The organism is Halobacillus hunanensis, from assembly GCF_900166655.1.
GTDB classification, from domain to species: Bacteria; Bacillota; Bacilli; order Bacillales; family Halobacillaceae; genus Halobacillus_A; species Halobacillus_A hunanensis.
Window position 1 is genome coordinate 574208 of the sequence record NZ_FVZB01000007.1, and the last position, 115343, is coordinate 689550.

Here is a 115343-nt window from a genome sequence, read left to right on the forward strand (position 1 = left end):
AACGTTTACAGGGTTCTGGCTTGCCATGTATTTTACCGGTACCGGCTTCGCCAGTCAGTGGCTGACATTCTTATTGACCATGTGCGGAACCGCTTTCTTAATTGCGGGTGGATGTATTATTAATAACTGGTATGATAGAGATATCGATCACATTATGACACGAACGGTCAGCCGTCCCACTGTTACGGGGTCGATTCCATTGTCTGCGATTCTATGGATGGGTATAGGCGCTTCAAGCCTTGGTTTTATTATTCTGTTATTCACAACCATAGAAGCTGCCCTCTTTGGAGCATTTGGCTGGTTTGTTTATGTTGTGCTGTACACCATGTGGTCTAAGAGAAAATATACAATCAACACGGTAATTGGAAGTTTTTCCGGTGCTGTTCCGCCGTTAATTGGCTGGGCCGCTGTTGAACCGGGACTACGGTTAGAAGCTGTTATCTTATTTTTAATTATGTTTATTTGGCAAACTCCTCATTTTTTAGCTTTAGCCATGAAGAAAAAAGAGGATTACAAAGCAGCTGGAATACCGATGCTGCCGGTTGTTCATGGTTTTAAAATGACCAAACGGCAAGTGGTCGTTTATGTAGCTTGTTTATTGCCATTACCGATTTACTTAGTTTCTTTGGGAGGAATATTTCTAACTGTGGCCTTCGTCTTGTCATTTGGCTGGCTGATACTGGGTTTAGCCGGATTCTTAATGAAAGATGATTATAAATGGGCCAAGTGGATGTTTGTTTATTCCTTGAACTATTTGACAATCCTATTCTTAACAATGGTGCTTGTCACATTGCCTGTTTCTTTTTAAGGTAACTGACTCTTTTTAAGAGCTAGTTCCAATAATATAATTCAATCAAAAGAGAAAGAGAGGTATCACTCAATGAGAGGTTGGATGGGAAAGTTCCGTTCCTTGATCTTGTTTGGCGCATTAACCCTTTTCCTGTCGGGATGCGGGGTTGAGAATATGACTGCACTAAAGCCAGAAGGATATGGAGCGAATTTATTATTTGATCTTATGATGATCAGTATTGCGATAATGCTTTTTGTATTTATTATCGTAATGGCGATCTACACGTTTGTGTTAATTCGTTATCGTCAGAAAAAGGGACAGGAAGACTATATCCCTAAACAAACAGAAGGTAACAAAGCTTTAGAAATAATTTGGACAGTGATCCCGATTATTTTACTTCTAGTACTAGCTGTTCCTACTGTTCAAGCTACGTTTGACTTAGCAGATACTGGAGCTAAGAATGATGAGGACGCATTAACCGTTGAGGTTACTGGTAATCAGTACTGGTGGCACTTTAATTATAAAGGACAGGAGATCACAACGAGTCAGGACCTTTATATTCCAACTGGTGAACGCGTATACTTAGACTTAAAGTCGAGTGATGTTATTCACTCATTCTGGGTTCCTTCCATCGCAGGTAAGATGGATACAAATCCAGGTGAAAATGTAAATTCGATGTACTTAGAAGCTTATGAAGAAGGCGTTTACTGGGGACAATGTGCTGAGCTTTGTGGTCCGTCGCACTCCTTGATGGACTTTAAGGTAATTGCCGTCAGTCAGGAAGAATTTGACCAGTGGGTTGAGGACATGCAAAATGTTGATCCTAAAGCTCAACCAGAGACAGCCTCTGCACAAGAAGGCCAAGAGTTATTTAATAACAACTGTATGAGTTGTCACGCGATTGGAAGCGGCGGTGCTGGTATTGCACCAAATCTAACCAATTTTGGTAACCGTACGATGATTGCAGGAATTCTTGAACCGACGAAAGAGAATTTGGTTGATTGGATAGTAAATCCTGATGAAATCAAGCCTGGTAACCAAATGCCGGCCAATCTGGTCTCTGAAGAGGAAGCAAGCAAAATCGCAGACTACCTGTTGCAGCTTAAACATTCAGAAGTTACACCTGAATCTGCAGGTAAAAACAACCAAGAATAATTTAAAATTACGAGAAAGAGGTTTTTAAGGGAGGTTAAAGCGTGAGTACTGCTGTTGCTCAAAATCGTGGACTCGGCGCTGTGATTTGGGATTATTTAACAACGGTTGACCATAAAAAGATTGCCCATCTTTATTTGGTCTCCGGTGGTCTATTTTTCCTGATCGGCGGGCTTGAAGCGATGATAATTCGAATCCAGCTTATGGAGCCTAGTAATAACTTCATATCCGCTGGACTGTATAATGAAATGATAACGATGCATGGTACAACAATGATTTTCCTGGCAGCTATGCCGATTATATTTGCTTTAATGAATGCCGTTGTACCTTTACAAATCGGAGCACGAGATGTAGCTTTTCCATTTTTGAACTCACTAGGTTTCTGGCTGTTTTTATTTGGTGGGTTAATTTTGAACATATCCTGGTTTACTGGCGCTCCAGATGCGGGTTGGACGAACTACGCACCACTTTCGACCACCTCGCCAGGCCACGGTGTAGATTATTATGTAATGGGTCTGCAAATCTCCGGAGCTGGAACGTTAATAGGGGGTATTAACTTTCTTGTGACGATTGTTAATATGCGTGCCCCTGGTATGACATACATGCGTATGCCACTGTTTACATGGACTGTCTTTGTAACGAGTACATTGATTCTGTTTGCCTTCCCGGCATTGACGGTTGGTCTTTTCCTTATGATGTTTGACCGCATGTTTGGGTCTGCATTCTTTGATGTTGCTCTAGGCGGTAACGCGATGATCTGGGAGCACTTATTCTGGATCTTTGGACACCCGGAAGTATACATCTTGATTCTTCCTGCTTTCGGTGCTTTTAGTGAAATCTTTTCTACCTTTTCTAAAAAACGCCTGTTTGGTTATTCAGCCATGGTATTTGCAACGGTATTGATTGGCTTTTTAGCTTTCATGGTTTGGGCTCACCACATGTTCACGGTAGGTTTGGGACCGATTGCTAACTCGATCTTTGCCGTAGCTACAATGGCGATTGCCGTTCCAACCGGTATTAAGATATTCAACTGGCTGTTTACGATGTGGGGCGGTAACATACGGATGAATTCGGCAATGCTTTGGTCGGTTGCTTTCATCCCAACTTTCACGATCGGAGGTATGACGGGTGTTATGCTGGCTGCTGCAGCAGCTGACTACCAGTACCACGATACGTATTTTGTAGTCGCTCACTTCCACTATGTTATCGTAGGTGGTCTCGTGTTCGGTATTTTCGCTTCCCTCCATTACTGGTGGCCGAAAATGTTCGGGCAGGTACTAAATGAAGCATTAGGTAAGTGGACATTCTGGCTTTTCTTCATTGGATTCCATATGACGTTTTTTATTCAGCATTTCTTAGGATTAATTGGAATGCCGCGTCGTTACTGGACTTATCAAGAAGGGCAGGGACTAGAAGTAGGGAACATGATCAGTACAGTCGGAGCATTTCTAATGGCGATTGGTACGCTTGTTTTCATCTATAACATTGTTCAAACTGCCGTAAAAGGTGAGAAAGTAAGTGGAGACCCGTGGGATGGTCGTACGCTAGAATGGACGATTCCATCACCACCGCCACATTATAATTTCAAACAAACTCCGCTTGTCCGCGGTCTTGACGCACTATGGGTTGAGAAAAGTGAAGGGAAGAAAGGAATGACCCCTGCTGAACCGCTTGGTGATATTCATATGCCAAACAACTCTATTCTTCCGTTTTTAATGTCATTAGGGCTGTTTATTGCAGGATTTGGATTTATCTATCAAGTGGACGATAAAATGTGGCTAATCCTTGTATTTATCGGAATGGGTATTACTCTTGGATCCATGTTGACACGTTCAGTCAAAGATGATCTAGGTCATCATATTCATAAAGAGGATCTTGAGAAGGGGGCTGGCGAGTAATGAGTAATGAGGATGTACTAAATCCAAAAGAAATGCCACATGAGCCGGAAAAAGCCACCCTTGAAGGTAAGAATAAATTCATAGGCTTTTGGTTCTTCCTTGGCGGGGAAACCGTATTGTTTGCATGTTTATTTGGAACATACCTTGCATTAAACGGCTCAACAATGGGGGAGAATACTCCTGAACACCTATTTGGCTTAGAGCTGGTGTTTATTATGACGATGCTGCTCTTAACAAGTTCATTGACAAGTGTATATGCGATGTACCATATGAAGAACAATGATTTTGGCAAAATGCAGTTATGGTTAGGCATTACCGTTGTGCTAGGATTAGGATTCCTGGGCTGTGAAATTTATGAATTTTATCATTACATTCATGAATATGAGTTCACTTTCCGTTCATCAGCCTTCGGATCTGCATTTTACACATTAGTTGGATTCCATGGTGGTCACGTTCTATTTGGTTTATCATGGATCACGGCGCTAATGATTCGTAATGCAAGACGTGGTCTGAACTTGTATAATGCACCAAAGTTTTATATCGCAAGTTTATACTGGCACTTCATTGATGTTGTATGGGTATTTATCTTTACTGTCGTATATTTGATGGGAAAGGTGGGGTAATGGATGGCGAATCACTCGAAATCCCCTAGTCAGCAAATGGACTTTGAGAAGCGGCAACATAAAGAAGAAATGAAACAGCAAGTAATTAGTTTTGTGATGATGATTCTATTTACAATCGTTGCATTTAGCATGGTTCTGCTTGAGGTTAACTCGTATTTCCTCATCCCTACATTGATCATATTGGCAGTTGTGCAAGTCCTTTTCCAACTGTACTACTTCATGCATATGAAGAATAAAGGACATGACATGGTGGCCATGATGATGTATGGAGGCATTAGTGTTGCCATATTGACGATCATTACTTTTACGACTATTATTTGGTGGTAAAGAAGACAAAAGACCGGGTGCTCCGGTCTTTTTCTTTTATGTCCAATTTATGAACATTTAAAAAGATCTTGGACAAGGCTCGTGTTTTACGTGAAAATTAGTTAAAATAGAGAGGTAACAAGTCTATACAATCTGAGGTGAGACACCCATGTGGTTAGAACTTCAAATATTCGGATTTCGAGCACTATGGAGTCCTTATTATTTGCTTTTTGTTTTAGTACTTTCGTTCCTATACTTTATGATAACCGGACCATGGCGTAAGAAAGGTGAAACAAGACCTGAAGCGCGTCAGCAGGTAATGTTTTATATCGGGATGGTTTTGTTATACGCTATCAAGGGTTCTCCGATTGACTTACTGGCCCATATTATGTTTACCGCACATATGATACAAATGGCACTTTATTACTTACTGTTTCCAATCCTCATTATTAAAGGGATCCCTGTTTGGATTTGGCAAAAAGTTTTTGAAGTACCAGGACTAAAGTCGGTGCTTAGTTTGTTAACAAGACCGTTGATTGCCTTGTTAATATTTAACGGATTTTTCTCGATTTATCACATGCCACAGGTGTTTGATTATGCCAAATCGAGTGAATGGACTCATGCGCTAATTACTACCGGCATTCTATTCACCGCATTTTGTATGTGGTGGGCCGTATATTCCCCACTAGATAAGACAGATCGTTTAAGCCCTATTTTAAAAATCGGCTACATATTTGCTAACGGTGTTTTAATTACACCAGCATGCGGTTTGATTATTTTTGCAGGCGCACCTATTTATGAAACGTATTCCCAAGCAGGTGCATGGATGCAGGCGATGAGTTTATGTGTACCTACAGATGTTCTGACAGGTATCTCAAGTCAATTAAGTGGTCCCAGTTTCTTTACTCCAATGCCAGTGCTGCATGATCAGCGTTTGGGCGGAATTGTCATGAAAGTTTCGCAAGAGATCATCTTTGGCTTCATTATTGCTCGAATCTTTTTCAGCTGGTTTAATCGCGAGCGTGATACCATTGATCCACTGCCAAGCCAAATGCAAACAGATTCGTAAAGCCGAGAGCGCACTTATGAACTTTGTCGCAAGATTTATCGAAAAGGAGAACGCACATGCCATTATTACCCACACTAAGTACTTTTTTTATAGTACTAAGCGCGATATTAATTGCTATTGGCTGGCGGTTAATTGTTGTAAATAAACCTCAAGCACATAGAAAGGCTATGATAGCTGCATCTATCAGTGCATTGATCTTTTTCACTATTTACATGAGCCGCACGATCTTCGTCGGAAATACCAGCTTTGGCGGTCCTGATGATATTAAAATTTACTACACTGTTTTCCTGATATTTCACATTATCCTTGCTACAGTGGGAGCAGTGTTTGGAATTGTAACCTTAACGTTAGCTTTTAAACGAAATTTAATAAAGCATCGAAAAGTTGGTCCAGTTACGAGTATCATCTGGTTTTGTACGGCAGTCACCGGTGTGATGGTGTACCTGTTGTTATATGTGATTTATGAAGGTGGAAAGACGACAAGCATGCTAAAAGCAATTTTTGGATTTTAAGCAGACAGCAATTAGATGAACCCGTCTAATTGCTTTTTTTATAACAACTAAAGGAGAGGATCAGGTGGAACATGCCACGGAACGAATCAGGTTTATGCCGATAACGGTTCAAGCAGCCCAGCTTTTAATGAAAAGCCCGGTCGGTTTTTATACGACATATGGTTTCCCGCGTAATAAATCCTGGCCACATGATGGATTAAAAGTGATTTTGCCTTTGTATGTGGAGTTGTTAGAAAACGATAAATCTGAATTCGGGTTCGGTCCGTGGATGATGGTGGATCGTAAAGTCGGAGAAATACTCGGAGATATAGGGTTTAAGGGGCAGCCCAAACATGGCATAATCGAAATTGGCTACTATGTGGTCATTTCCAAGCGGAATCAGGGTTTCGCCACGGAAGCTGTAAAAGCGATGTGTGACTGGGCTTTTCAGCAGTCGCATGTTCAGACTGTGCAAGCCCAATGTGACAAACGCAATGTTTCTTCTCAACACGTTTTGTTTAACAATGGATTTATCCAAGTTTCTGAAAAAGGCTCTATCATTACTTTTATGAAAGAAAAATACAGTCGTGCTGTAAAGTCTGGATCAAGTCTGGACCAGCATCAATAATCCCGTGCGTCGGCAGCCATCGACCACGGGATTTGGGCTGTTTACGGAATATCGGCAGAACGCCCCTTATTTCAGATGAATGCCGAGAGGATGTCACAGCTTTAATTTCCACTTAATGATTCCGGCTTCTTTGGCAGAGTTAAAAGCGATCAGAGTGAGCGGTCCTAGGATAAAGCCTGTAAGCCCGATGAGCTGTAAGCCGAGATACATGGCGATCAGGGTGGCTAATGGAGACAAACCAATGTGGCTGCCCATTACTTTCGGTTCAACTGTCCTGCGTATAGCAAGCAGGATAATTGCTAATACAGCCAGTTGTGTTCCAAGTGGAATATCTCCTGTGATAAACATGTATAATGACCATGGTCCTAAAATCACAATTGAACCTATAATTGGAATGAAATCAATCACCCAGATGATCAGCGCCATGACGATAGCTACTTCTGGTGCGATCCACAGCAAGCCGATGAGTGAAACGATAAAGATGATAATACTGACCAGGAATTGTGCTTTTAAAAATCCAAAAACAACATAAGATAAGCGGGCGTTCATGAATTTTACTTTTTCAGAAGTAGCTTCGGTTAGCTGATTATGAAGATTTTCTCTGAGGCGAGGCATTTCCAGCATAAATAAGAATAAAGCAATCAGATACACAAGAAAACTTACCAGGTATTCAGGGATTTTCGCTGCTAAGACAGCGATATTGCCTAGCTGTAACTTCTGACTGATCGCCTGGGTAGTCGAATCGAGTGTACTCATTAATTCGTTTGTTACTTTCTCTACAAATTCCGGCGGCATGTTCTTTGTAAAATTATCCATATTATTTTCCCAGTGAATAAACACATTGTTAATCTGATTAATGTAGGTAGGTGCATTGTCCGCCAGCTGAATGATTTGAGTGACTGCTCTGGTCACAGCATATGTTCCGAGTAATCCTATAAAGAGTAGAAATAACAGAAAGACCATCATTACCGCCATTTTTCTATTTAAGCGAAGACGAAACTGGATCCAGTGTATGGAAGGGTTTAAAAACAAGGCAGTGACGAGTGCAGCAATTAATGGAATAGAAATCGGTAAAATAAAGTACCCGGCAATGATAAGTAATATCGTAAGGAGGATCAAACTCCATTGACGCTTAGTAAGATAGCTGAACAATTTATAAGGCGGCTCCCTTCTAACTTTATATTTTTAGTTATAGTAAGGAAAAGAGCCGCTCACCAGAGTGGTGGGCGACTCTTGAATAAGTTTCAACTAGTCTTTGAGGTTGTTATGTGTTTGGTGTGCGGCTACGTGCTCTTGCAATTTCTTAAGTAAGTTGTTCGCTTTATCAATGATGCTTGAAGAAAAACCTTCTTGTTCTCCATATTCTACCCCATGCGGATAGTGGTGCTTTCCTAACAGCGGTGTCAGCAGCTGAATCACAGCACTTCCTTTATCCACGTCACCTTCCAGCGCATATCCTTGAATGCGGATGTAGTACGTTTTATTTGTCTCTGGGGAGTCGATTTTGTAATCATAACTAACTCTTTCATAATCCCATGAGCCGCCTAAAATAAACCCATTACTTTCCATGATCATAGTAAGCCGTTTAATGTCAATTACTAATCCATCGATTCCAGTACCTTCTAATCTCATTGCATACACCTCACAAATTTTATGTATCTAACCTTATTTTAGTATGAAAAAGAACAAGTTGCAATTCGCTGTGAACCGCCTTGCTATTACTATACATACTTTACCAACAGTAACTTAATTATACTATAAATTGCCTAACCCTGCATGTAATAAATTTAAGAATTCGGGAACAATACATATCGACGGCTGAATTAAAGGAGGATATTCATGAAGACCGTTAAAGATGTAATGACGAGTGATGTATCTGTGTGTCAAACGAGTGATACCCTATTCGATGCAGCTTCTATGATGAAACAGCAAAATGTTGGATCCGTGCCTATTTGTGATGAAAATGGTCATTTAATGGGAATGGTAACCGATAGAGATTTAGTCATCCGTGGATATGCTGATAAGAATCCAGATTCTACATCTATCCAACAAGTGATGAGTGAGCATCTGTATCATATCAGCCCAGATACGACCCTTGAGGAAGCCGGAAAGATGATGGCAGAGCATCAGGTGCGTCGACTGCCTGTCGTTGAAAACGGAAAACTGACAGGTATTATTGCGCTTGGTGATTTGTCACTTGATCAGAAATCAGATCATGCTGCTGGTGTAGCTTTACACGACATTTCAGAACGTCCAGAGCTTCATTAAGTAAGTTCAACGAAAAAGACGGCCCATTGCCTTGGGTCGTCTTATTTGTTGAGAATGTTTTTCAAATGAGCAGCGCAGCAGTCTCACACTGGATCGAGAAGGGATTATTGGCTGATCATATTCAATGATGGTTAAAGCCGAGGTTTTTTATCATTTATCAGCGATAATTTTGGTATTACCGCGATAATAAAAATATATCCGTGATATTTTCAATATAACCGCTAAAACCAAGATATATCCGTGAATAAGTTTATTCCAGCAAATATATTAAAGAGGGTTCAGCAACAAAAGCTGAAAGTCTATAACAGGCAAAGGGAAATAGAACCTTCCTTGAACTCCGATTTCAGACGGCTTCCTCTATCCTTCTGTCTTTACCCAATCTTCCAGCAGTGATCATCCTCTAGTTTGTATATCAGTTTTGTTCTAGAAACGAGAAGTCTAGCTTATAGTATAGTAAGAAGGTTAATAGGAGGGAGTTGGGCGATGAGGAATTCGATTGCTGTGGGATTGCTGTTTATTCTGTTAAGTGGGGCCTGCTACTTGTTTATTGATCAGACAGACCCTCCAGAACCTCAATCAGCTGAGCCCATCATAGAGACAGAGCCACCTGCGCAGGCTGTTACGAAAAATAGTCAGGCAAAGCAGGAAGAACAGAAAACATTCTTTTCCTGGCTTGGGACTTCAAGTGAAGAGATTCTATCACAGTTTAAGGAGCCGGATAGAATTGATCAAAGTCCATATGGGTATGAGTGGTGGGTATATTCGGGAGAAGGTCGTTATTTTCAATTCGGTGTACTCGGTGGGAAAGTAGCTACGGCAGTTACTTTTAGCGAAAATCCAAACGAACAGCTGGTTATTGGGACAAGCTATCATCAATTAAACCAGACTTACAATTTCCAATCAGATGTGTCGATACGAAATGGAATGTATGCTTTTCAACTTACCGAAAAAGATATAGAAGCACGGCCGCTTATTCCACTAAACGAGGAATGGTCTGCACAGCTTTATTTTGATACATTTACTGAAGAGCTATCAGCTGTCCGTGCAGTTAGAAATGATATTTTATTGGAACAGCAGCCCTATCAACTTACGTATAGAGGGGATCTTCCGACACCTCAGATCCTTACGGCAGAGGAGTGGCAGGAGATCAATCAGGGCGCTGAGCAGCAAATCTTCGAGATGACCAATTATATCCGACAGAGACATGAAGTGGACTCGTTAAAGGTCCATGACAAGGCGGCGGAGGTAGCGTTCAGTCATAGTAAAGATATGAATGAACATAATTACTTCTCTCATCATTCAAAAAATGGCGATGGTGTCGGGGAAAGGCTCAGGGAAGCGAATGTTCCCTATACGAGAGCAGGCGAAAATATCGCAGCACAGTATATCGATGCGACTGCCGCTATCCATGGATGGATAAATAGCAAAGGCCACCGTGAATCCTTGCTGGATGAACGATACACCCACTTAGGAGTTGGCGTGGATCAATTGTATTACACTCAAAATTTCCTCGCGCTGCCTTGAACATATTATAGGCAAAATGCATAGGCTGAAGAGTAGTTTTCTATAGTGAGGTGTGTACACATGAGTGAAAAGGTCTTGCACCCAAGCGTCCAGCAATTTAAAGATTTTGTAGATGCCAATCCTAATGTGAAAAGTCAACTAAGGAAGAACCATAAACTTATCCAAAGCTATTACGAAAAGTGGATGATTCTAGGAGAGGATGATCCGTTCTGGACATCCTTACCAAAAGCCAAAGCAAAAAATGATGGGAATAAAAAGGATTGGATGAAGCAATTTGGAGATCTGATGCAGGATGTCAATTGGGAAGATGTTTCTAAGCATATCGATGAACTGAATGGAGCGATCGGACAGATTCAACAGCTGATAACTAACATTCAGCAGGAAAACCAGCATAAGGCAAGGCAAGAGACTATTGGATATCCTTATTATTAATCAGTAAAATACTTTATCAAAACACCAATCCCAGAGAAAGATTCTCTGGGATTTTTCTTGTGGCGACTATGCTGAATTATTTTTCTAAAAGAGCGGAAGAACTAAAGTGATCTTACACTTACCTTCTTTCCCAATCCCAGTGATTTTCCTGGTCTTTAACGGGTGAATTCACATCTTCAAGCTGAAGGGTAGAGTGTTCAATTCCGAACTCTTCCTTTAACATCTGGGTGGCTTGGAGAAGGATTTTGTCACGGTCGCTGTTCGTTTTGACTTCTAAATGACCACTTAATGCTGGATATCCAGAGGTGATCGTCCAAACATGTAAATCATGAATGTCCTCAACGTTTGGAATGCTTAACAATGTTGTAGTTACCTCTTTCATAGTAATGGTTTCTGGGGTTCCTTCCATAAGTACATGGATCGAATCCTTTGTAACCCGCCAGGCACTAATAATGATGAGAATGGAAACGACTACGCTGACAATCGGATCGGCGAGGTTCCAGTTAAAGAATAATATTAGTAAAGCAGCAACGATAGCTCCTACCGAACCGAGTAAATCTCCGAGCACATGTAAAAAAGCACTTCGCATGTTTAAGTTTTCCTTGGTATCCCCTTTGCTTCTTAATATCCAGGCGACAATGATGTTAATGACCAGTCCCAGAAAAGCTATTCCTAACATCCCGTAGCTGGCAACGGAAGGAGGTTCGAGAAATCTCTGGTACGCTTCTATGAAAATGTAAATGGATATGGCAAACAATGTAATGCCATTGAACAGCGCAGCTAACACTTCAAATCGCTTAAATCCGTATGTCTTCTCATCTGTAGCTTGTTTATCTGCCATTCTAAAAGCTAACAGGCTCAACCCTAAGGAGAACGAATCGCTTAACATATGACCAGAATCGGATAGAAGCGCAAGGCTGTTTGTAAATAATCCACCCAGAAACTCAGCAATCATAAATCCGCTTATAAGGATAAAGGTAGTGAGCAATGCCTTTTTATTGGCAGTATGACCATGGTTTCCTGACATACATATATCCCCCATTTCTATGGTTTATTGTTTGTCGTTGACTGTAAATCATTCACCTGGACCATTTGTTCAGTCACCTTTGTTCTAAAAAAATGTATTTTTAATCTATAGCAAATCAAGGATCGATCTATAGGTTTTTAATATACCCGTGCAGGGTATAAGTATAAAGGTGGTGCAAAAAGGCGAACATAATATCACGCATTAGGAGGGGTTTAGAGTGCCAAAAGAACATGAACATCATCATATAGGACACGAAGGTAATGGGAAAGAACATTCACATCAGCACCATAAGGGTGACCATCATCATCACGATCACGAACATGATGGACACGACCACCACAATCACCACGAACATATGGTAGCAGATTTTAAGAAGCGATTTTATATTTCTCTTCTATTTACGATTCCAATATTGTTCCTATCTCCTATGATTCAAAATTTTGTTGGTCTCGAATTTGCTTTTCCATTTGATCAGTATGTGTTATTTACTTTGGCTACATTTGTCTTCTTCTATGGGGGATGGCCATTTCTAACTGGGGCCGTGGATGAGCTAAAAAATAAAAATCCAGGGATGATGACACTGATTGGTCTTGCCATTGTCGTCGCCTATGGCTATAGTTCCCTGGTGGTTTTCGGCTGGGAAGGTCGTAATTTCTTCTGGGAGCTCGCCACGTTAGTCGATATTATGCTGCTTGGTCATTGGATTGAGATGAAATCGATCATGGGAGCCTCAAATGCTTTACAGGAACTGGTTAAACTCATGCCAAATGAGGCGCATCGTATCAACGAAGCTGGGGAAACAGAAGATGTGCCGATTCATGAGCTGAGTCATGAAGATCATGTGCTAGTGAAACCTGGTGAAAAAATACCTGTGGACGGCACTATCATCGAAGGAAAGTCAGCGATCGATGAATCGATGTTAACAGGGGAGTCCGTTCCTGTTGAAAAGACGCAGGAAGATGAAGTGATTGGCGGTTCGATTAATAAGGAAGGCAGTCTGACTATTGCCGTGAAAAATATTGGTGAGAACACTTACCTTTCACAAGTCATCAACCTTGTTCAAGAAGCACAAAGTTCAAAATCTCGTGCACAGGACTTAGCAAACCGGGCGGCGAAATGGCTGTTTTACCTGGCATTAGCGGCGGGGATTGTGACTTTTATCATTTGGATCGCGATCGGAGCGGCCATCGATGTAGCAGTAGAAAGGATGGTCACGGTTATGGTGATCACTTGTCCGCACGCATTGGGACTCGCTGCACCATTAGTCGTCGCTGTTTCAACCGCTATATCTGCAAAAAAAGGTCTGTTAATTCGAAATCGTACTCAATTCGAGAACGCGCGCCAGTTGGATGCGGTTATTTTTGATAAAACCGGAACTCTCACAAAAGGCGAATTCGGGGTTACGGATATTATTCCCGCTGGGAGCTTTGAGAAAAAAGACGTGATTTACTGGGCAGCAAGTGCTGAACAGAATTCAGAACACCCGCTGGCGAGAGGAATCATCGAAAGAGCTGAGGAACTCGATGTTTCTCTGGATGAGGTCGAGAACTTTGCATCCATGACAGGGAAAGGACTGCAAGGGGACGTCGCGGGAAAACAAGTAGCTGTTGTCAGCCCGCGATATGTAAGAGATGAAGATATATCCTACGATACTACATCATTTGAAAAACTTTCGGAAGAAGGGAAAACAGTTGTGTTTGTTCTGCTCGAAGGACAATTGGCCGGCATGATAGCGCTGGCTGATATGGTACGGGATTCAGCGAAAGAGGCAATAACTGCTCTTAAGGAAAAAGGAATCCATTCGATCATGTTGACCGGTGACAATCAGAAAGTGGCCGATTGGGTTGCTGAGCAGCTCGATATGGATGAAGTGTATGCAGAAGTACTGCCTGATCATAAAGCAGATCAAGTAAAGAAAGTTCAGGCAGATGGAAGAAAAGTAGCTATGACAGGGGATGGAGTCAATGATGCCCCAGCCCTGGCGACAGCGGACGTTGGGATCGCAATCGGCAGCGGAACAGATGTAGCTGTCGAAACCGCTGATATCGTTTTAGTTAAAAGCAATCCAAAAGACATTGTATCGGTTGTGGAATTATCCCAAAACACGTATAAGAAAATGGTTCAGAATTTATGGTGGGCCGCAGGATATAATATCGTCGCTATTCCATTAGCTGCAGGGGTCCTGGCTCCGATTGGAATAGTTCTGAGTCCGGCCGTGGGGGCTATCCTCATGAGTCTGAGTACGATTGTGGTAGCGATCAATGCCAAGTTACTCAAAGCTTAACGGCTGGGTATCGCGGGGGAAAAAAGCTGTTGTCATCAAAATCCTTCTAGAAGAATAGCGTGCTTCTGCATTTTATTCTACTTGTATATTTGGTACAATATAGGAGGAGGTGACACCAACTATGTTAGCCACAATGGAAATTGTCGATATATTAGACCAGTCTGAATCGATCGGTAAAATGGTTATGGATTCAGAGGTCATGCAAAACTACCAACAAGCTAAACAAGAGCTTGGGTCCGATGCAGATGCACAGAGGCTGATTCAGGATTTCACGAATATGAAAGATCAATACGAAGACGTGCAGCGCTTTGGTCGTTACCACCCTGATTATAGCAACATTATGAAACGTGTCAGAGGTGTGAAGCGTGAGATGGACATGCATGAGAAAGTGGCTCGTTTTAAGAAAGCAGAACGTGAAGTACAAAAGCTGCTGGATGAAATAAGTCAGAATGTTGCCTTTAGTGTCAGTGAACAGATCAAGGTTCCGAGAAACGGAATGGTGTTTACAGACTCAGGATGCGGATGTGGATCTGGCGGAGGCTGTGGTTGTGCTTCGTAACATAATATAAGGAACTGACAGGTGTTTAGGGCATCTGCAGCAGACATAAGGCGCCTGATTCTCTTTTTTTAATATATGAGAGTCAGGCGTTTCGTTTCTATTCTAGCTTTTAACTTAACGATGATTGAAGAAAAGTGATTCATTTGGTAAAATCATCATAAATACAGTACAAAGTAGGGAATTATATGAGGGTGAAACGACAAGGAATCATTGTATATTTTCAACATATGAAGAATATTCGCCAAATTAAAAAACATGGTCATTTAATCCATGCTTCTAAAAAGCAAAAGTACGCCCTTCTTTATGTGGATCATGAGGACGCAGAGTTTAAGATGGAAAAACTGGAGCGTTTACCATTTGTCTCGCGTGTTGATCTTTCCCATAAGCCTGCCATTCGAACGAACTTTGAGAATGCTAAACCGGATAAAGCCAAGCAATATGATTATAAGATGGGAATTTAACAGGCGTTTGTTTCATAACAAACGCCTGTTATTTTTTTGAATTCCCTTCTGCTCATGATAAAGGTGCTATAAACTTATTGGTTCTTAATATACCGATTAAGTATTGGTAGTACAGGTCTGTCTCGGGAAAAACATTCGATGGCTTCACGGTAAATTCGCTGACTTGCTTTTGATGATTTTCTACCATATTTTTAAACAGCTCATAGCGTTTATTAGGCTGTTCATGTGGATTAGGAATGCCCTCTCTGCAAAGGTAGATCGGCTGAAATTTTTGTTCGGGAGTAGGCTTCATAATTAAGGCTAAGGAAGCAACGGGACGGTTTGATTTTTCACTAAAGAAAGCAATGGCGTGCTGGATGCGCTCAGGCATAAGCCGCCCCAGTTCCACAAGTTCATAAATATCTGCATAGCCTTCGCCGAGTTCAATAAATTTTTGAATCAATGGGTATCGTCCTTTCAAATGGTCTACTCCTTACTTTAGCATGGGCCAGCAACTCATGGGAAGTGATTACGAGTCTATGGAGAGGGATAGAAGTTTACGATAAGTGTTGCAGACAAAAAAATAGAGCTGCCCCACTAAGGGACAGCCCTTCTTTTTGCTTCTATGATATGGAAACAAAAAGCAAAGGGAGAGGAGAAACCGGAAGAAGGACCTATGGGGAATTAAGTCTCTTCCGTTTTCCGAAGCAGATAGATCTGCCTCACAACTAAGTATCACCACTTCTAAAATGATTTATACGAACAATAGGGATTATTTGCTGAAAAAATCGCTTGATGTATGAAACGTTTTCAGCTCTTGACGATTTGTGGTAGGATTATGTTGAATGTGGATGAAAGAGGGGTGCAAATGATGCGAGTCATTGCGGGTGTACATAAAGGCAGACAACTTAAACCTGTACCGAATCATAAAACTAGACCCACGACGGACAAAGTGAAAGAGTCTTTGTTTCAAATCATCGGTCCTTTTTTTGACGGCGGACAAGTTCTTGACCTATTTGCTGGCAGCGGGGGACTTGGCATTGAAGCTTTAAGCCGCGGTGCGGAGCATTGTGTGTTTGTGGATCAGCAGCACAAAGCAATTCAGGTCATTCATGAGAATCTGGAGACCCTCAGTCTAAAGGGGCAAGCTGAGATATTTAGAACTGATGCGCACAGAGCGATTAAGGCGGCTGGGAAAAGAGGACTGACTTTTCAATACATATTTCTCGATCCCCCTTATAAAAAGTTTTCCTACGAAGAACTGCTGGAAGCTCTGATTCATGAGGAACTGATTGATAGCGGGACAACCGTCGTCTGTGAACATGATGCCGCTGAGGATATTCCTATGCAAGTAGGGAAACTTAAACAAATAAAAACAGAGAAATACGGCAGTAATATCGGTGTTTCTATTTTTAGATATGAGGTGACAGAATGACTAGGTTAGCAATTTGTCCAGGCAGTTTTGATCCTGTGACATACGGACATTTAGATATCATTCAACGCGGGGCGAAGGTGTTCGATCACCTTATCGTGGCTGTGTTTAATAATCAAAGCAAGGCGCCGTTGTTTGATGTACATGAGCGTGAAGCATTATTGGAAGAAGTAACAGCTGATCTTCCTAATGTTTCAGTGGATGCTTGTGACGGACTGTTAATGGAGTATGCGGAAGGTAAAGGGGCTCAAGCGATCATTCGAGGATTGAGAGCTGTTAGTGATTTTGAGTATGAAATGCAGATTACATCGATGAACCGGAAACTTAATGAAGAAATTGAGACCTTTTTTATGATGACGAATAATCAATATTCATTCTTAAGTTCAAGTATCGTCAAAGAAGTTGCCAAGTACAGAGCCAATATTTCTGATTTGGTTCCACCGACTGTTGAGAAAGCGCTGCAAAATAAATATAAATAAGCAAGAGGGTGTCTCCAAAATAGGGCACCCTCTTTCTTTGTGGTTTTTTACATATTTTTTACACCTCAGGTCATCCATTCATTTCCATTTAGGCCCTATCTCAATTAAATACCTTCCTAACTCAGCGACAATACGACTTAACGAACAAACATAATGTCTTATCTATGGTTAAGATCTGATTAGCGGTAATGCTGTCATCCATTTGTGCGCCCGATTGAGGTAAGTTCAGAAGTGGTGGATGTTGTTCTCAAGTTATCTGTTCGGGTCCACGTGAATGACTCATCCCCTTTTCTTCATCCAAATGAGGCAAAAAGTTAGAGATAGCAGACAAAGCGTAAAGATCGGACCGTAATTTTCAAAAAAAGTCATCCAGTGATTATGTGGATCATGTGTTCCTGTCCATACATTGAGCGAATCTTCAGCAACACCGAAATATGGATAAAAAATCATCATGAGAAGAGCGGCGATGGTTCCATGGGCCAGTCTCGCCCAGGCATATGGTGCGAAGCGAATATCTGTATCAGCTAAGATGCTGGCAATTTGAGCTTGAATAGACAGCCCGTGAAATCCTAGTATGAAACTGACGAAGACCAATTGAGCTAATAAAGAAGTATTTGTATCGGTCAATGCTGAAACACCGGTTGTTATTTCGAACAATCCTGCTGTTAATGGCAGATGGAATACTTCAGGAATTCCGATCAAACTGAGCAGGATAGCAGATACATGGATGACATCTGTTTGTTTTAACAAATCTGTTACGACGGAAAACATCATAATAAAGCCTCCGACGAGGATTAAGGTCTGGACGGAGCGCATGACAGAATCTCCAAGCAGCTGGCCAAACGGGCGTCCATCATTCATCCTTGTCTGGTGCAAAATGTGAAATGCTTCTTTTATCGATTTTTTATGAGAGTGGCCAGTCGGCTGGTCTGCCCTATAACGATAAAAACGCATTCCAAGTCCAACTAGAAAGTTTCCGCCGTAATGAGCAGCAGCGATCATCAGCCCCAGGCCTGTATTACCGAAGAATGCACCTGCTACCACACCGAAGAGGAAGAGTGGACTGGAAGCATTCGAAAACGCTACGAGTCGTTCTGCTTCTATCTTTGTGACCTGGCCGTTTTCCCGTAAATCTTTTGTCCATTTTGCCCCTGCCGGATATCCACTCACCATCCCCATCACCCAAACAAATCCCCCTGCTCCTGGCACATTAAATAATGGACGCATAAACCGTTCGCATAATGCCCCAACTCCGTGGACGACACCGAACCCGAAAAGCAATTCAGCAACGATGAAGAACGGCAGCAAAGATGGAAATACTTTAGTCGCCCATAAGTCTAGTCCTCGTAAACTGGCGGATAAGACCGTATCAGGATACATGATAAGGGCAATGGTAAAAAAGATAGATAGGAAGGTGAAAGCGACGGTCGTTAATTTAGCGATAGCCATCACACCTTTACACGTCGTTTTCTGTACTTCTAAAATCATCCATAGTAAAATGAGTATAGATTTTACATCGTAATGGTTGTCCCCACTTATATGTACGCTCATAAGTAACGCAGATATACCATAAAATAGAATCAATCGATTTTCAGTCAAGGAGAGATGTCGTGTGGAGCATCCTAAAATAGGGCTGGCCCTTGGCTCAGGGGGTGCTCGAGGGTTTGCGCATTTAGGAGTACTTAAGGTGCTGAGTGATCATGGAATTCCGGTACATTTGATCGCTGGAAGCAGTATGGGGGCCCTCGTCGGTTCATTTTATGCAGCGGGACAACGGATTGAAGACCTGTATAAGTTAGCCTTCACATTCAAACGGAAGTACTACCTTGATTTCACTGTTCCTAAAATGGGGTTCATTCAGGGACGAAGAATTAAGGAGTATATCCGTTTATTTACGTTTGGTAAATCCATTGAACAATTTAATCTGCCCATGTCGATCATTGCGACAGATTTATCAGCCGGAACGAAGAAAGTATTTCAAAATGGTCCTGCAAGCGATGCTGTTCGAGCTAGCATAGGGATCCCTGGGATTTTCGTCCCAGAAAAAATTAATGATCGTTTGTATATCGACGGCGGAGTGATTGACCGGGTGCCCGTCTCGGTAGTTAAGCAAATGGGCGCCGATCTGATTATTGCAGTTGATTGCTCTCATTTTGATGCTGATCCAAGCATTCATTCTATCTATGATGTTATTTTCCAGAGTATCGATATTATGCAGGACCAACTGTCAACAGCCATGGGGATTTCCTCAGATGCAGATGTGATGATACGTCCTGAGGTGACCACGTACAGTTCCCGCGCATTCACTAATATTAAGGAAATTATTGAGGCAGGGGAAGCAGCAACCACATTGCAGATCGACGCGATTAAACACAAGATAGCTAATTGGAAGGGGACATCATAATGAAATCGAATAAACGGATTATAATAACTGGAATCATTACGATTTTAATCGTTGCATTTCTCGGAGCTTATCGATTACCTTATTACATTTACAAACCGGGAAGCGCTGATGCCCTGGACCCTTTTGTTGAAGTGGCCAGCGGGTATTCCAGTGAGGGTGATATGCATTTAGTAACTGTCCGAGGCGGGCAGGCTACACCGATTCAGTGGCTGGTCGCCAAAGTCAGACCATTTTATCAAGTTCATCCTTTAGATGAGATCAGACCAGAAGGCATTTCTGAAGAGGAATATTTTCATGCCCAGCTCAGAATGATGGAATCTTCTCAGGAGGCTGCCAAGGTGGTAGCCTATCAAGCGGCTGACAAAAATATTGACATTAATTACGAAGGAGTCTATGTTGTCAATGTGTTAAAAGGAATGCCTGCGGCGGATCATCTTAAAGCGGGGGATGAAATTATTCAAGTAGATGGGGAAAAGATTAATGAATCAACAGAACTGGTTGAGTATGTCGACGGATTTAGTGAAGGAGAGACGGTATCGCTGACAATTAAACGAAACGGGGAAAAGCTGACAAAAGAGATCGAACTTGCTACTTTCCCCGAAAATCCAGATAAAGCAGGTGTCGGCATATCGCTTGTAACCGACCGCACAGTGGAAGTGGATCCTGAAGTTAAGATAAAAAGCGGTGAAATTGGCGGGCCTAGCGCCGGGATGATGTTTTCACTAGAAATCTATGATCAATTAACAAAGCAGGACCTCACAAAAGGCTATGAGATCGCTGGTACTGGTGAAATTAATTATGAAGGTCAGGTAGGCAGAATCGGCGGGATTGGTAAAAAGGTAGTAGCAGCTGATGAGGACGACTGTGACATCTTCTTCGCTCCAAATGAAGAGGGAAGAGAAGGTTCTAACTATGAGATGGCTAAGAAGGCAGCAGAAGAGATCGGAACAGATATGAAAATTGTTCCGGTTGATACCTTCCAGGATGCACTTAACTACCTGAAAGATCTAGAACCAAAAGAATAGAAGTACTAAGAATGCCGCAAACTTCGCATGCGGCATTCTTCTTTTTATATTCGAACGGGAGGTCCGTACTCTGTGGCTATTTGTTTGACCCTTTCCTTAGCAGGAAGCACGCTGTAGTATGCGGCGACAGCTCTTTCTTCGAATTCCAGCAAAGGATGGTCTGATTGCTGGGGCTGGGTAATCAGCGGAACTTCCATTCGTTTTTTTTGTTTATTCAAATAGGTCTGGCCTGTTTTATTCATACCAAGTACACGTACATAAGGCGTCTGTGTGTTCAGAGCCTGTTGGGCTTCGTTCTTGATCAGACCTGTTAGAATGTGGACACATGTCCGTTGCAAACGTGTCCATGTATATCGTTTCGTTTTTACCGTATCAATGAGCTGGTCAAAACTTGTGGCTTTCTTAGCCGCTTGCTTAAAACGATGCTCCAGCCCTTCGTCCATGCCGTGAATCACCTGTAATTGTTCTGCAGGAAGAGTAAGAAGTTTATACTGAAGCAAGTCAAAGTAATGCTCCCATTCATGCCAGAGGCCATTCTTATGTCTGTAGCGGGCCAGTTCGTCGGCTGTCAGTGTTGGCATAGCCTCGCGCGCTTGTGCCGTCATTTTATGATGGGCCAGTAAATCTTTGCGTATACTTGTAGCACTGGCGATTGATCCGCCCATCTGCTGGTCATGGTATTGGCTTCCAGTCCGTTTAATGGTAAGCGGAGTAATCTGTTTATGACGGGTAAGCATTTGTTTCATGTAGCTGTATCCCAGAGTGTTATTGGGCTGACCAAGGTCAAGGGCCTCGAGTCCGATCGCTTTGTAGGCAAAACGAGCTGCTTCCGGATAAGACAGCCCTTTATCCATCTGCTGACGTAAGCTGCTATGGAATTCTTCTCCGTGCTGCTTTAATGTTTCGTGCGCCGCCAGAAACGGGGCGATTTCACCATTCTCGCTGCCAAAACAAATCGCATCAACTCCAGCGTAAGACAGCGTATCGACAGCACCCTGACTAAAATAATCACTATGCTGGACGGCAAAAACATAAGGCAGTTCCAGCACCAAATCAGCTCCCGACTGTAATGCGGCTCTGGTTCTATGCCATTTATCGATGATAGCGGGTTCGCCTCGCTGCAGGAAGTTCCCGCTCATCACGGCAATCATACAATCTGCACGAGCAGCTTGCCTGCTTTGCTCGATGTGATAAGCATGACCATTATGAAACGGATTGTACTCGACAATGACTCCACAAGATTTCATCGTATGAAAGTCCTCCTTCGTTTAATACTAGAGCATAACGGACCTATTGAATCCCTGCTGTTTATATCTTATCATGAAGATAGTATAAAACTTTTCATCTATAAGTAAAGGGCAGGTTCTAAAAGACTGGGATTTTACATGCACGTGTAGAAGGGTGTAAAGAAAATATATTGACAAAAAGCTCAAATCCTTTTACAATAACTCTTGTTGCCATGGGGTGATAACTATGAAATTTCCTCTACAAAAATTAAATCAGGCGGGCGATGATCCGTTTGTTTTTGAAGACGATGTAGACATTCGCGAATTAGAGGATATGAATAACGACATTCGCAGGATTTCTCCTGTTCATGTAGAAGGTCAAGCCAGAAGACGCGGTGATGATATCTCGGTGACTTTTTCCGTTAAAGGCGAAATGATTTTGCCATGTGCAAGAACATTAGTCGATGTGGAATACCCTTTTCAAATTGAGGCGCGGGAAGAATTTAACCTGTCTCCCTATTATGAAGAGGAAGATGAAAGCGAGATTCACCCTATTAGTGGAGAAATGCTTGACTTAACGCCTTATATCAAGGAAAATGTACTATTAGAGGTTCCAACTCGGGTATTTTCAGATGATCAAGAGGCACATGATCAAGCTCTTACAGAGGGTAAGGGCTGGCAGGTGGTTACAGAGGAACCGGAGGAGAAGAAAGTGGATCCTCGAATGGCTAAGCTGCAATCATTATTGAATGAAGAAGAAAATAACGAATAAGAAGATCATTATGGTTTTCTCGGTCGTAAATAAAAGGAGGTGTACAACATGGCAGTACCTAAGCGTAGAACATCCAAAAAGGTAAAAAACCAACGTCGTACTCATAAAAAACTTCACGTACCTGGTATGGTAGAATGCCAAAACTGTGGAGAGTATACAAAACCACACCATGTTTGCAAATCTTGTGGACAATATGATGGAAAGCAAGTGGTTGAACAGTAAGATCTGTACGGAAAAAGGGCCTGAATGTCAGGTCCTTTTTTTTGCAAAAAAAGAAGTTCATGAATGATATCATACGAAAAAGGGAGCAAACCTATGGAACAAGTAACACTGACTGTATCTGACGACGGGTATGGACTGGTCACGCTAAATCGTCCGCATAAAATGAATGCGGTTACAAAACAGATGGCTGCCGAACTTCTTACCGTTTTAGAACAAGTGAAGAACATGGATCATCTTAAATGTCTCGTTATCCGCGGAGCAGGGGACCGAGCATTTTGTGCAGGCGGAGACTTAACAGAGCTGCATGGTGATTTAACGAGTGAACAGGCTTATCACACGCTTTTGCCGATGAAACAGGTGCTGCATGAGCTGGTCTGCTTTCCGGTCCCCACGTTCGCGTTTCTCAATGGTCAGGCTCGTGGCGGAGGATGCGAAATTGCAACGGCTTGTGATTTTAGATATGGTTTAGCGGACGGAAGCTATGGGTTCGTTCAAGGCCAGTTAGGCATCACGCCAGGCTGGGGCGGCGGGGAAATTTTATATAAACGAATTCCCTCTAATGTGGCTGCACATTGGTTAATGGATGCACAGATGTACAGTGCAAACCGGACCTTAGAGATTGGCTGGTTACATAAGATCGTGACTAGGCAGCAAATGGACGGAAAGGAATTACTACATCCTTTTTTAGAAAAATCGGTGGAACAATTGCATGTCTTCAAGCAGCAATACATAGAAAAGCTGTCTATAGAAGGGTTATCACAGCACATGGATCGAGAAGTCCACGATTGTGCCGGGCTATGGGAAACTGAGGCGCATGTAAATGCTGTGAGAAGGTTCGCCGCATCTTCCAGAAAAAACTCATAAATACGATTCTATCAACCTCTTCTTTTGCATAACTATAAGCAAACGATAGAGGAGGGATCAAATGGACGCCCCAAGACAAGATGCCTGGAAGGGTGAAGAAGATGTGCTTCTTGCCCAGACGGTGCTGCGCTATATCCGGGATGGAAGAACCCAGCTGGAAGCCTTTCAGGAGGTAGCACAGCAGCTGAAACGAACCCCCGCAGCATGTGGGTTCCGATGGAATGCTACAGTAAGAAAGGATTATCAGAAGGACATACGTGAAGCGAAGCAAAATAGAAAGTCGAGATCTGTACTTGGGCAAACAGCTCTACAAAAGGAGTCGCCCATCTCATTTGATGATGCCATTTCTTTTTTGAAAGAGATGAAAACGAGTCAGCATTCATCGTATGATCATGAACAGCTTCAAAGCAGGCTGCATCAGTTAAATGAAGATAATGTTAAATTAAAGGACCAATTGAAGGAGCTGGAACAAGCGTGGAGTGAAATGGAAAAGCTTGTGACTTATGTGAAAAAAAGCAGGCCGCAAACCTACACATAATGAGAGAAAGAAAAAGGCCCTACACAGCATTGTAGCGGCCTTGTTTATTTTATATTAAACTTCTCTTTCTTTTACACCTGAAGGCATCCAGATCAGCGGGTTCTCACCGAGGTCACGCCCAACATCGTAATGAGCCTTTTGGAAGTCCATTTTTTCCCAGAAAGAGTGGGATTTAATTCTTGGATTTGTCTTGATAGGCAAATTAAAGCTTTTCGCGAAATCTACCATTGCTTTTCCAAATCCTTGGTCACGATAGTCTGGCAGTACTTCTAATTTCCAAAGCTCCAAGTAGTCTTGTGGCGGGTTAAAGTAATGATCGTATTTCGCCCGGACACGATAAAGGCTCATTCTGCCCGCTAAAGCGTTTCCAAAGTAGACTCCGAAGAAAGGTGACTCGCTGTCATTCTCGACAATGTTGCTTTCAAGGTCTTCGAGCATCGCTAATTCTTGATTGCCATATTCTTTAAATCGTTTAAATTCTTCTAATGTTTTATAATTAACTAATAATGGCTGAACTTTATGCTTCGTCATCACGTGGAATTCCCCTTTCAAAATTCTGTATCTCTCCCTAATTATAATATAAAAATATTCAGAATGAAATGAATGACCCTCATATTTATAAAAAGCCATTCCCTGTTTTAGCGGAAGTTTGCTACAATAAGGAAAAAAGAGGCTTTAAGGAAATGAGGGAATGCCATGGAAGTGGGAATTATTGGCGGTGGTGCGATTGGGTTATTGATAGCCTCACACTTACATGAAGTACATAACGTAACTCTTTATGTCAAACGGGAGGAACAGCGTAATCGTCTATCCAGAGCAGGCGTATCTTGTTCTTCGTTACCTCATCCCGCCCATTTAGACGTTCAGTTGTTTGCAGGTCAGCAACTGGAGCATGACTTGGTTATACTTGCTGTTAAACAGCCGACCTTACCTTCCATCATTGACAATCTGCGTACAGAAGCTCCACTACTTTTTTTACAAAATGGAATGAACCATCTCGAACTCGTCTCCCATGTATCTAATCCATGCCTGATCGGTGTCGTTGAACATGGGGCTCTCAAGGAAAGTGATACGGCTGTGGACCATAAAGGTCAGGGGAAAATTGTGATTGCCGCCCATCATGGAGGAGAAGTGATCCAAGAGTGGGCAGCGAGATTATCAACTGATGCGTTTTTGTTTGAAGCTGAACAAGCATACTTTCCGATCCTGGCTGACAAACTAGTGGTAAACACGGTCATCAATCCTCTGACAGCTCTTTTTCACGTTCCCAATCACATGGTTATGGACAATCCTTCCATTCAATCATTGGCTAAACAGCTGTGCAGCGAAGCGTGCCGTGTTCTTAATCTATCCTACGCCGACCAATGGGATCGTGTTGCCGCTGTGGCTTACAATACGGGAGAGAATCAATCATCAATGCTTCAAGATATTCGTCTTGGAAGGAAAACAGAAGTGGACGCCATTTGCGGGTATATCGTGAAGGCAGGTAAGGGAGAGGCCCCTTTTCATGAATTTGTAACGAAAGCAATTCATGCCCTGGAAATACAATCGGCTAAAGGGGAAGCACAATGATTACTATCCTCAGCTATATTATTGCTGCTTTAGTAACCATGCCGTTGTTATTTTTATTGATTAGTTACTTTTTCGCGATGAAATGGCACCGTTATAAGAAAAAAGCTGTCCGGCAGTGCACACAGTTTACGGTTCCATTTCTAGTATTAGCGATTCACGTCTTGCTGCTTGTCTTATTTGAGGAGAGTTACTGGGCCTGGATTATTGTTTTTTTACTGGTCATTCTAAGCTTATCTGTTATTATTCAGTATAAAGTATATGAAGAGGTCCAACTGGGACGGTCGTTTATTGTATTTCTGAGGCTTAGCTTTGTAGTGCTGCTGGTCGTGTACATGGGCTTGACGGCATTTGGTCTCGCTGACAGGCTGTTTCTCTAATTTTTTTAAGTGTTAGAGGGGAGCTGACACAAGGATCACCATACAATTTCCGAAGAGATATGCTTTTTAGCAAACAGATTAGGTGAACTCTCCGGCGCTTTTTTGTACAATACATAAGGGTACATAACAACCTGAGCATAAAAGGAGACGTTCATCATGCGAATCGATCCCGTCAAACTAAATCAGAAGAATGTTTTAGTAGACGACTATTTACATCATTATAAAAATGTGGAAGATAAATTTGAATACGACCCTCATCATGAAGGTACGTTACAAAAACGGGCTGAGTATGTGCGGGAGCGCGCATTCAATCGTGAGGAACTGGCTGATATTCTCATAATGATGAATAAACAGTGGGAGGCTCCTTCGCACACCTTCACCATGATTGAGAAACTTAGAAATGACCAGACGATGGCCGTAGTGGCTGGGCAGCAGGCTGGGTTATTGACAGGGCCTTTATACACCGTTCATAAAATTATTTCAGTGATTCAACTAGCAAAACAACAGGAAAAGGAGCTTGGCACACCTGTCATTCCAATCTTTTGGATTGCCGGGGAGGACCATGATTTTGCTGAAATCAATCACGTGATGATGAAGAGCGAACAAAGAATGAAGAAAGTCCAGCTGCAGTCACAAACTGATCAGAAAGCTTCTGTGTCAGATTTGCCTTTTGATCGCGAAGCCGTGGACTCCTGGTTAAAGAAAGTTTTTGCTGAAGTAAAGGAAACAGAAATTACGCGCGACTTTTACCAAACAGTGGTCAGCCACATGAAACTTTCCTCAAGTTACAGTGAGTTTTTCGCCCGTTTGCTCTATACCCTGTTTAATGAAGAAGGGTTAATCATTGTAGATGCGCATCACCAGGGCATCCGTCAACTGGAATCTGGTTATTTTGAGCAGATGATTCATGAAAATGAAACCATTGCAGAAGGCGTATGGGCAGCGATTCAGCGAAACAGACAGCAAGGATATCCGGTGTCGTTAGATAGTGAGGCTGCTGATGCTCATTTGTTCTATCATCACAACGGGGAGCGAATTCTGCTTGCGAGAGGTGAGGAAGGAAGTTTCCGTGGTAAAAAGAATGAAGTGGAGAAGACAAAAACAGAACTGCTTCAAATCGCACAGGAGTCACCTTGGCAATTAAGTAACAATGTGGTGACAAGGCCCCTTATGCAGGAATTCTTACTTCCGGTTTTGTCTTTCATTGGCGGACCAGGTGAAATCAGCTATTGGTCTGTGCTCAAACCAGCTTTTCAGGCAGTTGGGTTACAAATGCCGCCTGTATATCCGCGATTATCTTTTACGTTGGTTGATCGGAAGGCTGAAGCAGCGCTTCGTGAACTGCACTTGGACATGAAGCAAGTTCTTGAACATGGGACTGCAAGTGAAAAGGTAAAATGGCTGGCGGCGGCAAGCAACCCGCCTATTGAACAGATGAGCGAGCAGATTAAACAAGAGATGGCAAACATACATCAGCCGCTTCGTGAAAAAGCGTCTGAACTCGGCCCTGACCTTGAAGCGCTGGCAGAGAAGAATTTAGACTATCTCAAGCAAATGGTGGAGTTTTTAGAACACCGGATGCTTCAAACGATTGAAGAAAAATATCAACGGGAGATGAAGACATTTAAAGAGCTGGATCTGCTGCTTCACCCCGAAGGAGGATTACAAGAGAGGGTGTGGAACATCACTCCATGGGTAAACACATATGGAATGGATGTATTTAAGCGAATCAACGATCATCAGCTTTCCTTTACTCATCCGCATTATGTGGTGTATGTGTAAATCCCCCCACAATCCCCCACAATGAAAAAATAAAATAAAAACCTTGAAAATCTTGCCCCTCCAGGCAGGATTTTTTTATTATTTAAAGAATGATAAAAAAGTAAGTGGTGAAAAGTGGAGCGATGTGGTAGGATGAATGTAGAAGGTGGGGAAGAGTCTATGTTCATGGGCGAATTTCAACATAACATTGATACCAAAGGACGAATTATCGTACCTTCTAAATTTCGTGACGAACTCCAGGACGGCTTTGTGCTGACGAGGGGTTTGGACCAATGTTTATTTGCCTATCCTATGAATGAGTGGAAGCTGCTTGAAGAGAAACTGAAAAAGCTTCCATTAACGAAGAAAGACGCCCGCGCCTTCACGCGGTTTTTCTTATCCGGGGCTGTTGAATGTGAAGTAGACAAGCAGGGAAGAATAAATATCCCTCCACCGCTTCGAAAGCATGCTCTGCTTGATAAGGAATGTGTCGTTATTGGTGTTTCCAACCGTATTGAATTCTGGAGTAAGGATCAGTGGGAAACGTATTTCGAAGCATCCGAAGAGTCTTTCTCTGAGATTGCAGAAAATATGCTGGATTTTGATATTTGATTGATAGAAGAAACGAGTGAGTACATGTTCGAACATTATAGTGTGTTAAAAGAAGAAACGATAAAAGGGTTACATATTCGACCGAATGGTGTGTATGTAGATTGTACGTTGGGAGGAGGAGGTCACGCAGAAGAGATCGCTTCCCGGCTCGGGGAAGGCGGGCAGTTAATCGCCTTTGACCAGGATGAGCATGCACTCGAAGCAGCACGTGAAAGATTAGCCCCTTATCGTGGACGAATCACCTTTGTTCATGCCAACTTCAGGCAATTGGAAGAAAAATTGGCAGAACTGAGCTATGACCAGGTGGATGGAATCGTTTATGACCTCGGTGTTTCAAGTCCGCAGCTTGATGTGGCTGAGCGAGGGTTTAGTTATCATAACGATGCTCCGCTTGATATGAGGATGAACCAGTCAGAGGAATTATCAGCGTGGCATGTGATTAATGAATGGCCTTATGAAGACCTCGTACGCATCTTCTTTAAATATGGAGAAGAAAAATTTTCTAAACAAATTGCCAGAAAAATTGAGGCAGCTAGAGAGCAGCAGGCGATCGATACGACAGATCAGCTTGTAGAACTCATTAAAGAAGGGATTCCGGCTCCGGCACGCAGAAAAGGCGGGCACCCCGCTAAACGAGTGTTTCAAGCCATCAGAATCGCTGTGAATGACGAGCTGGGAGCTTTTCAGGATACCCTGCATCAGGCAGCCAGAGTGGTAGGCGTAGAGGGACGAATCGCTGTCATCACCTTCCATTCACTTGAAGATCGATTGTGCAAACAAACCTTTAAGAAATGGAGTTCGAACCCTCCATTGCCGAAGAATATTCCGGTGATTCCGGAGGACAAACAGCCTCCGTTTACTTTAATTACAAGAAAGCCTATTACAGCAGATAACGATGAACTTGAAGACAATAGACGATCACGATCAGCCAAGCTCCGTGTGGTAGAAAAAGTGAAACCGTGGTCAGAAGAATTTAAATTTGAAGAAGGGTGGAAGCAAACATGAGCACTGAAAGAGTAAGAGATTTGCAACAGCCTGTACAAGAACCGAATAAGCAGCAGCCCAAAGTAAAAGTTCATAAGAAGCAATGGATCAGTACGGGAGAAAAGTTTTTATACAGTGCTTTTACAGGAGTCGTAGTTGCTGCTTCTATCTTTATGGTTAACTTTACCTCTTCGACAGATACGCTAAACCGAAATATTCAGCAACTTGAACAGGAAGTGAAGCAGCAGGAAGCACACAATGAAACCCTTGCTTACCAAGTAAAAGAACTAAGCAACCCAGACCGTATCCTAGAGATTGCCAAAGAACACGGCCTTGACATTCAGAATGCTAAAGTGAAGCAGGCAGGCTACTTAGGAAACTAACTCCATAGAAGGTGGTGTCTTTATGAAAAGTCCCAATACACATAAAGGTGCCGCTTTGTTGATCATTCTTTTTTCAATCATGTTCCTTATTATTGCCGGGCGATTTCTTTATATTGAAACAACGGCTGAAGTAGAAGGGGTTAACCTGGAAAAATGGGCTGAAGAAAGCCGAACAACTTCCTATCAGTTGGACGCAAGCCGCGGTAAAATTTTTGACAAAAATGGAATGGTGTTGGCGTACGATCGTCCCACCTACCGTTTATATGCAATTGTTGATCCTGCTTTTACTACTAATAAAGAGGATCCTAAACACGTAGATGATATTCAGGAAACAGCCTCAAAGCTGGCTCCAATATTAGATATGGATGCTGCAAAGATGGCCGAAACGATGACGGAAGCGCAGGAAGCTGGAAGATTTCAGGTTGAGTTTGGAAGTAAAGGCCGGGAGATCTCCCGCAAGACTATGAAGAAAATTAAGGAAATGGATTTAAGCGGAATAAAGTTTGATCAAAGATCTAAGCGGTATTATCCAAACGGGAAATTCGCCTCGCACATCATCGGTTTTGCCCGAACGGAAAACGGACATATCAACGGTGTGACTGGCGTTGAAAAACAGTTGGAGGAATATTTAGAAGGCGAAAAAGGTAAAATTTCCTATGAACGTGATAAATATGGTATAAAGCTTCTGGATCCAAACGAAATATTGAAGCCGCCGGATGATGGGGAAAATGTCCATCTAACCATTGACCAGAAAATCCAAACCTTCCTGGAGGATGCGATGTCTTCTGTCCAGGAACAGTACAAGCCGAAGAAAATCATGGCAGCTGTTATGGACCCGGAAACTGGACAAATTCTGGCCATGAGTAACCGGCCAAGTTATAATCCTAATGATATTGGGGATGTGGAAAACTGGTACAATGACGTGATTTCCTATCCATTTGAACCAGGATCTACAATGAAAATGTTCACGTGGGCCGCTGCGATTGAAGAAGGGGTCTATAATGGAAAAGAAAAATTCAAATCCGGTTCATATGATATCGGTGAGAATTACAGGGCGATCCATGATCACAATTATGAAGGATGGGGAAAAATCACCTTTAATGAAGGGTTCAGACGCTCCTCTAATGTGGCAGCAGCCAAGTTGGCAATGGAGAAGATCGGGCCACAGACATTTAGAGAATATCTGTCCGCATTTCATTTTGATCAGAAAACAGGGATAGACCTGCCTGGCGAAGCGAAAGGGAAGCTCCTCTACAATTATCCAATTGAGAAAGTGACGACATCATTTGGACAGGGGACGACGACGACACCGATTCAATTGATGACCGCCGCCACTTCGATTGCGAATGACGGGGAGATGATGCGTCCGTATGTACTCTCCAAAATTACCGGAAGTGATTCGGATAAAACGATTGAAATTAGTGAACCTGAAGTCATAGGCGAGCCGATTTCTGCTGAAACTGCTAAGAAAATGCGTGGTTTATTAGGCAGTGTTGTAACAGGCGAACATGGGACAGGAGCTCCTTATAAGCTAGGAGATTATTCTGTAGCCGGGAAAACAGGTACAGCCCAAATTCCAAGCCCTGACGGCGGGTATATGACTGGAAGAGAGAATTACATCTTCTCTTTCCTTGGAATGGCACCTAAAAAAGATCCGGAACTTCTTATGTATGTAGCTGTACAGCAGCCAGAACTTGAGCCGACTGAAACTGGATCTGCACCTGTGTCTTATATCTTTAAGACCGTAATGGAGAACAGTTTGCATTATCTTGATATTAATCCAGATAAAAATAATGATCAGCAGGTGGAAACACAAGAGCTTCAAGATGTGACAAACATGTCTACGAAAGAGGCCGTGGCTCAATTACAGAAAACGTATGAGCATGTTTCCGTGGTAGGAAATGGTGGTAAAGTAGAGGCCACCCTCCCAGAAGCAGGGGCGACAACGCTGAATGGCGAGCGTATTATTGTCATTACCGATCAGCCCACGATGCCTGACCTTACTGGATGGTCGTTACGGGATGTCCAAAGGCTGGCAGACTATTTTAATTTAAAGATGGAAACTATGGGTAGTGGATATGTTTCGAAACAAAGCATCGCAAAAGGTTCTAAATTAAATGGTGATGGTTATCTGGTGGTCGAACTTTCGCCGCCGCAGTAACCCTAAATGAGCAGTGTTCTAATCGTTCTGTGATTGCATATAGTGATACAAGCCTACTCTATCGATTTTAAAGGAGTTATGGATATGAGGAGAGTATCACAAGTAGTCGTCAGAAAACGTTTAGTCACTGTTTTTTTAGTGGGGTTAGTTATTTTTACCACGATCGCTGGTCGGTTAGGGTACGTCCAATTCGTGTTGAGTGACTTTTTAATCGCTAAGGCCGAAGAATCATGGGGAAGGGATATTACCTTTGAGCCTGAGCGTGGCAGAATTTTAGACACAAATGGAGAAGTGCTCGTTGGCAACCAATCAGCCCCCACGGTTATGGTCGTGCCAAGACAAATTAAGAAGCCTGAAGAAACGGCCCAAAAACTGGCCAAGATCCTCGATATGACAGTAGAGAAAGCCTATGACCATCTCACAAACAAAGTGTCGATTGAGAAAATCAACCCAGAAGGCCGGAAGATATCTGAAGATCAAGCAGAAGCCATTCAGTCTTTGAACATCCCTGGCGTGTACATAGCTGAAGATTCCAAGCGCTATTACCCACATGGTGCTTTTCTTTCGCATGTACTTGGGTTCAGCGGGATAGATAATCAGGGACTGCTTGGACTGGAAGCCTATTATGATGAGAAACTTAGTGGAGAGCAGGGAGCACTTTCGTTCTTTTCTGATGCAAAAGGAAAGCGAATGCCTGATATTGCTGATGTGTACGAACCACCTGTTGATGGAAAGGATCTGCGTTTGACGATTGACTATAAGGTACAGTCGATCATTGAGCGGGAGCTGGATTTAGCCGTTGAAAAGTACAACCCTGACGGTGCGCTGGCCATTGCTGTCGACCCGGATACTGGCAAGGTAATGGCTATGTCATCGCGTCCTAATTTCCATCCAGGCAATTATCAAAATGTTGATCCATCTGTTTATGATCGGAATTTACCAATCTGGAGTACGTATGAGCCTGGGTCTACGTTCAAAATCATCACCTTAGCAGCAGCTCTTGAAGAAGATGTAGTTGATTTACATGACGACCATTATCATGATGACGGGTCAATAAAAGTGGATGGGACGACCTTGCATTGTTGGAAACGGGGCGGACATGGCGATCAATCCTACCTTGAGGTTGTCCAGAATTCATGTAACCCAGGTTTTGTCACCCTAGGGCAGAAATTAGGCAAAGAAAGCTTGTTTGAATACATTAATCGATTTGGGTTTGGTCAGAAAACAGGGATCGATTTACAAGGTGAAGGAAAAGGGATTTTATTCAAACCGGAACGAGTCGGACCTGTTGAATTGGCGACGACAGCTTTCGGTCAAGGGGTATCTGTCACACCGATTCAGCAAGTTATGGCTGTAGCGGCCGCCGTAAACGGGGGGTACTATTACGAACCTTATGTGCAGGAAGCATGGCTCGACCCAGTGAGCGGTGAAGTTTTGCAAAAAAATGAACCGGAAATGGAGAGACGTGTCATTTCGGAGGAAACGTCAGAGCAAGTAAGAAAAGCACTTGAAAGCGTTGTGGCAAAAGGAACCGGGCGCGGTGCATATGTCGAAGGCTATCGAGTAGGTGGAAAAACAGGTACCGCCCAGAAGGTGGGCGAAGATGGCCAGTATATGAGCAACAACCATATTGTGTCCTTTATTGGATTTGCTCCTGCAGATGATCCTGAACTCGTCGTGTATCTTGCTATTGATAACCCGAAAAACACGGTCCAGTTTGGGGGCGTCGTTGCGGCTCCGATTGTAGGAAATATTATGGAGGACAGTTTGCGTTCCTTAGGTGTTAAACCGAGAAAAGACGGTCTCGAGAAAGAATACGCCTGGCCGGAGGAACCACTTGTTGAAGTTCCGGACGTAACAGGGATGGAGAAAAAAGAACTCACCCAATTTTTAACAACTTTAAAAATTAAAACAAGCGGCGAAGGATCAGAAGTCGTTACTCAAGCACCAGAAGCCGGAGTGAAGGTGCCAAGCGGATCTACTATACGCGTGTACTTGGGTGAGGAATAAGTTGTCAAAATTCATTATAGGACGGTACAGCCGATTATATCTTTGCTATAATGAATGAGAATGTGGGAAAGTTAGGATGATTAGAATGAAGTTGAAAGAGTTATTAGAAATTGTTCCATTTTATAAAACCAACCAATCAATTGATACGATAACGATAACCGGTGTAACGATGGATTCAAGAACCGTTTCCCCTGGCGACTTGTTCGTATGTATTCGCGGGGCCGAAACTGACGGTCATGCTTACGTGACATCTGCAATTGATCAAGGAGCATCTGCAATTGTGGCGGAAGAAGACTTGAATATTGAGTTTCCCATCGTCACTGTAAATGACACGACCAAGGTACTGGCCATGCTGGCAGCCGCCTATTATGAATATCCGACAGAGAGTGTTTACACGATTGGTGTAACAGGTACGAATGGTAAAACAACCGTTACGTATTTGCTTGATGAAATTTTTCGACTTGAACAGCAAACGACAGCCACCATTGGTACGATCCAAATGAATATAGCAGGGGATGTGTATCCAGTGAAGAACACAACCCCTGACGCTCTTTCGTTACAGAGCAGTTTTCGCAAGATGATCGACCGTGGTGTGGAAACGGCGATCATGGAAGTTTCTTCCCATGCCCTTGATCAGGGACGCGTCTATGGCTGCGATTTTGATATTGCTATTTTTACAAATTTGAGTCAAGATCATTTAGATTACCATGAAGATATGGAAGATTATCTTCGTGCTAAGTCCCTATTGTTTGCACAGCTTGGAAACGGGTATAATGTGGAGCGGGAAAAATTCGCTGTCATTAATATTGATTCGCCTGTGGCAGCTAAGCTGGTGCGCTCAACGGCTAAACCGACGTTAACGTATGGCATACATGAGCAAGCAGATATTATGGCGAAAAACATCGATCTTCACGAAAAAGGTGCTTCATATACACTGGAAACTCCTAAAGGGACAGTTATGATTACGAGTCCGTTAATGGGAATGTTCAGTGTGTATAATATGCTGGCAGCAGCCGGAGCTGCTCTGGCTGCGGGTGTAAGCCTGCAGACGATCCAGCAATCCTTCGCGCAAACAGAAGGAGTGCGCGGCCGTTTCGAACCTGTACTAGCGGGTCAGGAATTTGGTGTCGTGGTGGATTATGCTCACACACCGGATTCGCTCGAGAATGTACTGAAAACAATGAAGGAATTTTGCTCTGGGCATATTCGTGTCGTGGTAGGCTGCGGCGGGGACCGTGATCGAACAAAACGTTCGTTAATGGCCGATGTGGCAATGAGATATGGCGACCATATTATTTTCACATCAGACAATCCTCGGACAGAAGAGCCTGAGCGAATTCTATATGACATGACAGCACACCTGGACGGGAATTTCGAGGTGGAAACGGACCGTAAGCAGGCTATCGAACAAGCCATCCTTCACTCAAGTGATGGAGATATGGTGCTGATTGCCGGGAAAGGTCATGAAACGTATCAAGAGATCAACGGTGTACGGTATGACTTTGATGATCGTGAAGTGGCCAGAGATATTTTATTGAAAGTAAAAGGGAGTCATTCTTAATGTTTACAGTCGAAGAACTAACAAACGTCTTTCCGAAGTACAGGGGAGAAACAGATGCTATCTTGATGGAACGCATTATGACAGATACGAGAAAAAAAGCGAAGAAAAGCTTATTTGTTCCGATCGTAGGGGAGTCATTTGATGCGCATCACTTTCTTATGGAAGCAATTGATCAAGGAGCGGTAGCTGCTCTATGGCAGGAAAACTACGCCCTTCCTGAGAGCCTGCCGACAGGATTCCCGGTCTTTTTTGTTAAAGATACAACTGCTGCACTGCAGCAGACTGCGAAATATTATTTGAAGCAAGTTGCTCCGATTGTGATCGGGGTGACCGGCTCAAATGGTAAAACAACCACGAAAGATCTAGTGGCCTCCATCCTGCAAGTCAAGTATAAAACCCATAAAACAGCAGGAAACTATAATAATCACATTGGATTACCGTTAACGATCCTGGCCATGCCGAGAGATACTGAGGTAGCGGTACTAGAAATGGGGATGAATCAGGCTGGTGAAATATCTCTGCTTTCCCGACTAGCGGAACCGGACCATGTGATCATTACAAATATTGGCGAGTCCCATATCGAGAATTTGGGGTCGCGGGAAAATATTTCGCGCGCTAAACTCGAAATTCTCGAAGGCTGGAAACAGCAAGGGTTATATGTCTTTGATGGTGATGAACCGTTGCTTGCTGGTGCTTCCTATGGTCCGTCTGCGATATCGTGCGGGTTCTTAGAGAGCTCGCGGCAGCAAATCCATAATGTGGAAATGACTGATCATGACAGCAGCTTTACTTTTACAGGTACACACTACCATATCCCGCTATCGGGCAGGCATAACGTTAAAAATGCATCATACGTTATAGCTATTGCTACTTTTTTAGGAATGACGCCAGCGGAAATTAATCAAGGGTTTACCCGCCTGGAAATGTCCGGGATGCGTTTTGAGAAACATGAAGGGCAGCAGGGGGCTTTGATTATAAATGATGCTTACAATGCCTCACCTACTTCAATGAAGGCCGTCATTGAAGTGATTTGTCATTTAAAAGAGAAGACACATAAAATACTTGTGCTCGGGGATATGTTTGAGCTGGGCGAACATGCTGATGAACTACATGCAGGCGTCGCTGAAGCGATAACCGATCAAATTCAGGCTGTCTATACGATTGGTGATCATGCTGATAAGATCTCAGCAGCTGTTCAGAAATCTCATCCAACCATCGAAGCCCAACATTTTGAAACAAAACAACAATTGAGTGATCAGCTTCAAGGTCAATTAACATCAGAGAGCGTTGTATTAATTAAAGCTTCACGAGGTATGAAACTTGAAGAGCTAATGACTGATTTAACGAACTGATGAGCAGGCGATTGCGATCACGATAAAGGAGGAAAAACATGAACGACTACATACTTTTCATAACCATGGCTCTAGCATTCGCTATAACAGTCGTTATATCGCCGATCATTATCCCGTTTTTAAGGCGGCTTAAATTTGGCCAGAAAATTAGGGAAGAGGGTCCACAATCTCATCAGAAGAAATCGGGTACACCTACGATGGGCGGTGTGATGATCCTGATCGGGATCACACTGACTACGCTCGCCATTACCTTATGGTTTTTACCTGAAGCAGAAGGTGTCAAGGTATTTATTGTGCTGTTTGTACTACTGGGTTATGGATTATTAGGATTTCTGGACGATTATATTAAAGTGGCCAAGAAACGAAATCTTGGGTTAACGTCAAAGCAGAAGATGGCTGGGCAAATTGTGATTGCCATCGTCGTCTATTGGATGTTAGTACAAAATGATTTCCCCACATACATTACGCTCCCTGGGACTTCCTTTGAGCTCGAATTGGGATGGGGGTATGGACTATTAATTTTATTCATGCTTGTTGGTGGATCCAATGCTGTCAATCTGACAGACGGACTAGATGGTCTTCTTGCCGGAACTGCAGCAATCGCCTTTGGAGCATTTGGTATTTTAGCGTGGAATGGCGAAGCTGATACAGTCGTCGCCATTTTCTCGATTGCTGTTGTGGGAGCACTATTAGGTTTCCTAGTGTTTAACGCACACCCTGCCAAAGTGTTTATGGGCGATACGGGCTCGCTTGCTTTAGGCGGAGCCATTGCTATTATTGCTATTTTGACAAAACTTGAATTGCTTCTCGTCATCATTGGCGGGGTATTTGTAATTGAAACCTTATCAGTCATTATTCAAGTAATTTCATTTAAAACGACAGGCAAGCGAGTATTTAAAATGAGCCCCTTGCACCATCATTATGAGTTGAAAGGATGGTCTGAGTGGCGTGTCGTCACCACATTCTGGACGGTGGGGCTGCTTTTCGCAATACTCGGGATTTATATTGAGGTGATGTTCGGATGAGAAGTTTTTCATCATTTGCTTATAAGCATGTATTAGTGTTAGGTCTTGCTAAAAGCGGTACTGCAGCAGCTGAACTACTTTTAGACAGCGGGGTTTCGGTACGTATTAATGATTTGAAAGCGGATGAAGAAAGTGATCTGGTGAAACGTCTTAAAAGCAAGGGGGCAGAAGTGATCACGGGTGGCCATCCCCTCCATATCCTTGACGGTATCGACCTGATCGTTAAAAACCCGGGAATTCGTTATGATAATCCGATTGTAGCCGAAGGGCAAAAACGGGGGATTTCAATCGTCACCGAAATTGAACTGGCGGGTCAGCTTCATCGGGGAGATTTAGTAGGCGTAACTGGCTCCAATGGTAAAACAACGACCACAACACTGATTCATGCTTTTTTAGAGGCAGATCAACAACCTGTATCTATTGCAGGGAATATTGGCGAAGTAGCTTCTGAAGTAGCTCGTACCACAACAGAAGAAGAGACGATGGTCATCGAGCTGTCTTCTTTTCAACTGATGGGCGTGGAAACCTTTAAACCGAGCATTGCTGTCTGGTTGAATTTATTCGAAGCACATCTAGATTATCACCATACGCTGGACAATTATTTTCAGGCCAAAGCAAATATCATGAGAATGCAGACAGAAGAAGATTACTTGGTATATAACGCGGATGATGAAGCAATTTTATCATTCCTGCACGAGGCAGCTTCCATTCGAGTTCCTTTCTCGATCACGAAAAAAGTGAACGGGGCATGGACAGATGACGAGTATATTTATTTTAAAGAAGAGAAAGTCATGAAGCGCAGTGAAATTGTCCTTGTGGGGGAACACAACCTGGCAAATATTCTGGCAGCCGTTGCGACGGTTAAAATAAGAGGAATTTCAAATCATGCCATTCAAACCATTCTGACAAGCTTTGCAGGCGTAACGCATCGGTTGGAATATGTCACTAAAAAACGAGGCGTTTTATTTTATAATGATTCAAAAGCTACAAATATTTTAGCAACTTCCTATGCGTTAAGGTCGTTTACACAGCCGACTGTATTGTTGGCAGGGGGGCTTGACCGGGGAAACAGTTTCGATGCGCTCGTACCTTATTTGAATCATGTGAAAGCTATGGTCGTGTTCGGGGAAACAAAAGACAAGCTGGCTGTGGCTGCAAAACAGGCGGATGTTGAGCATGTAAAGATCGTTGAAACGATGGACGAAGCTGTAGATGCTGCTGATCGTTTTGCGAATGAAGGGGATGTCGTTTTATTATCTCCGGCTTGTGCCAGCTGGGATCAATATCGTACATTCGAAGAAAGAGGTCATATGTTTAAACAAGCTGTGCATAAGCTGTAAGTAAGGGGCTTATGTGACAAGCTTGACAAGCCCTGTTTTCCAATTCATATGGGAGGTAGGGCTTTTTTATGGACAGAAATGAAAAAAAGCCAGACATATGGCTGACTTGTACAATCCTTAGCATTTTAATTATTGGCATTGTGATGGTTTACAGCTCCTCAAGCATCTGGTCAGAATATAAATTTGATGATGCCTGGTATTATGCCAAACGACAAATATTGTTTGCGATCTTAGGTTTGATTTCGATGGTTGCCTTATCCCGGATTCCATATCACATTTGGTTTAAGCATGCGAAATGGATCGCGATCCTCTGTCTCGTTTTTCTCGTCGCCGTGTTAATTCCAGGAGTAGGGATGGTCCGCGGGGGCGCGCGAAGCTGGATTGGAATTGGAATGTTCAGCATCCAGCCATCAGAGTTCATGAAGCTTGGATTAATTATCTTTCTGGCCAAATTTTTAGCGTTAAGGCAAAAGAAAATTGCTTCGTTCCAGGAAGGGTTTCTACCTGGACTGGCCATGATCCTCGTTCCATTTGCTCTGATTATGCTTCAGCCTGATTTAGGGACAGGCGTCGTTATGGTCACCACATGCCTCGTAATGATGTTTACAGCTGGTGCTAGAATCAGCCACTTTATGTGGATCGCAGCTGCTGGGGCAGCAGGGATGGTCGGATTGATTGCTTCGGCACCGTACCGAATTGATCGGATTACAGCCTTTTTGCATCCGTGGGAAGATCCGCTTGGGACTGGCTTTCAAATTATCCAATCCTTATATGCGATCGGACCAGGAGGACTGCTTGGAGTGGGGTTAGGGAACAGCATGCAGAAGTTCTTCTACCTGCCTGAACCGCAAACCGATTTCATTTTCTCTGTGTTAGCTGAAGAATTAGGGTTTCTCGGCGGCTGTGCGGTACTGTTTTTATTTTTGATTTTATTGTGGCGCGGAATTCGTGCCAGCTTATACGCACCAGACTTATATGGCAGTTTACTGGCACTTGGAATAGTTGGGATGATCTCCATTCAAGTGATGATCAATGTCAGCGTGGTGACAGGGTTAATCCCGGTAACAGGAATAACGCTTCCGCTCGTCAGTTATGGAGGGTCTTCTTTAACGTTAACTCTAGCTGCACTTGGTTTATTGTTAAGCGTCAGCCGCTATTCAACGAAATAGATGAACGACGCGGTAACTATACAGATCAGCTGGCGTCAAACTAATAACGCCATAACGCGGAATGTACCAACCCATTTCATGACATGCGTTGTGATGAAATGGGAGCGGTGTTTGCTTCAACTTTGCTTTCCGAGGAAGCTGAGGCCGTGCCCGCGGAAAGCGAAGTGTTTTGACGGAGCGATGGTAGAAATTCTTTCTTGGCCATACAAGTAATCCGAACTGATTTTTTCAATCGTTCGGATTATTTTATGTTTCATTCAGTTTAGTCCCAGCCTCCCTTTTGTAAAGTTATTGACTGAGATAAAATATCCTGTTTTTATACGAGAAAGAGAGCTTGAAAAAACAAGCATTAAATTGCAAACTAGTTCCTAATTCGCATGGGTATATGTGATATAATAGGGGGTACCATGAGCCTAATCAGTTCATATTAAATGATTGAAAAAGTTAGAAGTTTGCTATGATGAAGTTTTTGCATCTGGCAACAAGGAGACATGCTGATTATGGAAGAAAAAAAGAAAGTTGTTTCCATAGAGGATCGAATTCCTAAATTAAAACAAGTTAGAAAGAAAAAAGCGAATAGAAGGTTAGTTCAATACTTGTCCGTATTATTTCTGTTAATCGCGATTGTCGTCTATTTACAGTCCCCTCTTAGTCATGTACGCAACATTGAGGTAGAAGGGGAGAATTACGTCAGCAGCGAGAAAATCAAAGATATGTCAGGGATAACTGATACTACGAATTTTTGGAAAGTTGATCCAGCTGATATAGAGGAAAATATCACCTCACATAATCAAATTATTGATGTCGAAGTGAAGAGAAATTTACCAAGTACGATCCGCATCGAGGTAGAGGAAGCGGAACGAATTGGATATGTACAGGTAGATGGCAAGTATCAGCCTATTTTAGAAAATGGCACAAAGCTTGATGTGCAAATGGCTATCCCTGGCGGGGACGCTCCCGTTTTAAAAGGGTTTACAAAAGCCACTTACTTAAAAGAAATGTCTAAAGAACTTAAAGAGCTTTCAAACAGTATTGCCAGTTTAATATCTGAAATTCACTGGACTCCTAAAGAGGACAACCCCTATCTGATCACGCTGTACATGAATGACGGGTATGAAGTACAAGCTTCGATACGAACTTTTTCCAGTAAAATGCCAGCTTACCCTTCCATTGTCTCTCAGCTGAGCGAGGATCAGGAAGGAATCGTACATATTGATGTAGGTGCCTATTTTGAAGCCTATCCGGACTCGAAGAAGGAAGAAGAAGACGCGGAAGGTAATGCGGCAGAGGAGAATAGGGATGAGTCATAAAGGAAGAACCTTTATCCTTTCTCTCGTGTTACTCAGTTCTGGTTTTCTAGTCGCTTACAGCTACCAGCAAACGAAAGCAGAACCGGAAATGGTTCAGTTAAATGACACTCAATGGGAAAAAGAATACTATTATCAGCAGCAGTTGTTAAAAATTGAAAAAAGGAATAAACAGCTGAAAGAAGAACTAAGAAGTAAGCGTAAAGAAATTCAGGAGTTCGAACGTCAGTTGGCGCAGTCTGAACAAATGGTTTCAGATTACGTGGATGAAAAGCAGGAACTTCAGCTATTGGCGGGCGAATTACCCGTCAAGGGGCCAGGTGTGACCATTACGCTGCGTGACTCCAAATACACCCCTGAGTCCGGCAATATTAATAACTATATGGTCCATGAAAGCCATGTACACCTTGTTATTAACGAGCTGCTAAGCGCAGGAGCTAAGGCAGTATCTATTAATGGGCAGCGTTATTTCAGTGATAGCTACATCTCCTGTACGGGCCCTGTCATCACAGTAGATGGTGTCCAACATGCTGCCCCTTTCGTGATTTCCGCGATCGGAGACAGAAATGTCCTCTATTCAAGTCTTGATTTGACACGCGGGGTAGTAGATCAATTGGAGAGTGAGCATGTTGATGTTGAACTGACTGAAGAAAACGAAATCAACATGAAAGCCAGAGTAACATCTGAAGGGTGAACGGCATGAGCAAACGAACAACATGGATGATTTCAGTTATCTTTCTGGTTATTGGATTTATGATTGCAATTCAATATCAAACGACCAAAGCTGGACCTGTAGAGCGGGACACAAGGGATGTATGGGAAATAAGAGAGGCATTAGAAAGTCAGCAAACCCAACAGCAGGATCTTTTGGAGAAAATTTCCAAGGCAGATCGTACGATCGAGAAGTATCAGGAGCAGAGCCAGCAAGAGCAAATCGAAACATTGAAATCTTCAATCAGCACACTCGAAAGGAAACTCGGGCTGACTCAGCAAACAGGTTCTGGAATTATAATTGAGGTAAAGCCAATCTTTGTGGAGACAGAAGAAGTGCAAAGTTACCCTTCCATTTCACCCGAACTCCTAACTCGTTTGATTAATGATTTAAACAAGTTTGGGGCAACAGAAATAGCGATAGGTAACGAACGCGTTACTAATTTATCACCAGTGAGAGGTGTGAACGGCTATACTTATATAAACAATCGCCCTTTACCCCCGTTGCCTGTGACCATTTATGCCCTCTCCTCTAATCCTGAAAAGCTGTCAGACTATATGGTAGTGAGTCAGTCAAAAGATTACTTTGCCATTGAAAACCTTGAACTGAAAGTTAGTATAAAGAGCAACATCACCTTGCCGGAGTATGAAGATCCTTTACATTTAGAAGTGTTACAAAAAGGGGAAATGGGGGAGACAAGTGAATAGAATGTGGCTCCCTGTACTGTTTTTGATTATAGGGGTTGCGGTTGGTTTGATGACCAACCTTCGCATACCTGAGGAGTATAAGGATTATCTGTCTATTGCTGTTTTAGCTGCATTTGATACACTATTAGGAGGGGTACGGGCTAGTTTGGAGAAAACATTTAATGAGACCGTATTCGTGACTGGCTTTTTTTCAAATGTCGCTCTAGCGGCGTTGCTCGCCTTTGTAGGTGTGCAACTGGGGATAGACCTTTATCTTGCAGCAGTATTTGCTTTTGGGGTGCGTTTATTCCAGAATATCGCTGTAATCAGGAGACAAGTAATTGACCAACGGCTTATCACACGCAAAATTGAAAAAATGAGGCAAAAATAAAAGGAATTTTTGAAGTGGTGTGGAAAATTATAATTATACAAATTTTTCTATTCAGCCGTTGATTTCTTTACCCAATTTATCAATTCATTTACGTTTGTATTGCAATGATTGTTTTTTATCTGTAAATTCGATATGATTTTAATACTTATATGGCTTGTAATAGGAGGTGCGTCACTGGTGAATCAAAATGAAATATTAGTGAGTTTAGATATAGGAACGAGTCGAATTAAAGTTATTATTGGAGAAATTATGAATGATTCCCTTAATATAATTGGCGTTGGATCATCCAAATCAAATGGCATGAAAAAGGGCGCTATTGTAGATATTGACCAAACCGTACATTCGATTAGATCTGCTGTAGAACAAGCAGAGCGAATGGTAGATATGAAGATAGATCGTGTAGTAGTCGGTGTTAACGGCAATCATATTCAACTACAGCCCTGCCATGGGGTCGTAGCTGTTTCTAGTGAAACGCGTGAAATTGGGAATGAGGACATTACGAGAGTAATAGATGCAGCACAGGTGGTTTCAATACCTCCTGAAAGGGAAATTATTGACGTAATCCCACAGCAATTTATTGTGGATGGCCAGGATGAAATCACAGACCCTCGCGGGATGATCGGAGTTCGTCTGGAAATGGAAGGCATGATTATTACATGCGCGAAAACCGTTTTACATAATACATTGAAATGTGTGGAACGAGCCGGATTAGAAGTGCTCGATGTTTGCTTGCAGCCACTGGCAACCGGTACGGTGGCGCTTTCTGAGGATGAAACAAACCTCGGAGTGGCTCTTGTCGATGTAGGCGGTGGATCAACGACCGTATCTATTTTCGATGAAGGGTACTTAAAAGGCACAAGTATGATCCCTTATGGTGGAGATAATTTAACGAAAGACTTGTCCGTTGGTTTAAGAACTTCTACACAGGAAGCAGAACAAATTAAAATTGATCATGGGCATGCTTTTTTTGATGATGCGAACGAAGAGGAAACATTTTCTGTCACAATTATTGGGAGTAATCGCGAACAATCATTCAATCAATTGCAAATCTCTGATATGATTGAAGCAAGACTGGAAGAAATCCTTGTTTTTGCTGCCCAGGAATTGCAGCGCATGGGTGTACGTGAACTACCGGGGGGCTTTGTGCTTACCGGCGGCGCGATGAATATGCCTGGCGTACTGGAGTTGGCTCAAGATGTGTTCAACTCAAATATTCGATTAGCCATCCCTGATTACATTGGTGTTCGCGAGCCACAGTACACGAGTGGTGTTGGGATATTGCAATTCGCTTATCGTAATGCGAAAATACAAGGGAAAGAGATGTTTCCATCTGTCTCTATGGATTTTGAGCAGCCTGCTCCTAAAAAGCAGAAGCGGGTGGCGAAGCAGCCAAAAGAAGAAGAAACTGAAGAGCCTAAGAAGAAGAAAAAAGAATCAGGGTTCCAAAACCTATTAAAGTATTTCTTTGATTAAAAGAACAGGACAAGACCATGTGAACGTTAAACATAGTAAATCTTGTAATCTTGTGTATTAGGAGGAACGGAAGATGTTAGAGTTTGATACGAGTATGGACCAGCTAGCTACAATTAAAGTAATTGGTGTCGGTGGCGGCGGAAGTAACGCCGTTAACCGAATGATCGAGCATGGAGTTCAAGGTGTAGAATTTATTGCGGTGAACACAGATGCTCAGGCGTTGAATCTATCAAAAGCTGAAGTGAAAATGCAGATTGGTGGTAAACTGACACGCGGACTTGGTGCTGGAGCGAATCCAGAAGTGGGTCGCAAGGCAGCTGAAGAAAGCAAAGAACAGTTAGAAGAAGCCTTGCAAGGGGCCGATATGGTTTTCGTTACAGCTGGAATGGGTGGAGGCACTGGTACAGGTGCAGCTCCTGTTATCGCTCAGGTAGCCAAAGAACTTGGGGCTTTAACTGTTGGTGTTGTTACCCGTCCGTTTACGTTTGAAGGGCGCAAGCGTTCTACTCAGGCAACAGGTGGAATTGAAGGCTTAAAAGGCAGTGTGGATACGTTAATCGTTATTCCAAATGACCGCCTGCTTGAAATCGTTGATAAAAACACACCAATGCTTGAAGCTTTCCGTGAAGCCGACAACGTGCTTCGTCAAGGTGTTCAGGGTATTTCAGATTTGATTGCAGTCCCTGGTTTAATTAACGTTGACTTTGCAGACGTAAAAACCATCATGGTTGATAAAGGTTCAGCATTGATGGGGATTGGTATTGCAACAGGAGAAAGCCGGGCTGCAGAAGCTGCCAAAAAAGCGATCTCCTCACCATTGCTTGAGACGTCCATTGATGGAGCGCACGGTGTTCTCATGAACATTAGCGGTGGAGCAAATTTAAGTCTTTATGAAGTACAGGAGGCAGCCGATATTGTCACATCGGCAGCAGATCAGGAAGTAAATGTTATCTTTGGTTCGGTTATCAACGAGAACTTGAAAGATGAGATCGTCGTTACTGTTATTGCGACTGGATTTGATGAAGCTCAAATTGCAGAAGCTCAGAAGAGACCACGCGGTAATATGATGAATCAATCGAAGCCAACACCTCAAGAGCGTGTACGTGAGGAACAGCCGCAATCACGTCGGGAGGCTTCTCATCAAGTGCCGCCTAAACAAGCTCCGCAAGAGGAAGATACACTTGATATTCCTACGTTTTTACGTAACCGTAATCGCCGTAGATAAATAAGTGTGAGAATATCGCTGTCCCAAAAGGGGCAGCGATATTTTTATGTTCATAGATCTATTTTTCAGCTCAGCTGTTAAGTTTAAATGAGATTGACGCGCCAAGCACCGTTAGGATTAGTCAATCGATTCTGAGGAATCACACGATGGAGTATTCCAGATTAAGACATCTGGTGCTTAAATTATAGAATTTATTAAACTAACGATATTTTAGTTTACATAATAAAATTATTATGTACTTAATGCTGCAGTTTTCCCCCCTACTCATTTTTGAGATTCCCCATAAACCACTAGACAGAAACTAACAAAACTAGCTTTGAATCAAATCATAATGTGACAGACTTTTTGCATAGACAGGCTTTATACTAATTTATAAATCAATAGAGAGGAGAGGGGAGGATTTACCTTGATGCTGTTTGGACATTGAATATTTTCATGGACGGGATGATTCTATACTTAACGCAAGGATTAACTCGAGCGAAAACGACCAATAAGCGCTTGGCCGTTGCAGCCTTGTTTGCTTCCTGCATCGTTCCTATTACGGTGTATATGCCTCATATTTGGTTAACTTCAGCGTTAGGGAAGTTATTTTTTTCGCTTTTCATTATCTATATGGCGTTTTCCTTTAAATCTATTCAATCATTTTTCATCCAATGGCTGACGTTTTATTTTGTAACGTTTGCTATTGGAGGCGCTTTACTTGGGATTCATTTTTTCTTAAACAGTCGAATTGAGTTTGATGGAAGCAATATCATTACCTTTTCTTCTGGATATGGAGATCCTGTCAGCTGGGTACTTGTGTGTGTCGGCTTCCCGTTATCATGGTTGTTTACGAAATGGCGAATGGAACAAGTGCAAGCTCACAAAATGAAATCAGAGGATTTGTATACTGTCACGGTCAGCTTTGATGGCAAACAAGCAGATTGTACCGGGTTAGTGGATAGTGGAAACCAGTTGATTGACCCAATCAGCAAGAAAATGGTTTTCTTAGCTGACCTCCACGTATGGAAACAGCTTTTGCCCGAACAGGATTTGGAGTACGTAAAGACAGACGAAGTATTGGAGCACTTAGAAGAATTGTCACCTGCCGTTCAATCAGCGGTCCGTGTCGTACCGTATCAGGGGGCAGGGTCGCTTGGGCAGTTGATGGTTACGTTCTTTGTCGAGTCGATAACCATTCATACTGATGAAGGTCAATTAAAGGTAGATCAACCACTCCTAGGCGTTCAGCATCATGACTTAACTCACGACCAAATGTACCAGATTTTAATTCATCCCCATGCTTCATTAAAGGGAATTACGGCTTAGCGAAGGGAGAGTTTTCATGAAGTGGAAATTTAAACTAAAGTTATGGATTTATAAGTTATTAATAAAACTCGGTATTAAGCAAAGTGAAATTTATTACATTGGCGGGAGTGAGGCATTGCCTCCACCTTTATCCCGAGAGGAAGAACGCGAATTATTAGAACGGCTGCCTAAAGGGGACAAGGCAGCGAGGGCTATGCTGATTGAACGTAACCTGCGTCTCGTTGTCTATATTGCTCGCAAATTTGAGAATACGGGACTGAACATCGAAGATTTAATTAGTATCGGTACGATTGGACTTATTAAAGCTGTGAATACGTTTGATCCGGAGAAGAAGATTAAATTGGCAACATACGCGTCAAGATGTATTGAAAATGAAATTCTCATGCACTTGCGTAAGAGCAACAAGCTTAAGACTGAAGTTTCTTTTGATGAACCATTAAATGTTGATTGGGACGGCAATGAATTACTTTTATCTGACATACTTGGAACGGATGAAGATTTAATTACCAGAGGCATTGAGAAAAAGATTGATAAAACATTACTTAAATCCGCCCTTAAACAATTAAACGATCGTGAGAAAGAAATTATGGAATTACGTTTTGGATTGATTGGAAAAAAAGAAAAAACTCAAAAAGATGTTGCAGATATGATGGGCATCTCTCAATCCTATATATCAAGGCTTGAGAAGAAAATCATCCGCCGCCTGCAACGTGAGTTTGATAAAATGGTATAGATATTCTTACATGAAGTCGTGCATAAATTTTCCTCCCAAGGAGATACTGAGAACTGATTAAAGCTTCTTGGGAGGGTCTTACATTGACACGTCATAAAGTAGAAATATGTGGTGTAGATACATCAAAGCTTCCTGTACTTAAAAATAAAGAAATGCGGGCCCTATTTAAACGAATGCAAAGTGGAGATGACAGTGCTCGAGAAGAGCTTGTCAATGGAAACTTACGCCTTGTTTTGTCAGTCATTCAGAGGTTTAACAATCGTGGCGAATACGGGGATGATTTATTCCAGGTTGGCTGTATTGGATTGATGAAATCGATTGATAACTTTGATCTCAGTCACAATGTGAAGTTTTCCACCTATGCCGTTCCGATGATCATTGGAGAAATTCGCCGATACTTGCGGGATAATAATCCTATTCGCGTTTCCCGTTCACTTCGGGATACAGCCTACAAAGCGCTGCAAATGCGCGAGAAAATGATAGGTGAAACATCGAAGGATCCAGCCCCTCATGAAATCGCTGATAAAATGGGTGTGCCCCATGAGGATGTTGTCTTTGCGATGGATGCGATACAGGATCCTGTTTCCTTGTTTGAACCGATTTATAATGATGGCGGAGACCCTATTTTTGTTGTCGATCAATTAAAGGACGACCGTGAAAAAGATTCCAACTGGGTGGACGAGCTATCTTTAAGAGAAGGTATGAAAAAGCTGAATGACCGTGAAAAGATGATTTTAACGAAACGATTTTTTCAAGGAAAAACTCAAATGGAAGTTGCCGATGAAATCGGTATTTCACAAGCACAAGTTTCAAGGCTGGAGAAAGCGGCCATAAAGGAAATGAATTCATCTATGTTTCAATAGGGAAAACACCGTTTGCAAGGAATTGCAGCGGTGTTTTCTTTTTGTAAAGAAAGAGTTGCCGACCTTGTGCATACACTCTAGAAAGGAGTGGTGAAGTAATGAAAATTTCTGAACTGCAAATGAAAGATGTTATTGCCATGGAAACAGGGGAACGTCTCGGCTATATATCAGATTTAGACATCGACACTCAGCGCGGCCAGTTGCAAGGGTTAGTCATTACCCTAAAAGGAAAAGCGATGGGGCTGTTCGGCAAGGATGAGGAAATCGTCATCCCCTGGACACAAATTGTAAACATTGGGGCCGACGTTATTTTAGTGAAAAAATCCAGTTATAGTGGAGTTAAGAGTCAACAAAAGTCAAATTCTCACGAATGACTTACGAATGATATAGGAAAAAGCATGAATAATGTGGTAAAATGGAGGGAAATTGAGGTGGTATTATGACCGAGCCTTTCAAACACCAGGCGACGAGACATTTATCGTGTTTAGAAGAATATGGCGTAAAAGCAGGAATAACGACGAGACAGAACGGGTATAGTGAAGTGCCATACGATTCATTAAATATGGGATTACATGTCGGCGATGCAGAAGCTGACGTGTTACGGAATCGCAAAGAACTTGCATATGAATTGGGAATTCCATTAGCCCAATGGGTGATGGGCCAACAAGTTCATGGCACGGGTGTACACGTTGTCAAACAGGAAGATGCAGGAAGAGGAGCATTTGCTAAAGAACAGACGATAGCTGATGTAGATGGATTAATTACCAATCAAAAAGATCTTCTTCTTACCGCCTTCTATGCGGATTGTGTTCCTCTTCTTTTCATCGACCCGGAAGCAGAATGGATTGGGATTGCTCATGCAGGCTGGAAAGGTACTGTGCATGATATGACTGGGCGCATGGTTAATGCATTAACAAGCCAGGGAGCTTCTGCCGCGAACATGAGGATGGTTATCGGACCTTCCATTGGTGAACGAAATTATGAAGTCGACCACCATGTTATTCGTCACATTCCCGAAGCTTATAAGAAGAAAGTGTCCATTCCTAAGGGATCTGATAAATATATGTTAGACTTGAAAGAATTAAACAGACAAACGGCGCTTGATGCAGGTTTGCGCGAATCCCACATTTATAAGACGAATTTATGTACGTATGAGGAAGACGAGCTATTCTATTCTCATCGGCGTGACCATGGGAAAACGGGAAGAATGCTGGCTTATATTGGTCTTTAAGTAAATGTGAAAGGAGCAGCGATACATACATGACTGTAGCAGACAACTTAACAAAAATGGAAGAAACAATTGAGCAAGCGTGCAGCAGAAGTAATCGTAATCGTGATGAGATTACGATCATTGCTGTAACGAAGTACGTATCGATCGAGAGAACAAAGGAAGCATTGGAAGCTGGGGTTATAAATCTTGGTGAGAACAGGAAAGAAGGCTTCCTTGAGAAATATGAGAGTATTGGAGATCAGGCGAAGTGGCATTTTATTGGTTCACTGCAATCGCGTAAGGTGAAAGATGTAATCCACCAAATCGATATGCTTCACTCTTTGGATCGCCGGTCCCTGGCAAAAGAAATGAATAAGCGGGCTGAAGACCCTGTTTCTTGTTTTGTACAAGTTAATGTCAGTGGAGAGGAATCGAAACATGGCCTCGCCCCAGAGGAAGTGGGCTCCTTCATTGAGGCCATGAAGGCCTATGACAAAATTAAGATTGTCGGACTAATGACTATGGCGCCGCATATTGAGGCAGAAGAGGAATTAAGAGCCGTTTTTAGAAAGCTGCGTGCTTTACGTGACCAGGTAAGGGACAAGCATCTGGCCCATGCTCCTTGCGAATGGCTGTCCATGGGAATGAGTAATGATTACCAGATTGCCATTGAAGAAGGAGCTACTCACATTCGGGTCGGATCTAGTTTAGTAGGATAATAAAAAATATCTGAGGTGATCAGAATGAGCATGAAAAACAAATTCAAATCTTTTTTTACACTGGAAGATGAATATGAATACGTCGACGAAGATAGAATGGATAGTGAAGCAGAGGAAGAAGAAATAGCACCAATGCAAAGAAACAGGCAAAGACAGGAACATCAAAATGTAGTGAGCCTGAAAAGCGCCAAGTCGTCTTCTAAGATGGTTCTAAGTGAACCTAAAGCGTATAACGAGGCGCAGGAAATAGCTGACCAGCTTGTCAATCGTAAAGCAGTGGTTATTAATTTGCAGCGAGTAGACCATCATCAAGCGAAGCGAATTGTGGATTTTCTCAGTGGTACCGTTTATGCTATAGGTGGAGACATTCAAAAGCTTGGTACCCAAACATTTTTATGTACCCCGGATAATGTGGAGATTTCTGGTTCGATTACAGAAATGCTGATGGGTGAAGAAGAAGATATGAGTAGAAGGTGGTAAATGATGGCCCAGTTGTTCAATGTTTTATTTTTTGCGATTAATATTTATAGTTGGCTCTTAATAATTTACATTCTTTTGTCTTGGTTCCCAGGAGCAAAAGAGTCAAGTTTTGGTGAGATTCTCAGTAAAATGTGCGAACCATTTCTAGAGCCGTTTCGAAAGATCATTCCGCCGCTAGGAATGATTGATTTATCTCCTCTTGTAGCCATTTTTGTCTTACGTTTTGCAGGACAAGGTCTTCAAGTTTTGTTTAATATGATTTTTTATTAATAACCGAAAATCGGAACAGGTTAGATGCTAGCCGAAAGCAGCCAGCCTCTCATCTGTTCTTTTTGTCGTAAGCGGTGGTGAACTTATGGAAATCTATCAGCATTTCAGAGAAGACGAACGTCCATTTATCGATCAAGTGATCTCCTGGGAGAACGATGTGGAGATGCGCTATGAACGAAAAGAAAGTGATTTTCTAAATCCCCGGGAACAGCAGATTGTAAGTGCAGTTATGGGAAATAATCCTGTGCTGCAATGGAGCTTATACGGCGGCTCAGAAGCCAGTGAAAGAAAACGAGTGATTATAGCTCCTGAATATGAAGTCATTAACGAGCAGGACTTCCAGGTTGTGCTGTTGGAAGCGAGTTATCCTGAAAAGTTTATGACACTTGAGCATCGGGATGTCCTTGGAGCATTTATGTCACTAGGCATTCGCAGGGAAAAACTCGGTGATCTCATCGTTCAGGATGGGTGGATTCACATCCTGGCAGCTTCCGAAATTAGTGAATACATATGCATGAATTTTACCGGCGTGAAAAAAGCGAAAGTAAACTTCGAGCCAAAGCCGCTTAGCTCGTTGATGGAAAGCAACGAAGTGTGGCAATCAAAAGACGCTACGTTAAGTTCATTAAGGCTGGATGTCGTTGTAAAAGAAATATACGGCGTATCTCGAAAAAAGGCAGCTATGTTTATTGAGGCGGGGCATGTGAAAGTCAATTTTAAAATAGTAGAAAGCCCATCCTTTTCTATAGAAGCAGGAGATCTCCTTTCTGTGCGGGGGAGTGGAAGAAGCAGAGTAGACCAAATTAATGGCATGACGAAAAAAGAAAAGTATCGTGTGACGATTTCTAAATTAATTGGATGAATTTAGAGGAATTACACGAATGACTGTCGAAAGAAGTAACTAGTGCTATTTGTATCGACACTTATAGGGAGGTGGCCGGTGTGCCTTTAACACCACTTGATATTCACAATAAAGAATTTACACGCGGGTTCAGGGGATATGATGAGGATGAAGTCAATGAATTTCTAGATCAAGTCATCAAAGATTATGAAATCGTCATTCGTAAGAAGAAAGAACTCGAGCGTGAAGTCGAACAGATGAATGAACGTCTGGGTCACTTCAACACGATTGAAACCACGTTGAATAAATCCATTCTTGTTGCGCAGGAAACCGCGGAAGAAGTTAAAAATAGCGCGACGAAAGAATCTAAACTTATCGTACGGGAAGCAGAAAAAAATGCAGACCGGATTATTAATGAGGCTTTAGAGAAGTCAAGAAGAATTTCAGTAGAAGTTGAAGAGATGAAGAAACAAGCTAAAGTGTTTAAGATGAGGCTGCGCATGCTCGTAGAAGCACAAGTGGATATGATTGATAATGATGACTGGGATCATCTCTTTGAAACCGAATTTGATGAAGAAATTGACTTAAAAGAAGAGTTGGCCAACAAATAATACTTGACTTCGTGAACGGGATTACATATAATGCATAAGCATAAAGTGAAACTCCCATGTCTATTTAGCCGGGATAATTGAATATGAAACAAACGATGATAGGGAAAGTACGTCAGGGATGCAAGGACTCCTGAAGCGATTCGGTGATGGTGGAAGACCGAAGCTTGCCTCTGTTGGAAAATCCCCCTTGAGTTACTACGTCGAACCTTGTAGCAGTAGATGTAGTCGAGTCATTCACGATACGAATAAGACAAGTGAATTAGCTGAGTTCCAGCTGATTGATTAGGGTGGTAACGCGAGCCTTCTCGTCCCTTTCTTAGGGATGAGAAGGCTTTTTTATCGTCATTAGAGATCCGTTGTAAGGCAGGATCATTTGCGGGCAAGTGAAGTGGGGTATCTCGTTTCTGGCTTGCGATTTAGTTCTATGAAAACGAAGGAGGAGCATCTATGAATTACAAAGAAACATTATTGATGCCTAAAACAGAATTTCCGATGCGAGGCAATTTACCGAATCGTGAACCGGAAATGCAGAAAATGTGGGAAGATCTAAATATTTATCAGGAAGTCCAAAAACGGACAGAGGGACGTCCGTTGTTCGTGCTGCATGATGGACCTCCTTATGCCAACGGAAGCCTGCACATGGGGCATGCGTTGAATAAGTCATTAAAAGATTTTATTGTACGATATAAATCGATGGCCGGCTACCATGCTCCATATGTCCCAGGCTGGGATACGCACGGGCTGCCGATCGAATCAGCGTTAGCTAAGAAAAAGGTAGATCGCAAAAAAATGTCTGTTGCGGAATTCCGTCAGCGTTGTGCCGAGTATGCTCTAGGTCAGCTCGACAGTCAGCGAAATGAATTTAAACGAATGGGTGTTCGCGGTGATTGGCAAAACCCTTATATTACATTAAATAAAGATTATGAGGCCGAACAAATTAAAGTATTCGGCGACATGGCTAAGAAAGGATATATTTATAAAGGTCTTAAGCCGGTTTTCTGGTCTCCATCTTCTGAATCTGCTTTAGCTGAGGCTGAAATTGAATACCAGGATAAGCGTTCTCCGTCTATTTATGTAGCGTTTGACGTTAAAGATGGTAAAGGATTACTGGAAGGCGATGAGAAGTTTATCATCTGGACGACAACGCCTTGGACGATTCCGTCTAACTTAGGGATCGCTTTAAATCCGGGCTATGATTACGCGGTCGTTCAAGTCGACCAAAATAAATTTGTCATTGCCCGCGATCTGCTAGACACAGTAGCTGAAAAGCTTGAGTGGACAGATTATGAAGTGAAACAGATTTTCAAAGGGAAAGAAGCGGATCGTATAACCGCCAAACATCCATTGTATGATCGTGAATCACTCGTCGTTCTAGGTGACCACGTTACCGTCGACGGTGGTACGGGATGTGTGCACACAGCACCAGGTCACGGGGAAGATGACTTCTGGGTAGGCCAGCAGTATGGCCTTGATGTCCTTTGCCCTGTCGATCATAAAGGTGTCTTCACAGAGGAAGCTCCAGGGTATGAAGGTATGTTCTATGATAAAGCCAACAAACCAATTACGGATGAGCTGAAAGAATCAGGTGCCTTGTTAAGCCTTGAGTTCATTACGCACTCCTATCCGCACGATTGGCGTACGAAGAAGCCGACTATTTTCCGGGCTACGGATCAATGGTTTGCTTCGATTAAAGATTTCCGTGAAGAACTATTAGAGGAAATCAATCAAGTAAAATGGACACCTAAATGGGGAGAAACCCGTTTGTATAATATGGTTCGCGACCGTCAGGACTGGTGTATTTCCCGTCAGCGCACGTGGGGCGTCCCGATCCCTGTCTTCTATGCTGAAAATGGCACACCTATTATTACAGACGAGACGATCGCTCACGTATCTGAGTTGTTCCGTGAACACGGTTCGAATGTCTGGTTTGAACGTGAGGCAAAAGATTTGCTTCCTGAAGGGTTTACGTCAGAACATAGTCCAAATGGCGAGTTTACGAAAGAGACGGATATTATGGACGTATGGTTTGATTCCGGATCTTCCCACCAGGGGGTGCTGCATCAAAGAGAAGGACTGAATCGTCCTGCTGATCTTTACCTCGAAGGATCGGACCAATACAGAGGCTGGTTTAACTCTTCGTTATCGACATCTGTTGCCGTTACAGGAAAGGCACCATTCAAAGGTATCCTGAGTCATGGATTTGCTCTGGATGGAAATGGCCGCAAGATGAGTAAGTCGCTTGGAAATGTCATCGTTCCCGACAAAGTGATGAAACAGCTTGGTGCGGATATTATTCGTCTTTGGGTTGCCTCTGCGGATTATCAAGCAGATGTGAGAATTTCTGATAAAATTTTAAAACAAGTAGCTGAAGTTTACCGTAAAGTTCGCAATACTTTCCGCTTTTTACTCGGTAATCTGCACGACTTTGATCCAAACACAGACATGGTTAGTGACGAGAACCTTCAGGAAGTGGATCAATATATGCTGCATCGTCTCCATACGCTTGTAGATGACGTTCGTAATGCATATGATGACTACGAGTTTTCTGTAGTTTATAACAAGGTACACAATTTCTGTACCATTGATCTAAGTTCATTCTATTTAGACTTTGCTAAAGATATTCTGTATATTGAAGCGAAGAATCATCCTTACCGTCGCAGCATCCAGACGGTTTATTATAAGATTTTAACTTCTCTCGTGAAGCTGATGTCACCGATTATCCCGCATACGGCTGATGAGACTTGGCGCTTCATTCCAGGAGCAGATACAGCTAGTGTCCAGCTGACCGATATGCCAGAAGCCAATGATCCTGTCGATGCATCACTCGTTGAGAAGTGGGATCACTTCATGGAAGTTCGTGATGACGTGCTAAAAGCGCTTGAAGTTGCCCGTAATGAAAAAGTGATCGGAAAATCACTTGAGGCTCGTGTGACCCTGGTACCTAAGGATGACAAAACACGTGAAGTCCTTACGAGTATTGAGCACCTTCATCAGCTTCTGATTGTATCGGATGCAACCTTAGCGACAGAGGCAAAAGATGCCCAATCTTATGAGCATGTGGACGTAGAAGTTGTGAAGCATGATGGGGAAAAATGTGAGCGCTGCTGGGTATCCTCTGATGATATTGGAAAAGATCAGGATCATCCAGAATTGTGTGTACGTTGTGCAACCGTTGTGAAAGAACATTACGAAGTATAAAAAAGTGTGCCGCTCGTTGATGGAGCGGCACCTTTTTTTGTGAGTCAATTTCATAATGGCTTTTGTACAAAAATGAAGACTGATAGATCACTTTCTAATTGTGCTGTTCAACAATCGTCCTGTTTGTTGAACCTGAGAGTAATGTTCCGTATTTATAATATGAGAAGGGGGAGGGGAAACCACTCGCTTTCCACGGCCTCACAGGACGTGGGGGCGTTCGGCGTTGGCACAGGACGTACCAAACTTCCCTATTCGGTTTTAGCCGAACTTCCCTGAGACCGTTTTTTAACCGGGAATCCTCCTCGGTCTCCTCCGGGGTCTAGCCAGCCTTTCCTTTTCTCTTTTATAGAAAGGTGGGAGAGGAAATAACGAGACTCCTGTGGGAGGATTGTACAGGGTGAGATCTCGGAAGGCGGCAGCCTGAGGAAGCTCACCGTACGCCCACGGAAAGCGAGTTATTTCCCCGACCACCTTCTCCTCATCTAGATGAAGGAACGGCTGAATTTAATAAATGTTATTTCAAATTTTCTACTAGCCTATACTTGGGAAGTGCTGGCAGTTTTACTTACCAATCCCTTGCCGTGCAAAGGCTGAGGATTATGCAATTCATTCATGTACTAAGAATTTTATAATATCCTGGCACATGAAAAGCCCTAACCTTAGATGTTACAGGTTAGGGCTTTTCATGGTTCAATGAAGCTGATTATTAAATTATTAAAGGGAGTGCTGTTTTTCTTTCTGTGACTTGCTCTTATCGGAAAGGAACCAGCCGCCGATTGCGATGGTAAGTAGTACGGTCCAGAAAATAATTGTCCAGATTGTGCTGTGAGCGAATGTTTCAGGCAATATGCCGACATTGTGGTGGGACAATGTAATAATAGCTAGTTTCACACCTACCCATGTTACGATCAAATAGGCTGCTGTCTCTAAGCCAGGACGTTTTTCAAGAAGTTGTACAAACCAGTTGGCCGCAAATTTAATAAGTACCAGTCCTGCGATCGTGGCGATGACGATTACCGCATATTTACCGCCATCCATTCCTCCAAACTGGGGAAGTGGTGTAGCTGGTAATGTTACGGCAAGGGCCACGGCTGCCAGGATAGAATCGATCGCAAAAGCCACATCGGCAATCCCGATCTTTGCTACAGTAGGCCAGAACCCGGCTCCAGCTTTTTCTTCCTCACTTTCTTCATCTTCATTTTTCTTAACGAAAAATGTAGCATACACGTGTTTAACACCGAGGTAGATGAGGTAAGCTGCTCCAATCGCCTGAACTTGCCAGACACCTGCCAAAAATGAGATCAGGAAGATGGCAGCGAATCGGAAAATAAAGGCCATGAGAATACCATAGTCGATCGCACGTTTTTTCTCGTTTTCTGGTAAGTGCTTGGCGATTACCGCAAGCACAAGGGCGTTATCAGCAGATAAAATACCCTCCAGACCAATTAACACCAGTAAGGTCCAGCCATATTCCAGCCAGATTGATTCCATGTTGATTTCTCCTTTCAAGACGACAATATAAGATGAATGCATTTCCAAGTTGAACTGGTATAGACCACAAAAAATAAGACCTTTCACCATTCAACATGGTCAAAGGTCTTGCTAACAATACCGTAGTTGCCAGTAATGCCGAGAGTGGTCTTACTCACTCTGTAATGACGACAGTTACTGTTAAAGCTACTCCCCTTTGGAATTCTATGAATAGTTAACCACGTTAGGCACCATAAGTCAATAATTTTCCTCTGAGGTTATTAAACTAATTGCAGACAAAACATGGGCCTCGTGAAAGCCGAGCTAGTCTGAGGGAAGACGTGTGATCCTGGTCCCTCCGCTTCCTTTCATTTTATGATACAATAACAAAGGAAAATAATAATGGAGGCCGATTATGTACATATTCTATTTGATTGCTGCTGCGATTATCGTACTTGATCAACTGACTAAGTGGATCATTGTACGAACTATGGAGATACGTGAATCCATTCCTGTTATCGAGAACTTCTTTTATATCACCTCCCATCGAAATCAAGGGGCGGCCTGGGGAATCCTGCAGGGTCAAATGTGGTTTTTCTACATTGTTACCGTCATCGTAATTGGTGTGATTATTTATTATATGGGTCAATTCGCGAAACAAAGCAGCTTCGTTGGAGTGGCCCTAGCCTTAATTCTAGGCGGTGCAATTGGGAACTTCATTGATCGGTTATTTCGAAAAGAAGTCGTTGATTTTCTTAATTTCTATATTGGAAACTATAATTTTCCGATCTTTAATGTCGCGGATTCATCACTCGTTGTAGGCGTGATCTTTGTGCTCATTGCTACATTTATTGATGAACGACGCCAGAAAAAAGGAGTAAAAGCATGAGTGAAAATTATCAGGCGAAAGATACTGACCAATCCAAAAGAATTGATAAATTGTTAGCGGACATTATCGACGATGCTTCCAGGTCCCAAGTGCAGGGCTGGTTAAAAGAGGATCTCGTATTAGTCAACGAACAACCTGTCAAAAGTAATTACAAAATTCAAGCGGGAGATGTGATTACCTGGACAATCCCTGAACCCAAGCCATTAGAGCTAAAGGCAGAAAACATCGATCTTGAAATTGTGTATGAGGATCGTGATGTAATTGTTGTCAATAAGCCTTCTGGGATGGTCGTTCACCCTTCAGCCGGTCATGAGAGTGGAACGCTCGTGAACGCCTTGCTGTATCATTGTGATGATTTGTCAGGAATCAATGGCGTAGAGCGCCCGGGTATTGTGCATCGGATTGATAAAGATACGAGCGGACTATTGATGGTGGCCAAAAATGATCGTGCTCATGAGTCTCTTGTTACACAACTTAGGGACAAAACAGTGGAACGAAAATATATAGCAATTGTTCATGGGTCGATCTCTCATGAATATGGCACGATCGATGCTCCGATTGGACGTGATACGAAAGACCGTCAGCGTATGGCAGTCGTTGAGGGAGGCCGTGATGCGGTCACACACTTCAAAGTACTTGACCATTTTCCTGAATTTACTCTCGTCGAATGTACATTGGAGACGGGAAGAACCCATCAAATTCGTGTTCATATGCGCTATATTAACCATCCGCTGGCAGGTGATCCAAAATACGGTCCGCGAAAAACGCTTGATTTGAACGGACAAGCCCTTCATGCGAAAACCTTGGGCTTTGATCACCCCACTTCAGGCGAGCGGTTGACGTTTGAAATTGATCCACCTGAGGAATTCACGAAAACCATCCAACATCTAAGAAATAGAAGTTGACAAAACTCTGCAAGTTTGCCATAATTCCTATTAGATTAAATAGTCCTTTAATGATAGTCCCGTGAGGCTAGAAAGGTTCGGTTCACACTTTATGTGTGTATAAGCCCTTTTTCTGCCTTCATGTGGAAAAAGGGCTTTTGTTATGAGAGGGGTGAGCAGATGGAGAGAAAGGCAACAGTCCTTGATGATGCAGCAATTCGGCGGGCTCTTACGAGAATTTCTCATGAGATCATTGAGAAAAACAAAGGCGTGGAAGATGTTGTCCTTGTTGGGATCAAAACACGCGGCGTTCCGATAGCTGAGCGGCTGCGTTCAAAAATAGAGAGCATTGAAGGAGAATCGCTTCCTGGAGGCGAACTAGATATTACTCTCTATCGTGATGATCTTTCGAAAAAAGGAAATCAAGCTGACCCGGATGTTAAAGAAACAAACATTACCGAAGATATAACGAACAAAAAAGTAATTTTAGTAGATGATGTGCTTTATACGGGCCGCACGGTGCGTGCCGCAATGGACGCCCTAATGGATCATGGAAGGCCATCACAAATTCAGTTAGCAGTTCTGGTTGATCGCGGCCACCGTGAACTTCCGATTCGTGCGGATTATGTTGGGAAGAATGTTCCTACTTCACTTAATGAAGTAGTAACCGTCTCACTGTCAGAAACCGACGCAGCTGATGAAGTATATATTTCAGAAAAGTAAATAGATGTTACACCTTTAATGGAAGTCCCGTGAGGCTTAAAAGGTCGTAAATGAAAAGCGCGTCCACCAATGCGCCCACCTCTTTGCGTACCTTTATGCAAAGAGGTTTTTTTATGACAAAGGCGGAAGCGCCCTGGTAGACACGACCAGCATAAGCAGTGCGCCACAGTGGGGTGAACTTTCCCCACGGAGGTGAACTGCTTATGTCTCGAGTGTCTGGGTGCTGCAGCTAGCCGGTAGAAAAGCGTAGAGGGGCGTTTAGACCTGACACGCATAAGCTGGGCGCGGCAGCAAGACAGATGAAAAAGAACCGTATCCTACGGTGCAACAGCACAGAAAAGGGAGGAAATGGCATGAACTCAACAGAAGGAACAATCGGAATTCGAGAAATACCGAAAGCACATAAATGGATTATATTAAGCATTCAGCATTTATTCGCCATGTTTGGCGCGACCATACTTGTACCATTTCTAACAGGATTATCACCAGCAGTCGCACTCGTTTCAAGCGGCTTTGGAACACTGGCTTATCTGCTCATAACAAGAGGAAGGATTCCAGCATACCTGGGCTCAAGTTTTGCTTTCATTTATCCCATTGTAGAAGTATCAAAGACAAGCGGTATAGCCGGAGCCATGATTGGCAGCTTTTTAGCGGGGCTTGTGTACGGAGTAGTGGCCTTGCTCATCTCTATATTCGGGCTAAATTGGCTGATTAAATTACTGCCCCCGGTTGTAGTAGGACCAGTCATCATTGTCATTGGTCTAGGGCTCTCTTCCACGGCAATTGATATGGCCATGTATTTGCCGGGTGAAGGACAGGTGTATAGTGCTACACACTTTACCGTAGCGCTCGTCACGTTAGGGATTACGATCTTGGCAACAGTTTTTCTTAGAGGATTTCTAAGCCTGCTGCCGATTTTATTCGGAATCATCGGCGGCTATCTGTTTGCATGGACACAAGGAATTGTCGACACCACTCAGATTCAGGCAGAATGGCAGAACATAGTATCGGCAGGCTCAATAGGAGGCATTTTTCAAGCACTTTTCCAGATGCCGGAATTTCTCATCCCATTCAAGGATTTCTCACCGACAGAAGTATTCAGCTGGCATATCGTACTAGTCATGGTGCCTTTTGCTCTCGTAACAATTACGGAACATATTGGCGATCAAATGGTATTATCCAAGGTTGTCGGTAAGAACTTTTTAAAGGATCCAGGACTAAACCGTTCTATTCTTGGAGATGGTGTCGCGACGATGATGGCTTCATGGCTTGGGGGTCCGCCGAATACAACCTATGGTGAAAATATTGGGGTCCTGGCGATAACGAAAGTTTACAGCGTGTTTGTCATCGGAGGAGCAGCTCTTGTGGCTATCCTATTCGGGTTTATGGGGATGAGCACAGCCGTAATTGGATCGATTCCTTCAGCTGTAATGGGCGGAGTTTCGATTCTACTATTCGGAACGATCGCTTCAAGTGGATTACGGATGTTGATCGACAACCAAGTAGATTTTGGGGAAAAACGTAATTTAATTATCGCATCCGTTATTCTTGTACTAGGAGTAGGGGGCGCATTTATTCAAGTGACAGATGAAGTCCAGATTGCCGGCATGGCGCTAGCAGCGATTGTGGGAGTAATACTAAACCTCATTCTTCCTGGAAAAGAAAAGAGTCAGGGGAATGGCCGTATGTTTGAAGAACCTGAAGTGGAACAAGAACAGAAAAATGATGGAGCAGCGTAATCTAAACCTATACACGTTTTAACAGAGTCCTGTGAGACTTTGAAGGGTGTACTTTGGGCTTAGCTTGTTCGCCTATGGCGACGAAAGCACCCCCGGTATATCCGGAGGGTGCTTTTGTTGTTTTGACTTTAAGGGGGGAGAATTGTGCAGCATTTATTATCGATGAATGACCTTACCAAGCAAGAGATTATGAATTTGATTGACACTGCTCAAACTATTGAATCTGGTGAACACTTTCTGCCAATGGAGCGAGAGTTTGCAATCAACATTTTTCTCGAGCCTAGTACACGTACGAAAAACAGCTTTTATATTGCCGAAAAACGGTTAGGAATGGAAATCCTCGATATGAATGGGATCGACTCCAGCGTGACGAAAGGGGAAACGCTTGAAGACACACTGAAAACTTTACAGGCCATTGGGGTGAGACTGGCGGTTGTTCGTCAGCCCGAAGCCGGTGTGTTGCAGCAGGCTGCTCAGGGGCTGGAAAGTCTGTCTCTCATTAATGCCGGAGACGGCACAGGGGAACATCCAACCCAATCACTACTAGACCTTTATACGATCTCAAAAGAGTTCCCTAACTTTGAAGGGCTTCGAGTAGCGATTGCAGGTGATATTAAACATAGCCGGGTGGCCCGTTCTAACGCGTGCGCCTTAGAGAAACTAGGTGCACATGTAAACTTTGTAGCCCCGAAAGCCTGGAGGGATGAGTCGATTTCGATGAATTATATCAGTATGGATGAAGCTTGCGAGCAAGTTGATGTGTTGATGCTGCTGCGTATTCAGCATGAACGGCATATCACTCACAACAACCAGGGAGATTACTTGCAAGAGTTTGGATTGACGATAGACCGCGAACGACGCATGAAGGATGGGGCTGTCATTCTTCATCCTGCTCCTGTAAATCGGGGAGTGGAAATCGATTCTTCATTAGTAGAATCTGAAAAGTCGCGAATCTTTCAACAAATGTCCAATGGGGTTTTGATGAGAATGGCTATTATTCAGACGTTATTAAAGGGGGAACTGCAATATGAGTATTAAAATTGTGAACAGCAAGCGAATCATAAATGGTCAGTTCGTAAAATGCGAGGTACTCGTAGAGAGCAATCAGATCGTTGAACTAGGGGAGAAAGTAAACGGAGAAGCAGACAAAGTCATCGATGCCAAAGGCCGTTTGCTCTCAGCCGGCTTTGTGGATGTGCATATCCATCTTAGAGAACCAGGCGGGGAAGCCAAGGAGACGATCGCTACAGGTACACAAGCTGCAGCAAGAGGTGGATTTACAACGGTTTGTGCGATGCCGAATACGCGTCCTGTGCCCGACTCCGAAGAAACGATGGCCAACCTTTTTGAAAAAATTAACCAGGATGCCGTGGTGCGTGTATTACCTTATGCGGCCATCACTACCCGTCAGCTTGGCAAGGAGCTCGTAAATATGAAACAGCTCAGCGAAATGGGCGCCTTCGCTTTTACCGATGACGGTGTCGGTGTGCAATCGGCTGGCAAAATGTACGAGGCTATGAAGGCGTCAGCGCGAGTAAATAAAGCAGTTGTCGCTCACTGTGAGGATAACTCGCTTGTGTATGGCGGGGTAGCCCATGATGGTGAAGTTAGCGAACGACTAGACATTCCCGGTATCCCAAACATCGCTGAATCTGTTCATATTGCTCGCGATGTGCTGTTAGCTGAAGCGGCAGGGTGCCACTATCATGTCTGCCACGTCTCGACAAAAGAATCAGTTCGTGTGATCCGAGATGCCAAGAAAGCGGGAATCCGTGTAACAGCTGAAGTAACGCCACATCATCTGCTGCTGAACGAAGACGATATTAAACAAGATGATGCGTTATTTAAAATGAATCCACCGCTGCGCTCTAAAGAAGATCAGGCAGCGCTGCTAGATGGGCTGTTGGACGGAACGATCGATTGTATTGCAACAGATCATGCACCACATACAGAAGAAGAGAAACAAGCAGGGTTCCTTCAGTCTCCATTTGGAATTACGGGGCTAGAAACAGCATTTCCGCTGCTCTACACCCAACTCGTTGAAAAAGAAATCATCAGCCTTGAGCAGTTAATAAACTGGCTGACAATTCGTCCGAGCGAAATTTTCCAGCTCCCATATGGAAAACTTGAAGTAGGCGCAACGGCAGATCTTACACTTATTGACCTGGAGGAAACGAAAGCAATCGACCGTCACAAGCTCGTATCAAAAGGGAAAAACAGTCCTTTCCACGAGGTTCCCGTGAAAGGCTGGCCAGTAGCAACGATTGTAAATGGAAAACTAGTTTTTGAGGAGGATGTATATGAAGCAGCTCGTTCTTGAAGATGGGACAGTATTTGAAGGAAAAGGCTTTGGCAGTGATCGTGAAAGCTTTGGTGAGATCGTATTTAATACCGGCATGACTGGGTATCAGGAAGTCATTTCTGACCCATCCTACTGTGGGCAGATGGTGACGTTTACCTATCCGCTAATTGGAAATTATGGCATTAACCGAGACGACTTTGAAACCGTCGACCCTGCCATTTTAGGAGTCGTGGTGAAAGAACATTGCGAGCATCCATCGAATTTCAGAAATGAGGAGACGCTGGATGAATTTCTGAAAGCCAAGCGGATTCCCGGAATTAGTGGAGTGGATACGAGAAAGCTTACTAAAATTATTCGTAAGCATGGGACGATGAAAGCAATGATTACGTCGAGTGAACGCCCTGTTGAACAGATCGTTGATTTTATGAAAAATACTCCGCTTGCAACCGATCAAGTGAAGCAAGTGTCAACCGTTAAGCCATACGTAGTACCAGGACGCGGTTACCGTATCGTACTGATTGATTACGGGATGAAGCATGGCATTTTGCGTGAATTTACGAAGCGCAGCTGTCACGTGACTGTCGTACCTTACAATACATCCGCTGAAGAAATTGAAAGGCTGAGACCAGATGGCATTATGCTTTCGAACGGTCCCGGGGATCCAAAAGATGTCCCTGAAGCGATTCAAACAGTCCGCAAGCTGATGGGACACGTTCCGATCTTTGGCATCTGCCTTGGACACCAGCTGATTGCCTTGGCTTCCGGTGGAGACACTGTGAAAATGAAATTCGGTCATCGCGGTGGAAATCAGCCTGTGAAAGATTTACGTACGAACTGGACCGCGATGACTTCTCAAAATCATGGTTACGCCGTTGCTCGTGACTCGCTAGAATCTACAAGTCTATCTTTAACACAAGTCTCCCTGAATGATGGGACTGTGGAAGGGCTCGAGCATCAGACGATGAACGTCTTTTCTGTGCAGTACCATCCTGAGAGTTCTCCAGGACCAGAAGACACATCAAGTTTATTTGACGAATTTCTAACGAGAATTACCGAATCCCATAAAGCAGCGAAGGAGGCTCTTCATGTCTAAACGAACAGATATTAAACGTATTTTAGTGATCGGCTCTGGTCCAATTATCATTGGTCAGGCGGCTGAGTTCGACTATTCCGGAACACAGGCGTGTCAAGCTCTGAAAGAAGAAGGATATGAAGTCATTTTAGCAAACTCCAATCCCGCCACGATCATGACGGATCACACGTTTGCCGACAAGGTGTACATGGAGCCGCTGACCCTTGAATTTTTAACAAAAATTGTACGAAAAGAATCTCCAGACGCGATTCTGCCTACTCTTGGCGGTCAAACGGGACTGAACTTGGCCGTAGCCCTAAGTGAATCTGGCATCCTTGAGCAGCTTCAAGTCGAGTTGCTGGGTACCCCGCTGGATGCGATTCAACGGGCCGAAGATCGGGAGAAGTTCCGCGCGCTCATGCATAAAATGGAGCAGCCTGTACCAGAAAGTGAGATCGTAAGTTCTGTCGATCAGGCCGTGGATTTTGCCAATAAAATCGGCTTTCCGGTTATTGTACGCCCCGCCTATACCATGGGAGGAGCCGGCGGCGGAATGTGCGATAACGAAGAACAGCTTCGGGAAATCGCCCGCAGTGGACTGGCACAATCTCCTGTTCATCAGTGTTTAATCGAGCGTAATATCGCCGGCTTTAAGGAAATCGAGTATGAAGTGATGCGCGATGCGAACGATCAGGCGATTGTTGTCTGTAACATGGAAAACTTTGATCCAGTCGGTATCCATACGGGAGATTCAATCGTCGTGGCGCCTTCACAAACGTTGAGTGATCGTGAATATCAAATGTTGCGGAATGCCTCACTTGATATTATTCGAGCTCTGGAAATTGAAGGCGGCTGTAACGTTCAGTTAGCTCTTGATCCGGATAGCTTTCAGTACTATGTGATCGAAGTGAACCCGCGTGTCAGCCGGTCATCTGCCCTGGCATCAAAAGCTACTGGTTATCCGATTGCTAAAATGGCTGCTAAAATCGCCGTGGGGATGACACTTGATGAAATTGAAAATCCAATTACTGAAACAACTTACGCTTGCTTTGAACCAGCGCTGGATTATGTAGTAACGAAAATTCCACGCTGGCCCTTTGATAAATTTGCCAAAGGAAATCGTAAATTAGGGACTCAGATGAAAGCAACCGGTGAAGTGATGTCGATTGGCCGTACGATTGAAGAATCTTTATTAAAAGGAATTCGCTCACTGGAAGGCGAAACGGATGATTTGTTTGTTGCTTCTGTCGCAGAACTTACGAACGAGGAAATGTTCAAACGATTACACTTAGCGGATGATGAGCGGATTTTCATTTTAGCTGAAGCGTTAAGACGTAACATTACGCTTACTGAGATTCATGAGACGACGGGCATCGATTACTTTTTCCTCCATAAATTACAGCATATCATTCAGCTGGAGCAACAAGTGAAAGAAGCACGCTGGGATGCTGCTCTGATTCGTGAAGTGAAAGAAACAGGCTTTGCCGATCGACAAATTGCCCGACTGCTTGAGACGACCATTGATGAAGTGATGAGTTTTAGAAAACAACACAGCATCTCACCGGTTTATAAAATGGTTGACACGTGTGCAGGTGAATTTGTTTCGGAAACGCCGTATTTTTACAGCAGTTATGAAGACGAAAATGAATCAGTTGTCACGGATACTAAAAAAGTGCTTGTTATTGGGTCTGGTCCGATTCGAATCGGCCAGGGAGTTGAATTCGACTATGCGACCGTCCACTCGGTTCTAGCGCTAAAAGAGATGGGCTATGAAGCGATTATTATGAACAATAACCCGGAAACCGTATCGACGGACTTTAGCGTTTCCGACAAGCTTTACTTTGAGCCGTTAACGTTGGAAGACGTCATGCATGTCATTGACCTGGAGCAACCAGAAGGCGTCATCGTTCAGTTTGGCGGACAGACAGCGATCAACCTTGTAGAAGGGCTGAGTCGTCACGGGGTCAATATTCTCGGCACGACGATGGATGCGATTAACCAAACCGAAGATCGTGACCTTTTTGAACAGTTGTTAACGAACCTTGACATCGCCAAGCCTGGCGGAGAAAGTGTGACAAGTGAGGAAGAGGCGGTGCAAGCGGCGCAGCGAATTGGTTACCCTGTTGTCGTGAGACCTTCTTATGTACTTGGCGGACGCGCGATGGAAATTGTCTACTCTGAAGAAGAGTTACTGATTTACATGGAAGAAAATGTTCGCGTCCATAACGGTCATCCGATCTTGATCGATAAGTATTTAACAGGAATGGAGATCGAAGTTGATGCGATTACCGACGGTCAGGATGTTGTTATCCCGGGTATTATGGAGCACATTGAACGTGCAGGTGTCCACTCAGGCGATTCGATGGCCGTCTATCCGCCACAGCGCTTATCAGAGCGGCTCGAACAGCAATGTATTGATGCTACCGTCAAAATTGCCCGCGAATTAAACATGAAAGGGCTTATCAATATTCAATTTGTTATCCTGGATGGAACAGCTTATGTGCTTGAGGTGAATCCGCGAGCCAGCCGTACTGTACCTTTTCTTAGTAAAATTACCGGGATCACGATGGCACAGGTAGCCACGAAAGCCATTATGGGGGAATCATTAGCGTCATTAGGCTACACATCAGGGATTGCTCAAAAGCCTGAGGGAGTGTATGTCAAAGTACCGGTGTTCTCATTTGAAAAACTTCGCAGCGTCGATACAACGCTTGGACCCGAGATGAAATCTACAGGTGAAGTAATCGGCTATGATCAAAGCCTTGAGAAAGCTCTTTATAAAGGCATGACAGCGGCCGGATTAAAAATACCAACAGAAGGTGCCGTGTTATTAACGGTAGCCGATAAAGACAAGCAGGAGATGCTGGAGATTGCGAGGACGTTCCATCAGCTTGGCTTCCACTTATATGCGACAGAGGGGACAGCAAGAGCGATCGAAGACGCCTCTCTGCCAGTGGAAGCGGTTGGCAAACTCGGATCAAGCCAGCGTGACGTTGTCGATTTAATTCGCAGCGGCGATGTTCAGTTTGTTGTCAACACATTAAATAAAGGTCGTCGATCCCGCTCAGATGGTTTCCAAATTAGACGAGAAGCTGTGGAGCATGGGATTGCTTCCTTGACGAGTCTTGATACAGCCAAAACGATTGTTGAAGTCATCGATGCCATGACCTTCACAGCCCGGACAATTGCGAAGAAAGAGGCGGTGTTCGTCTAATGCAAAGAGAGTGGATGACGATTGTGACCCATCGATCCATTGCGTCCCAAACCTATCTTTTAGAACTGCAAGGGAGTCTTCCTCAATTCGTGGAGACTCCTGGGCAGTTTGTTCATATTCAGGTTAGTGATGAGTATTTTCTGCGACGCCCTGTTTCGATAGCGGATGTTGATGAGGAAAGAGGAACATTCACACTGCTTTACAAAGTGATGGGCAAAGGTACAGCAGCTTTAACACAGAAGCAAGTAGGAGAGAAGCTGGATGTACTCGGGCCAAGTGGAACAGGTTTTCCGATTGAGGAACTTACCACAGAGAAAGCACTGCTCATAGGCGGAGGGATCGGTGTACCGCCACTGTATTACTTAGCGAAGAACTTAAGAGAAAGAGGAATTGAAGTTACAAGTGTTCTCGGTTTTCGCTCAAGTGAAGATGCCTTTTATATCGACAAATTCCAAAAGCTCGGTGAAGTACACGTAGCGACCAATGATGGGAGTCTCGGAACGCGCGGGTTTGTCACAGACGTTATTCCTCAAGTAGTTTCTTATGATACGTATTTCTCCTGCGGCCCTACGGTGATGCTCAAAGGGGTTAAAGAGCAGCTGAAAGATGTTCCTGGCTATATCTCGATTGAAGAGCGCATGGGCTGCGGTGTCGGCGCCTGTTTTGCCTGCGTGGTTGAATGTGCCGAAGATGGGGATGCGAAAGGTTATCGTAAGATCTGCTCGGATGGGCCCGTGTTCCGGCCAGAGGAGGTTATTCTATGATCGATACAACAGTTGATTTACCAGGATTACAATTGAAAAATCCTGTAATGCCTGCATCGGGATGCTTTGGTTTTGGACGAGAATTTGCACAGTTTTATGATTTATCACACTTAGGTGCGATCATTATTAAAGCCGCAACGGCCACGAAACGCTTTGGCAACCCGACACCAAGAGTGGCGGAAACAGCCAGTGGAATGCTGAACGCGATTGGTCTCCAAAATCCAGGGGTGGATACGATTATTAAGGAAGAACTGCCGTTTCTTGAAACCTATCAAACCCCGATCATTGCAAATGTCGCAGGCAGTGCCATGGAAGATTACGAAGAAGTTGCAGCGAAGCTTGGGGATAGTATGGTCTCCGCGCTTGAACTGAACATCTCTTGTCCGAATGTTAAGGAAGGAGGCGTCCAGTTTGGTGTCGACCCCGAGCTTGCTTATTCCGTGACAAAGCGGGTAAAACAAGCCAGTGACAAGCCACTGTATGTGAAGCTTTCTCCTAATGTCACCGATGTTGTCACGATGGCAAAAGCTGTCGAAGATGCCGGAGCAGATGGGTTATCCATGATCAACACGTTGACAGGGATGCGGATTGACCCCGCCGCTAGAAAACCGATCATTGCCAATCAAACAGGCGGTTTGTCAGGACCCGCGATTAAACCTGTTGCGATCCGGATGATTCATCAAGTCCGTCAAGCCGTGAACCTGCCTATCATTGGAATGGGTGGCATTGAAACAACTGATGACATTATCGAATATTTGCTGGCAGGAGCCAGTGCAGTAGCAGTCGGAAGTGCAAACTTTAAAAATCCTTATATATGCAAGGAGTTAATTGACCAGCTGCCTGATGCTCTAGCGGCCTACGGTTTTGACTCCGTTAAAGATGTAATAGGAGGCGTTCACTTATGAAAACTAGTCACCTTCAACCGCTTTATCTTGCTCTAGATTTGGAAAATAAGAGCCAGGTCCTGCACTTCCTCGAGCAACACCAGCTTCAAGGAATTCCTGTTAAAGTGGGTATGGAATTGTTTTACAGAGAAGGACCGATCATGATTGAAGAATTAGCGAAGCAAGGTCACCCAATCTTCCTGGATTTAAAACTCCACGATATTCCGACAACCGTGAAGCGGGCGATGAGTAATGTAGCGAAACTTGATGTGGATGTGGTCAATGTTCATGCTCAAGGGGGAAAACACATGATCGAAGCTGCCCGGGAAGGTCTTGAACAATCCAGTCATAATCAGCGGCCATTTCTGCTGGCGGTTACACAGTTGACTTCAACCGATGAATCGATGCTTCATCATGAACTGCTTGTGAAAGAAAAAATGACAGATGTTGTAGGTCATTACGCTGGGCTCGCCGAACAATCCGGAGCGGATGGCGTCGTATGTTCTGTTCATGAGGTAGAAGCGATTAAACAAACGTGCGGGAACTCGTTCCTGACTTTAACCCCGGGAATTCGCCATTCCTCTGGTGAGAACCACGACCAGAAGCGATCAGCCACACCGTTTAAGGCAGGCGATATCGGCAGTGATTCAATTGTGGTCGGACGGAGCATTACCCAAGCAAATGATCCGTTAGCCGCCTATCAAACGTTCAAGGAGGAATTTGAAAATGGAAGACAAGCCGCTCGTTCAACATCTACTTGATATTGGAGCTGTACAACTAAGTCCCGAAGACTTTTTTACATGGACATCGGGACTGCGCTCACCGATTTACTGTGATAATCGATTGACCATGTCCTACCCTGCTATCCGTCGGAGAATTGCAGAAGAGTTCGCTGTGTTCATACAAAATATGGATGAAGAAATCGACATCATTGCCGGATGTGCTACAGCAGGCATCCCTCATGCTGCATGGGTGGCGGATCAACTGGACTTGCCGATGGTTTATGTTCGATCTTCCGCCAAAAAGCACGGAAAAGGCAACCAGATCGAAGGAGCTTATCAAGCAGGACAAAAGGCTATCGTCATTGAGGATCTTATTTCAACAGGGAAATCATCCATTGAGGCAGCAGAAGCACTGCAGCAAGAAGGTGTAGAAGTCGTTCATGTAGTATCCATTTTTAGTTATAATCTTACCGAGGCTGAAGAAGCATTTGCTGGCAAGCGTCTATCTGTTCATTCCTTAACCGATTATAATCATCTTCTGCACACTATGGAAAAAGAAGCATTATTAAGCGAAGAACAGCATAGTAAGTTACTACAATGGCGAGAAAACCCTTCAGCCTTCATGCACTCTTGAACGAGCGTTAGTTGCGATTCTCAGGCAAGGCTAGTACGATAGAAACATCGGAAAGCTTTGGTGATGACAATGAATTCTACTAAACATTCTATCTTTCTCTTAGTAAATGCCTCACTCGGACTTATAACATGCATGATTTATTTATACACATGGCTTGCTTTCGCCTTCATGGGATCGATGTGGTCCTTCGAGCCGATGCTGAGTCTGGTTCTTTGTTTGAGTGTTTTCTTGCTTTGGAATAAATGGATGCTAAGAAAAGAAAACAAGCGGTATTGGGCTCAAGGCGTCTTCTCTTATTTTGGCACCATTTTGATCTTTATTTATTTTCTAAGTTGACGGTTCGTTGTAAAAAGTTAACATGAATCCTTACGATCGTACTGAAGGTCATAATCTTCGCTCAGCTGCCAGATCCTGATCAAGCAGTTAGTATAAATAGCCCTGTTTCACAGCTTCATATCTGCGAAACAGGGCTATTTAACTTTGGGTAGAGAAGGTCATCCTCTTGCCTTGCCACAATCAGATCTTACAAATGGACTGAAGGTGATATTGCAGTGTACGGATCATTTTGTCGTACGGAAAAGCTGATGGATGCAGCATGTGATGAAGGGCTAATCCATCGACAAGGGTATGCAATCGATCAACTTCTGTCTCCAAGTCAAGATTATCATTTGCGAACCGGTTTGAAGGTAGAGAATAAATGACAGTGGCCAATCCTTCGTGCATTTCGTTGTACACCTTTTCGCTTAAGGAGCTGAGCTTTGGATCGACAAGTGTTTTAGCTGAAAAAACGAACCATACCTCCATTTCAATTCGTCTTTCTTCATCGACCGGCAGAAATTCACAAATAAATGTCGTCAGCATATCTTTTGACGAACCTTCATAGTTTTTTGCTTCGATACGCTGTTTAACTCGTTCAGAAACAAGCTCCATCGAAAATAAGAATAGTTCGGATTGAGAGGCAAAATAGTGTCGCAACGACCCAACCGACAATCCAGCGGATGCTGCAATTTTCCGTACGGTGGCATGTTCAAGTCCTTCCTCAACGATGACCCTCCACGTGGCCTCAGCAATTTGAATTTTACGTTTCTTGTGGTCAATAAATTTTGGCATGTCTTTATTTTAACACACTTGTATTAAATAAATAACTTTGCTATATTTAATAATACAATTGTACTAAAAAAGGGGTGCTGTTTTGATAGGCTGGTTAATAATTGCCTGTGAAGTTGGATTTTGGGTGTTTGTTTTAGCTGGGCTGGCTGCAAGATATGTGCTGAGAAAAGAGAGGCTTGGAGCTTTCTTACTGATCTGTACGCCCATCGTCGATCTCATCTTGCTGATCGTAACTGTCATGGATTTGAAAAATGGGGCCGTGGCCTCCACGGTACATGGTATTGCCGCCATTTATATTGGAGTAAGTGTGGCGTACGGACATCAAATGATTCAGTGGGCAGATAGTCAGTTTAAGTATCGTTTTATTAAAAAAGAGAAGCCGCCGAAGAAGAAAAAGTATGGAATGGAATATGCTAGGGATGAACGCATAGGCTGGTATCGCCATTTGCTGGCATGGTCTATAGGAGGTGCGATTTTAGGAGCAGTTATTCTTTACATCCATGACAGTCAGCAGACCGAAGCTCTGTTTCAAACTTTACGGATTTGGACGCTTATACTGGTAATTGATTTTGTGATTAGTTTCAGTTATACAGTATTTCCGAGAAAAGCAAAAGGGAGCTGAGCTTTAAATCACAGCTAACCCATGACATTTAGAAGAGGCTGGGACATAAGTAAAAACAATGATGTCAAAGAACGAACGATTAAAAATGAATAGTAAAAGCGAAGTGTTTTGACGAAGCGATGTCAGAAACCTTTTTTGGCAACAAATAATCCGAACTGAATTGTTCGGATTATTTTATTCTTCATTCAGTTTTTGGCTATTACTCTTTTTTCATTTCGCGGATAAGATTAATATCAGGAGTCACATATAACGTTTGCTGATGATCATACGTAACAAAGCCCGGTTTGGCCCCGGAAGGCTTTTTGACATATTTAATCAATGTGTAATCCACCGGCACTGAAGAAGATTGACTGAACTTACTGTAATAAGCTGCAAGCTGAGCCGCTTCAAATAAAACGTCTTCTGTCGGTGCTTCATCCTGAATGACCACATGAGAACCAGGAATATCTTTCGCATGCAGCCACGTATCATGTTTGTTGGCCAGGCGATTGGTGAGGTATTCATTTTGTTTATTGTTGCGCCCAACATAAAGGGAAGTGCCGTTACTAGCCGTATAGTGTTCAGGCTTTGGCTTCGAAGGCTTGTTCGACTTCTTCTTGGAAGAACCTCTTTTTTTCATATAACCCTGTTCTCTAAGTTCTTCTCTAATTTCTTCAATATCTACTTCCCTCGCAGATTCAACTTGCTGGATGAGCCGGTCAAAATAGTCAATTTCTTCTTCAGCTTTTCCAATTTCCTTCTGAACTACCTGTTTAGATTTCTTTAGTTTCTGGTAAGTTTGAAAGTAACTTTGAGCATTTTCACTCGGTGATTTATTAGGGTTGAGTTCAATGGTACGCTCGCCTTGATCAGGATCATAATAATCAACAACGTTTGCGGTTTCGTCTCCTTGCTTCACTAAATGCATGTGGGCCGTCAGCAGCTCACCAAGACGCTGGTAATCTTCAGCCGCTTCCGATTTCTTCAGAGTCGTTTCGTGTTTTTTTATTTTACGTTTATTTTTATCGCGTTCATTTTTCAAAAATTTATAGAGGTCGCCAGCTTGTTGTTTAACCCGGTCGCGCTCTGCTTTTCCTGAATAGTAGCGATCGAGCATTTCGCTGACTGTAGGAAAGGAAGTCTCTTCCTGGTTAAGAAATGTAAGCGGCAGGACGTAAAATTGTTCGCGATCCCCTGAGTAAATAGTTGGCTGATAATTGTTTCTTATGATTTGCTCACGGATAGCAGAATAGGCGTTTTCATAAGCTTCTGTTCCGCCTAAATGAGCACGATGTACAATCTCTTTCGTAATCACCGGTGAAAAGCCCATCACTGTGTTAAGAATTTGTTTATCGATTTTTCCTGAGTTGAAATCCAGTTTCTTTATGAGCTGGTCAGCTTCAAGCTCCAGCGGATTAGTTTTCCCTTGTCCGGGCGGAAGCTTATATGGCTGCCCTGGCATAACCGTACGGTAGCTGTTTTGGGAAGGGGGCAAGTGTTTAATACTGTCTAAAATATGCCCTTGTTCTGTATCTACAAGTAAGATGTTCGAATGTTTCCCCATAACTTCAATAATCAACGTTTTCATTGTCTCGTCGCCAATTTCGTTCCGGGATCGGATATGGAACTTGACGATCCGTTCCATACTCACTTGCTCAACTTTTTCAAGAAATCCTCCGACAAGATGTTTTCTGAGCAGCATACATAGCATTGGTGGTTCTTTCGGGTTGTGATACTGATCTTTCGTCAAGTGAAATCGTGCATAGCTAGGGTGTGATGATAATAATAACGTATGGTTCGTTCGATTCTTTCTAATGGTAAAAACTAATTCCGTGTCTGTTGGCTGATAAATTTTAACGATTCTTCCGGTCTTCACTTCTTCATTCATTTCGTGAGTGATTGCCCGGGTTACAGTGCCGTCAAATGACATAGTGCATCACCTCTCTATTTGTGCAAGTATAGCATGTTTTGCTCATAAATCCCTAAAAACTCTGCCTGAAGAACAGGAAAGAATTCATGCTATTTTACCTGGCCATTGTTAAAAAGACAGAACAGCTCCAGGATCAAAGAGATTTTACTTTTCGTGTGCCTTACATTAGCCTATTGGTGGAGGGATTTGATAAACTATAGAAAGAAACGTAAAATTGAACCGTGGGTGTGATAACAAGTGGCAAAAAGCATGACAGGATATGGACGAGACACAATAGAAACCGCTGGTATGAGACTGACCATTGAACTTCGAAGTGTCAATCACCGTTTTTTGGATATTTCTCCAAGGATACCACGGAACTTTTTATTTCTTGAGGAGGCTATGAAACGCCACTTGAAACAGAAGCTTAGCCGCGGGCGAGTGGATCTTTTTCTAACGGCAGAGGGAGAAGGTCTGCTGAATAAACAGCTTGAGGCGGATGATGAGCTTCTTCATCAATACATAACCAAGCTAACGAATGTAAAGGATCAGTACAAGTTGACGGGGGCCATCTCGATTGATACAGTAGCTGGGCTTGAGGGAATTTTTACAGTTCGGGAATCGGATCAGCCGAATGATCAAATCAAAGCGGAACTTTTAAACATGCTTGACGCGGCGTGTACTGATTTAGTTGACATGAGAAACCAGGAAGGTGAACGTCTGGTTCAGGATCTTCTGAACAGATTGCAATCTGTTAAAGATACAGTGGCTGCTATAGAAGAACGACGCCCAGTTGTCGTGGGGGAATACAAAGCAAAGGTAATAGCAAGGGTCGAGGCGTTTATTAATGAAGAGATTGCCGTGGAAGATTCCAGAGTGCTGCAAGAGGTCGCCTTGCTCGCTGAAAAAGGTGATATTACCGAAGAGATCACAAGGTTATATTCGCATATCGACCAATTTCACCACACCCTTGAAAATCAAGAGCCGATTGGGCGTACACTTGATTTCATCGTTCAGGAAATGCATCGTGAAATCAATACGATTGGTTCGAAGTCAAATGACAGTCAGTTATCCAACAGTGTGGTGATGTTAAAGAGTGAAGTAGAGAAAATGAAAGAACAAGTACAAAATATTGAATAAAGATTGAGATTTGCTAGGTATTTTTCATATAATAGTAGTAATACTCGTTTAATAACGTGGCCAGAGATGTATTGCTGGTGACTGTTTGAGCGAATTTAGTAGATCTGTCTCGTTAGAAGGAGGAAACGTCATTGAGTTTAAAGTTAATTAATATCGGCTTTGGAAACGTGGTGTCAGCTAATCGAATCATTTCTATTGTTTCACCAGAATCTGCGCCGATTAAACGTATTATAACCGTAGCAAGAGATAATAATAAATTAGTAGATGCTACATACGGCAGAAGAACGCGTGCCGTTATTATTACAGATAGCGATCATGTTGTGCTTTCGGCAGTTCAGCCGGAAACTGTGGGACAGCGTGTGATCAGTAATGATGAAATGTCAGATGAGAATTAGGAGGGTCCATACGTGATCGATGAGAAAGGTATATTGTTTATTCTATCTGGACCATCCGGTGTAGGGAAGGGCACGGTTCGTAAAGCACTATTCGAGCAATCGACCAACCTTCGTTATTCCATCTCCATGACGACGAGAGAGCCGAGAGAAGGCGAAGTGGATGGCATTGACTATTTTTTTAAGTCGCGAGCAGAATTTGAAACGCTTATTGAAAAGCGGCAATTAATTGAGCATGCTGAATATGTAGGGAATTACTATGGAACTCCTAAACAATACGTTGAAGATACTCTCAATGAGGGAAAAGATGTTTTCCTTGAAATTGAAGTACAAGGGGCCCTTAAAGTAAGAGAGAACTTTCCAGAAGGTGTATTCGTCTTTCTTATCCCGCCTTCCCTTGAAGAACTGAAGGATCGGATTGTCAACCGCGGCACAGAAACAGAAGATAAAGTGAAAAACCGTCTGCTGGCAGCTAAAGAAGAAATTGAGATGATGGATGCGTATGATTACGTCGTTGTCAATGACAGAGTTGATCATGCTGTAGGTAAAATACAGTCGATCGTAGCAAGTGAGCATTGCAAGCGTGAGCGAGTATCACAACAATATAAAAAAGCACTGGAGGCTGATCAACATGATGCTTGAGCCATCAATTGATTCATTACAGAAACAAATTAAATCAAAGTACACTCTCGTCACTCTCTCCGCCCGTCGAGCGCGTGAATTGAAGCAGGGAAGCGCTCCGATGGTAGAAAATGCAACTTCAAGCCAGCAAGTTGGCGTGGCGCTGGAAGAAATACAGGCTGGAAAACTGGATTATACTCATAGTGATCAAATTCAATCTAGAACGGAAACACTATAATTTTACTACAAGCCGCGCTGACACTAGAGGAGAGCGCGGCTTTTCCTTATTTCTAAGTTTTGTCTTCCGCGGCAGATTAGGGGGTTCTCTTCTTTTAACATTGTAAGGATAAGTCCTGCCAGGGCCCAAGTAAGGTGAAAGGAAATGATGAAATATGCTAGAAGGGAAAAAGATAGTATTAGGTGTTAGTGGGGGGATTGCTGCTTACAAAGCCGCAGACTTAACGAGTAAGCTTGTGCAGGCAGGCGCTGAAGTGAAGGTCATCATGACAGAAAGTTCTTTAAAATTTGTCGGGGCCACAACATTCCAGGCATTAAGTCGTCAACCTGTCTACACTGATACGTTTAAAGAACATGATTCAACACAAATCCAGCACATTGATGTGGCTGATTGGGCTGACTTATTTCTAATCGCTCCAGCCACCGCCAACACGATTGGGAAACTGGCTAATGGGATAGCTGATGATATGTTAACAACGACTTTACTGGCTACAGAGGCGCCGGTTTATATAGCTCCGGCGATGAACGTACATATGTACAGCCACCCATCTGTGATCCGGAATTTGAAACAATTGGATCAGTGGGGATTCCGGTTCATTGAACCTGGAGAAGGCTATTTAGCATGTGGTTATGTTGGAAAGGGTCGGCTTGAAGAACCGCAGACGATCGTTTCCGTTCTTCAGCAGCAGTCCACACAGAACCTGTCCTTATCAGGGAAGCGAGTGCTCATAACAGCTGGACCTACGAGGGAAAAGATTGATCCGGTTAGGTATTTTACGAATCCTTCTTCAGGTAAAATGGGATTCGCTCTGGCACGCCAGGCTGCAGCCTTAGGAGCAAATGTGACGTTAATCGCAGGTCCTGTCCAGCTCGATACCCCACGAGGCGTGAACAGGATTGATGTGGAAACAGCAGAAGAGATGTACGACCAGGTGTTGTCCCATTTCGAGGCCAGTGACCTTGTCATCAAGTCCGCAGCTGTAGCTGATTACAGACCAAAGCAGGTTTTTGATCAAAAGATGAAAAAAACTCCCGGCGACTACAAGGTGGAGATGGAGCGGACGCGCGATATTCTACAAGAACTCGGGGAACGCAAACAGCACCAATATTTGATCGGATTTGCCGCAGAAACTCAGGACCTTGACCATTACGGCGAGCAAAAACTCGTAAAGAAAAACTTGGATGCGATTGTGATGAACAACATAGCTGAGCAAGGTTCCGGTTTTAATAGTGATACAAATGCCTCTGTTTATTTGACGAAAGAAGGACAGCGAGTGGGCTGGCCGTTAATGTCTAAAGATGAGCTGGCCACGAATATTTTACGAATGGCAAGCGCAGCATTTGTCGGTGAAGAGTCTTGAATATTGCTAAAGTGATCGTGGATGTTGCTTCTCAAAACACGAACCGCCCTTTTGATTATGGCATTCCCGAACAATTTTCAGGGGTTGTTCAGCCGGGCGTCAGGGTAATTATTCCGTTTGGACCGAGAAAAATTATGGGCTATGTCGTCTCGCTGACAGATCATAGCGATTTTGACAAAATCCGAGATATTGTAGATGTCCTTGATTTGACCCCGATTTTAACAAAAGAGCTGCTTCAAATTGGCAAATGGTTATCCAATCAAACGTTGAGTTATTACATTTCCTGTTTGCAAGTTATGCTGCCGCAAGTGTTAAAAGCTAAGTACCGGAAAGAATTGTGGGTAACGACTGAAGAAGATCTCCCTGAAGAGCTTCAAAAGATTTTTGCAGGCAGAGACGTGATTGATTATGAAGAATTCCAGCAGTCAAACCTGAGTTATCAGAAGTTGCGAGCATTGATCGAGGACGGTTGGATTGATGTCCATTATGAGGTGAAAAGCAGGGAAACGAAACGGACTACGACCATGGTCGAACCGAGCAAAGGTGCGATTGAGTTAGAAGAAGCTTTGGTTGATCTGTCAAAACAAGCCAGAAAGCAGCGAACTGTAATTCAATACTTTCTCGACCATGAACAGCCTGTCCCGAAAAAGCAGTTGCTTCAAACCTTGCAAACGACTGCCGCAACGCTGAAACCTCTGATCTCAAAAGGCATTTTAAGAGAATACAAGCAAGAGGTGTTAAGGGATCCATATGGTCATAAAGATTTTGAAAGGACTGAGCCGTTTACGTTAACCGAAGAACAACAGAGTGCCATCGAACCTGTGCTTGCTGCGATCGAACAGGAAGCACATGACGTCTTTCTGCTCCACGGTGTTACTGGCAGCGGAAAAACGGAAGTGTACTTGCAGTCGATTCAACAGGTCATTGACAGGGGGCAGGAAGCGATTATGCTTGTTCCTGAAATTGCGTTAACCCCTCAAATGGTGGAACGGTTTAAGGGACGATTTGGGTCAAAAGTGGCCGTGTTGCACAGTGCTCTATCAGCCGGTGAAAAATACGATGAATGGAGAAAAATCCAACGTCAGGAAGTTCAGGTCGTTGTAGGAGCTCGTTCTGCTATCTTTGCGCCTTTTACAAATATCGGAATTATTATTATTGACGAGGAGCACGAATCAAGCTATAAACAAGAAGATCGTACAAGGTATCATGCTCGTGACGTGGCCATTGAACGAGGTAAAATTCATGCTTGTCCTGTTATGTTAGGCAGTGCAACTCCAGCTCTTGAAACGTATGCTCGTGCAGTTAAAGGCAACTACCATTTACTTACGTTGTCGAAGCGAATGAATGAAGCGATGATGCCGAAAGCCGAACTGGTGGATATGAGGGAGGAGCTGCATGAGGGGAATCGTTCGATGTTCTCTCGGCAGTTGAAAGATAAAATTGAAGAGAGGATTGCCAGAGGAGAACAAATTGTTCTGTTTTTAAATCGCCGCGGGTACGCCACTTTTGTGATGTGCCGGGACTGCGGCCATGTGAAGGAATGTCCGCACTGCGATATTGCGTTAACGTACCATAGGAGACAAGAAAGGTTGAAATGCCACTACTGCTCCCACGAAGAGCCCATGCCAGCACAGTGTCCGGAGTGTGAAAGTAAAACGATTCGCTATTTCGGAACAGGTACACAAAAAATTGAGGAAGGTCTGCAACAGTTAATTCCTGAAGCCCGCGTCATTCGGATGGACGTGGATACAACGAGGCGAAAAGGGGCCCATGAACATCTGCTCCAGCAATTTGGTGAAAAACAGGCTGATATTTTGCTTGGGACACAAATGATTGCGAAAGGGCTGGATTTTGCCAATGTGACACTGGTCGGAGTTCTCGCAGCCGATTCACTGCTCAACCTGCCTGATTTTCGAGCATCTGAAAAAACATTTCAACTGTTGACGCAAGTCAGTGGACGAGCAGGCCGGCATAAATTGCCTGGAGAAGTGGTCATCCAAACTTACACGCCCGAACACTATAGTATTCAACTGTCGAGTCAGTTTAATTATGAAGCATTTTTTACAGAAGAGATGAGGTTGCGAAAGGCGTTTCACTATCCGCCTTATTATTTCTTAACATTGTTTACGGTCTCTCACCCGAATCAACTAAAGGTTCAGGAAGTGACCCAGAAAATCGTTCAATTTATGGGACAGCGACTGAGTGAAAGGGCGGATGTGTTAGGCCCGACCCCTTCTGCGTTAACCCGGATCAACGATAGATATCGCTATCAATGCATGGTAAAATACAAGAAGGAACCCGAGCAGCGGAAATTAGTTCAGCGTATCCTTCATTATTACGAAGATGAAATGAAGCAAGAAAACGGATTACAGATTACGGTAGACTTTCAGCCGTATCAGCTTATGTAAGAAAGGGGCTCTTTCGCCAAATGACACGAATAGTTTTTATGGGAACACCTGATTTTGCTGTTCCTATTCTGGATCAGCTTATGCAGCACGACTATGAAGTTGTATTAGCGGTTACTCAGCCTGATCGTCCGAAAGGCCGCAAGCGTACACTTACACCCCCGCCTGTCAAAGAAGCGGCTGATAAGTGGGGGATCCCGGTTTTTCAGCCTGAGAAAATAAAAGATGAGTATGAGGAAGTCTTATCGTATAAGCCTGATCTCATTGTGACAGCAGCCTTCGGACAAATCCTGCCTGAAGCTTTACTTACGGCTCCTGAGCACGGATGTATTAATGTTCATGCTTCATTGTTACCTGAACTTAGAGGAGGAGCACCGATCCATTATGCGCTCATCCAGGGTAATCAGGAGACCGGGGTTACCATTATGTATATGGTGAAAAAACTTGATGCCGGAGATATCCTGACACAAGTACGTGTACCTATTGAGGATACTGATCACGTAGGGACATTACACGATAAATTAGCAGAGGCAGGGTCCCGCTTGCTGATAGAAACACTGCCGCAGCTTTTAAAGGGCGAGATCACACCACAACAACAAGAGGAAGAGAATGTGACGTTTGCTGCGAATATAAAGAGAGAGCAAGAGCGGATCGATTGGAGTTTGGATCAGCAGTCGGTTTACAATCATATTCGCGGATTGCACCCATGGCCTGTTGCCTTTACATATTGGAAAGGCAAGCCTATGAAAGTCTGGTGGGCGGCCAAGGTGAACGGAGAGTATAATCAAGCTCCTGGAACGGTATTAGCACGTGAAGAAGATGGATTTCTTGTACAGACTGGTGACGGAAAAGCTGTGAAACTTACGGAGGTTCAGCCTGCAGGAAAGAAACACATGAATGGCCAGGCCTTTTTAAACGGTGCCGGCCAGGCGCTTAAGACCGGGGAAGTATTGGGGGAGCATGATGGCTAAATATGCACTGCGGGAATCCGCTTTACATCTCTTAACAAGAATTGGCGAACAAGGTGGATACAGTCATGTGTTGTTAGATCAGGAGATAAATAAGCGCAGTTTATCGAACAAAGATGGTGCGCTGTTAACGGAAATTGTTTATGGAACTTTGCAAAACAAACGTAAAATTGAATTTCAAATTCAACCGTATATTGCCAAACAAAAGAAAATTAAGCCGTGGGTGAAATGGCTGCTCTATATGTCGGTCTATCAAATGCTGTATTTGGAACGCGTGCCGGATCACGCCGTCATCCATGAAGCTGTGGAGATATCCAAAAAAAGAGGACATAAAGGAGTCGTATCCTTTATGAATGGTGTGCTTCGAAACGTCCAGCGTAAAGGCGTACAAGATACTTCCGCGATTGATAACAAAGTGGAACGCCTTGCGATTGAAACCAGCCATCCAGCTTGGCTTGTCAGTCGATGGGTGGACCAATATGGCTGGGAATTAACTGCTGGGATGTGCAGGCAGAATTTAAAGCGCCTTCCTATGTCGGTTCGGATACAGCCATTACGCATATCTCGTGCGGAAGCAACGACGGAATTGAAAGAGCGTGGGATTACTGTTAAGGAAAGTGCACTATCAAGTCAAGGGCTCTTAGTTGAGGAAGGACGGATCATCGACGATCGCTTATTAACGGAAGGATACCTTACCGTACAAGATCAAAGCTCGATGCTTGTAGCTGAAATGATGGACCTGAAACCGGGTCTGACCGTACTTGATGCCTGCAGTGCTCCAGGTGGAAAAACTACCCATATTGCTGAGAAAATGAAAGATCAAGGTTCAGTCACAGCTTATGATTTACACGAAAAGAAAGCCAAACTTGTTGATGAAAAAGCGATTCTGCTTCAACTACAGTCCATTGAAGCGAAGCAAGCTGACTCGCGGCGACTGCACGAACTCCACGAAGTCGAAGCCTTTGACCGCATTCTTCTCGATGCCCCTTGTTCAGGACTCGGTGTCATGCGAGGGAAACCTGATATCAAGTATCATAAAACCGAATCAGACATCTTCGCCCTCCGAAACATACAAGATGACTTATTGGACAGTGTAGCTCCGTTGTTAAAGGTTGGCGGAAAACTTGTATACAGTACCTGTACTGTTGACCGTCATGAAAATGAGCAAGCTGTTGAGCGCTTCCTACAGCAACACCCTGAATTTGAAATAGACCCGACTTTTACAGAAGACTTGCCGGAAGAGGTACTGGGTTCTGTGGGGCTTACTGAGTTCGGTCTCCAATTGTTTCCCCAGGAATGGGATACAGATGGGTTCTTTTTGACGAGAATGGTAAAGAAATGAAGCAGCTAAACCTGCTCTTCTCATTTGGGTTAGATGAATAATTGAACCTGATTCTTTGAAGCAAATGTTTTAGGAGAGTTTAATTATGGTTATTCTGTTTACGTAACCCTGAATGTGAACACACTATTGCGAACAGTATTAAACCCAGGGTGTTTCCTGTACAATTTACTAAAAGTTTTTTTACTAGTTGAAACATCCCGTTTGGCAGAAATAGGTATCATTTGCAGGAATAAGGCCGCAATCAGCATGTGGCCGGCTTCGTATAAAGGAGCGAAACGAAGAAACGAGGTGAAGACCGTGTTCGACTGCTTTATGACAGATCAAGGTAAAGTTAGAAATCATAATGAAGATGCTGGCGGTATTTTTTCCAGTGAATCAGGGCAGAACTTAGCTGTTGTTGCAGATGGGATGGGCGGTCATCGAGCAGGAGATGTAGCGAGTCAACTGGCCATGACAGTCTTACATAATAAGTGGCAGGAAGCTGGTGCTTTTAACACCCCGGATGAGGCAGAAGGCTGGTTAAAGCAATCGGTGCTAGAGGTGAATCAGGATATTCAGCAACATGCTGCTCAGCATGAAGAATGCCAGGGAATGGGGACAACCCTCGTGGCAGCAATCTGTACAGATGGGTTTGCCACGATAGCCCATATCGGGGATAGTCGTTGTTATTTAGCAAACAGTTTTGGATTTAAACAAGTTACTGAGGACCATTCATTAGTGAACGAGTTAGTTCGATCAGGTCAAATTACCTCAGAGCAAGCGGAACATCATCCGAGAAAAAATGTGTTATTAAAAGCACTTGGAACAGAGGAAGAGATCACACCTGATATTCTCACGATTTCGTTTGATGAAGATGATCGTTTACTGCTATGTTCTGATGGGTTAAGCAATAAGGTCACAGATGAAGAGTTGGGTGAATTGGCAGCCTTTAACGGGGAATGGGAACAATTTTGCCAATCTCTAATAGACCTGGCGAATGAACGAGGCGGCGAAGATAATATCACTCTTGCTGTCATTCATAATAGTCACACAGATTCGAAAGAAGGTGCTGACTAATGATGAATAATCGTCTCCTGAACGAACGATATAAAATTATGGAGATGATCGGCGGGGGAGGGATGGCCAACGTCTATCTAGCTCACGATACGATTTTAAATCGGGATGTCGCGATTAAAGTGTTACGCCTTGAACATGGAGACGATGATGAATTTATTGCCCGCTTTCATCGCGAGGCGCAATCTGCTTCAAGCCTCTCTCATCCGAATATTGTTAACATATACGATGTCGGTGAAGAAGAAGATTTATATTTTATGGCGATGGAATACGTCGATGGGATGACCTTAAAACAATATATCCAGAAAAACAGTCCAATCGATGCAGCAGATGCGATTGATATCATTCGGCAGATTACTTCAGCTATCTCTCATGCCCATGACAATGGGATTGTGCACCGTGATATTAAGCCGCAAAATATTTTAATTGATCATTATGGACAAGTGAAAGTTACGGATTTCGGGATTGCAATGGCTTTAAGTGCTACAGCCTTAACGCAGACGAATTCTGTACTGGGATCTGTTCATTACTTATCACCTGAACAGGCTAGAGGCGGTATGGCTACTAAAAAATCAGATATATATTCACTAGGGATCGTGCTTTTTGAGCTGCTAACAGGACGTCTGCCTTTTTCAGGAGAGTCACCAGTAGCCATTGCCCTTAAGCATTTGCAGCATGATACTCCTTCGCTTAAGCGATGGATTGCGGACTTGCCCCAAAGTGTAGAGAATATCGTATTAAAGGCAACCGCTAAAGACCCCTTTCATCGTTACGATTCTGTCATGGAGATGGAGTATGATTTAGAAACATCTCTTGAACCGGAACGTCTTAATGAACCCATTTTTACGACGCCTAATGATGAAGAGGGAGAGCAGACCAAGGCAATTCCGGTGATTACGGAAGAGAATTATGGAGATGATGGCGAAGAGGATACGATCGTTCATAGTAATACAACCAAAGTTAATCAAGATCAAAACCTTTCAAAAAAAGAAAAGAAGCAAGCAAAGAAGCTTCATAAAAAGTCAAAAAAGCAGAAGAAGAAGAAGCAAAAGAAGAAAAGACCTTTGTTATGGTTATTAATCATTTTCCTCGTCCTTGCCGCAGCTGGTGCTATTGCTCTGTTTGTCGTACCCATTTTTCTACAACCCGATGATGTTGAAATGATTGATGTCGAAGGGATGGAGTATGGAGAAGCATATGGGCAGCTAAGTGAGCTAAACTTAAACGTAACACGTGAACCTATCTATTCAGACACGGTTCAAGAAGGACAAGTAGTTCGAACAGATCCTGAGGCGGGAATGGTTATAAAAGAAGAGTCTGAAGTTACCGTTTATACGAGTCAAGGTAAAGAACGAGTTGAATTTGGCAGCTACGAAGGGGAAGATTTTGACAGAGTCAAGCAAGAGCTTGAGGATCAGGGCTACTCAAGTGTTCTCGCCATTGATGAAAATTCAGAAGAGCCTGCTGGTGAGATCATTCAGCAAATTCAGCCTCAGGAGGATGAAGAAGTTGTACCTGAAGAGACGAGTGTTATTTTCAGAGTCAGCCTCGGGCCTCCTACAGTGACACTTAGGTCATTAGAAGGGGAGACGCTGCAGTCAGCCCAAAACTATTTAGATGATAATAACTTGAATGCCACAGTGACAGAGGAACACTCGCCGGATGTCCCTGAAGGTCATGTCATTGGTCATCAGCCGCAAGCACTAAGTGAAATAGAAGAGGAATCAACTGTTAATCTCGTAGTCTCGCTTGGGCCGAAAGAACAGCCACCGCGAGAAGAAGAGATTCAAGTAGAGGTTCCATACGACGAGGAAGCAGAACAAAAGGAACAGAACGTGCTCATCTATATAAACGACGCCAATCATGAGATGAGTGAGGTCTTCCGGGAAGAGACAATTACAGAAGACACCACGGTAGAATTTACGTTAACGATTCCACCAGAAGAAGAAGCTTCCTATAAAGTGCAGCTGGGTGACGAAGTAATTGAGGAAAAAACGGTGCCATATGAAGAAGGTGAATAAATGGCAACAGGAAAGATAATAAAGGCATTAAGCGGATTTTATTATGTGCTCCATGATGGAACAGTTTACCAATGTCGAGGCAGAGGTGTGTTTAGGAAACGAAAGATTACACCGCTTGTTGGAGATCTTGTCGAGTTTAAAGCAGAAACGGTTGAAGAAGGCTATATTCTCGCTATTGAGGAAAGGCAGAATGAACTCGTTAGACCGCCGATATCCAATATTGATCAAGCTTTAATTGTAACATCTGCCGTTCATCCTGACTTTAACTCGTTGTTATTAGATCGATTCCTTGTCCTGATAGAGGCAAAACGAATTGAACCATTGATCGTTATTTCGAAATTGGATCAGGTGGCAGCTGATGTGTTACAAAAGATCGAAAACTATAAGAATTTATACGAAGAAGTAGGATATCGTGTTATCCTCTCCTCCGTTACGGATTCACAATCGATTGATCAGCTGCAGTCCCATTTAGCTGACCGGACGACCGTGATTGCCGGGCAGTCAGGGGTAGGGAAATCTTCGCTGCTGAATTCAATCGATCCCCGGCTGGCCATCGATACAGATGAAATTTCAGAAAGTCTAGGACGGGGCAAACATACAACACGTCACGTAGAGCTCTACGAAATTTCAGGAGGATTAGTTGCAGATACACCTGGATTTAGTTCATTGGAATTTGGCGGATTAGAGTTGGATCAATTAAGTGAATGTTTTCCTGAATTTGTTGCTGTTCAGGATGAGTGTAAATTCCGGGGCTGTCTTCACAATAAAGAGCCCAAATGTGCCGTGAAAACAGGAGTAGAGAACGGCACGATCGCTAAGCAGCGGTATGACCATTATTTACAATTCGTTGAAGAAATTCAAAATAGAAAGCCGAGGTATTAACATGACTAAGATTGCCCCATCGATCCTGGCATCAGACTTTGCTCAGTTAGGGTCAGAAATTCAAGATGTGGAACGTGGAGGAGCTGACTACATTCATGTCGATGTAATGGACGGTCATTTTGTTCCTAATATTACGATCGGACCACTGATTGTAGAAGCGATTCGGCCGACTACGACCTTACCGCTGGATGTGCATTTAATGATTGAAAACCCTGATGCTTATATTGGTGATTTTGCTAAGGCAGGATCAGATATTATTACTGTTCACCAGGAAACTTGTCCGCATTTACATCGAACGATACAACTTATTAAAAGCCACGGAGTAAAAGCGGGGGTAGTCATCAATCCTGCCACACCGGCAGAGTCTATTAAACAGATATTACAAGATGTGGACCTTGTGCTGCTTATGACCGTAAACCCTGGATTTGGCGGACAATCGTTCATTGAAAGTGTTGTTCCGAAAATCAAACAGATCGCCACATGGCGAAGCGAATTAGATCTTGAGTTTGAAATTGAGATTGATGGCGGGGTCAATAAAGACACAGCGCGAATTTGCACAGAAGCGGGTGCAGATGTACTGGTAGCAGGAAGTGCAGTATTTAAACAGGAAGATCGAGCAAACGCGATCACAGAAATTCGTCAATCTTTATAAATTGCAAGAAGCCAAAATGTGTGGTTCACTGCCGATATTTTGGCTTCTTTTTTTGAAGGTGGTAAGGTTATGAAGAAAGTAGCGATCGTTGCGGGCGGGCCAAAAGAATTCGTGCCAAATCTCTCAGAATATGATGAAAAAGGTATGCTCTGGATTGGGGCTGATCTTGGAGCCGAAGTGATCCTTGAGCAAAATGTGCGACTCGATATCGCTGTCGGTGATTTTGACTCAGTCAGCTCGGAGTCGTTGTTACGGATTAAAGAATCAGCAGGAAAAACAGATACCTACCCAAATGAAAAGAATGAAACAGATTTAGAAATTGCCATCCTCGAAGCTTTAAAGTATCAACCCGAGCATATTTTGCTCTTTGGAGTAACGGGCGGACGGCTTGATCATACGATGGTGAATACTCAAATGTTGTATCCCCTAGTAACAAAAGGTATTAAAGGCACTATTATTGATCAACAAAATCAAGTGGAATTAGTTAGGGAGGGGATGCATACACTGAAGAAGATCAGCCAATATCCATATGTATCCTTCTTGCCGGTAACGCTTGCGATCAAAGGATTAAGTTTGGAAGGGTTTTATTATCCGTTACAGGAGGCTCAGCTTTCTTATGGATCGACGCGCTGCATATCCAATCAATTGATTGAAGATAGAGGTACTTTTTCATTCACCGAAGGCATACTCTTAGTAATAAGAAGCCATGACGTTATCTAACGGAAGGGTTGCAAGGCGCACTAGCTTTACATTTTGAGGAGGGGGCTCATGAAATTCTATACGATTAAACTCCCGCGTTTTCTCGGAGGGTTTGTACGGGCTATCATTGGTACTTTTAAAAAAGAATAGCAAAAAAGCACCCTGTAATAGGGTGCTTTTTTGTTCCTGTCTTACTTAGACGCGCTCTACTTTACCTGATTTTAAATCACGTGCAGATACATAAACCTTTTTAGGTTTTCCATCCACGAGAATACGCACTTTTTGTACGTTAGCTTTAAATTGACGTTTATTAGCGTTCATAGCGTGTGAACGATTATTTCCAGAACGTGTGCGACGTCCTGAAACGACACATTTGCGTGACATATAAATCCCTCCTGTTACGATGCATAAATCATGAAATACTTACTTAATGTATCATAATAAACACGTAAATGCAATATAACTAAAGACAATATCAAGAATTTTATCTTGACAGACAGAAGCAATTGTTTCAAAGTATAGAAGGGGTTCTTGCAAGGATCTGCCTGCGAAGTATGAATTCTGTGATATAATGGGTGCACGAACATGGTGAGTATAAAGGAGGATTTAATATGTCCGTTGATCTTACTACTAAATATGGTCATATCACGATTAGTAACGAAGTCATTTCCACTGTAGCAGGTGGTGCTGCGGTCGAATGTTACGGAATTGTCGGCATGGCCACTAAAAATCAACTTCGAGATGGTCTTGCTGAAATGCTGCGTCGTGAGAATTTTTCAAGGGGCGTAGTTGTAAGACAGGAAGATGAACAGCTCCATATCGATATGTATATCATTGTAAGCTATGGAACGAAAATATCAGAAGTCGCACATAATGTTCAATCACAAGTGAAATACACATTAAATAAAACGGTAGGCTTATCAGTTAGTTCGGTAAATATTTTCATCCAAGGTGTAAGGGTGATCAGCGAATAAAGGCAGTCGTTAGTCAAAGGAGGAAGTAGCGTGACGTTACAAAAGTTAGATGGGACAACACTAGCAGAAATGATTCTGCAAGGTGCTCATCATCTTAAAAGCAACTCGCAGATGATTGATGCTTTAAATGTGTTTCCTGTTCCAGATGGAGATACCGGCACAAATATGAATTTGTCCATGTCCTCAGGGGCAGAAGAAGTGAAGAATGTTTCGGAAGATCATGCTGGTCTCGTTTCACAAGCGCTCGCAAAAGGTTTGTTAATGGGAGCACGGGGTAACTCGGGGGTGATTCTTTCTCAACTGTTCAGAGGGTTTTCTAAATCGTTGGAAGAGAAAGAAACGATCACGACAAAAGATTTTGCTGAAGCCCTTCAAGGTGGGGTGAACACGGCTTATAAAGCAGTTATGAAACCTGTCGAAGGTACGATTCTTACGGTTGCAAGAGAAACAGGAGAAGCATCTGTTACGTTAGCGGAACAGGAAGAAGAATTTCTGCCATTTATTCAGGGTGTAGTGGATGCAGCGCGTCAATCATTAAAAGGAACACCGGAATTGCTTCCCGTTTTAAAGGAAGTTGGAGTTGTAGATAGCGGTGGACAAGGCCTATTAACGATTTACGAAGGATTCCTAGCCAATTTAAAAGGTGAAGAAATGCCTGAACACAGTACGATGAACTCCATGGGAGAAATGGTGAACGCTGAACATCATAAACTAGCCCAGGACTTTATGGATACAGAAGATATTGAATATGGGTATTGTACAGAGTTCATGGTCAAGTTTGAAGAAGAAAAGCTGGCCGACAAACCTTACAAAGAAGAAGATTTTCGCAACGTATTAAGTGAACACGGCGATTCCTTACTTGTTGTATCAGACGAAGAATTGATCAAAGTCCATATCCACACAGAGCATCCAGGCAATGCTCTTAATTTGGGTCAGCAATACGGCAGTTTAGTGAATATGAAGATCGAGAATATGCGAGAACAGCATACGTCAATCGTGGGCGATAAAAAGCAATCCAAAGCTAAAAAGAAAGCTGAGTACGGCATCGTAACAGTAGCTATGGGAGAAGGTATGAAGAAATTGTTTGAGAGCCTTGGCGCCAGTGTTGTCATTCAAGGCGGGCAGACGATGAACCCAAGCACAAAAGATATTTCAGATGCTATTGTGGAAGCTCATGCTGACAACGTACTCATTTTGCCTAACAATAAAAACATTACGATGGCGGCCGAACAGGCAGCTGAATTAGCTGAGGTGAATGCAGCAGTTGTGGCATCGAAAACGATACCCCAGGGGATCAGTGCCTTACTTGGGTTTAATCCAGAAGCAGATCTGGCTGCGAATCAGGAAGAAATGTCTTCCTTAATGTCCCAGGTGAAGTCAGGACAAATCACCTATGCGGTCAGGGACACGCAAATCGATGGCCTTTCGATAGAAAAAGGACATTTTATGGGGATATATGAAGGGAAAATCTCGTCTGCCCAAAAGGACAAGTTAGATACAGCTAAGGCTCTGTTAAGAGAAATGATTGATGATGAAGAGGACGAGATCGTAACCATCATCAGTGGTGAGGAAGCGAATGAGGCAGAGGTTAAAGCCTTAGAAGATTATTTAGAGGAAAACTTCGAGGATGTGGAAGTAGAAATTCATCGAGGTGACCAGCCTATCTATTCTTTTATTTTTTCAGTTGAATAAAGAACAAAAGCGGAGCCGCTCCCTATGCGGCTCCGCTTTTTCTGTGGTCCTAGATTCTAAGGCTATTAAAGGATAGGCCTTATCGTTACAAGTTATTCCATTTTGTATGGGGAACTGTTCTATAATACAGTGCACCTCATAGATACAGGCAATTGTAGTATCTCTATAATGCTTAGATTTAAACCAATGAGCAATTAGGGGAAACGTTAGAATCATTCTGTGTCTTTTCTTTTCGTAAGTCTTCGTTTATCTACTGTTCCTGGCGGTTGTTCTAACCATCCGTTTTGAACCATGATGTCGGCTCCATCTTTGGCAAAACGGGCAATTTCTAATGATAGACGTTCATAATTTATCATAAGGTCGTTTCTTTGACTAGCAGCTGCTGCGGTTGCGTAGTTTCCCGTACCAGCACTACTTAACAAACTCATATGAAATAGGCTTAGTTTATCTGAGAAAGGTGGCGTAGTTGAATTCGAAATACTAACATCAGATGAAGCAGGTGGCTGTATATCGTTATTAATAAGAGCTTTCGTGAAAATTTGAACATGTTTTTTTGCAATGTCAGCTCCTCTGAACATCCAATTTTGAACCTGTTCATTCGGTGATGTTTGAGCAAAGCTGAGGGCTAGTTTAGTTCCTATAACGTTGGTTTGAGTATTCATGAACAAATGGGATATTTCAATTGTGTTTAGTGATCGTTGCTTGCCAAGTGAGGGAAACCCATTGAAATATTTTCTTGAGTCTACAAAGTCTGTTGTTGTTGGATATGCAATATAAGGTGCTCTTACAAATAATCCTTTTGAGAGAAGTGCTTCCGAGCTATTGTCGTATAAATCTGACGTTTCTTGCAGTCCCTCCATGAAATAGGCTCTTATATCTTTTCGGGCACTCATGGAAATAAAGCTACTGTAGGCAAGGAGTCCAACCTTAGCCATATGATTAATGTAATTTAGCATGAACATGTCTGTATAAAGCCTTGGGGCATTTAGATTTAAATCATGTTCTTTTGTAAAACCTGTTGGTATGGGGATACCCTCATCCCGGAAAATGGTAGTTAATTTTTCAATATGTTTAGTCGAAAGATTATAAGTAAATTGTGCGACAGACCGAATTTCCTCATCTTCTACATGTTTTAAAAAATAATGTAAGACACATTTGGACATACTATCATTCATGTAACCAGACCAAATAGAAGCTAATTCAGAAGAGGTTAGCTTAGCTCGAGTATTAGTCATCATTAAATACCTCCTACGAATAAATTTTTAGTGTTAAATTTATTGTTTACAAAAAAAGGTATATTATGATGGCAAAAGCCAGGGGAAACTTTCCTTGGCTCTTTTTGTTTTTTGTACAAGCTAATCTAATTAAGAAATTATTTGAAAAAAGGCAATGGGGGGGGAACCTTTCTCCATTGCCTTTTCCCCTATATTAGACCGCTTCGACCCAGCCGGCTGTAACAACAGCTTGTGGACGGTCATTAACGTTCATTAACGTTCATTTTTTGTAGGATGTTGCTCACATGGTTTTTAACCTTGAGTACCCTTTTCCAGGGCATGGGTTACGTAGCTTTGATCATACCCGTTTCTGATCAACTCCTGAAAAAAGAATATTTATTGGGGGTGTAGTAAATTCTACTGATAGTATTCTTGAATTGAAATAACAGAGTAGGTGTATCTTACGGCCAGTCACCTTAAAGCTATGAGGAGTGAAATTATGACACCAAGAAATATACCATTAGTGTCCAGCGAGCTTGGAACTCTTTGGATTGTTTATCAAAAAAAGAGTATGATGGTAGAAGTAACCAATCACTTTTTAAAAAATTGTGAGGAGCCCGAAGCTAAAGAAATACTGCAAACTTTTAACAAAGAGGAAAGGAATCTTGTTCAGGAAATAGCCGGGATTTTCAGGGTAGAAGGGGCAAGTGTTCCAATTGGGTTTACGGAGAATGATGTCAATTATAAGGCTCCCCAACTGTATGATGATATTTTTCAAATCATGTATTTACGTATGATGATGAAAATTGCTACAGGAATTCACGCCTTACATTTAAGTATGACCTATCGAAGGGATATTATGGATTTATACAGAAGATGCTCAGAGTTTGCGGAGGATTTCTGCGAAAAAACAACACAATATTTGCTGGCTAAAGGTGTGCTTCCTAAATCACCTAGTGTGAACATGCCCAATCATGCCGAATTTGCGGAAGGGAAAGATTATCGTCAAGGATTTCAACTAAAAGGTCATAAAAGGACCATAAATACTGTCGAAGTTGCTTATCTCTATCAAGCGATTGAAGCAAACGTTACAGGGATGAAATTAATGACAGGTTTTTCCCAGGTAGCTGAAAAAAAGGACGCTCGAAATTACTTCTTCAAAGGAAAAGAATTGTCCAAATCGATCACCTCCAAATTTAGTGAGATTCTGTTAGAAAGCGACATCATGGTTCCGTCTACGTCAGCAGGATTGGTTACGGAATCTACAATCTCTCCCTTCTCCGATAAGCTTATGATGTATAATACGTCTATTTTAAATAGCTTTGGTTTAGGCAGCAATGCTTTGGGGACATCATTCAGTCTTAGAAAAGATTTGCCATTAAAGATGGTAACGACAGCTAAAGATATTTTCGAGTTTGCAAATGAAGGAGGGGACCTGATGGCTAAACATGGATGGTTGGAGGAACCGCCTCAAATGGAAGATAGGACTCGATTATCAAAAGGGAAAAGTAAGTAAGGAGTGTACTGCCCGTGAACTAATACTATTGTAGCAAACAAATATTCTCTCCGACGAAACCATTTGCCAGGAAGGGTAGTATTTTATAGTTTTAGTTTGTTTCAAATAGGAAATAATTGAGTCAATTTTTATGACCGCTTTTGTACTTATTTTTGCGTAAACATAAAAAAGGATCCCCCATATAGTAGGGACTACATGGGGGATCCTTTTGAAAGAGTCCTTCAAGTGTAAGGAACGGGGAACTTTTATACAATTTACCGTAATGGACCCAAGTATTTAACTTATAGTTCGCCGTTGCTGTCTTTCAATTAATGCCCGAGTGATCGCATGATAAATTCAAGGAGAAAGATCATGGCTATACATACAACCGGTGTGGTTAATTCCCGCTGCTTTCCGATCGCAAACTTCACGATAGGATAGGCAATGAACCCGAAGGCCATACCGTCTGCAATCGAATAGGTGAACGGAATCATCACAATGATTAAAAAGGCTGGCATTGCTTCAGATAGATTGTCCAATGGGATTTCCTTAATGTTTTGGACCATCAACGCGCCAACGATAATTAAGATAGGACTGATGGCGGTAGCAGGAACCATTGAAATCCATGGGATCAGCAGCAATGTTGCCAGGAACAGCACCGCCATCGTCAGACTTGAGCGGCCCGATTTACCTCCAGATGCAATAACAGCAGCACTTTCAGCCGAAGAAACTGTTGGAGAAGTTCCAAAAAATCCGCTTGCGAGTGCAGAAAATGCTGAAGCTTGATAAGCTTTTTTAAACTTATCGTCCTGTTTTAACATCGACAGTTGTCCATGAATCAAACCCATATTTTCAAAAATGAGTACAATCGTTAATGGAAATACCGCCATCCAAAAGCTGAATTCTGTAATTCCGCTGAATGAAGGCATCATAATCCATTCTTGATCCGCTAAGGACAGTGAAGGTCCAGGTGCATTTAATAAGCCGGTGAAGTGTGCGATAAGCGTGCCGATAATCATCGTGATCAGAAAGTTGCCAGGAACGTTTTTAGCAAAAAGAAAAACGGCAATAAATAAGGTTAGTAAACTCGTGATCACAAGAGCGGAAGACGGATTACCTAAAGTAATCAGTGAATGCTCACCACGGACAACGAGGCCGCCTTTTTCTAAGCCGATTAAAGTCAAAAACATCCCGAGACCTACAGTGACTGCATGCTTTAATGATTCAGGAATAGCCGTTTTCAACCAATCTCCTAAACGCGTGAAAGCAGTCAATAGGAAGATCAATCCGGCTACAAGGATGACAGCCAGCCCTTCCTGAAAAGGGATCCCGCTGCCTTCGACAATCGAATAAGCAAATAAAGCATTTACTCCCATACCGGGAATGAGTACCATAGGTGCATTGGCATATAAAGCCATGATCAAACAGCCTGCAGCGCTTGCTAGAATGGTAGCCACCATGCCTTGCTCTAATGGCAGACCTGCCGTAGACAGAATCTGGCTGTTTACCGCAACAATATAAACGGTGGTAAAATAGCCAATTAAGCCCGCCAACAAGTCTTGACGCAAGCCGAGCCTGTGATTATGCTTGTTAAGCATAGACAATCGCCTCTATGAAATTATCCCTCTCCCACCCGGTTACCGTGTAACCCACAAGGAATTATTATACTCTTCTCCCGCTCAAGAATCAATTCATTTTTTATTATAAATGGTACAAATGAGCTCAATGTGATAGAATAAATGGGGTTAAATTTGTAAAAGTAAGCGTTTTCCCGTTAAAATAGAAGAGAGTATCAGAGGGGGATGGTGATAGAATGAAGTTTAGATCAGTGTTTGATATAATTGGTCCTGTTATGATTGGACCCTCTAGCTCCCATACAGCTGGAGCAGCCCGGATTGGACGTGCTGCCAGACATTTATTTGGCCGGGAGCCAAAATATGCAACTATTCATTTATATGGTTCATTTAAAGATACGTATAAAGGTCATGGAACTGATGTGGCTATTATTGGCGGATTACTAGATTACGATACAGATGATACAAGAATAAGTGCGGCCTTGGATACAGCCCGTGAAAAAGGGATGAAGGTCCAATTTATTGAAGAAGAAGAGCAAATGGATCACCCGAATACGGCGCGTATTAAAATTGGAGATGAACAAGATGAGATTGAACTTGTCGGGATATCAATCGGCGGGGGAAAAGCTGAGATTACTGAGCTTAATGGTTTTGAGCTGAGGCTTTCCGGAAGCCACCCGGCCATCTTGCTTATTCATAACGATCGATATGGGGCGATTGCCTCGGCAACAACCATACTAGCCAGTCACGAAATTAATATCGGCCGTATGGAAGTGTCCAGAAAAGGTGAGGGCGAACAGGCATTGATGGTGATTGAAGTAGATCAAAATATTGATGTTTCTATACTAAGCGAATTAGAACGAGCTGACCATATTACCCAGGTCGCTAAAATATCAGACTAACCTAGAGAAAGGGGTAGTACTTTGTTTAAAAACGTTGCAGAGCTAATACAAATTGCAGAAAGTAAAGGCGAAAAAATTTCTGAGGTTATGATTCAGCAAGAAATGGAAGTGAAGCAGGTATCCAGGGAAGAAATTTTTTCGCAAATGGAACGAAATCTTGCTGTCATGGAAGAAGCAGTGGAGGATGGACTGAAAGGGGTGGAATCACATAGTGGATTAACCGGCGGGGATGCTGTTTTAGTTCAAAACTATATGAGAGACCATGAGCCACTTTCCGGAAACTTATTGATGGATGCAGTTAGTAAGGCTGTCGCTACCAATGAAGTGAATGCTGCAATGGGGACGATTTGCGCTACCCCAACAGCGGGGAGTGCCGGCTGTGTGCCAGGAACATTGTTTGCTGTGAAAAATAAATTAAATCCCACTCGCGAACAGATGGTCCGTTTTCTATTCACCTCTGGTGCATTCGGCTTTGTTGTGGCGAACAATGCTTCTATCTCCGGTGCAGCGGGTGGCTGTCAGGCAGAAGTTGGTTCAGCTGCCGGAATGGCATCAGCTGCGATTGTAGAAATGGCTGGAGGAACCCCGGCACAATCTGCTGAGGCGATGGCGATTACGCTTAAGAATATGCTAGGCCTCATCTGTGATCCTGTAGCTGGATTAGTAGAAGTTCCCTGTGTGAAAAGGAACGCGATGGGCGCAACGAATGCAATCGTATCTGCGGATATGGCACTTGCAGGTGTTACGAGCCGCATCCCTTGTGATGAAGTCATCGATGCCATGCATAAAGTCGGCCAGCGTATGCCGACAGCTTTTCGCGAAACGGCTCAAGGTGGACTTGCTGCTACGCCGACAGGTAAGCAGCTTGAGGCCAAAGTGTATGGCATTCCGCTTGAGAAAGAGTGAGTTCGATGTTGAGTGAATCTATAAGTGAAGTAAAAGGTGTAGGTGAAAAGCTCCAAGCTCATTTGAATGAGCTTGGACTTTTTACAATTGAAGATTTGTTATTCTATTTTCCTTACCGTTATGATACGTATGAAATCAAGCCGCTAACCGAACTGGTTCATAATGAGAAGGCGACCATTGAAGGAGTTCTGACGGCAGAACCCGCTGTAAATTTTTACGGAAAAAAGAAATCCCGTTTAACGATGACATTACAAGTGGAGCAATTTGCGGTGAAAGCTGTTATGTTTAATCGGGCTTTTGCTAAAAAGCAACTACATAAAGGCGATACCATTACGGTCACTGGTAAGTGGGATCAGCACCGTTTGCAAATTACAGTGAGTCAATTTAAAAAAGGGGAAGCTAAAAGTCAGGATCCGATTCAGCCGGTTTACACGTTGAAAGAAAGTGTAACGTTGAAGACGTTAAGAAAAGTGATAAAAGCAGCCCTTGATGAGCATGCAGACGAAGTTGAAGAAATTTTGCCCGAAGAAACGTTGCTTACCTATAAACTTCCGGACCGCAGGCAGGCGCTGATGCAAATGCATTACCCTGAAAGCCGAATCATGCTCAAGCATGCGAAAAGACGGTTCATTTATGAGGAATTTCTCGTATTTCAATTGAAAATGCAGCTGCTGAGAAAACTGCATCGCGAGTCTACCAAAGGGAACGCACAAAACTATGATAATGACAAGTTAACCGACTTTGTACAGGGGCTTCCTTTTAAACTGACAGCTGCACAAAAACGATCGCTGGCGGAGATCTTAAAGGATATGAAGAATCCTTACCGTATGAACAGGCTTCTGCAAGGGGATGTTGGGTCAGGAAAAACAGCCGTTGCAGCGATTGCTTTATATGCTTCGATTACGACAGGGAAGCAAGGTGCCTTGATGGTGCCGACTGAAATTCTTGCTGAACAGCATTATCATTCGCTAAGTGAAATGTTCGCCGGCAGAGCCCGGGTTGTATTGTTGACAGGTTCTCTGAAAGGTAAAAAACGTAAAGAAATTCTGCAGTCCATTAAGGCCCACGAAGTGGATATCATTGTGGGAACACATGCCTTGATCCAGGAGGAAGTCGATTTTAACGAGCTGGGCTTTGTGATTGTAGACGAGCAGCACCGCTTCGGTGTTAACCAACGCCGTGCGTTAAGGGGAAAAGGCTTGAATCCAGATGTATTGTTCATGACGGCAACACCGATTCCGAGAACCCTGGCCATTACGGCGTTTGGTGATATGGACGTGTCGGTGATTGATGAAATGCCGGCTGGGCGAAAACCAATTGAAACCTACTGGATCAAAGGTGGAATGACGGACCGTCTGCTCGGTTTTATTGAAAAAGTGGTCACGATTGGCCAGCAGGCCTATGTTATTTGTCCATTAATTGAGGAATCTGATCAGTTAGACATTCAAAATGCGGTTGATTTATATCAGCAAATTGCTGAAGTTTACGAACCTAATATTTCAGTGGGTCTCATGCATGGACGTCTTCATAATGAAGAAAAAGAAGAAGTTATGAAGCGTTTCGCGGAAAATGAATTGCAAGTGCTCGTGTCAACGACAGTCGTTGAAGTAGGGGTGAATGTTCCCAATGCAACTGTGATGGTGATTCATGACGCGGAACGATTTGGACTTTCTCAACTTCATCAACTGCGTGGCCGTGTCGGTCGAGGAAGTGAACAAAGTTATTGTATTTTACTCGCTGATCCTAAAGGTGACGTAGGCAAAGAGCGGATGCGGATTATGACAGAAACGAATGATGGCTTTGAGTTGTCTGAGCAGGATTTAAAACTAAGAGGGCCTGGAGACTTTTTTGGCAGAAAACAAAGCGGCCTGCCTGAATTTAAAGTGGGCGACATGGTTCATGACTATCGAGCTCTTGAAACGGCCAGAGTAGACGCAGCTGAAATAATAGCGAACGGTTCGTTAGTTCATGATGAACAATTTAAGCCGTTGAAAGCGATCATTGAGCAAGATGAGCATATCAGCGGTGAGATCCTTGATTGAGGCTGGGACATAACTAAACTTCTTGAATGAAAAGACAAGCGATGTGCTGTTTAAGCGAAGTATATTTTCGTAGCGTGTTATAGGACCAATCATAGCTTTTTACTTAGTTCGGAATTTCATTTGATAAAAACGCTTTCGTTCCAGCCTCGTCGTGTCAACCGGGAAAGCTTGCACTTTTGTTCTGTTGTATGTTTTTATCGTTTCCTCGAACAATATAGGGAAACTATTGCGTAATTGATTCAGGTATTATATATTACTGTTAGTACCTAGTCATAAAATTTGTGACAATCGAACGGTGGGAACGTGATGAAACGTACGAAACAGATGAGGCAAAGTGAATTAAAGGCAACCATTGACGCCACTCCATTCATTACTGATGAAGCGTTGGCGAACCAATTTGGAGTAAGTATTCAGACCATTCGTCTCGACCGGATGGAGTTATCTATTCCTGAATTGAGAGAACGGATCAAATCTGTAGCTACCCAGGAATGGAACGAAACCGTGAAGGCTCTTCCAATTGAGGAAGTCATTGGAGAAGTGGTCGATTTGGAACTTGATCAACGTGCCATTTCCATTATGGATATTAAATCAGAACATGTTTTCTCAAGGAATCACATTGCCCGCGGGCATCATTTATTTGCCCAGGCCAATTCCCTTGCTGTAGCCGTAATTGATGACGAGCTGGCGCTAACAGCTGAATCGAGGATACGCTTTATGCGACAAGTTAAGCAAGGGGAGCGTGTTATAGCAAAAGCATTCGTCCGAGGCGATGGTGATAAAGGGCGCACGCTCGTGGATGTTCACAGCTATGTTGAGAATGAGGAAGTGTTCGCAGGTACATTTGAAATGTTTCGTCAGCAAGAGTCGAAGGAGTGAAGTAAGCAATGAAACTAGCCATAGATGCTATGGGCGGAGATCATGCTCCTGAGTCGATCGTCAAGGGAGCGGTGCTAGCCGTTTCTAAGATTGATGATCTGTCCATAACCTTGATAGGTGATGAAAAACAAATCAATCCTTTACTAGGTGACACAGCAAATATTTCCGTTATACATACAGAGGAAAAAATTACATCAGATGATGAGCCTGTTAAAGCAGTTCGCAGAAAAAAGACGGCCTCAATGGTCTTGACGGCAAAAGAAGTAAGTGAAGGCAGAGCTGATGGATGTATATCAGCCGGCAATACAGGCGCGCTCATGAGTGCGGGTTTATTTATCGTCGGCAGAATGAAAGGAATTGAACGACCAGCATTAAGTCCCACGCTTCCTACAGAAGATGGCAAAGGCTTTCTTCTGCTTGATGTGGGTGCCAATGTGGATGCAAAATCCAACCATTTATTGCAATACGCGATCATGGGTTCTATCTACAGTGAAAAAGTTCGTGACATCTCCCAGCCAAGAGTAGGGTTGTTGAATGTAGGGACAGAAGATGGAAAAGGAAGCGAATTAACAAAGCAGGTGTTCAAGCTGCTCTCAGACGCACCGATTAATTTTATCGGCAACGTGGAAGCCAGAGATTTATTAACGGGTGTCGCTGACGTAGTCGTGACCGATGGATTTACAGGAAACGTAACACTAAAAACACTTGAGGGAACGGCCATGACGATGTTCTCAATGATGAAGAAAACATTTATGTCCAGCTTTAAAACGAAGCTTGCTGCAGGACTTGTTAAAAACGATTTAAAACAGTTAAAGGACCAGCTGGATTACTCGGAGTACGGAGGTGCGGGCTTGTTTGGTCTGGCTGCACCTGTCATAAAAGCTCACGGTTCTTCTAATGAACGGGCTGTTTACAATGCGGTTCGACAAGCATGTGAAATGATCGAACGAAATGTGTCCACAACAATCGCTGGCACGATGAAAGAACTTCAAGCGAAGGAGGATAACGAATGAAACGTATAGCGTATATTTTCCCTGGTCAAGGCTCTCAGGAGGTTGGCATGGGGCAGGACATGTACGAAAATTACCCCCAAGTAAAAGAACTATTCGACGCAGCTGATGAGGCATTAGGTTATTCACTGACATCCTTAATGTTTGAAGGACCAGCTGAAGAGTTAACGAAAACCGAAAATGCACAGCCAGCACTGTTGTTAAATAGTGTTGCCATTGCAAAGGTGTTAGAGGGAGAGGGCGTTAACCCAGCCATGACAGCTGGTCACAGTTTAGGAGAATACAGCGCCTTAGTCAGTGCTGGTGCCCTTGATGCGATTGACGCAGTTAAACTTGTTCATACACGTGGTCAATTAATGGAAGAAGCCTATCCGACAGGGTTAGGAGCCATGGCAGCCGTTCTTGGTTTGGAAAAAGAGGAAATTGAACGTGTTTTAGCGAAAATAGATCACGATCAGCCTGTTGATTTAGCCAACATCAATTGCCCTGGCCAAATTGTGATCGCCGGTACATCAGACGGCGTAAAACAAGCTTCTGAACAGTTGCAAGAAGCAGGGGCAAAGCGCGTGTTGCCCCTTAACGTCAGCGGTCCTTTTCATTCAAGATTAATGAAGCCGGCTAGTGAAAGTCTGGCGAATTCCCTTGCGAAGACTCAGCTGCATGACGCTGAAATTCCGGTGTACGCAAACGTATCGGCAGAAGCTGTTACAGATGCCAGTAAGATTCAAACTTTATTAGTGGAACAGCTGTATTCCCCTGTTCGCTTTCAGGAAATTCTCGAACAATTTGTTGAAGAAGACATCGACGCAATTGTAGAAGTCGGGCACGGCAAAGTATTAAGTGGTCTCGTGAGAAAAGTAAAACGTAGAATGAAGACATTTGCGATCGGTGACCCGGAATCAGCAACTTCATTTTTAGAATGGTATAAGGAGGATTCATAATGCTTCATGAACAAGTTGCACTCGTCACGGGGGCTTCACGTGGAATTGGCCGGGCTATTGCCCTTGAGCTGGCTCAAAGCGGAGCAAAAGTTGCTGTGAATTATGCGGGCAGTGAGGATCGAGCAGACGCTGTTGTTCAAGAAATTAAAGATAACGGCGGTGAAGCGATTAAAATTCAAGCCAACGTTTCTCAAGGGGACGATGTCAGCCGAATGGTGAAGACAGTAGTCGAAGAATTTGGCCGCTTGGATATTTTAGTGAACAATGCTGGAATTACGAAAGACAATCTGCTGATGCGTATGAAGGAACAGGAATTTGATGATGTAATCGACACCAACTTAAAAGGCGTTTTTATGTGTACAAAAGGCGTAACGAGACAGATGATGAAGCAGAAGTTTGGCCGGATTATTAATATTTCCTCTATCGTTGGGGTTTCAGGTAATCCGGGACAAGCCAACTATGTAGCTGCTAAAGCAGGCGTCATTGGATTAACTAAATCAAACGCCAAGGAACTGGCTTCACGTAATATTACGGTGAATGCCGTGGCTCCTGGCTATATTACAACAGATATGACCGATCAGCTTACAGATGAGCAGCGTGAACAAATGCTTGCTTTGATTCCTCTCAACCGGTTAGGCGAAGGAGCGGACGTTGCTCGAGCTGTACGTTTCCTCGCTTCAGGTGACGCTGCCTATATTACAGGGCAAACACTTCACGTTGATGGCGGTATGGTCATGTAAATTGATCTGGTTTCTGTAAGGGAAATCTACTATAATAACTGAAGGGAGGTGAAGTTCCTATGGCAGAAACATTTGATCGCGTTAAACAAATCATTGTCGATCGTCTCGATGCAGACGAATCTAAAGTAACAATGGAAGCTTCCTTCAAAGAAGATCTAGAAGCAGACTCTCTTGACGTAGTAGAATTAGTAATGGAGCTAGAAGATGAGTTTGATATGGAAATCTCTGATGAAGAAGCTGAAAAAATCAATACGGTTGGCGACGCTGTGAATTACATAAACAGTGTGTCCTAACTATTGAATAGCTGCCTGTTTTTCAGGCAGCCTTTCCTATATTGATAAATTACAAAAAGGACAAGGTGACGTATGGAGGATTTTCCCAGTTTTCAAGCTAAAATTAGCCAACAATTTGAAAATCTCTCGTTGCTGGAACAAGCTTTTACCCATTCATCCTATGTGAATGAGCATCGCAAAACGGACCGTGAAGATAATGAGCGGCTTGAATTTCTAGGAGATGCAGTCCTGGAATTGGGGGTGTCTCAATATTTATATAAAGAATTTCCGAACAAGCCTGAAGGAGAATTAACGAAACTGAGGGCATCGATTGTTTGTGAAGCTTCACTCGTCAAATTTGCAAATGATTTAAATTTTCAAGATTTAATCTTGCTCGGTAAAGGGGAAGAAATGACTGGAGGACGCAATCGGCCTGCCTTATTGGCTGATGTATTCGAAGCATTCATAGGTGCTCTATACCTAGATAAAGGCTTTGATCAAGTCGTTCGTTTTCTTGAAAATTACGTTTACCCCAAGATTAAAGAGGGTGCTTTTTCTCATGCGATGGATTATAAAAGTCAACTCCAAGAATTCATTCAACGAGACCGAAACAGTCGAATAGAGTATGAAATTGTTGAAGAAAGAGGGCCGGCACACAGCCGAGAGTTTGTAGCCCATGTCCGGATCCAGAGTGAGAATGCTGGGGTCGGCATTGGACGTACGAAGAAAGAAGCAGAACAAAAAGCGGCTCAGCAGGCACTGGTAAATCAAGGGGCTCTGTAAAAAAGACGGCCAGATGATCATTCATCTGAACCGTCTTTTTTTACGGCCCCTTTAGTGAGTGACAGGATCACGTTATCTGTCTTTGGTATGACGCCTTCTATTTGCGATATTGGCCTAGTTCCTGAACGAATGCCTGGATTTCAGAAACGCTTAACTGGCCTTTCATTTCTACAATGTCGTGCAATGATTTAATTTCGTCATATTTGTTTAGATCGTAATCTTCAGGGTCCATAAGGGAACGGTTTACAACTTGTAACCGATCCGCCATATCATTTATGATAATGTTTAAATTATCCTGTGTAGGTTCTTGTAAACTCAAAACGCATCCTCCTTCATCGTCTCTTAAATTTTACTATGTATTATCATAAAATAAATTCTATCATTTTAAAACCCTTGACAATGTATTTACTCATATCAAGTGAGGTTCAGCATTTGTACAAATGGAGGGTTCCAACCTTCTTGGCTTTGCCTCCATATCTACCGCTCCGCAGCAGACTATGATAAAATGAATAAGTTGAAATTTAGGTTAGTTCTTAATACAAGAGGCGACTACAAGCTTCGTAAGCTCGAGTTTCAGCTCACCTGCCAGAACTCCCTTCTAGGCGGCGATGTTGAATACTAGGGGTCCGACGCTTTTGTATATTATTAAACAGGAGGATGAGTATGTTCCTCAAACGTCTGGATACAGTAGGATTTAAATCATTTGCCGAGCGTGTAACAGTAGACTTCGTTTCAGGAGTCACTTCTGTTGTCGGTCCAAATGGAAGTGGGAAAAGTAATATAACAGATGCGATCCGCTGGGTACTCGGTGAACAATCTGCCCGATCATTGCGCGGGGCAAAAATGGAAGATATCATTTTTGCCGGAAGTGATACGAGGAAAGCGCTAAATATGGCGGAAGTCACCTTAACGTTAAATAACGAACATCATACGTTACCACTTGATTATCAGGAAGTTAGTGTAACGCGACGAGTATATCGTTCAGGAGAAAGTGAATTTTATATAAATAATCAAACATGCCGTCTAAAGGACATTGTCGATTTATTTATGGATTCCGGACTCGGCAGAGAAGCATTCTCGATTATTAGTCAAGGAAAAGTCGAAGAAATTCTCAGCTCTAAACCCGAAGAGCGCCGCTCCATCTTTGAAGAAGCGGCCGGGGTGTTAAAGTATAAACAAAGGAAAAAGAAGGCTGAACATAAGCTTTTTGAGACACAAGAAAACCTTAATCGAGTAGAAGATATTATCCATGAGATTGATGGACAGTTGGAGCCACTGAAGGAGCAAGCATCCGTTGCGAAAGACTATTTAGAGAAAAAAGACGAGTTGAAGCACGTAGAGATTGCTTTACTCGTTACTCAAATTGAAAACCTTCATGAAGAGTGGCAGGGGCTTCTCGATCAATTGGAGGAAGTGAAACACGAGGAAGGCGAATTAAAGGCTGATGTAGACAAGAGAGCAGCTTCGATAAGTAAGAAGCGTGAAAACATGGAAGCTTTAGAAGAATCAATCGAAGACCTGCAGGAAACGTTGTTAGTACTTACGCGCGAATTGGAAAATTTAGAAGGTAAAAAAGAGTTAATGAAGGAGCGCCATAAACATTACTCTGAAAACAAGACGAAATTAACATCAGAATATGAAGAACTAACTTCACAGCTTGAAGTCGTAAAGCAAAAGGCGCAAGCTGAAACGAATAAATTAAAGACATTCCGGCAAAATCGTAAAGAAACCAAAGCGAATCTCAAACAGGCAAAAGAAGCTCTGCATCAAGGTGTAGAAGATATCGAAGCTGAAGTTGAGGATTGTAAAAGTGATTATATTGATTTATTAAACAAACAGGCTGCCAAACGTAATGAGCAGCAAACCCTAGAGCAGCAGCTCGTCCAGCTATCTAATAAAAAAGGAGTTCAGCAAGGGAAGTTTCAAGAGTTGTCAGACGAAAGGGCTGCCGTTGAGAGTTCCTTAAAAGACCGTCATCATAAGCTGGAAACAGCCAGTCAGAACCGGCAGGACTTAGACCAGGAACTAAAAACACTTGATGATCAAATTAAAAAAGATGATCAGGCTTATCAGGAATGGCAGCAAAAGCTTTATCAGGGGTACCAATACTTAGAAAAAATGCGCTCTAAAAAGGAAATGCTTGAAGAGATGAAAGAAGATTACTCTGGCTATTTCCACGGTGTGCGCGAAGTGCTGAAGGCAAGAGAAAAACAGCTTATCCACGGTGTGGAAGGTGCTGTTCTTGAAGTCATTGACATTCCAGTAAACTATTTAACGGCCATTGAAACCGCTCTGGGTGCCCAAGCCCAGCATGTCATCGTGCAGGATGAGAAAGCAGGACGGCAGGCGATTCATTGGCTGAAACAAAATAATAAAGGACGGGCAACTTTTCTTCCACTAACAACCATTCAGCCTCGTTCCATTTACGGACAGGCGGCTAACAAGTTATCAGGGGAGGAAGGTTTTGTCGGTGTTGCCTCCGAGCTGATCCAGTTTGATACTCGTTATGAAAAGGTAATTCAACACTTATTAGGTCATATTGTGATCGCGACAAATCTGGAGCAAGCGAATAAGATTGCCAATGCAGTTAATCGCAAATATAGGATTGTCACCCTTGAGGGAGACGTGGTAAATCCAGGCGGATCAATGTCAGGCGGGGCTCAAAAGAAATCTAACCAATCACTTTTTACAAGAGAAAAAGAACTACAGGAGTTAACAGAGAAAATTGCGTCTTTTGATGCAAAAGCAAGAAATGTCGAAGAAAAGGTAAAGCGGCTGAAAGACCAGCTCACTTCAAATACTGAGAAGAGAGAACAAGTAAAGGAACATTCTATTTCTTCGCGAAATGCTGAGTATGAAGAGCAATCAGCTGTTAGAGAGCTGCAAGTAAAAGTTGGTCATTTAAATGATCAGCTGCAATTATATGATCAGGATCAATCACAATTTAACCAAGATCAATCACAGGCAAATGAGCGGTTAAGCACGTTGACAGAAGAATTAACTTCTCTCAATAAACAGCTGGAAAGCCTGCAAGAGCGAATCGATCATTTGAATGCTGCTAAAGATCAACAGCAGGAGGATGAAGCCAACCAGAAGGAACGTTATCAGAACTTGCAAATCAAACTTGCAGAACAAGATTCAGCTGTTGAGAATCAAAAAGAAAAAGCAGAGCGACTACAGGCAGACTTGCAGTCGGTGCAAGATCAACTGGCAAAAAACCGCCATTCTTACCAGCAGCTCGTGGAAGTTGTGGATTCTAATCAATCAGAAGAAGACATTATGGAAGACATTGAAAAGTCAAAAATAAGAAAAGAAACAACGTCTGCACTGATTCAGGAGCGCAGGGAAGAGAGAAATCAATTAGCTCAGTCTGTTCATCAGGAAGAACAAACACAGAAAGAAATCCAGCGCAGACATCAAAATTACCTTCAAGATATCCAGCAGAAGGAAGTCAAAGTAAATCGGCTTGATGTAGAGCTTGAGAATTTGCTGAATTATTTGCAGGACGAATACGTGATAACGTTTGAGAAAGCAAAAAACGATTATCAAGGTGTCGAGGATGTCCAGTCAGCTTCTACGCGTGTAAAATTAATTAAGCGGGCCATCGAAGAGTTAGGGACGGTTAATCTTGGAGCTATTGATGAGTACGATCGAATTGTGGAACGCTACGATTTCCTAACAGGACAGCAGGCAGATTTGCTGCAGGCTAAGGAAACTCTTCATTCAATTATTTATGAAATGGATAGTGAGATGGAGCGCCGGTTTGAAGAGACGTTCACGAAGATCCGAGCTCAATTTGGTGACGTATTTAAAGAATTATTCGGCGGCGGAAAGGCAGATCTGCAGTTAACACAGCCTGATAATATGCTTGAAACGGGTGTAGATATCGTAGCCCAGCCCCCTGGAAAGAAACTGCAAAATCTCAGCCTTTTATCAGGAGGAGAACGTGCTTTGACCGCAATAGCTCTGTTATTCTCTATTTTGCGAGTACGACCTGTTCCTTTCTGTGTACTTGATGAAGTAGAAGCTGCACTAGATGAAGCAAATGTCGAACGGTTTGCACGGTTCCTAAAAGAGTTTAGCGCACAAACACAATTTATTGTGATCACTCACAGAAAGGGAACGATGGAAGAATCAGACGTCTTGTATGGTGTAACGATGCAGGAATCCGGAGTGTCGAAACTTGTTTCCGTCCGATTGGAAGACACGGCGGAATTAGTGGGAACATAGAAAGGAAGATTTGATGAGCTTTTTTAAGAAGTTAAAGGAAAAATTTGTTCAAGAACCGATGGAAAAAGCAATAGAGGAGTCTATGGAAAAGAAAGAAGAAAAGGGGCCGGTCACACCTGAGCCTGAGGAGACAGTGGAAGAAGCTGAATTGCTTGAAGGAGAAACGGAAGTTCAGGAAGCCGAGGAGGCCCTGGAAGAGCCAGACCTACCGAATGAGCCTGATGCGGAAGCGCAACAGCCTGAATCAGAAGAAGAAACGCAGCCCAAAGAAGCTAACATTGCCTCAAAGTTTAAAATGGGCTTAACGAAAACGAGAAATTCATTTACGAGTAAAATTAATGACTTAGTAGCCCGTTATCGAACGGTTGATGAGGACTTTTTTGAAGAACTTGAAGAGGTGCTGATCTCTGCTGATGTTGGCGTTAATGCTGTTATGGAAATGATTGATGAGCTGGAGATGGAAGTCAAACGCAGAAATATTAAAGACACGCAGCAGGTGAAGGAAGTTATTTCCGAAAAGCTTGTTGAACTGTATTATGGTGATGAAGACAAAGGCGCGGTAGAAGAACTGCAAACCAACACTGATGGCCTGACGATTTACCTGTTCGTCGGTGTTAATGGAGTCGGAAAAACAACCACAATCGGCAAGCTCGCTCATCAGTTGAAATCCGAAGGGAAAAAAGTTACGTTAGCCGCTGGTGACACATTTAGAGCGGGGGCGATCGATCAATTGGATGAATGGGGGAAACGTGCCGGAGTTCATGTGATTAAACATAGTGAAGGCAGTGATCCTGCCGCGGTTATTTATGATGGTATTCAATCCGCAAAATCAAAGCAGGCTGATGTGCTGATTTGTGACACAGCAGGGCGTTTGCAAAATAAAGTGAACTTGATGAACGAGCTATCTAAAGTAAAACGTGTTATCGAACGGGAAGTTCCGGGTGCCCCTCATGAAGTCCTGCTTGTTCTTGATGCGACAACAGGGCAAAATGCAATGAGTCAGGCGAAGACGTTTTCTGAGGCTACAGATGTTTCCGGAATCGTCCTTACCAAACTGGATGGAACCGCGAAAGGCGGCATTGTTCTCGCGATCCGTAATGAACTGGAAATTCCGGTGAAACTGGTTGGGTTAGGTGAAAAGGTAAGTGATTTAGAAACATTTGACGCCCACGCCTTCGTTTATGGGTTGTTTGCTGATATGATAGAAGAGCAAACGGAAGAAGAATAACTGTTGAGTGATAATAAAGTTGTTTCGTAAACGGGCAATATTGTAGAAGACTCGATTCTGAGATGCTTGTGGGCATGTTTCCATTGTCATGGATGGAGAAGGAGGTCCGGGAAATAGCTCGCTTTCCGTGGGCATGCGCTGAGCCTCCTCGGACTCCGTCCTCTGGGGTCTCACCTGTCATGTTCATCCCACAGGAGTCTCGCAATTTCCCGGACCTCCTTGTGTTTGTTAGAAGAATGGAAACAGCCCAGCATTACACTCACCAAAATCACACAAGAACTTCTTATGAAACAGATGAGAAGTCTCTCTTTGATGAGGTTATTATGCCACTAATGGAAACCTTTTGAACATTGGAGATTCATTCAGAATACGTATGGCTCCGTTCATCATAAAATAGATGGGTTGGCTGGGAAACGGCGAGACTCCCGCGGGAGAAGGAGCGAGGCTAGACCCCGGAAGGCTTTGCCTGAGGAGGCTGGCCAGTTCCCCACAGGAAAGCGAGTCTTTTCTCAGCCAACCCGAGCCCTCCATATCTTAACGGACCCAAAGTGTCTTGAAGCTGAGTCTCCAGAATCGTGTGATAGTAGAGCTTAGTATATAACTTTTTTGTTATGTATGATCCGTTCTATCTAAAACGATCGGTAAAAAGTAAACAATTATATTTGTATGGAATAATAGCGTGGTCAACCTTGACATGGGAGGATGATCTTCGGTAGTATTCATATGTAAAGGTATTTCACTTAACAAGGAGTGCATATGCTGTGCTTGAAAAAACAACACGCATTAACTATTTGTTTGACTTTTATCAGTCCTTACTAACTCCAAAACAGCGAAACTATATGGAACTTTATTATTTAGAAGATTATTCGCTCGGTGAAATATCAGAGACTTTTAATGTATCAAGACAAGCTGTCTATGATAATATTCGCCGTACAGAAGCGATGCTTGAGGAATACGAGGACAAGTTATTGTTGTACGGAAAGTTTGAAAAGCGTCAACAATTGATTCAGAAAATAATAGAGGCAGTGAACGATACTGAGCAGAACAATCAGGTCCATGACTGGCTCGAGCAACTACAAGAATTAGAATAGGAGGGTTCCTTCGATGGCATTTGAAGGTTTATCCGACCGATTACAACAAACCATCCAGAAAATTAAAGGAAAAGGGAAGGTTTCCGAGCAAGATGTAAAGGAAATGAGCCGCGAGGTGCGGCTTGCCCTCCTTGAGGCCGACGTTAACTTTAAAGTGGTAAAAGATTTTGTTAAACGGATACGCGAACGAGCGGTCGGCTCTGAAGTGATGGAAAGCCTGACTCCCGGTCAGCAAGTCATTAAGATTGTTAAAGAAGAGTTAACAGATTTAATGGGTGGGGATGAGAGTAAGATTGCTGTGGCCAACCGCCCGCCAACGGTCATTATGATGGTTGGTTTGCAAGGTGCCGGTAAAACGACGACAACAGGAAAACTGGCCAACCTGCTCAGGAAGAATTATAACCGTAAACCTATGTTAGCAGCAGCGGACGTTTATCGTCCAGCGGCGATTCAGCAACTCGAGACATTAGGTCGTCAGCTGGATATGCCAGTTCATGCTCAAGGGACTGAGGCAGATCCTGTTGATATTGCTAAGAATGCAGTGGAAAAGGCTAAAGAGGAACATCATGACTATGTGATTATTGATACAGCTGGCCGACTCCATGTTGATGGGGATCTTATGGATGAATTGCAGCGTATTAAAGACGCCGTTGTTCCTGACGAAATCTTTCTTGTCGTTGATGCGATGACAGGTCAGGACGCTGTAAACGTAGCTGAGAGTTTCGATGAACAGCTGGATGTAACCGGCGTGTTACTTACGAAACTTGACGGTGATACGCGTGGCGGTGCTGCCCTGTCCATTAAAGCAGTCACCGGCAAACCGATCAAGTTTGCCGGTATGGGTGAGAAGCTTGACCAGCTTGAACCATTTCACCCTGAGCGCATGGCTTCCCGAATTCTAGGGATGGGCGACATGCTTACATTGATTGAGAAAGCTCAAACGCAAGTCGATGAGAAACAGGCAAAGGAACTCGAATCGAAAATGCGTAACGCATCTTTTACGTTTGAGGATTTTCTTGATCAAATGCAGCAAGTCAAAAATATGGGGCCGCTTGATGAACTGATCAATATGATTCCTGGTGCCAACAAAATGAAAGGCTTAAAGAATGCTTCATTTGATGACAAACAAATTTCTCATATTGAAGCGATAATTCAATCTATGACTATTAAAGAACGCCAGGATCCATCCTTGATGAACGCCAGCCGTAAGAAGAGAATTGCTCGCGGTTCAGGCAGGTCTGTTTCCGAAGTAAACAGACTGTTGAAACAGTTTGAAGATATGAAAAAAATGATGAAGCAAATGAGTAATACTAAAGGAAAAAAAGGCAAAGGAATGAATTTTCCCTTTATGTAATGTAAAAAACCTTTACAGACATTCATTCATCTGCTAAAATCTAAACTTGTGTAAAACATTTATTTAAAAGAATGATGGAGGTGCTTAAACATGGCAGTAAAAATTCGCCTGAAAAGAATGGGCTCTAAACGTAACCCGTTCTATCGTGTAGTAGTAGCAGATTCACGTTCACCTCGTGATGGACGTTTTATTGAGCAAATCGGGACATATAACCCAGTAGTTAACCCAGTAGCGGTTGATATCGATGCTGATAAAGCAATCGACTGGATGTCTAATGGTGCTAAGCCAAGCGATACAGTTCGAAACTTATTCTCAAAAGAAGGCATCATGAAGCAGTTTCACGACAAGAAAAACCAAAAGTAAAGTAGTGTGATATCATGAAAGCCTTGATCGAAACAATCGTAACACCGCTCGTAGATCACCCGGAAGAGATCGCTGTTGAGGTGAAGGAGGAAGACAATAAGGTTGTCTATCACTTAACCGTTCATACAGATGATGTCGGAAAGGTAATAGGGAAGAACGGTAGAATTGCCAAAGCAATACGTACGGTCGTGTATGCGGCAGGGTCTGATTCAAACAAACGAATCTATTTAGATATCATGTAAAAGGGAAAGGGGAATAGCCTTTCCCTTTTTTTCCATATAATTATAGCAATGAGGCAGGTACATGTTATGCAAATTCTTAAACGAATACCTGTGAAACAAGTATTAACAGCAGCAAGCAGACAGAAACTAAGCGAGCAGTTTGAAGAGGATTACTTACGGCTTAAGCAAGAATGTGAACATTTATGGTTTGAACAAAAGAAGCTTGAAAAGAAGCAGGAGTTTTCTAAGATGGAAGTGGAGAAACGTTTTTCGGCTGAGGTTCAAAAGCGCAAAGATAAAATGAAGCGTTCTGAACACCTGCTGGGTCAACTTGAGATCCTGCCAGATGGTAGTGAATTAGTCGTTGATGAAGTGGAGTCTATTTTGACTATAGAGGCAGGGGATCGATATAGGGAGCAAATGCTCGACCCTCAAATTATAATTAAGGACGGAATTGTCATACGAGCGAGGTAATGAAAGACATGAACGAACAATTGTACAATGTTGGACAAGTTATTAATACTCATGGCATAAAAGGTGAAGTCAAAGTCCGGCGAATCACCGACTTTGATGAACGTTTTCAGCCGGGTCAGCTTTTGTATTGGGTCAGTGATGAGCAAGAACACGACCCACAAGAACTAGTAGTGAAAACCCATCGCATGCATAAAGGGTTTGATTTAATTTCCTTCGAAGATCATGCTTCCATAAACGAAGTGGAAAAATATCGTGATGGATTTCTAAAGGTGCCTGAAAGCGATCAGCGTCCATTAGCCGAACACGAATTTTATTTTCATGAGATAATCGGATGCAAGGTTTATTTGATTACAGGTGAGGAACTGGGGGAAGTAAAGGAGATTCTTACTCCGGGAGCGAATGATGTATGGGTGGTCAAACGTCAACAGCAAAAAGAGATACTGATCCCTTATATTGAAAAGATTGTGAAGGATGTCAATGTTGAGGAGCAAACCGTCATCATTGATCCAATAGAAGGGCTGCTGGACTAATGCATATTGATATTTTAACATTGTTTCCTGAAATGTTTGACGGGGTTTTAAACCAGTCGATTATGAAACGTGCGCAGGATAAAGGAGCATTCAGCTGTCAGCCGATTAACTTCAGGGAATATACAACCAATAAACATAACAAAGTCGACGATTACCCGTACGGTGGCGGGGCCGGACTCGTGCTTACCCCCCAGCCGATTTTCGATGCAATCGAAGACATCCGCGCCGCCAGCCATCAGAACACGCGTGTGATTCTTATGTGCCCTCAGGGAGAGCCCTATAACCAGGCTAAAGCAGAGGAATTAGCAAAGGAGGATCAGTTGATTTTCATTTGCGGCCATTACGAAGGGTACGACGAACGAATTCGTCAAGAACTCGTGACCGATGAAATATCAATCGGGGATTATGTGTTAACAGGTGGCGAGCTTGGTGCAATGGTCGTCATGGATTCAGTTGTTCGTTTGCTTCCTGATGTGTTAGGCAATGACCAGTCAGCACCAGAGGATTCCTTTTCCAGTGGTTTGTTGGAACACCCTCATTATACGAGACCGGCGGAGTTCCGAGGCCAGCAGGTGCCTGACGTACTTCTGTCGGGGAACCATGCTAAAATCGCTGAATGGCGTCATTACGAATCTTTAAAAAGGACGTTCATGAGGCGCCCGGACCTCTTGGAACAGCGTGGGTTAACTGACCAGGAAAAGCAATGGGTTCAGGAGTGGAAAAAAAGCTGAGGACGCCTTGCGTAAACGGTTGGTTTATGGTATATTATCAGTTGTGCTTAAACGTTCGGTTTAAGTGGAAAACGATGTTCCGCTGTCTCTTAGAAGGCAAGAGCATTAGTTAAGAAGGAGTGAAACAATATGCAACAGCTAATTCAAGACATTACAAAAGAACAGCTTCGTACAGATCACCCTAACTTCCGCGCAGGTGACACAGTTAAAGTGCACGTGAAGG

116 protein-coding genes, 1 pseudogene and 1 other annotated feature (2 of these 118 running past the window's edge) are annotated in these 115343 nt (G+C 43.1%); of the genes and pseudogenes, 101 read left to right on the forward strand and 16 right to left on the reverse strand.

The window, feature by feature from the left end; genetic code table 11:
• From cyoE to B5354_RS15585, 8 genes are all read left to right on the forward strand, one after another.
• A protein-coding gene (cyoE, locus tag B5354_RS15550; RefSeq protein WP_079529719.1) for a heme o synthase crosses the window boundary here: on the forward strand, positions 1 to 808 show its 3' portion. Its footprint begins 131 nt before the window's first position; 808 of the gene's 939 nt are visible here — the last part of the coding sequence; its start codon lies off the left edge, out of view; the stop codon is at positions 806 to 808.
• Positions 809 to 880: 72 nt separating this feature from the next.
• Entirely contained in the window at positions 881 to 1945 is a 1065-nt protein-coding gene (gene coxB / locus B5354_RS15555) for a cytochrome c oxidase subunit II (protein ID WP_079529720.1), read from the forward strand.
• A gap of 41 nt (positions 1946 to 1986) precedes the next feature.
• A complete protein-coding gene (gene ctaD, locus B5354_RS15560) occupies positions 1987 to 3840 on the forward strand; it encodes a cytochrome c oxidase subunit I (RefSeq protein WP_079529721.1) in 1854 nt (617 codons plus the stop codon).
• Positions 3840 to 4463, forward strand: a complete 624-nt coding sequence (locus B5354_RS15565) for a cytochrome (ubi)quinol oxidase subunit III (RefSeq protein WP_079529722.1) — start codon at positions 3840 to 3842, stop codon at positions 4461 to 4463. The genes ctaD and B5354_RS15565 overlap by 1 nt, the downstream gene beginning before the upstream one ends.
• A 3-nt stretch (positions 4464 to 4466) precedes the next feature.
• Complete coding sequence (gene ctaF / locus B5354_RS15570) at positions 4467 to 4790, forward strand: cytochrome c oxidase subunit IVB (protein ID WP_079529723.1); 324 nt, start codon at positions 4467 to 4469, stop codon at positions 4788 to 4790.
• A gap of 148 nt (positions 4791 to 4938) precedes the next feature.
• Positions 4939 to 5838, forward strand: a complete 900-nt coding sequence (gene ctaG, locus B5354_RS15575; RefSeq protein WP_079529724.1) for a cytochrome c oxidase assembly factor CtaG — start codon at positions 4939 to 4941, stop codon at positions 5836 to 5838.
• Between the two features lie 56 nt (positions 5839 to 5894).
• Positions 5895 to 6350, forward strand: a complete 456-nt coding sequence (locus B5354_RS15580; RefSeq protein ID WP_079529725.1) for a DUF420 domain-containing protein — start codon at positions 5895 to 5897, stop codon at positions 6348 to 6350.
• 64 nt (positions 6351 to 6414) lie between these two features.
• Positions 6415 to 6957: a GNAT family N-acetyltransferase gene (locus tag B5354_RS15585; protein ID WP_139377152.1), complete on the forward strand. Its 543-nt coding sequence runs from the start codon at positions 6415 to 6417 to the stop codon at positions 6955 to 6957.
• A 93-nt stretch (positions 6958 to 7050) separates the two neighbouring features.
• Here B5354_RS15585 and ytvI read toward each other — a convergent pair whose 3' ends face one another.
• The gene (gene ytvI / locus B5354_RS15590; RefSeq protein WP_079529726.1) at positions 7051 to 8109 is read right to left on the reverse strand and encodes a sporulation integral membrane protein YtvI; all 1059 of its coding nucleotides are present in this window, start codon (positions 8107 to 8109) and stop codon (positions 7051 to 7053) included.
• 96 nt (positions 8110 to 8205) lie between these two features.
• On the reverse strand, positions 8206 to 8589 hold the full coding sequence (locus B5354_RS15595; RefSeq protein ID WP_079529727.1) for a YugN family protein: 384 nt from the start codon (positions 8587 to 8589) through the stop codon (positions 8206 to 8208).
• A gap of 207 nt (positions 8590 to 8796) precedes the next feature.
• Between B5354_RS15595 and B5354_RS15600 the strand changes: the two genes are divergently transcribed.
• From B5354_RS15600 to ylbD, 3 genes are all read left to right on the forward strand, one after another.
• A complete protein-coding gene (locus B5354_RS15600; RefSeq protein WP_079529728.1) occupies positions 8797 to 9225 on the forward strand; it encodes a CBS domain-containing protein in 429 nt (142 codons plus the stop codon).
• 483 nt (positions 9226 to 9708) lie between these two features.
• Positions 9709 to 10749, forward strand: coding sequence for a CAP domain-containing protein (locus B5354_RS15605; protein ID WP_079529729.1), 1041 nt, complete (start codon positions 9709 to 9711; stop codon positions 10747 to 10749).
• Between the two features lie 60 nt (positions 10750 to 10809).
• Positions 10810 to 11181, forward strand: coding sequence for a spore coat protein YlbD (gene ylbD / locus B5354_RS15610; protein ID WP_079529730.1), 372 nt, complete (start codon positions 10810 to 10812; stop codon positions 11179 to 11181).
• Between the two features lie 118 nt (positions 11182 to 11299).
• Here ylbD and B5354_RS15615 read toward each other — a convergent pair whose 3' ends face one another.
• Positions 11300 to 12208 carry a cation diffusion facilitator family transporter gene (locus B5354_RS15615; RefSeq protein ID WP_079529731.1) on the reverse strand — a complete coding sequence of 303 codons (909 nt, stop codon included), beginning with the start codon at positions 12206 to 12208 and terminating at the stop codon, positions 11300 to 11302.
• 355 nt (positions 12209 to 12563) lie between these two features.
• Between B5354_RS15615 and B5354_RS15620 the strand changes: the two genes are divergently transcribed.
• The 3 genes from B5354_RS15620 (at position 12564) to B5354_RS15630 (ending at position 15512) form a co-directional block, all read left to right on the forward strand.
• Positions 12564 to 14492, forward strand: a complete 1929-nt coding sequence (locus tag B5354_RS15620; protein ID WP_139377183.1) for a copper-translocating P-type ATPase — start codon at positions 12564 to 12566, stop codon at positions 14490 to 14492.
• A gap of 121 nt (positions 14493 to 14613) precedes the next feature.
• The gene (locus tag B5354_RS15625) at positions 14614 to 15051 is read left to right on the forward strand and encodes a YlbF/YmcA family competence regulator (RefSeq protein ID WP_079529733.1); all 438 of its coding nucleotides are present in this window, start codon (positions 14614 to 14616) and stop codon (positions 15049 to 15051) included.
• A 185-nt stretch (positions 15052 to 15236) separates the two neighbouring features.
• A complete protein-coding gene (locus B5354_RS15630) occupies positions 15237 to 15512 on the forward strand; it encodes a YlbG family protein (RefSeq protein WP_079529734.1) in 276 nt (91 codons plus the stop codon).
• Between the two features lie 52 nt (positions 15513 to 15564).
• Here the strand turns inward: B5354_RS15630 and B5354_RS15635 are convergent, their stop codons facing one another.
• The gene (locus B5354_RS15635; protein WP_079530606.1) at positions 15565 to 15954 is read right to left on the reverse strand and encodes a DUF7147 family protein; all 390 of its coding nucleotides are present in this window, start codon (positions 15952 to 15954) and stop codon (positions 15565 to 15567) included.
• Positions 15955 to 16329: 375 nt separating this feature from the next.
• On the opposite strand from B5354_RS15635, the gene rsmD reads away from it, so the two are divergent.
• Positions 16330 to 16926 carry a 16S rRNA (guanine(966)-N(2))-methyltransferase RsmD gene (gene rsmD / locus B5354_RS15640; RefSeq protein WP_079529735.1) on the forward strand — a complete coding sequence of 199 codons (597 nt, stop codon included), beginning with the start codon at positions 16330 to 16332 and terminating at the stop codon, positions 16924 to 16926.
• Positions 16923 to 17402, forward strand: coding sequence for a pantetheine-phosphate adenylyltransferase (coaD, locus tag B5354_RS15645; protein WP_079529736.1), 480 nt, complete (start codon positions 16923 to 16925; stop codon positions 17400 to 17402). Before rsmD ends, coaD begins: the two co-directional genes overlap by 4 nt.
• Positions 17403 to 17681: 279 nt before the next feature.
• Here coaD and ylbJ read toward each other — a convergent pair whose 3' ends face one another.
• Positions 17682 to 19001: a sporulation integral membrane protein YlbJ gene (gene ylbJ / locus B5354_RS15650; RefSeq protein ID WP_245804808.1), complete on the reverse strand. Its 1320-nt coding sequence runs from the start codon at positions 18999 to 19001 to the stop codon at positions 17682 to 17684.
• Positions 19002 to 19014: 13 nt separating this feature from the next.
• Here ylbJ and B5354_RS15655 point away from each other — a divergent pair, with 13 nt between their 5' ends.
• Both B5354_RS15655 and B5354_RS15660 read left to right on the forward strand, forming a co-directional pair.
• The gene (locus B5354_RS15655) at positions 19015 to 19806 is read left to right on the forward strand and encodes a patatin-like phospholipase family protein (RefSeq protein WP_079529737.1); all 792 of its coding nucleotides are present in this window, start codon (positions 19015 to 19017) and stop codon (positions 19804 to 19806) included.
• Entirely contained in the window at positions 19806 to 20831 is a 1026-nt protein-coding gene (locus tag B5354_RS15660; RefSeq protein ID WP_079529738.1) for a SepM family pheromone-processing serine protease, read from the forward strand. The genes B5354_RS15655 and B5354_RS15660 overlap by 1 nt, the downstream gene beginning before the upstream one ends.
• Positions 20832 to 20875: 44 nt before the next feature.
• On the opposite strand, the gene B5354_RS15665 is transcribed toward B5354_RS15660, so the two are convergent.
• A complete protein-coding gene (locus B5354_RS15665; RefSeq protein WP_079529739.1) occupies positions 20876 to 22078 on the reverse strand; it encodes a nucleotidyltransferase in 1203 nt (400 codons plus the stop codon).
• Between the two features lie 226 nt (positions 22079 to 22304).
• On the opposite strand from B5354_RS15665, the gene B5354_RS15670 reads away from it, so the two are divergent.
• The 4 genes from B5354_RS15670 to B5354_RS15685 all read left to right on the forward strand — a co-directional run bounded on the left by B5354_RS15670 (position 22305) and on the right by B5354_RS15685 (position 24453).
• On the forward strand, positions 22305 to 22829 hold the full coding sequence (locus B5354_RS15670) for a YceD family protein (protein WP_079529740.1): 525 nt from the start codon (positions 22305 to 22307) through the stop codon (positions 22827 to 22829).
• Between the two features lie 48 nt (positions 22830 to 22877).
• Entirely contained in the window at positions 22878 to 23051 is a 174-nt protein-coding gene (gene rpmF / locus B5354_RS15675; protein WP_079529741.1) for a 50S ribosomal protein L32, read from the forward strand.
• Between the two features lie 93 nt (positions 23052 to 23144).
• Complete coding sequence (locus tag B5354_RS15680; RefSeq protein ID WP_079529742.1) at positions 23145 to 23915, forward strand: enoyl-CoA hydratase/isomerase family protein; 771 nt, start codon at positions 23145 to 23147, stop codon at positions 23913 to 23915.
• A 61-nt stretch (positions 23916 to 23976) separates the two neighbouring features.
• The gene (locus tag B5354_RS15685; protein ID WP_079529743.1) at positions 23977 to 24453 is read left to right on the forward strand and encodes an RsfA family transcriptional regulator; all 477 of its coding nucleotides are present in this window, start codon (positions 23977 to 23979) and stop codon (positions 24451 to 24453) included.
• A 54-nt stretch (positions 24454 to 24507) separates the two neighbouring features.
• Here the strand turns inward: B5354_RS15685 and B5354_RS15690 are convergent, their stop codons facing one another.
• On the reverse strand, positions 24508 to 24984 hold the full coding sequence (locus B5354_RS15690; RefSeq protein ID WP_079529744.1) for an N-acetyltransferase: 477 nt from the start codon (positions 24982 to 24984) through the stop codon (positions 24508 to 24510).
• 165 nt (positions 24985 to 25149) lie between these two features.
• Here B5354_RS15690 and B5354_RS15695 point away from each other — a divergent pair, with 165 nt between their 5' ends.
• The 13 genes from B5354_RS15695 to spoVE all read left to right on the forward strand — a co-directional run bounded on the left by B5354_RS15695 (position 25150) and on the right by spoVE (position 40760).
• The gene (locus B5354_RS15695) at positions 25150 to 26025 is read left to right on the forward strand and encodes a ketopantoate reductase family protein (RefSeq protein WP_079529745.1); all 876 of its coding nucleotides are present in this window, start codon (positions 25150 to 25152) and stop codon (positions 26023 to 26025) included.
• Positions 26022 to 26402, forward strand: coding sequence for a DUF3397 domain-containing protein (locus B5354_RS15700; protein ID WP_079529746.1), 381 nt, complete (start codon positions 26022 to 26024; stop codon positions 26400 to 26402). The genes B5354_RS15695 and B5354_RS15700 overlap by 4 nt, the downstream gene beginning before the upstream one ends.
• Positions 26403 to 26558: 156 nt before the next feature.
• Positions 26559 to 28184: a bacillithiol biosynthesis cysteine-adding enzyme BshC gene (bshC, locus tag B5354_RS15705; protein ID WP_079529747.1), complete on the forward strand. Its 1626-nt coding sequence runs from the start codon at positions 26559 to 26561 to the stop codon at positions 28182 to 28184.
• A gap of 159 nt (positions 28185 to 28343) precedes the next feature.
• On the forward strand, positions 28344 to 28775 hold the full coding sequence (gene mraZ / locus B5354_RS15710; protein ID WP_079530608.1) for a division/cell wall cluster transcriptional repressor MraZ: 432 nt from the start codon (positions 28344 to 28346) through the stop codon (positions 28773 to 28775).
• A 24-nt stretch (positions 28776 to 28799) separates the two neighbouring features.
• Positions 28800 to 29780: a 16S rRNA (cytosine(1402)-N(4))-methyltransferase RsmH gene (gene rsmH / locus B5354_RS15715; protein WP_079530609.1), complete on the forward strand. Its 981-nt coding sequence runs from the start codon at positions 28800 to 28802 to the stop codon at positions 29778 to 29780.
• Positions 29777 to 30142, forward strand: coding sequence for a cell division protein FtsL (gene ftsL / locus B5354_RS15720; RefSeq protein WP_079529748.1), 366 nt, complete (start codon positions 29777 to 29779; stop codon positions 30140 to 30142). The genes rsmH and ftsL overlap by 4 nt, the downstream gene beginning before the upstream one ends.
• 22 nt (positions 30143 to 30164) lie before the next feature.
• The gene (locus B5354_RS15725; RefSeq protein ID WP_079529749.1) at positions 30165 to 32303 is read left to right on the forward strand and encodes a penicillin-binding protein; all 2139 of its coding nucleotides are present in this window, start codon (positions 30165 to 30167) and stop codon (positions 32301 to 32303) included.
• Positions 32304 to 32387: 84 nt separating this feature from the next.
• On the forward strand, positions 32388 to 34313 hold the full coding sequence (locus B5354_RS15730) for a stage V sporulation protein D (protein WP_079529750.1): 1926 nt from the start codon (positions 32388 to 32390) through the stop codon (positions 34311 to 34313).
• A gap of 85 nt (positions 34314 to 34398) precedes the next feature.
• Positions 34399 to 35874: a UDP-N-acetylmuramoyl-L-alanyl-D-glutamate--2,6-diaminopimelate ligase gene (locus tag B5354_RS15735; RefSeq protein WP_079529751.1), complete on the forward strand. Its 1476-nt coding sequence runs from the start codon at positions 34399 to 34401 to the stop codon at positions 35872 to 35874.
• A complete protein-coding gene (locus B5354_RS15740) occupies positions 35874 to 37226 on the forward strand; it encodes a UDP-N-acetylmuramoyl-tripeptide--D-alanyl-D-alanine ligase (protein WP_079529752.1) in 1353 nt (450 codons plus the stop codon). Before B5354_RS15735 ends, B5354_RS15740 begins: the two co-directional genes overlap by 1 nt.
• 38 nt (positions 37227 to 37264) lie before the next feature.
• Positions 37265 to 38251, forward strand: a complete 987-nt coding sequence (gene mraY, locus B5354_RS15745) for a phospho-N-acetylmuramoyl-pentapeptide-transferase (protein WP_079529753.1) — start codon at positions 37265 to 37267, stop codon at positions 38249 to 38251.
• Positions 38248 to 39591: a UDP-N-acetylmuramoyl-L-alanine--D-glutamate ligase gene (murD, locus tag B5354_RS15750; RefSeq protein WP_079529754.1), complete on the forward strand. Its 1344-nt coding sequence runs from the start codon at positions 38248 to 38250 to the stop codon at positions 39589 to 39591. The genes mraY and murD overlap by 4 nt, the downstream gene beginning before the upstream one ends.
• Positions 39592 to 39659: 68 nt before the next feature.
• The gene (gene spoVE, locus B5354_RS15755) at positions 39660 to 40760 is read left to right on the forward strand and encodes a stage V sporulation protein E (RefSeq protein ID WP_079529755.1); all 1101 of its coding nucleotides are present in this window, start codon (positions 39660 to 39662) and stop codon (positions 40758 to 40760) included.
• A 116-nt stretch (positions 40761 to 40876) separates the two neighbouring features.
• On the opposite strand, the gene B5354_RS20570 is transcribed toward spoVE, so the two are convergent.
• Positions 40877 to 41017, reverse strand: a complete 141-nt coding sequence (locus B5354_RS20570) for a hypothetical protein (RefSeq protein WP_176142513.1) — start codon at positions 41015 to 41017, stop codon at positions 40877 to 40879.
• 243 nt (positions 41018 to 41260) lie between these two features.
• On the opposite strand from B5354_RS20570, the gene B5354_RS15760 reads away from it, so the two are divergent.
• The 17 genes from B5354_RS15760 (at position 41261) to ileS (ending at position 56787) form a co-directional block, all read left to right on the forward strand.
• Positions 41261 to 42070 (forward strand): cell division protein FtsQ/DivIB, encoded by an 810-nt coding sequence (locus B5354_RS15760; RefSeq protein ID WP_079529756.1) that lies wholly within the window; start codon positions 41261 to 41263, stop codon positions 42068 to 42070.
• Positions 42060 to 42761: a DUF881 domain-containing protein gene (locus tag B5354_RS15765; protein ID WP_079529757.1), complete on the forward strand. Its 702-nt coding sequence runs from the start codon at positions 42060 to 42062 to the stop codon at positions 42759 to 42761. The genes B5354_RS15760 and B5354_RS15765 overlap by 11 nt, the downstream gene beginning before the upstream one ends.
• A gap of 5 nt (positions 42762 to 42766) precedes the next feature.
• Positions 42767 to 43486 (forward strand): DUF881 domain-containing protein, encoded by a 720-nt coding sequence (locus tag B5354_RS15770; RefSeq protein WP_079529758.1) that lies wholly within the window; start codon positions 42767 to 42769, stop codon positions 43484 to 43486.
• Between the two features lies 1 nt (position 43487).
• Positions 43488 to 43856 carry a small basic family protein gene (locus tag B5354_RS15775; protein WP_079529759.1) on the forward strand — a complete coding sequence of 123 codons (369 nt, stop codon included), beginning with the start codon at positions 43488 to 43490 and terminating at the stop codon, positions 43854 to 43856.
• Between the two features lie 177 nt (positions 43857 to 44033).
• Positions 44034 to 45329, forward strand: coding sequence for a cell division protein FtsA (gene ftsA, locus B5354_RS15780; protein ID WP_079529760.1), 1296 nt, complete (start codon positions 44034 to 44036; stop codon positions 45327 to 45329).
• A 73-nt stretch (positions 45330 to 45402) separates the two neighbouring features.
• Positions 45403 to 46554 carry a cell division protein FtsZ gene (gene ftsZ, locus B5354_RS15785; protein WP_079529761.1) on the forward strand — a complete coding sequence of 384 codons (1152 nt, stop codon included), beginning with the start codon at positions 45403 to 45405 and terminating at the stop codon, positions 46552 to 46554.
• A 399-nt stretch (positions 46555 to 46953) separates the two neighbouring features.
• Positions 46954 to 47862, forward strand: coding sequence for a sigma-E processing peptidase SpoIIGA (spoIIGA, locus tag B5354_RS15790; protein ID WP_281252773.1), 909 nt, complete (start codon positions 46954 to 46956; stop codon positions 47860 to 47862).
• Between the two features lie 16 nt (positions 47863 to 47878).
• Positions 47879 to 48595 (forward strand): RNA polymerase sporulation sigma factor SigE, encoded by a 717-nt coding sequence (gene sigE, locus B5354_RS15795; RefSeq protein WP_079529762.1) that lies wholly within the window; start codon positions 47879 to 47881, stop codon positions 48593 to 48595.
• A gap of 83 nt (positions 48596 to 48678) precedes the next feature.
• Positions 48679 to 49458, forward strand: a complete 780-nt coding sequence (sigG, locus tag B5354_RS15800; RefSeq protein ID WP_079529763.1) for an RNA polymerase sporulation sigma factor SigG — start codon at positions 48679 to 48681, stop codon at positions 49456 to 49458.
• A 98-nt stretch (positions 49459 to 49556) separates the two neighbouring features.
• Positions 49557 to 49832 carry a YlmC/YmxH family sporulation protein gene (locus tag B5354_RS15805; protein ID WP_079529764.1) on the forward strand — a complete coding sequence of 92 codons (276 nt, stop codon included), beginning with the start codon at positions 49557 to 49559 and terminating at the stop codon, positions 49830 to 49832.
• A gap of 65 nt (positions 49833 to 49897) precedes the next feature.
• Complete coding sequence (gene pgeF, locus B5354_RS15810) at positions 49898 to 50689, forward strand: peptidoglycan editing factor PgeF (protein ID WP_079529765.1); 792 nt, start codon at positions 49898 to 49900, stop codon at positions 50687 to 50689.
• Between the two features lie 29 nt (positions 50690 to 50718).
• Positions 50719 to 51387 (forward strand): YggS family pyridoxal phosphate-dependent enzyme, encoded by a 669-nt coding sequence (locus B5354_RS15815; RefSeq protein WP_079529766.1) that lies wholly within the window; start codon positions 50719 to 50721, stop codon positions 51385 to 51387.
• Positions 51388 to 51411: 24 nt separating this feature from the next.
• The gene (locus B5354_RS15820; RefSeq protein ID WP_079529767.1) at positions 51412 to 51867 is read left to right on the forward strand and encodes a cell division protein SepF; all 456 of its coding nucleotides are present in this window, start codon (positions 51412 to 51414) and stop codon (positions 51865 to 51867) included.
• A gap of 3 nt (positions 51868 to 51870) precedes the next feature.
• Positions 51871 to 52137, forward strand: coding sequence for a YggT family protein (locus tag B5354_RS15825; protein ID WP_079529768.1), 267 nt, complete (start codon positions 51871 to 51873; stop codon positions 52135 to 52137).
• An 85-nt stretch (positions 52138 to 52222) separates the two neighbouring features.
• Positions 52223 to 52999 carry a YlmH family RNA-binding protein gene (locus B5354_RS15830; protein ID WP_079529769.1) on the forward strand — a complete coding sequence of 259 codons (777 nt, stop codon included), beginning with the start codon at positions 52223 to 52225 and terminating at the stop codon, positions 52997 to 52999.
• Between the two features lie 80 nt (positions 53000 to 53079).
• On the forward strand, positions 53080 to 53589 hold the full coding sequence (locus B5354_RS15835; RefSeq protein WP_079529770.1) for a DivIVA domain-containing protein: 510 nt from the start codon (positions 53080 to 53082) through the stop codon (positions 53587 to 53589).
• Positions 53590 to 53675: 86 nt separating this feature from the next.
• Positions 53676 to 53905, forward strand: a binding site (T-box leader).
• A gap of 131 nt (positions 53906 to 54036) precedes the next feature.
• A complete protein-coding gene (gene ileS / locus B5354_RS15840) occupies positions 54037 to 56787 on the forward strand; it encodes an isoleucine--tRNA ligase (RefSeq protein ID WP_079529771.1) in 2751 nt (916 codons plus the stop codon).
• Between the two features lie 714 nt (positions 56788 to 57501).
• Here the strand turns inward: ileS and B5354_RS15845 are convergent.
• Complete coding sequence (locus tag B5354_RS15845; protein WP_079529772.1) at positions 57502 to 58278, reverse strand: TerC family protein; 777 nt, start codon at positions 58276 to 58278, stop codon at positions 57502 to 57504.
• Positions 58279 to 58672: 394 nt separating this feature from the next.
• Here B5354_RS15845 and lspA point away from each other — a divergent pair, with 394 nt between their 5' ends.
• From lspA to pyrE, 12 genes are all read left to right on the forward strand, one after another.
• On the forward strand, positions 58673 to 59146 hold the full coding sequence (gene lspA, locus B5354_RS15850; RefSeq protein WP_079529773.1) for a signal peptidase II: 474 nt from the start codon (positions 58673 to 58675) through the stop codon (positions 59144 to 59146).
• Entirely contained in the window at positions 59143 to 60051 is a 909-nt protein-coding gene (locus B5354_RS15855) for an RluA family pseudouridine synthase (RefSeq protein ID WP_079529774.1), read from the forward strand. Before lspA ends, B5354_RS15855 begins: the two co-directional genes overlap by 4 nt.
• Positions 60052 to 60210: 159 nt before the next feature.
• Positions 60211 to 60753, forward strand: a complete 543-nt coding sequence (gene pyrR, locus B5354_RS15860) for a bifunctional pyr operon transcriptional regulator/uracil phosphoribosyltransferase PyrR (protein ID WP_079529775.1) — start codon at positions 60211 to 60213, stop codon at positions 60751 to 60753.
• Positions 60754 to 61106: 353 nt separating this feature from the next.
• Entirely contained in the window at positions 61107 to 62492 is a 1386-nt protein-coding gene (locus B5354_RS15865; protein WP_079529776.1) for a solute carrier family 23 protein, read from the forward strand.
• A gap of 144 nt (positions 62493 to 62636) precedes the next feature.
• The gene (locus B5354_RS15870) at positions 62637 to 63530 is read left to right on the forward strand and encodes an aspartate carbamoyltransferase catalytic subunit (RefSeq protein ID WP_079529777.1); all 894 of its coding nucleotides are present in this window, start codon (positions 62637 to 62639) and stop codon (positions 63528 to 63530) included.
• Complete coding sequence (locus B5354_RS15875; protein ID WP_079529778.1) at positions 63520 to 64812, forward strand: dihydroorotase; 1293 nt, start codon at positions 63520 to 63522, stop codon at positions 64810 to 64812. The genes B5354_RS15870 and B5354_RS15875 overlap by 11 nt, the downstream gene beginning before the upstream one ends.
• Complete coding sequence (locus tag B5354_RS15880) at positions 64787 to 65887, forward strand: carbamoyl phosphate synthase small subunit (RefSeq protein WP_079529779.1); 1101 nt, start codon at positions 64787 to 64789, stop codon at positions 65885 to 65887. Before B5354_RS15875 ends, B5354_RS15880 begins: the two co-directional genes overlap by 26 nt.
• Complete coding sequence (gene carB, locus B5354_RS15885; protein ID WP_079529780.1) at positions 65880 to 69080, forward strand: carbamoyl-phosphate synthase large subunit; 3201 nt, start codon at positions 65880 to 65882, stop codon at positions 69078 to 69080. Before B5354_RS15880 ends, carB begins: the two co-directional genes overlap by 8 nt.
• Positions 69080 to 69844: a dihydroorotate dehydrogenase electron transfer subunit gene (locus tag B5354_RS15890; RefSeq protein ID WP_079529781.1), complete on the forward strand. Its 765-nt coding sequence runs from the start codon at positions 69080 to 69082 to the stop codon at positions 69842 to 69844. The genes carB and B5354_RS15890 overlap by 1 nt, the downstream gene beginning before the upstream one ends.
• On the forward strand, positions 69841 to 70749 hold the full coding sequence (locus B5354_RS15895) for a dihydroorotate dehydrogenase (RefSeq protein ID WP_079529782.1): 909 nt from the start codon (positions 69841 to 69843) through the stop codon (positions 70747 to 70749). The genes B5354_RS15890 and B5354_RS15895 overlap by 4 nt, the downstream gene beginning before the upstream one ends.
• Positions 70746 to 71489, forward strand: coding sequence for an orotidine-5'-phosphate decarboxylase (gene pyrF / locus B5354_RS15900; RefSeq protein WP_079529783.1), 744 nt, complete (start codon positions 70746 to 70748; stop codon positions 71487 to 71489). Before B5354_RS15895 ends, pyrF begins: the two co-directional genes overlap by 4 nt.
• The gene (pyrE, locus tag B5354_RS15905; protein ID WP_079529784.1) at positions 71455 to 72084 is read left to right on the forward strand and encodes an orotate phosphoribosyltransferase; all 630 of its coding nucleotides are present in this window, start codon (positions 71455 to 71457) and stop codon (positions 72082 to 72084) included. The genes pyrF and pyrE overlap by 35 nt, the downstream gene beginning before the upstream one ends.
• Before the next feature lie 516 nt (positions 72085 to 72600).
• Here pyrE and B5354_RS15915 read toward each other — a convergent pair.
• On the reverse strand, positions 72601 to 73194 hold the full coding sequence (locus tag B5354_RS15915) for a TetR/AcrR family transcriptional regulator (RefSeq protein WP_079529786.1): 594 nt from the start codon (positions 73192 to 73194) through the stop codon (positions 72601 to 72603).
• Between the two features lie 82 nt (positions 73195 to 73276).
• On the opposite strand from B5354_RS15915, the gene B5354_RS15920 reads away from it, so the two are divergent.
• Positions 73277 to 73816 carry a hypothetical protein gene (locus B5354_RS15920; RefSeq protein WP_079529787.1) on the forward strand — a complete coding sequence of 180 codons (540 nt, stop codon included), beginning with the start codon at positions 73277 to 73279 and terminating at the stop codon, positions 73814 to 73816.
• Positions 73817 to 74015: 199 nt separating this feature from the next.
• Here the strand turns inward: B5354_RS15920 and B5354_RS15925 are convergent, their stop codons facing one another.
• Complete coding sequence (locus B5354_RS15925) at positions 74016 to 75725, reverse strand: Rqc2 family fibronectin-binding protein (RefSeq protein WP_079529788.1); 1710 nt, start codon at positions 75723 to 75725, stop codon at positions 74016 to 74018.
• A gap of 237 nt (positions 75726 to 75962) precedes the next feature.
• Here B5354_RS15925 and B5354_RS15930 point away from each other — a divergent pair, with 237 nt between their 5' ends.
• From B5354_RS15930 to spoVM, 14 genes are all read left to right on the forward strand, one after another.
• Positions 75963 to 76844, forward strand: coding sequence for a YicC/YloC family endoribonuclease (locus B5354_RS15930; protein WP_139377153.1), 882 nt, complete (start codon positions 75963 to 75965; stop codon positions 76842 to 76844).
• Positions 76845 to 76975: 131 nt separating this feature from the next.
• Entirely contained in the window at positions 76976 to 77239 is a 264-nt protein-coding gene (remA, locus tag B5354_RS15935) for an extracellular matrix/biofilm regulator RemA (protein ID WP_079529790.1), read from the forward strand.
• Positions 77240 to 77251: 12 nt separating this feature from the next.
• A complete protein-coding gene (gene gmk / locus B5354_RS15940; protein WP_079529791.1) occupies positions 77252 to 77878 on the forward strand; it encodes a guanylate kinase in 627 nt (208 codons plus the stop codon).
• Positions 77868 to 78095 carry a DNA-directed RNA polymerase subunit omega gene (rpoZ, locus tag B5354_RS15945; protein WP_079529792.1) on the forward strand — a complete coding sequence of 76 codons (228 nt, stop codon included), beginning with the start codon at positions 77868 to 77870 and terminating at the stop codon, positions 78093 to 78095. The genes gmk and rpoZ overlap by 11 nt, the downstream gene beginning before the upstream one ends.
• A gap of 154 nt (positions 78096 to 78249) precedes the next feature.
• Positions 78250 to 79455 carry a bifunctional phosphopantothenoylcysteine decarboxylase/phosphopantothenate--cysteine ligase CoaBC gene (coaBC, locus tag B5354_RS15950; RefSeq protein ID WP_079529793.1) on the forward strand — a complete coding sequence of 402 codons (1206 nt, stop codon included), beginning with the start codon at positions 78250 to 78252 and terminating at the stop codon, positions 79453 to 79455.
• Positions 79452 to 81863, forward strand: coding sequence for a primosomal protein N' (priA, locus tag B5354_RS15955; protein WP_079529794.1), 2412 nt, complete (start codon positions 79452 to 79454; stop codon positions 81861 to 81863). Before coaBC ends, priA begins: the two co-directional genes overlap by 4 nt.
• A gap of 20 nt (positions 81864 to 81883) precedes the next feature.
• Positions 81884 to 82831: a methionyl-tRNA formyltransferase gene (gene fmt, locus B5354_RS15960; RefSeq protein WP_079529795.1), complete on the forward strand. Its 948-nt coding sequence runs from the start codon at positions 81884 to 81886 to the stop codon at positions 82829 to 82831.
• Positions 82824 to 84170, forward strand: a complete 1347-nt coding sequence (rsmB, locus tag B5354_RS15965; protein ID WP_079529796.1) for a 16S rRNA (cytosine(967)-C(5))-methyltransferase RsmB — start codon at positions 82824 to 82826, stop codon at positions 84168 to 84170. Before fmt ends, rsmB begins: the two co-directional genes overlap by 8 nt.
• A 312-nt stretch (positions 84171 to 84482) precedes the next feature.
• Entirely contained in the window at positions 84483 to 85226 is a 744-nt protein-coding gene (locus B5354_RS15970) for a Stp1/IreP family PP2C-type Ser/Thr phosphatase (RefSeq protein WP_176142548.1), read from the forward strand.
• Positions 85226 to 87244: a Stk1 family PASTA domain-containing Ser/Thr kinase gene (gene pknB / locus B5354_RS15975; RefSeq protein WP_079529798.1), complete on the forward strand. Its 2019-nt coding sequence runs from the start codon at positions 85226 to 85228 to the stop codon at positions 87242 to 87244. The genes B5354_RS15970 and pknB overlap by 1 nt, the downstream gene beginning before the upstream one ends.
• Positions 87245 to 88126: a ribosome small subunit-dependent GTPase A gene (rsgA, locus tag B5354_RS15980; RefSeq protein ID WP_079529799.1), complete on the forward strand. Its 882-nt coding sequence runs from the start codon at positions 87245 to 87247 to the stop codon at positions 88124 to 88126.
• Position 88127: 1 nt separating this feature from the next.
• Complete coding sequence (rpe, locus tag B5354_RS15985) at positions 88128 to 88778, forward strand: ribulose-phosphate 3-epimerase (RefSeq protein WP_079530611.1); 651 nt, start codon at positions 88128 to 88130, stop codon at positions 88776 to 88778.
• A 69-nt stretch (positions 88779 to 88847) separates the two neighbouring features.
• On the forward strand, positions 88848 to 89498 hold the full coding sequence (locus tag B5354_RS15990) for a thiamine diphosphokinase (RefSeq protein ID WP_079529800.1): 651 nt from the start codon (positions 88848 to 88850) through the stop codon (positions 89496 to 89498).
• 48 nt (positions 89499 to 89546) lie between these two features.
• Positions 89547 to 89627: a stage V sporulation protein SpoVM gene (gene spoVM, locus B5354_RS15995; protein WP_079529801.1), complete on the forward strand. Its 81-nt coding sequence runs from the start codon at positions 89547 to 89549 to the stop codon at positions 89625 to 89627.
• A gap of 45 nt (positions 89628 to 89672) precedes the next feature.
• Here spoVM and rpmB read toward each other — a convergent pair whose 3' ends face one another.
• Positions 89673 to 89861 carry a 50S ribosomal protein L28 gene (rpmB, locus tag B5354_RS16000; RefSeq protein WP_079529802.1) on the reverse strand — a complete coding sequence of 63 codons (189 nt, stop codon included), beginning with the start codon at positions 89859 to 89861 and terminating at the stop codon, positions 89673 to 89675.
• A gap of 227 nt (positions 89862 to 90088) precedes the next feature.
• Here rpmB and B5354_RS16005 point away from each other — a divergent pair, with 227 nt between their 5' ends.
• Together B5354_RS16005 and B5354_RS16010 are read left to right on the forward strand one after the other, a co-directional pair.
• Complete coding sequence (locus B5354_RS16005; protein ID WP_079529803.1) at positions 90089 to 90451, forward strand: Asp23/Gls24 family envelope stress response protein; 363 nt, start codon at positions 90089 to 90091, stop codon at positions 90449 to 90451.
• A gap of 30 nt (positions 90452 to 90481) precedes the next feature.
• On the forward strand, positions 90482 to 92143 hold the full coding sequence (locus B5354_RS16010) for a DAK2 domain-containing protein (RefSeq protein WP_079529804.1): 1662 nt from the start codon (positions 90482 to 90484) through the stop codon (positions 92141 to 92143).
• A 212-nt stretch (positions 92144 to 92355) separates the two neighbouring features.
• Here B5354_RS16010 and B5354_RS16015 read toward each other — a convergent pair whose 3' ends face one another.
• Positions 92356 to 93378: a DUF3231 family protein gene (locus B5354_RS16015; protein WP_079530612.1), complete on the reverse strand. Its 1023-nt coding sequence runs from the start codon at positions 93376 to 93378 to the stop codon at positions 92356 to 92358.
• A gap of 193 nt (positions 93379 to 93571) precedes the next feature.
• Positions 93572 to 93674, reverse strand: a pseudogene (locus tag B5354_RS20305) (DNA-binding response regulator); the annotation flags it as partial.
• A gap of 182 nt (positions 93675 to 93856) precedes the next feature.
• Here B5354_RS20305 and B5354_RS16020 point away from each other — a divergent pair.
• The gene (locus tag B5354_RS16020) at positions 93857 to 94873 is read left to right on the forward strand and encodes a DUF3231 family protein (RefSeq protein WP_139377154.1); all 1017 of its coding nucleotides are present in this window, start codon (positions 93857 to 93859) and stop codon (positions 94871 to 94873) included.
• A 308-nt stretch (positions 94874 to 95181) separates the two neighbouring features.
• Here the strand turns inward: B5354_RS16020 and B5354_RS16025 are convergent, their stop codons facing one another.
• Positions 95182 to 96450 carry an NCS2 family permease gene (locus B5354_RS16025; protein WP_079529806.1) on the reverse strand — a complete coding sequence of 423 codons (1269 nt, stop codon included), beginning with the start codon at positions 96448 to 96450 and terminating at the stop codon, positions 95182 to 95184.
• 215 nt (positions 96451 to 96665) lie between these two features.
• Between B5354_RS16025 and sdaAB the strand changes: the two genes are divergently transcribed.
• From sdaAB to rnc, 9 genes are all read left to right on the forward strand, one after another.
• On the forward strand, positions 96666 to 97328 hold the full coding sequence (sdaAB, locus tag B5354_RS16030) for an L-serine ammonia-lyase, iron-sulfur-dependent subunit beta (protein ID WP_079529807.1): 663 nt from the start codon (positions 96666 to 96668) through the stop codon (positions 97326 to 97328).
• A gap of 21 nt (positions 97329 to 97349) precedes the next feature.
• The gene (sdaAA, locus tag B5354_RS16035) at positions 97350 to 98234 is read left to right on the forward strand and encodes an L-serine ammonia-lyase, iron-sulfur-dependent, subunit alpha (protein WP_079529808.1); all 885 of its coding nucleotides are present in this window, start codon (positions 97350 to 97352) and stop codon (positions 98232 to 98234) included.
• Between the two features lie 5 nt (positions 98235 to 98239).
• Entirely contained in the window at positions 98240 to 100276 is a 2037-nt protein-coding gene (recG, locus tag B5354_RS16040; RefSeq protein WP_176142514.1) for an ATP-dependent DNA helicase RecG, read from the forward strand.
• Positions 100277 to 100582: 306 nt separating this feature from the next.
• Positions 100583 to 101152 (forward strand): transcription factor FapR, encoded by a 570-nt coding sequence (gene fapR / locus B5354_RS16045; protein WP_079529810.1) that lies wholly within the window; start codon positions 100583 to 100585, stop codon positions 101150 to 101152.
• Between the two features lie 8 nt (positions 101153 to 101160).
• Positions 101161 to 102165 (forward strand): phosphate acyltransferase PlsX, encoded by a 1005-nt coding sequence (gene plsX, locus B5354_RS16050; protein WP_079529811.1) that lies wholly within the window; start codon positions 101161 to 101163, stop codon positions 102163 to 102165.
• The gene (gene fabD, locus B5354_RS16055) at positions 102162 to 103103 is read left to right on the forward strand and encodes an ACP S-malonyltransferase (protein ID WP_079529812.1); all 942 of its coding nucleotides are present in this window, start codon (positions 102162 to 102164) and stop codon (positions 103101 to 103103) included. The genes plsX and fabD overlap by 4 nt, the downstream gene beginning before the upstream one ends.
• Complete coding sequence (fabG, locus tag B5354_RS16060) at positions 103103 to 103843, forward strand: 3-oxoacyl-[acyl-carrier-protein] reductase (protein WP_079529813.1); 741 nt, start codon at positions 103103 to 103105, stop codon at positions 103841 to 103843. The genes fabD and fabG overlap by 1 nt, the downstream gene beginning before the upstream one ends.
• 59 nt (positions 103844 to 103902) lie before the next feature.
• Entirely contained in the window at positions 103903 to 104136 is a 234-nt protein-coding gene (acpP, locus tag B5354_RS16065) for an acyl carrier protein (protein ID WP_079529814.1), read from the forward strand.
• 72 nt (positions 104137 to 104208) lie between these two features.
• The gene (gene rnc / locus B5354_RS16070; RefSeq protein WP_079529815.1) at positions 104209 to 104898 is read left to right on the forward strand and encodes a ribonuclease III; all 690 of its coding nucleotides are present in this window, start codon (positions 104209 to 104211) and stop codon (positions 104896 to 104898) included.
• 97 nt (positions 104899 to 104995) lie between these two features.
• On the opposite strand, the gene B5354_RS16075 is transcribed toward rnc, so the two are convergent.
• On the reverse strand, positions 104996 to 105217 hold the full coding sequence (locus tag B5354_RS16075; RefSeq protein WP_079529816.1) for a DUF1128 domain-containing protein: 222 nt from the start codon (positions 105215 to 105217) through the stop codon (positions 104996 to 104998).
• A 344-nt stretch (positions 105218 to 105561) separates the two neighbouring features.
• On the opposite strand from B5354_RS16075, the gene smc reads away from it, so the two are divergent.
• The 10 genes from smc to rplS form a co-directional block, all read left to right on the forward strand.
• Positions 105562 to 109128, forward strand: coding sequence for a chromosome segregation protein SMC (gene smc / locus B5354_RS16080; protein ID WP_079529817.1), 3567 nt, complete (start codon positions 105562 to 105564; stop codon positions 109126 to 109128).
• A 13-nt stretch (positions 109129 to 109141) separates the two neighbouring features.
• Entirely contained in the window at positions 109142 to 110356 is a 1215-nt protein-coding gene (gene ftsY, locus B5354_RS16085; protein WP_079529818.1) for a signal recognition particle-docking protein FtsY, read from the forward strand.
• Positions 110357 to 111117: 761 nt separating this feature from the next.
• Positions 111118 to 111447 (forward strand): putative DNA-binding protein, encoded by a 330-nt coding sequence (locus tag B5354_RS16095; RefSeq protein ID WP_079529820.1) that lies wholly within the window; start codon positions 111118 to 111120, stop codon positions 111445 to 111447.
• 13 nt (positions 111448 to 111460) lie between these two features.
• On the forward strand, positions 111461 to 112801 hold the full coding sequence (gene ffh, locus B5354_RS16100) for a signal recognition particle protein (RefSeq protein ID WP_079529821.1): 1341 nt from the start codon (positions 111461 to 111463) through the stop codon (positions 112799 to 112801).
• 90 nt (positions 112802 to 112891) lie between these two features.
• Positions 112892 to 113164 (forward strand): 30S ribosomal protein S16, encoded by a 273-nt coding sequence (gene rpsP, locus B5354_RS16105; RefSeq protein WP_079529822.1) that lies wholly within the window; start codon positions 112892 to 112894, stop codon positions 113162 to 113164.
• A 14-nt stretch (positions 113165 to 113178) separates the two neighbouring features.
• A complete protein-coding gene (locus B5354_RS16110; protein WP_079529823.1) occupies positions 113179 to 113406 on the forward strand; it encodes a KH domain-containing protein in 228 nt (75 codons plus the stop codon).
• Between the two features lie 66 nt (positions 113407 to 113472).
• Positions 113473 to 113859 (forward strand): YlqD family protein, encoded by a 387-nt coding sequence (locus B5354_RS16115; RefSeq protein ID WP_079529824.1) that lies wholly within the window; start codon positions 113473 to 113475, stop codon positions 113857 to 113859.
• An 8-nt stretch (positions 113860 to 113867) separates the two neighbouring features.
• A complete protein-coding gene (gene rimM / locus B5354_RS16120) occupies positions 113868 to 114389 on the forward strand; it encodes a ribosome maturation factor RimM (RefSeq protein ID WP_079530613.1) in 522 nt (173 codons plus the stop codon).
• The gene (gene trmD / locus B5354_RS16125) at positions 114389 to 115120 is read left to right on the forward strand and encodes a tRNA (guanosine(37)-N1)-methyltransferase TrmD (protein WP_079529825.1); all 732 of its coding nucleotides are present in this window, start codon (positions 114389 to 114391) and stop codon (positions 115118 to 115120) included. Before rimM ends, trmD begins: the two co-directional genes overlap by 1 nt.
• A 129-nt stretch (positions 115121 to 115249) precedes the next feature.
• Positions 115250 to 115343: the beginning of a 50S ribosomal protein L19 gene (gene rplS, locus B5354_RS16130; RefSeq protein WP_079529826.1), read on the forward strand. It continues 251 nt past the right edge of the window; 94 of the gene's 345 nt are visible here — the first part of the coding sequence; the start codon lies at positions 115250 to 115252; its stop codon lies off the right edge, out of view.

Excerpts from the sequence above, each read along its gene's own strand:
- B5354_RS15700 (WP_079529746.1), top strand. The coding sequence starts at position 26,022 with ATGATTACTATCCTCAGCTATATTATTGCTGCTTTAGTAACCATGCCG.
- B5354_RS15765 (WP_079529757.1), top strand. The coding sequence starts at position 42,060 with ATGAGTCATAAAGGAAGAACCTTTATCCTTTCTCTCGTGTTACTCAGT.
- rpoZ (WP_079529792.1), top strand. The coding sequence starts at position 77,868 with ATGATGCTTGAGCCATCAATTGATTCATTACAGAAACAAATTAAATCA.
- rpmF (WP_079529741.1), top strand. The coding sequence starts at position 22,878 with ATGGCAGTACCTAAGCGTAGAACATCCAAAAAGGTAAAAAACCAACGT.
- B5354_RS15600 (WP_079529728.1), top strand. The coding sequence starts at position 8,797 with ATGAAGACCGTTAAAGATGTAATGACGAGTGATGTATCTGTGTGTCAA.
- B5354_RS15770 (WP_079529758.1), top strand. The coding sequence starts at position 42,767 with ATGAGCAAACGAACAACATGGATGATTTCAGTTATCTTTCTGGTTATT.
- plsX (WP_079529811.1), top strand. The coding sequence starts at position 101,161 with ATGAAACTAGCCATAGATGCTATGGGCGGAGATCATGCTCCTGAGTCG.
- B5354_RS15630 (WP_079529734.1), top strand. The coding sequence starts at position 15,237 with ATGAGGGTGAAACGACAAGGAATCATTGTATATTTTCAACATATGAAG.
- B5354_RS15890 (WP_079529781.1), top strand. The coding sequence starts at position 69,080 with ATGCAAAGAGAGTGGATGACGATTGTGACCCATCGATCCATTGCGTCC.
- recG (WP_176142514.1), top strand. The coding sequence starts at position 98,240 with ATGTTGAGTGAATCTATAAGTGAAGTAAAAGGTGTAGGTGAAAAGCTC.
- coaBC (WP_079529793.1), top strand. The coding sequence starts at position 78,250 with ATGCTAGAAGGGAAAAAGATAGTATTAGGTGTTAGTGGGGGGATTGCT.
- ileS (WP_079529771.1), top strand. The coding sequence starts at position 54,037 with ATGAATTACAAAGAAACATTATTGATGCCTAAAACAGAATTTCCGATG.
- B5354_RS15580 (WP_079529725.1), top strand. The coding sequence starts at position 5,895 with ATGCCATTATTACCCACACTAAGTACTTTTTTTATAGTACTAAGCGCG.
- B5354_RS15695 (WP_079529745.1), top strand. The coding sequence starts at position 25,150 with ATGGAAGTGGGAATTATTGGCGGTGGTGCGATTGGGTTATTGATAGCC.
- B5354_RS15845 (WP_079529772.1), bottom strand. The coding sequence starts at position 58,278 with ATGGAATCAATCTGGCTGGAATATGGCTGGACCTTACTGGTGTTAATT.
- rsmH (WP_079530609.1), top strand. The coding sequence starts at position 28,800 with ATGTTCGAACATTATAGTGTGTTAAAAGAAGAAACGATAAAAGGGTTA.
- B5354_RS15830 (WP_079529769.1), top strand. The coding sequence starts at position 52,223 with ATGGAAATCTATCAGCATTTCAGAGAAGACGAACGTCCATTTATCGAT.
- B5354_RS16015 (WP_079530612.1), bottom strand. The coding sequence starts at position 93,378 with ATGACTAATACTCGAGCTAAGCTAACCTCTTCTGAATTAGCTTCTATT.
- fabG (WP_079529813.1), top strand. The coding sequence starts at position 103,103 with ATGCTTCATGAACAAGTTGCACTCGTCACGGGGGCTTCACGTGGAATT.
- B5354_RS15740 (WP_079529752.1), top strand. The coding sequence starts at position 35,874 with ATGTTTACAGTCGAAGAACTAACAAACGTCTTTCCGAAGTACAGGGGA.
- sigE (WP_079529762.1), top strand. The coding sequence starts at position 47,879 with ATGAAGTGGAAATTTAAACTAAAGTTATGGATTTATAAGTTATTAATA.
- pgeF (WP_079529765.1), top strand. The coding sequence starts at position 49,898 with ATGACCGAGCCTTTCAAACACCAGGCGACGAGACATTTATCGTGTTTA.
- spoVE (WP_079529755.1), top strand. The coding sequence starts at position 39,660 with ATGGACAGAAATGAAAAAAAGCCAGACATATGGCTGACTTGTACAATC.
- B5354_RS15730 (WP_079529750.1), top strand. The coding sequence starts at position 32,388 with ATGAGGAGAGTATCACAAGTAGTCGTCAGAAAACGTTTAGTCACTGTT.
- rpmB (WP_079529802.1), bottom strand. The coding sequence starts at position 89,861 with ATGTCACGCAAATGTGTCGTTTCAGGACGTCGCACACGTTCTGGAAAT.
- B5354_RS15760 (WP_079529756.1), top strand. The coding sequence starts at position 41,261 with ATGGAAGAAAAAAAGAAAGTTGTTTCCATAGAGGATCGAATTCCTAAA.
- ftsZ (WP_079529761.1), top strand. The coding sequence starts at position 45,403 with ATGTTAGAGTTTGATACGAGTATGGACCAGCTAGCTACAATTAAAGTA.
- carB (WP_079529780.1), top strand. The coding sequence starts at position 65,880 with ATGTCTAAACGAACAGATATTAAACGTATTTTAGTGATCGGCTCTGGT.
- ylbD (WP_079529730.1), top strand. The coding sequence starts at position 10,810 with ATGAGTGAAAAGGTCTTGCACCCAAGCGTCCAGCAATTTAAAGATTTT.
- B5354_RS16005 (WP_079529803.1), top strand. The coding sequence starts at position 90,089 with ATGTCCGTTGATCTTACTACTAAATATGGTCATATCACGATTAGTAAC.
- B5354_RS15615 (WP_079529731.1), bottom strand. The coding sequence starts at position 12,208 with ATGTCAGGAAACCATGGTCATACTGCCAATAAAAAGGCATTGCTCACT.
- B5354_RS15970 (WP_176142548.1), top strand. The coding sequence starts at position 84,483 with ATGACAGATCAAGGTAAAGTTAGAAATCATAATGAAGATGCTGGCGGT.
- B5354_RS15915 (WP_079529786.1), bottom strand. The coding sequence starts at position 73,194 with ATGCCAAAATTTATTGACCACAAGAAACGTAAAATTCAAATTGCTGAG.
- B5354_RS15685 (WP_079529743.1), top strand. The coding sequence starts at position 23,977 with ATGGACGCCCCAAGACAAGATGCCTGGAAGGGTGAAGAAGATGTGCTT.
- sdaAB (WP_079529807.1), top strand. The coding sequence starts at position 96,666 with ATGAAGTTTAGATCAGTGTTTGATATAATTGGTCCTGTTATGATTGGA.
- pyrE (WP_079529784.1), top strand. The coding sequence starts at position 71,455 with ATGGAAGACAAGCCGCTCGTTCAACATCTACTTGATATTGGAGCTGTA.
- B5354_RS15680 (WP_079529742.1), top strand. The coding sequence starts at position 23,145 with ATGGAACAAGTAACACTGACTGTATCTGACGACGGGTATGGACTGGTC.
- trmD (WP_079529825.1), top strand. The coding sequence starts at position 114,389 with ATGCATATTGATATTTTAACATTGTTTCCTGAAATGTTTGACGGGGTT.
- rimM (WP_079530613.1), top strand. The coding sequence starts at position 113,868 with ATGAACGAACAATTGTACAATGTTGGACAAGTTATTAATACTCATGGC.
- rsmB (WP_079529796.1), top strand. The coding sequence starts at position 82,824 with ATGGCTAAATATGCACTGCGGGAATCCGCTTTACATCTCTTAACAAGA.
- murD (WP_079529754.1), top strand. The coding sequence starts at position 38,248 with ATGAGAAGTTTTTCATCATTTGCTTATAAGCATGTATTAGTGTTAGGT.
- fapR (WP_079529810.1), top strand. The coding sequence starts at position 100,583 with ATGAAACGTACGAAACAGATGAGGCAAAGTGAATTAAAGGCAACCATT.
- acpP (WP_079529814.1), top strand. The coding sequence starts at position 103,903 with ATGGCAGAAACATTTGATCGCGTTAAACAAATCATTGTCGATCGTCTC.
- rsmD (WP_079529735.1), top strand. The coding sequence starts at position 16,330 with ATGTTGAATGTGGATGAAAGAGGGGTGCAAATGATGCGAGTCATTGCG.
- mraY (WP_079529753.1), top strand. The coding sequence starts at position 37,265 with ATGAACGACTACATACTTTTCATAACCATGGCTCTAGCATTCGCTATA.
- B5354_RS15825 (WP_079529768.1), top strand. The coding sequence starts at position 51,871 with ATGGCCCAGTTGTTCAATGTTTTATTTTTTGCGATTAATATTTATAGT.
- fmt (WP_079529795.1), top strand. The coding sequence starts at position 81,884 with ATGACACGAATAGTTTTTATGGGAACACCTGATTTTGCTGTTCCTATT.
- B5354_RS15670 (WP_079529740.1), top strand. The coding sequence starts at position 22,305 with ATGAAATTTCCTCTACAAAAATTAAATCAGGCGGGCGATGATCCGTTT.
- B5354_RS15625 (WP_079529733.1), top strand. The coding sequence starts at position 14,614 with ATGTTAGCCACAATGGAAATTGTCGATATATTAGACCAGTCTGAATCG.
- fabD (WP_079529812.1), top strand. The coding sequence starts at position 102,162 with ATGAAACGTATAGCGTATATTTTCCCTGGTCAAGGCTCTCAGGAGGTT.
- B5354_RS15660 (WP_079529738.1), top strand. The coding sequence starts at position 19,806 with ATGAAATCGAATAAACGGATTATAATAACTGGAATCATTACGATTTTA.
- ftsL (WP_079529748.1), top strand. The coding sequence starts at position 29,777 with ATGAGCACTGAAAGAGTAAGAGATTTGCAACAGCCTGTACAAGAACCG.
- B5354_RS15820 (WP_079529767.1), top strand. The coding sequence starts at position 51,412 with ATGAGCATGAAAAACAAATTCAAATCTTTTTTTACACTGGAAGATGAA.
- B5354_RS15595 (WP_079529727.1), bottom strand. The coding sequence starts at position 8,589 with ATGAGATTAGAAGGTACTGGAATCGATGGATTAGTAATTGACATTAAA.
- B5354_RS16020 (WP_139377154.1), top strand. The coding sequence starts at position 93,857 with ATGACACCAAGAAATATACCATTAGTGTCCAGCGAGCTTGGAACTCTT.
- B5354_RS15855 (WP_079529774.1), top strand. The coding sequence starts at position 59,143 with ATGAGTGAAAATTATCAGGCGAAAGATACTGACCAATCCAAAAGAATT.
- B5354_RS15690 (WP_079529744.1), bottom strand. The coding sequence starts at position 24,984 with ATGACGAAGCATAAAGTTCAGCCATTATTAGTTAATTATAAAACATTA.
- B5354_RS16110 (WP_079529823.1), top strand. The coding sequence starts at position 113,179 with ATGAAAGCCTTGATCGAAACAATCGTAACACCGCTCGTAGATCACCCG.
- spoVM (WP_079529801.1), top strand. The coding sequence starts at position 89,547 with ATGAAATTCTATACGATTAAACTCCCGCGTTTTCTCGGAGGGTTTGTA.
- ctaG (WP_079529724.1), top strand. The coding sequence starts at position 4,939 with ATGTGGTTAGAACTTCAAATATTCGGATTTCGAGCACTATGGAGTCCT.
- B5354_RS15895 (WP_079529782.1), top strand. The coding sequence starts at position 69,841 with ATGATCGATACAACAGTTGATTTACCAGGATTACAATTGAAAAATCCT.
- rpsP (WP_079529822.1), top strand. The coding sequence starts at position 112,892 with ATGGCAGTAAAAATTCGCCTGAAAAGAATGGGCTCTAAACGTAACCCG.
- B5354_RS15990 (WP_079529800.1), top strand. The coding sequence starts at position 88,848 with ATGAAGAAAGTAGCGATCGTTGCGGGCGGGCCAAAAGAATTCGTGCCA.
- B5354_RS15735 (WP_079529751.1), top strand. The coding sequence starts at position 34,399 with ATGAAGTTGAAAGAGTTATTAGAAATTGTTCCATTTTATAAAACCAAC.
- coaD (WP_079529736.1), top strand. The coding sequence starts at position 16,923 with ATGACTAGGTTAGCAATTTGTCCAGGCAGTTTTGATCCTGTGACATAC.
- B5354_RS15725 (WP_079529749.1), top strand. The coding sequence starts at position 30,165 with ATGAAAAGTCCCAATACACATAAAGGTGCCGCTTTGTTGATCATTCTT.
- B5354_RS15565 (WP_079529722.1), top strand. The coding sequence starts at position 3,840 with ATGAGTAATGAGGATGTACTAAATCCAAAAGAAATGCCACATGAGCCG.
- pknB (WP_079529798.1), top strand. The coding sequence starts at position 85,226 with ATGATGAATAATCGTCTCCTGAACGAACGATATAAAATTATGGAGATG.
- B5354_RS15875 (WP_079529778.1), top strand. The coding sequence starts at position 63,520 with ATGAGTATTAAAATTGTGAACAGCAAGCGAATCATAAATGGTCAGTTC.
- ctaF (WP_079529723.1), top strand. The coding sequence starts at position 4,467 with ATGGCGAATCACTCGAAATCCCCTAGTCAGCAAATGGACTTTGAGAAG.
- smc (WP_079529817.1), top strand. The coding sequence starts at position 105,562 with ATGTTCCTCAAACGTCTGGATACAGTAGGATTTAAATCATTTGCCGAG.
- ffh (WP_079529821.1), top strand. The coding sequence starts at position 111,461 with ATGGCATTTGAAGGTTTATCCGACCGATTACAACAAACCATCCAGAAA.
- B5354_RS15815 (WP_079529766.1), top strand. The coding sequence starts at position 50,719 with ATGACTGTAGCAGACAACTTAACAAAAATGGAAGAAACAATTGAGCAA.
- rnc (WP_079529815.1), top strand. The coding sequence starts at position 104,209 with ATGGAGGATTTTCCCAGTTTTCAAGCTAAAATTAGCCAACAATTTGAA.
- B5354_RS15805 (WP_079529764.1), top strand. The coding sequence starts at position 49,557 with ATGAAAATTTCTGAACTGCAAATGAAAGATGTTATTGCCATGGAAACA.
- rsgA (WP_079529799.1), top strand. The coding sequence starts at position 87,245 with ATGGCAACAGGAAAGATAATAAAGGCATTAAGCGGATTTTATTATGTG.
- B5354_RS15880 (WP_079529779.1), top strand. The coding sequence starts at position 64,787 with ATGTATATGAAGCAGCTCGTTCTTGAAGATGGGACAGTATTTGAAGGA.
- rpe (WP_079530611.1), top strand. The coding sequence starts at position 88,128 with ATGACTAAGATTGCCCCATCGATCCTGGCATCAGACTTTGCTCAGTTA.
- B5354_RS15865 (WP_079529776.1), top strand. The coding sequence starts at position 61,107 with ATGAACTCAACAGAAGGAACAATCGGAATTCGAGAAATACCGAAAGCA.
- pyrR (WP_079529775.1), top strand. The coding sequence starts at position 60,211 with ATGGAGAGAAAGGCAACAGTCCTTGATGATGCAGCAATTCGGCGGGCT.
- B5354_RS15665 (WP_079529739.1), bottom strand. The coding sequence starts at position 22,078 with ATGAAATCTTGTGGAGTCATTGTCGAGTACAATCCGTTTCATAATGGT.
- B5354_RS20570 (WP_176142513.1), bottom strand. The coding sequence starts at position 41,017 with ATGAAACATAAAATAATCCGAACGATTGAAAAAATCAGTTCGGATTAC.
- B5354_RS15925 (WP_079529788.1), bottom strand. The coding sequence starts at position 75,725 with ATGTCATTTGACGGCACTGTAACCCGGGCAATCACTCACGAAATGAAT.
- B5354_RS16115 (WP_079529824.1), top strand. The coding sequence starts at position 113,473 with ATGCAAATTCTTAAACGAATACCTGTGAAACAAGTATTAACAGCAGCA.
- B5354_RS15620 (WP_139377183.1), top strand. The coding sequence starts at position 12,564 with ATGGTAGCAGATTTTAAGAAGCGATTTTATATTTCTCTTCTATTTACG.
- B5354_RS15605 (WP_079529729.1), top strand. The coding sequence starts at position 9,709 with ATGAGGAATTCGATTGCTGTGGGATTGCTGTTTATTCTGTTAAGTGGG.
- ftsY (WP_079529818.1), top strand. The coding sequence starts at position 109,142 with ATGAGCTTTTTTAAGAAGTTAAAGGAAAAATTTGTTCAAGAACCGATG.
- B5354_RS15775 (WP_079529759.1), top strand. The coding sequence starts at position 43,488 with ATGTGGCTCCCTGTACTGTTTTTGATTATAGGGGTTGCGGTTGGTTTG.
- lspA (WP_079529773.1), top strand. The coding sequence starts at position 58,673 with ATGTACATATTCTATTTGATTGCTGCTGCGATTATCGTACTTGATCAA.
- bshC (WP_079529747.1), top strand. The coding sequence starts at position 26,559 with ATGCGAATCGATCCCGTCAAACTAAATCAGAAGAATGTTTTAGTAGAC.
- coxB (WP_079529720.1), top strand. The coding sequence starts at position 881 with ATGAGAGGTTGGATGGGAAAGTTCCGTTCCTTGATCTTGTTTGGCGCA.
- B5354_RS16025 (WP_079529806.1), bottom strand. The coding sequence starts at position 96,450 with ATGCTTAACAAGCATAATCACAGGCTCGGCTTGCGTCAAGACTTGTTG.
- mraZ (WP_079530608.1), top strand. The coding sequence starts at position 28,344 with ATGTTCATGGGCGAATTTCAACATAACATTGATACCAAAGGACGAATT.
- pyrF (WP_079529783.1), top strand. The coding sequence starts at position 70,746 with ATGAAAACTAGTCACCTTCAACCGCTTTATCTTGCTCTAGATTTGGAA.